The organism is Pseudarthrobacter arbutini (assembly GCF_054510915.1).
In genome coordinates, this window is the sequence record NZ_JBTNDQ010000006.1 from 166340 (window position 1) to 256445 (window position 90106).

82 protein-coding genes (1 of these 82 only partly in view) are annotated in these 90106 nt (G+C 66.1%); 33 read left to right on the top strand and 49 right to left on the bottom strand.

From position 1 onward, the window contains the following. On the bottom strand, positions 1–337 hold the 5' end (the start) of the coding sequence (gene paaZ, locus ACX80V_RS08895; protein WP_485842849.1) for a phenylacetic acid degradation bifunctional protein PaaZ. 1766 nt of this gene lie to the left of the window's left edge; the window shows 337 of its 2103 coding nt (coding positions 1–337); its start codon is at positions 335–337; its stop codon lies beyond the left edge, outside the window. A gap of 132 nt (positions 338–469) precedes the next feature. Between paaZ and ACX80V_RS08900 the strand changes: the two genes are divergently transcribed. Continuing rightward, positions 470–901, top strand: coding sequence for a PaaI family thioesterase (locus ACX80V_RS08900; RefSeq protein ID WP_485842850.1), 432 nt, complete (start codon positions 470–472; stop codon positions 899–901). 71 nt (positions 902–972) lie between these two features. Here ACX80V_RS08900 and ACX80V_RS08905 read toward each other — a convergent pair whose 3' ends face one another. The 3 genes from ACX80V_RS08905 to ACX80V_RS08915 are packed head-to-tail and all read right to left on the bottom strand — an operon-like array spanning position 973 to position 3933. Continuing rightward, positions 973–2970, bottom strand: a complete 1998-nt coding sequence (locus ACX80V_RS08905) for a S1 family peptidase (protein WP_485842851.1) — start codon at positions 2968–2970, stop codon at positions 973–975. Positions 2971–2992: 22 nt separating this feature from the next. Next, positions 2993–3241 carry a hypothetical protein gene (locus ACX80V_RS08910; RefSeq protein ID WP_485842852.1) on the bottom strand — a complete coding sequence of 83 codons (249 nt, stop codon included), beginning with the start codon at positions 3239–3241 and terminating at the stop codon, positions 2993–2995. Next, positions 3238–3933: a tyrosine-protein phosphatase gene (locus ACX80V_RS08915; RefSeq protein ID WP_485842853.1), complete on the bottom strand. Its 696-nt coding sequence runs from the start codon at positions 3931–3933 to the stop codon at positions 3238–3240. The genes ACX80V_RS08910 and ACX80V_RS08915 overlap by 4 nt, the downstream gene beginning before the upstream one ends. Before the next feature lie 198 nt (positions 3934–4131). On the opposite strand from ACX80V_RS08915, the gene ACX80V_RS08920 reads away from it, so the two are divergent. Continuing rightward, complete coding sequence (locus tag ACX80V_RS08920) at positions 4132–4950, top strand: SGNH/GDSL hydrolase family protein (protein ID WP_485842854.1); 819 nt, start codon at positions 4132–4134, stop codon at positions 4948–4950. 33 nt (positions 4951–4983) lie between these two features. On the opposite strand, the gene ACX80V_RS08925 is transcribed toward ACX80V_RS08920, so the two are convergent. The 6 genes from ACX80V_RS08925 to ACX80V_RS08950 all read right to left on the bottom strand — a co-directional run bounded on the left by ACX80V_RS08925 (position 4984) and on the right by ACX80V_RS08950 (position 9708). Continuing rightward, positions 4984–5592, bottom strand: a complete 609-nt coding sequence (locus tag ACX80V_RS08925; RefSeq protein ID WP_485842855.1) for a GNAT family N-acetyltransferase — start codon at positions 5590–5592, stop codon at positions 4984–4986. A gap of 9 nt (positions 5593–5601) precedes the next feature. Continuing rightward, positions 5602–6462 (bottom strand): 3-hydroxyacyl-CoA dehydrogenase family protein, encoded by an 861-nt coding sequence (locus ACX80V_RS08930; protein ID WP_485842856.1) that lies wholly within the window; start codon positions 6460–6462, stop codon positions 5602–5604. Further along, positions 6459–7283 carry an enoyl-CoA hydratase/isomerase family protein gene (locus ACX80V_RS08935; protein WP_485842857.1) on the bottom strand — a complete coding sequence of 275 codons (825 nt, stop codon included), beginning with the start codon at positions 7281–7283 and terminating at the stop codon, positions 6459–6461. The genes ACX80V_RS08930 and ACX80V_RS08935 overlap by 4 nt, the downstream gene beginning before the upstream one ends. Next, on the bottom strand, positions 7283–8494 hold the full coding sequence (locus ACX80V_RS08940) for a thiolase family protein (protein ID WP_485842858.1): 1212 nt from the start codon (positions 8492–8494) through the stop codon (positions 7283–7285). The genes ACX80V_RS08935 and ACX80V_RS08940 overlap by 1 nt, the downstream gene beginning before the upstream one ends. Positions 8495–8587: 93 nt before the next feature. After that, positions 8588–9250, bottom strand: coding sequence for a pentapeptide repeat-containing protein (locus ACX80V_RS08945; RefSeq protein WP_058931410.1), 663 nt, complete (start codon positions 9248–9250; stop codon positions 8588–8590). Continuing rightward, the gene (locus ACX80V_RS08950) at positions 9250–9708 is read right to left on the bottom strand and encodes an SRPBCC family protein (RefSeq protein ID WP_485842859.1); all 459 of its coding nucleotides are present in this window, start codon (positions 9706–9708) and stop codon (positions 9250–9252) included. The genes ACX80V_RS08945 and ACX80V_RS08950 overlap by 1 nt, the downstream gene beginning before the upstream one ends. 108 nt (positions 9709–9816) lie before the next feature. Between ACX80V_RS08950 and ACX80V_RS08955 the strand changes: the two genes are divergently transcribed. The 3 genes from ACX80V_RS08955 to ACX80V_RS08965 all read left to right on the top strand — a co-directional run bounded on the left by ACX80V_RS08955 (position 9817) and on the right by ACX80V_RS08965 (position 13289). Continuing rightward, positions 9817–12078, top strand: coding sequence for a PEP/pyruvate-binding domain-containing protein (locus tag ACX80V_RS08955; RefSeq protein WP_485842860.1), 2262 nt, complete (start codon positions 9817–9819; stop codon positions 12076–12078). A 184-nt stretch (positions 12079–12262) separates the two neighbouring features. Continuing rightward, a complete protein-coding gene (locus tag ACX80V_RS08960; RefSeq protein ID WP_058931408.1) occupies positions 12263–12436 on the top strand; it encodes a CsbD family protein in 174 nt (57 codons plus the stop codon). A gap of 109 nt (positions 12437–12545) precedes the next feature. Then, on the top strand, positions 12546–13289 hold the full coding sequence (locus ACX80V_RS08965) for a dienelactone hydrolase family protein (RefSeq protein WP_485842861.1): 744 nt from the start codon (positions 12546–12548) through the stop codon (positions 13287–13289). 139 nt (positions 13290–13428) lie between these two features. Here ACX80V_RS08965 and ACX80V_RS08970 read toward each other — a convergent pair whose 3' ends face one another. The 5 genes from ACX80V_RS08970 to ACX80V_RS08990 form a co-directional block, all read right to left on the bottom strand. Further along, complete coding sequence (locus ACX80V_RS08970) at positions 13429–14889, bottom strand: amino acid permease (protein ID WP_485842862.1); 1461 nt, start codon at positions 14887–14889, stop codon at positions 13429–13431. A 188-nt stretch (positions 14890–15077) separates the two neighbouring features. Further along, the gene (locus ACX80V_RS08975; protein ID WP_485842863.1) at positions 15078–15407 is read right to left on the bottom strand and encodes a Rieske (2Fe-2S) protein; all 330 of its coding nucleotides are present in this window, start codon (positions 15405–15407) and stop codon (positions 15078–15080) included. Further along, complete coding sequence (gene nirB, locus ACX80V_RS08980; protein WP_485842864.1) at positions 15404–17920, bottom strand: nitrite reductase large subunit NirB; 2517 nt, start codon at positions 17918–17920, stop codon at positions 15404–15406. The genes ACX80V_RS08975 and nirB overlap by 4 nt, the downstream gene beginning before the upstream one ends. Continuing rightward, positions 17920–18267 (bottom strand): molybdopterin oxidoreductase, encoded by a 348-nt coding sequence (locus ACX80V_RS08985; RefSeq protein WP_485842865.1) that lies wholly within the window; start codon positions 18265–18267, stop codon positions 17920–17922. Before ACX80V_RS08985 ends, nirB begins: the two co-directional genes overlap by 1 nt. Positions 18268–18392: 125 nt before the next feature. Further along, positions 18393–20105 (bottom strand): ABC-F family ATP-binding cassette domain-containing protein, encoded by a 1713-nt coding sequence (locus tag ACX80V_RS08990; RefSeq protein WP_485842866.1) that lies wholly within the window; start codon positions 20103–20105, stop codon positions 18393–18395. 221 nt (positions 20106–20326) lie between these two features. On the opposite strand from ACX80V_RS08990, the gene ACX80V_RS08995 reads away from it, so the two are divergent. The 4 genes from ACX80V_RS08995 (at position 20327) to ACX80V_RS09010 (ending at position 23494) form a co-directional block, all read left to right on the top strand. Beyond that, on the top strand, positions 20327–20842 hold the full coding sequence (locus tag ACX80V_RS08995) for a histidine kinase (RefSeq protein WP_485842867.1): 516 nt from the start codon (positions 20327–20329) through the stop codon (positions 20840–20842). After that, on the top strand, positions 20842–21705 hold the full coding sequence (locus ACX80V_RS09000) for a DUF4097 family beta strand repeat-containing protein (protein ID WP_485842868.1): 864 nt from the start codon (positions 20842–20844) through the stop codon (positions 21703–21705). The genes ACX80V_RS08995 and ACX80V_RS09000 overlap by 1 nt, the downstream gene beginning before the upstream one ends. A gap of 62 nt (positions 21706–21767) precedes the next feature. Then, positions 21768–22709 carry an ATP-binding cassette domain-containing protein gene (locus ACX80V_RS09005; protein WP_485842869.1) on the top strand — a complete coding sequence of 314 codons (942 nt, stop codon included), beginning with the start codon at positions 21768–21770 and terminating at the stop codon, positions 22707–22709. After that, positions 22706–23494 (top strand): ABC transporter permease, encoded by a 789-nt coding sequence (locus ACX80V_RS09010; RefSeq protein WP_485842870.1) that lies wholly within the window; start codon positions 22706–22708, stop codon positions 23492–23494. The genes ACX80V_RS09005 and ACX80V_RS09010 overlap by 4 nt, the downstream gene beginning before the upstream one ends. On the opposite strand, the gene ACX80V_RS09015 is transcribed toward ACX80V_RS09010, so the two are convergent. Genes ACX80V_RS09015 through ACX80V_RS09025 form a run of 3 tightly spaced genes read right to left on the bottom strand, consistent with a single transcriptional unit; the run spans position 23491 to position 26147 of the window. Further along, positions 23491–24369, bottom strand: coding sequence for a metal ABC transporter permease (locus tag ACX80V_RS09015; protein ID WP_485842871.1), 879 nt, complete (start codon positions 24367–24369; stop codon positions 23491–23493). The two genes, ACX80V_RS09010 and ACX80V_RS09015, sit on opposite strands and share 4 nt — an antisense overlap. Positions 24370–24372: 3 nt before the next feature. Beyond that, the gene (locus ACX80V_RS09020; protein WP_485842872.1) at positions 24373–25149 is read right to left on the bottom strand and encodes a metal ABC transporter ATP-binding protein; all 777 of its coding nucleotides are present in this window, start codon (positions 25147–25149) and stop codon (positions 24373–24375) included. Next, on the bottom strand, positions 25149–26147 hold the full coding sequence (locus ACX80V_RS09025; protein WP_485842873.1) for a metal ABC transporter substrate-binding protein: 999 nt from the start codon (positions 26145–26147) through the stop codon (positions 25149–25151). Before ACX80V_RS09025 ends, ACX80V_RS09020 begins: the two co-directional genes overlap by 1 nt. A 166-nt stretch (positions 26148–26313) precedes the next feature. On the opposite strand from ACX80V_RS09025, the gene ACX80V_RS09030 reads away from it, so the two are divergent. From ACX80V_RS09030 to ACX80V_RS09045, 4 genes are all read left to right on the top strand, one after another. After that, the gene (locus tag ACX80V_RS09030; RefSeq protein ID WP_485842874.1) at positions 26314–27075 is read left to right on the top strand and encodes a CPBP family intramembrane glutamic endopeptidase; all 762 of its coding nucleotides are present in this window, start codon (positions 26314–26316) and stop codon (positions 27073–27075) included. Positions 27076–27218: 143 nt separating this feature from the next. After that, complete coding sequence (locus tag ACX80V_RS09035) at positions 27219–28172, top strand: 1,4-dihydroxy-2-naphthoyl-CoA synthase (protein ID WP_058931396.1); 954 nt, start codon at positions 27219–27221, stop codon at positions 28170–28172. A gap of 74 nt (positions 28173–28246) precedes the next feature. Next, positions 28247–29449 carry an AMP-binding protein gene (locus ACX80V_RS09040; protein ID WP_485842875.1) on the top strand — a complete coding sequence of 401 codons (1203 nt, stop codon included), beginning with the start codon at positions 28247–28249 and terminating at the stop codon, positions 29447–29449. Positions 29450–29528: 79 nt separating this feature from the next. Then, complete coding sequence (locus tag ACX80V_RS09045) at positions 29529–30410, top strand: 1,4-dihydroxy-2-naphthoate polyprenyltransferase (protein ID WP_485842876.1); 882 nt, start codon at positions 29529–29531, stop codon at positions 30408–30410. Positions 30411–30442: 32 nt separating this feature from the next. On the opposite strand, the gene ACX80V_RS09050 is transcribed toward ACX80V_RS09045, so the two are convergent. Beyond that, positions 30443–30799: a DUF4229 domain-containing protein gene (locus ACX80V_RS09050; protein ID WP_058931393.1), complete on the bottom strand. Its 357-nt coding sequence runs from the start codon at positions 30797–30799 to the stop codon at positions 30443–30445. A 60-nt stretch (positions 30800–30859) separates the two neighbouring features. On the opposite strand from ACX80V_RS09050, the gene ACX80V_RS09055 reads away from it, so the two are divergent. Together ACX80V_RS09055 and ACX80V_RS09060 are read left to right on the top strand one after the other, a co-directional pair. Continuing rightward, positions 30860–31321, top strand: coding sequence for a PLD nuclease N-terminal domain-containing protein (locus ACX80V_RS09055; RefSeq protein WP_485842877.1), 462 nt, complete (start codon positions 30860–30862; stop codon positions 31319–31321). Positions 31322–31328: 7 nt separating this feature from the next. After that, positions 31329–31955, top strand: a complete 627-nt coding sequence (locus tag ACX80V_RS09060) for a hypothetical protein (protein ID WP_485842878.1) — start codon at positions 31329–31331, stop codon at positions 31953–31955. 9 nt (positions 31956–31964) lie between these two features. On the opposite strand, the gene ACX80V_RS09065 is transcribed toward ACX80V_RS09060, so the two are convergent. The 10 genes from ACX80V_RS09065 to ACX80V_RS09110 all read right to left on the bottom strand — a co-directional run bounded on the left by ACX80V_RS09065 (position 31965) and on the right by ACX80V_RS09110 (position 46146). Continuing rightward, positions 31965–33458, bottom strand: coding sequence for a dynamin family protein (locus ACX80V_RS09065; RefSeq protein ID WP_485842879.1), 1494 nt, complete (start codon positions 33456–33458; stop codon positions 31965–31967). Beyond that, positions 33455–35416, bottom strand: coding sequence for a dynamin family protein (locus ACX80V_RS09070; RefSeq protein ID WP_485842921.1), 1962 nt, complete (start codon positions 35414–35416; stop codon positions 33455–33457). Before ACX80V_RS09070 ends, ACX80V_RS09065 begins: the two co-directional genes overlap by 4 nt. A gap of 159 nt (positions 35417–35575) precedes the next feature. Continuing rightward, complete coding sequence (locus ACX80V_RS09075; RefSeq protein WP_485842880.1) at positions 35576–36703, bottom strand: IniB N-terminal domain-containing protein; 1128 nt, start codon at positions 36701–36703, stop codon at positions 35576–35578. A gap of 66 nt (positions 36704–36769) precedes the next feature. Further along, the gene (locus ACX80V_RS09080; protein WP_485842881.1) at positions 36770–38923 is read right to left on the bottom strand and encodes a LuxR C-terminal-related transcriptional regulator; all 2154 of its coding nucleotides are present in this window, start codon (positions 38921–38923) and stop codon (positions 36770–36772) included. Between the two features lie 3 nt (positions 38924–38926). Next, positions 38927–41008 carry an Hsp70 family protein gene (locus tag ACX80V_RS09085; protein WP_485842882.1) on the bottom strand — a complete coding sequence of 694 codons (2082 nt, stop codon included), beginning with the start codon at positions 41006–41008 and terminating at the stop codon, positions 38927–38929. A 156-nt stretch (positions 41009–41164) separates the two neighbouring features. Further along, positions 41165–42301, bottom strand: a complete 1137-nt coding sequence (gene ccsB, locus ACX80V_RS09090) for a c-type cytochrome biogenesis protein CcsB (protein ID WP_485842883.1) — start codon at positions 42299–42301, stop codon at positions 41165–41167. Then, positions 42301–44058, bottom strand: a complete 1758-nt coding sequence (gene resB, locus ACX80V_RS09095) for a cytochrome c biogenesis protein ResB (RefSeq protein WP_485842884.1) — start codon at positions 44056–44058, stop codon at positions 42301–42303. Before resB ends, ccsB begins: the two co-directional genes overlap by 1 nt. Continuing rightward, entirely contained in the window at positions 44058–44813 is a 756-nt protein-coding gene (locus tag ACX80V_RS09100; protein WP_485842885.1) for a cytochrome c biogenesis CcdA family protein, read from the bottom strand. The genes resB and ACX80V_RS09100 overlap by 1 nt, the downstream gene beginning before the upstream one ends. 15 nt (positions 44814–44828) lie before the next feature. Next, on the bottom strand, positions 44829–45464 hold the full coding sequence (locus ACX80V_RS09105) for a TlpA family protein disulfide reductase (protein WP_485842886.1): 636 nt from the start codon (positions 45462–45464) through the stop codon (positions 44829–44831). 1 nt (position 45465) lies between these two features. After that, positions 45466–46146 carry a histidine phosphatase family protein gene (locus tag ACX80V_RS09110; protein ID WP_485842887.1) on the bottom strand — a complete coding sequence of 227 codons (681 nt, stop codon included), beginning with the start codon at positions 46144–46146 and terminating at the stop codon, positions 45466–45468. Between the two features lie 202 nt (positions 46147–46348). On the opposite strand from ACX80V_RS09110, the gene ACX80V_RS09115 reads away from it, so the two are divergent. From ACX80V_RS09115 to ACX80V_RS09125, 3 genes are all read left to right on the top strand, one after another. Next, positions 46349–46897, top strand: a complete 549-nt coding sequence (locus ACX80V_RS09115; protein ID WP_252570272.1) for a YceI family protein — start codon at positions 46349–46351, stop codon at positions 46895–46897. Between the two features lie 107 nt (positions 46898–47004). Then, entirely contained in the window at positions 47005–47751 is a 747-nt protein-coding gene (locus ACX80V_RS09120) for a hypothetical protein (RefSeq protein ID WP_485842888.1), read from the top strand. A gap of 180 nt (positions 47752–47931) precedes the next feature. Next, complete coding sequence (locus tag ACX80V_RS09125) at positions 47932–48741, top strand: hypothetical protein (protein WP_485842889.1); 810 nt, start codon at positions 47932–47934, stop codon at positions 48739–48741. A 57-nt stretch (positions 48742–48798) separates the two neighbouring features. On the opposite strand, the gene ACX80V_RS09130 is transcribed toward ACX80V_RS09125, so the two are convergent. Further along, positions 48799–49524 carry a redox-sensing transcriptional repressor Rex gene (locus ACX80V_RS09130; protein ID WP_485842890.1) on the bottom strand — a complete coding sequence of 242 codons (726 nt, stop codon included), beginning with the start codon at positions 49522–49524 and terminating at the stop codon, positions 48799–48801. Between the two features lie 69 nt (positions 49525–49593). Then, positions 49594–49869: a glutaredoxin family protein gene (locus ACX80V_RS09135; RefSeq protein WP_485842891.1), complete on the bottom strand. Its 276-nt coding sequence runs from the start codon at positions 49867–49869 to the stop codon at positions 49594–49596. A gap of 150 nt (positions 49870–50019) precedes the next feature. Here ACX80V_RS09135 and ACX80V_RS09140 point away from each other — a divergent pair, with 150 nt between their 5' ends. The 4 genes from ACX80V_RS09140 (at position 50020) to ACX80V_RS09155 (ending at position 53104) form a co-directional block, all read left to right on the top strand. Then, positions 50020–50838: an HAD family hydrolase gene (locus ACX80V_RS09140; protein ID WP_485842892.1), complete on the top strand. Its 819-nt coding sequence runs from the start codon at positions 50020–50022 to the stop codon at positions 50836–50838. Between the two features lie 143 nt (positions 50839–50981). Next, a complete protein-coding gene (locus ACX80V_RS09145) occupies positions 50982–51107 on the top strand; it encodes a hypothetical protein (protein WP_485842893.1) in 126 nt (41 codons plus the stop codon). Between the two features lie 761 nt (positions 51108–51868). Continuing rightward, positions 51869–52426, top strand: coding sequence for an AMIN-like domain-containing (lipo)protein (locus tag ACX80V_RS09150; RefSeq protein WP_485842922.1), 558 nt, complete (start codon positions 51869–51871; stop codon positions 52424–52426). 438 nt (positions 52427–52864) lie between these two features. Continuing rightward, entirely contained in the window at positions 52865–53104 is a 240-nt protein-coding gene (locus tag ACX80V_RS09155) for a substrate-binding domain-containing protein (RefSeq protein ID WP_485842894.1), read from the top strand. 227 nt (positions 53105–53331) lie between these two features. Here ACX80V_RS09155 and ACX80V_RS09160 read toward each other — a convergent pair whose 3' ends face one another. The 8 genes from ACX80V_RS09160 to ACX80V_RS09195 all read right to left on the bottom strand — a co-directional run bounded on the left by ACX80V_RS09160 (position 53332) and on the right by ACX80V_RS09195 (position 61573). Next, positions 53332–53430 (bottom strand): 30S ribosomal protein bS22, encoded by a 99-nt coding sequence (locus ACX80V_RS09160; protein ID WP_003792170.1) that lies wholly within the window; start codon positions 53428–53430, stop codon positions 53332–53334. 156 nt (positions 53431–53586) lie between these two features. Further along, on the bottom strand, positions 53587–53799 hold the full coding sequence (locus ACX80V_RS09165; RefSeq protein ID WP_058931377.1) for a helix-turn-helix domain-containing protein: 213 nt from the start codon (positions 53797–53799) through the stop codon (positions 53587–53589). Between the two features lie 142 nt (positions 53800–53941). Beyond that, on the bottom strand, positions 53942–55048 hold the full coding sequence (locus tag ACX80V_RS09170; RefSeq protein ID WP_485842895.1) for a 3-deoxy-7-phosphoheptulonate synthase: 1107 nt from the start codon (positions 55046–55048) through the stop codon (positions 53942–53944). A gap of 234 nt (positions 55049–55282) precedes the next feature. Further along, positions 55283–56284 carry an acetylxylan esterase gene (locus ACX80V_RS09175; protein WP_485842896.1) on the bottom strand — a complete coding sequence of 334 codons (1002 nt, stop codon included), beginning with the start codon at positions 56282–56284 and terminating at the stop codon, positions 55283–55285. Positions 56285–56461: 177 nt separating this feature from the next. After that, the gene (locus ACX80V_RS09180) at positions 56462–57934 is read right to left on the bottom strand and encodes a rhamnulokinase (RefSeq protein ID WP_485842897.1); all 1473 of its coding nucleotides are present in this window, start codon (positions 57932–57934) and stop codon (positions 56462–56464) included. Next, the gene (locus ACX80V_RS09185; protein WP_485842898.1) at positions 57931–59967 is read right to left on the bottom strand and encodes a bifunctional aldolase/short-chain dehydrogenase; all 2037 of its coding nucleotides are present in this window, start codon (positions 59965–59967) and stop codon (positions 57931–57933) included. The genes ACX80V_RS09180 and ACX80V_RS09185 overlap by 4 nt, the downstream gene beginning before the upstream one ends. Positions 59968–59971: 4 nt before the next feature. Beyond that, positions 59972–61150, bottom strand: coding sequence for an L-rhamnose isomerase (gene rhaI, locus ACX80V_RS09190; protein ID WP_485842899.1), 1179 nt, complete (start codon positions 61148–61150; stop codon positions 59972–59974). 75 nt (positions 61151–61225) lie between these two features. After that, entirely contained in the window at positions 61226–61573 is a 348-nt protein-coding gene (locus tag ACX80V_RS09195; RefSeq protein ID WP_485842923.1) for an L-rhamnose mutarotase, read from the bottom strand. A gap of 150 nt (positions 61574–61723) precedes the next feature. Between ACX80V_RS09195 and ACX80V_RS09200 the strand changes: the two genes are divergently transcribed. The 6 genes from ACX80V_RS09200 (at position 61724) to ACX80V_RS09225 (ending at position 69742) form a co-directional block, all read left to right on the top strand. Next, complete coding sequence (locus ACX80V_RS09200) at positions 61724–62749, top strand: LacI family DNA-binding transcriptional regulator (protein ID WP_485842900.1); 1026 nt, start codon at positions 61724–61726, stop codon at positions 62747–62749. A 122-nt stretch (positions 62750–62871) separates the two neighbouring features. Next, positions 62872–63336, top strand: a complete 465-nt coding sequence (locus ACX80V_RS09205; RefSeq protein ID WP_485842901.1) for an iron chaperone — start codon at positions 62872–62874, stop codon at positions 63334–63336. 108 nt (positions 63337–63444) lie between these two features. Continuing rightward, a complete protein-coding gene (locus ACX80V_RS09210; protein WP_485842902.1) occupies positions 63445–64836 on the top strand; it encodes an FAD-binding oxidoreductase in 1392 nt (463 codons plus the stop codon). 32 nt (positions 64837–64868) lie between these two features. Beyond that, the gene (locus ACX80V_RS09215; RefSeq protein WP_167349835.1) at positions 64869–65030 is read left to right on the top strand and encodes a hypothetical protein; all 162 of its coding nucleotides are present in this window, start codon (positions 64869–64871) and stop codon (positions 65028–65030) included. A 108-nt stretch (positions 65031–65138) separates the two neighbouring features. Then, positions 65139–66377, top strand: coding sequence for a Gfo/Idh/MocA family protein (locus tag ACX80V_RS09220; protein ID WP_485842903.1), 1239 nt, complete (start codon positions 65139–65141; stop codon positions 66375–66377). Then, complete coding sequence (locus tag ACX80V_RS09225) at positions 66377–69742, top strand: family 78 glycoside hydrolase catalytic domain (RefSeq protein ID WP_485842904.1); 3366 nt, start codon at positions 66377–66379, stop codon at positions 69740–69742. Before ACX80V_RS09220 ends, ACX80V_RS09225 begins: the two co-directional genes overlap by 1 nt. 96 nt (positions 69743–69838) lie before the next feature. Here the strand turns inward: ACX80V_RS09225 and ACX80V_RS09230 are convergent, their stop codons facing one another. The 6 genes from ACX80V_RS09230 to ACX80V_RS09255 all read right to left on the bottom strand — a co-directional run bounded on the left by ACX80V_RS09230 (position 69839) and on the right by ACX80V_RS09255 (position 76415). After that, entirely contained in the window at positions 69839–71128 is a 1290-nt protein-coding gene (locus ACX80V_RS09230; RefSeq protein ID WP_485842905.1) for an ABC transporter substrate-binding protein, read from the bottom strand. A 118-nt stretch (positions 71129–71246) separates the two neighbouring features. Continuing rightward, positions 71247–72506: an MFS transporter gene (locus ACX80V_RS09235; RefSeq protein WP_485842906.1), complete on the bottom strand. Its 1260-nt coding sequence runs from the start codon at positions 72504–72506 to the stop codon at positions 71247–71249. 42 nt (positions 72507–72548) lie between these two features. Further along, the gene (locus ACX80V_RS09240) at positions 72549–73208 is read right to left on the bottom strand and encodes a Poxvirus protein I5 (protein WP_485842907.1); all 660 of its coding nucleotides are present in this window, start codon (positions 73206–73208) and stop codon (positions 72549–72551) included. Positions 73209–73220: 12 nt separating this feature from the next. Continuing rightward, the gene (locus tag ACX80V_RS09245) at positions 73221–74138 is read right to left on the bottom strand and encodes a carbohydrate ABC transporter permease (RefSeq protein ID WP_058931363.1); all 918 of its coding nucleotides are present in this window, start codon (positions 74136–74138) and stop codon (positions 73221–73223) included. After that, a complete protein-coding gene (locus ACX80V_RS09250) occupies positions 74135–75103 on the bottom strand; it encodes a carbohydrate ABC transporter permease (protein ID WP_485842908.1) in 969 nt (322 codons plus the stop codon). Before ACX80V_RS09250 ends, ACX80V_RS09245 begins: the two co-directional genes overlap by 4 nt. A gap of 28 nt (positions 75104–75131) precedes the next feature. Further along, on the bottom strand, positions 75132–76415 hold the full coding sequence (locus ACX80V_RS09255; protein ID WP_485842909.1) for an ABC transporter substrate-binding protein: 1284 nt from the start codon (positions 76413–76415) through the stop codon (positions 75132–75134). A gap of 170 nt (positions 76416–76585) precedes the next feature. Between ACX80V_RS09255 and ACX80V_RS09260 the strand changes: the two genes are divergently transcribed. Further along, positions 76586–78625: a beta-galactosidase gene (locus ACX80V_RS09260; protein ID WP_485842910.1), complete on the top strand. Its 2040-nt coding sequence runs from the start codon at positions 76586–76588 to the stop codon at positions 78623–78625. 246 nt (positions 78626–78871) lie between these two features. Then, positions 78872–80542, top strand: a complete 1671-nt coding sequence (locus ACX80V_RS09265; protein WP_485842911.1) for an HNH endonuclease signature motif containing protein — start codon at positions 78872–78874, stop codon at positions 80540–80542. A 68-nt stretch (positions 80543–80610) separates the two neighbouring features. On the opposite strand, the gene ACX80V_RS09270 is transcribed toward ACX80V_RS09265, so the two are convergent. The 4 genes from ACX80V_RS09270 to ACX80V_RS09285 all read right to left on the bottom strand — a co-directional run bounded on the left by ACX80V_RS09270 (position 80611) and on the right by ACX80V_RS09285 (position 85088). Beyond that, positions 80611–81066: a hypothetical protein gene (locus ACX80V_RS09270; RefSeq protein WP_485842912.1), complete on the bottom strand. Its 456-nt coding sequence runs from the start codon at positions 81064–81066 to the stop codon at positions 80611–80613. A gap of 529 nt (positions 81067–81595) precedes the next feature. Beyond that, positions 81596–82954 (bottom strand): ABC transporter substrate-binding protein, encoded by a 1359-nt coding sequence (locus ACX80V_RS09275; RefSeq protein ID WP_485842913.1) that lies wholly within the window; start codon positions 82952–82954, stop codon positions 81596–81598. A 249-nt stretch (positions 82955–83203) separates the two neighbouring features. Next, entirely contained in the window at positions 83204–84154 is a 951-nt protein-coding gene (locus tag ACX80V_RS09280; RefSeq protein ID WP_160674214.1) for a carbohydrate ABC transporter permease, read from the bottom strand. Then, complete coding sequence (locus ACX80V_RS09285) at positions 84144–85088, bottom strand: carbohydrate ABC transporter permease (protein WP_485842914.1); 945 nt, start codon at positions 85086–85088, stop codon at positions 84144–84146. The genes ACX80V_RS09280 and ACX80V_RS09285 overlap by 11 nt, the downstream gene beginning before the upstream one ends. Before the next feature lie 388 nt (positions 85089–85476). Here ACX80V_RS09285 and ACX80V_RS09290 point away from each other — a divergent pair, with 388 nt between their 5' ends. From ACX80V_RS09290 to ACX80V_RS09300, 3 genes are read left to right on the top strand one after another with little or no spacing between them, the layout of a single operon-like run. Continuing rightward, complete coding sequence (locus ACX80V_RS09290) at positions 85477–86664, top strand: acetylxylan esterase (protein ID WP_485842915.1); 1188 nt, start codon at positions 85477–85479, stop codon at positions 86662–86664. Beyond that, entirely contained in the window at positions 86664–88760 is a 2097-nt protein-coding gene (locus ACX80V_RS09295; protein ID WP_485842916.1) for a DUF6807 family protein, read from the top strand. The genes ACX80V_RS09290 and ACX80V_RS09295 overlap by 1 nt, the downstream gene beginning before the upstream one ends. Next, positions 88757–89917 (top strand): M24 family metallopeptidase, encoded by a 1161-nt coding sequence (locus ACX80V_RS09300; RefSeq protein ID WP_485842917.1) that lies wholly within the window; start codon positions 88757–88759, stop codon positions 89915–89917. Before ACX80V_RS09295 ends, ACX80V_RS09300 begins: the two co-directional genes overlap by 4 nt. Positions 89918–90106: the final 189 nt, after the last annotated feature.

Consider the following 90106-nt stretch of genomic DNA (forward strand, 5'->3'; position numbering starts at 1 on the left):
TCATCGAGTCGATCTTGGTGGCACCGGTCTGGGCCGAAAAAGTATAAAAGTGCTCGCGCCGGGCGTTCAGGTACTGCGCCAGCTCCTTGAGCTTGAGCGCGCGCTGGTGGAAGGTCAGCTTGCCCAGTTCCGTCTGTCCCGTGGTGCGGCCGTAATCCACGACGGCGGCAAGGTCCAGGCCGTCGGTGCTCACCTTGGCCAGGACTTCTCCGGTGCTCGCATCCCGCACGGGGACAGCGGACGCAGCCGAACCGGCGTCGGGAGTCCACCAGGAATCCTGCACAAAACTGGGAACTGTCTGGACGGTGTCGACTGTGGTTTCTGCAGTGGTGGTCATCGTTGACGGGTCCTTCCAAGGCGGGGACAAAACGCGGCCAGGGCTTTACTGACCGTCCGTTCGGTAATATGTCTACAGTACATGACTGTGCCGTGCCGCACACTGGAAGTTCAGCCTCGCCAAAGGAGACCCATGACCGCCCTATCCCCCGACGCCGCTGCGCCGGACACCACCCCATGGAAGATCGTCCTCGGCGAGCTCGACGAGAAGATGGGCGTGAAAATCCTGGAGGAGTCGGTCGAGCGCGTGGTGGCGACCATGCCTGTGGAGGGCAACAGGCAGTCGTTCGGGTTGCTGCACGGCGGCGCGTCCCTGGCGGTGGGCGAGGCTGTGGGCTCCTGGGCGGCGGTCATCCATGCCAGCACGTTGGGGAAAACTGCCGTGGGGGTGGACGTCTCCGCGACGCACCACCGCTCCGCGCGAGAGGGTCAAATCACCATCACCGCCACTCCTATCTACCTCGGCGGCACCCTGACCACGCACGAGGTCCTCATCACCAACGACGCCGGCCAGCGCCTCTGCACGCTGCGCATCACCAACCTGCTGATGAAGCCGAGGAAGTAGCCCGCCCACTCCCCTGTTGACCTATCACTTAGCGTCGCCATTCCACGCTGATGACGACGTTTAGTGATAGATCAACTTGGGGTGGGGCGCTGCCGCTTCCGCCGCCGCTTCGCCAACAACAGGAGCACACCGCCGACAGCGAGCGCACCAGCCGCCAGGCCGGCAAACAGAATCAGCCCGGAGGCGCCGGTGTTGGCCAGGTTAGCGGCCCGGCTGTCACCCAGCGGACGTACGACGGCGGCGCTGTCACGTTTTGGGGGCAGCGCACCGTTCGCGGCTGGCACCGCAGCCGGGGGCTGAGATTGCGGGGCTGGCTGGGAGGGCTGGCTGACCGGGGCGAAGTCGAAGGCCGCGGCACCGGATGTGCTGAATCCGTTGACCGTTTCGGCCGTGAAACGCAGCGGGCCGGCCACCGCGGGGGCAGTAAAGGACCACGCACCGCCAGCATCCACGGGAACCTCAAGAGGCGCCTGCCCACTCACGGTGATCCTGACCTTCGAACCCGCCGCGACAGCCGACGCCGGAGCCGCGGCCACCGTGCCGGTGACGGTCTGGCCGGCGTCGAACGTTGCCCCCGGCGCGGGCGACGTCACCGTCGGCTTGTTGAGGAAGAGTTCCAGCTGGTAGCCGGGAAGTACCGCCAATGAGTCCTGCAGCGTGGCGGCCACGGCGAAGTTTACCGGCAGCGCTTCGTTTGGTTTGGGTGCCTCTTCTCCTGCCGAGTGGGTGCCTACGGCGTAGTTGCCGCTGACCCAGGGCCCGCCGGAATCGCCGCCGCTGGACTGGACATCGAAGGACAAGAAACCGTTGAAGGCCCGCAGGTCTGTTGGCGTCGTCGCATAGTTGAGTCCGCCTGCCACATAGATCCCCACCTCGTCGATGGTTCCGCAGGACCACGCTGAGGTTCGGCCGGAGCGACAGACCGGCATGCCGATTACCGGGGCGGCCGTTCCTATGATCTTGACGTCCCCGCCGGCCTGCGAGGGATCGTTCCACGTGCTGGCGGCGGGCAGCGGGTCCAGGTCGGCGCGAAGCTGACCAATAACGGCGATGTCCGTGCCGACGTTGCCGGGGTCATCATCGTTGCCGGGGCGCAGGACTGTGGAGTTTCCGGGTCCGCCGAACTGGCTGAACCCGAAGGTCCCCAACAGGTCGCTACGGTTCCATTGCGGAAATTCCACGGTGGCCGTTGCCGCGGCCCCGTCATCAGTACAATGTCCGGCGGTGAGGACGCCCGGCAGGCCTGCCGGGTCAAAAACTGAAAAGCCAGCGGAGCAGATTTCTCCGATGTCGGTGAAGTAGCCCTGGCCGCCGGAAAGGTCGGCCTGCGGCGCGAGCGGCGCCCCGGCGTCGAGCTGCACGTTGGCGTAGCGGGCCACAAACTCGGCGGGCGAGATCTTGCCGTCCGAGTTTGGGCCGGTGAGGCTCGAATTTCCGGCGTCGTCGGCCGAATCAGGCACTGTGGCCTCGGACCCGTTGATTCTGCCGGTACGAACTACGAACCTGCTCCCGGTGTACGCCACGGCCTGCAACCCAGCCGCGCCCACGTCGCGGAGGTATGCCTGGTACAGCTCATGGGTGCTCCGGGCCAGTTCGGTGCCGGTCGCCGGAGAACCGGTCACCGGAGTGCCCGTCGCGGCCGGCGCGTCAGTGTCCTCACTGGGAGCGTCCGACGGCGGCGCGTCGGGTGCGGTTTCAAGGTCGACGGCCGGGATCGTCGCGCTGAGCCGTGCCACCTCCGCTTCCAGCTCGGCGCCGGTGCCGGCAACCAAAATGCGGCCGTCGTGGATCCGTGTTCCGAGGTAGCCGGAGATATCCCGCAGGGCCTCCACAACGTCCGCGGCCCGCTTGCCCAGCTGGCCCGCAGCCGCGAACTCGTCTGGCATGAGGCCAAGATCGCGGAGGGCAGCTTCCCGAAGGCGGGCGTCGCCGGGGGGCGTTTCGCTCGGCTGCGCGACGACCGGCGGAGGCTCAATAGCCGGCTGTTCAACAGCCCAGGCCGGCACGGCCCCGAGCCCCACGGAAAGTGCCACTCCGGCAGCCGCTGCTGCCGCAAATACGCGTTTCAACCTGTGTGCCGTCGCTTTCGTTCTATTCATCTGCATCGCTCCGGCGTGCCATGTACGCGGCGACCACCGCGGCCAGGCACAAAACTGCCCCGCCCAGCATGAGGAAGATCTGGCCCGGGAGCCACTCGCCATCGACGGTCCCGTCGCCGAGCCCGAAGTTCTCCTCAGTAGTCCCGAAATCTGCAGCGAGGACGGCCCAGAACGGCCCGGCGACAAGCATCACCACTCCCGCCACCGCGAGCGAGGCCGCCACGTACTTCATGGAATTCATGGCGCCACCCGGCTGACGAGCAGGCTCAGGACGGCGTCCAGTTCGGCCTCGGACAGGCCGTTGCGTAGCAGGAAGGTGCGGGTGTCCAGCTCCCGGACAAACTCCACCACGGCCTGGCCCCGCCGCTCCAGCAGGTGTGTCAGTTCGGCGTCGTCGATGTAGCGTTCGCCAGCATGGGGCGGGCCGTGCGTCCGGAAGCGTTCGTTGATGTCTCGGGCGGCTTTGGAGTAGCCGTCCGCAATGAGCTGGTCCGGGTCGCCGGCGAGGTCCTGCAGCATGGCCGCCACCATGCCGCTCCGGTCCCGTCCCGCCGTGCAGTGAATGACGACGGCACCGGCCTCGGCTGCCGCGACAGCGCGGAACACCGCCACGAACTTCTCCGGGTAGAGCCGGACGTTGTGCAGATAATGGGCTGGATCATTGAGGTACGGTCCGCAGACGACGGTGAACCGCGGATCATCGGGTTCTTCAGTGGGTGCGGCGACGATCGTGACGCCGGACCAGGCCGCTTTTGTCACCGCAGGGTCGGTGTCCCGGCGCTGCGCTTCACGGGAGTTACGGAGATCAATCACCGTGCGGACGCCGTCGTCGTACGCCTGCCGCCAACCTGCCTCGGTGAGCCATTCGCGGCGCCCCATCCGGTAAACGCGGCCGGCAACGTGCCAGGCATTCACGGCTCCGTCCCAGCTCACGGCTCCCCCTGTCGTCTCCACCCGGACAGCTAATCACACAGCCGCCACCGCCCGCACGCGATGGGCAGGTACCGGACAGTGTAGCGGCGCAGAAAATCGAGTACTCCGGGCCCGTGACGTGCCTTTGAGCAAGGCGTACGGTGGCTGTTACATGCCTGTGTTACTTATTCAAATAGATAGTCAAAAGGGGAAAATTCAATGGCACGTTTTGGAGTACGACGTCGGCGCTCGGCTTTTGCGGCCGGCCTCGCCACCATGGCAATGGCTTTGGGCTTCACGGTCATCCCGGCCGAAGCGGCGACCACGCCACGAATCGACTATGTGGCGCTGGGCGATTCCTACGCCGCCGGGCAAGGCGCGGCACCTTACACAGACCGGACCTGCTTTGTGAGCCGCAAGGGATATCCGGTCATTGCGGACAACCTGCGCGGACTGGAACTCACGGCGAATGCAGCATGTTCGGGTTGGAAAACTTTCCAGGTCAGGGATGCTGCGCTCCTGAAGGTCACTGGTGACACCGACATTGTGACGGTGACGGCCGGCGGGAACGATCTCGAGTCCATCGCCATCCTGATGGCCTGCGTGCCTGCACCGGAATCGGTGGAGTGCGCCACCGCTCAAGGGGTCGCGATAGCAAAACTGACTGACGGCAGCCTCGCCACGGGCCTGGGAGAAATCGTGGCGGCCATCAAGTCCAAGTCGCCTACTGCCAAGGTGGTCTTCACCGGATACCCCTTGCTGTTCGACCCTGCCCATCCGTTCGCCGGGGTGGCAAATCCCTTGGCCGGAGTACTGAATCAGGTCATCGCAGGCGTGGCAGGAGGGACCGGGTCCACATACGTCAACGTCGCGCCCGCTTTCACCGGCCACGGCATTGGCTCGGCGGATCCCTGGATCAACTACAACCCGGCAAATCCGCTCGATAGTGCCAACTTCCACCCCAACGGTGAAGGCTATCGACACGGATACTTTGCATCCTTGGCCAGCCAGGATGCCTTCGTTGTGACGGCGCCTTAGCTCTACCCCGTACGATCTGCTCGCCAAGCATCGCTAGCGGTGCTTGGCGAGTCTGTGCTCCAGACCGTTCCGGACCATCGGCCACTCGTGCTCCAGGATGGAGAACACCACGGTGTCGCGCAGGACGCCGTCGCTGGTCCGCCGGTGGCTGCGCAGCACGCCGTCCTGCTTCGCACCCAGCCTGGCGATCGCTTCCCTGGATTGGTGGTTCAGCCAGTGCGTACAAAACTCCACGGCCACGCAGCCCAGGGTTTCGAACGCGTGCCGCAACAGCAGCAGCTTGGAGTCAGGGTTCGTGCCGGTGCCGTGGACCGACGCCGTGTTCCACGTGTAGCCGACCTCCACCCGGGGCGTGCCGGCGTCGATATTGCAGTAAGTGGTCATGCCGATGATCCGGCCCGGGCCGCCGGTGGCAGGATCGATCAGCCGGGTGGTGAACGGCAGCATGGACCCCTGCTCCTGCATGGCCAGCCTGCGGTCGATCTCCGCCGCCATCCCGTCCGGCGCCGGGACGGACGTGTACCAGAGCTTCCACAGCTCGCCATCCTGTGCGGCCGCCACCAGGCCGTCATGGTGATCGTGCTTCAGCGGCTCAAGAATCACGTGCCGGCCGGTCAAGGTGATGGGTTCAAAGAGGGTCACCCGGAAATCCTACTCAGCCCAGTCGAAGAATCCCTTGCCGGTCTTCCGTCCAAGCTCTCCGCGGGCCACCTTATCCTTGAGGATCTGCGGCGGCGCGAACCGTTCCCCCAGTGTGGAATGCAAGTACTCGGCGATGCCCAGCCGCACGTCCAGGCCCACGATATCCGTGGTTCGCAGCGGGCCCGTGGGGTGCTTGTAGCCCAGGACCATGGCGGCGTCGATGTCCGCCGCGGACGCCACCCCCTCCTCCACCATGCGCATCGCCTCCAGCGCGATGGCCACACCCAGCCGTGACGAGGCAAAGCCCGGTGCGTCATTGACGACGACGGCGGTCTTGCCGAGTGCCTCGACCCACCGTTTCGCCGCCTCAGCCAGGTCCGGGGACGTCTGCTCGCCGAGCACCACTTCGATGAGGGTGGAGGCGGGGACGGGGTTGAAGAAGTGCAGGCCGAGGAAGTTCTGCGGCCGCTTGAGCTCGCGGGCCAGGCCGTTGACGGACAGGGACGACGTGTTGGAGGCCAGGTAGGCGTCATCGGCCAGGCGCTCCTCGATGCCGCGGAGCGAGGTGACCTTCAGGTCCCAGTCTTCGGGAACGGCCTCGACCACCAGCTGGCGGTCCTTGAAGTCGTCGTAATCGACCGTGACGGCGAGCCGCGACACCATCTCATCCAGGTTGCCGTCGGTGGCTCCGCGTTCGATGCTCTTGGCGGCTGCGGATTCGACGCGTTCCCGGGCGGCTTCGGCGGACGCTTCGTCGCGCTCCACCACCAGCACGTCGGCACCGTTGATCAGGAAGGCGTGGGCGATCCCCGCGCCCATGCGGCCGCCACCGAGGACGCCGACGGTGGAGGGAAGGTTCGGGTTCGTCATGGTTTCTTCTTCTCTGATTTCTTGTCGAGGAAAGCCTGCATGCGGTCAAACTTGGCCTGGGATTCAAAAAGGATCCCCTGTGCCAGCTGGTCAATCAGCGGGTGGGCTTCGGCCGGGGCGTGGAACACGGACTTTGTAATCCGCACGGCCAGCGGGTCCTGGCGGCCGATCCGGTCCGCCAGGTTGTGCGCGGCATCCATCAGTTCCGGCGCCTCGTGGATTTCGGTGATGAGGCTTGCAGCCAGAGCCTCCTCGGCGCGGAGGACCAGGCCCGCGAGCAGGATCTGCTTGGCCAACGGCTCCCCCACTAGCTCCTTGAGGCGCCAGCTGGCCCCGGCCGCAGCGAGGATCCCCAGCCCTGTTTCGGGGTTGCCAATCCGGACACTGGGCGTTCCGATCCGGAAGTCTGCGGCGTAGGCGAGCTCGGCGCCGCCGCCCAGGCAGTACCCGTCCAGGGCGGCTATGACCGGCATGGGCAGCTTGGCGATCCGCACGAAAATAGTGGAATTGATGCCCTGCAACGCATCATCGCGGCGCCGCTCGCGCAGCTGGGCGATGTCCGCACCCGAGGCAAAGACGCCGTCGACCCCTGAGATGATCAGGACTTTGGGATTCTGCTCCAGCGCAGCGCAGACCACGTGCAGTTCGTCCACCATCTGCTGGTCGATGGCATTCCGGACTTCCGGTCGGTTGAGGAGGACCACCACACGGTCATCCCGCTCCTCGACCAGGAGGGTGCCGAATTCAACGGTGCTTAAGTGTCCGTTCGCGCTGTCTGGAGAGGGGCTCAAGTGTCCGTTCGCGCTTTCCGGGGCGGGCATCAGACACGCTCCAGCAGCATCGCCGTGCCCTGGCCCACCCCGACGCACATCGTAGCCAGGCCGATCCTGGCATCCTCGCGTTCCATCCGGCCCAGCAGGGTGATGGCAATCCGTGATCCGCTGGAACCGAGCGGATGCCCCAGGCTGATGGCGCCGCCGTCGTTATTCACGGTGTCCGGGTCCAGCCCGAGCCGGCGCATGCTCGCGAGCGACTGCGTGGCGAACGCTTCGTTAAGCTCGACGGCGCCCAGGTCACCAGCGCTGAGGCCGCTCCGTGCTAGCACTTTCTGCGTCGCCGGGACCGGGCCGATGCCCATGATTTCGGGTTCGCAGCCAGCTGAGGCGCCGTCGATGATCCGAGCCCTCGGCGTCAGGCCCAGCCGGGCGATGGCGGCCTCGGACGCGACAATGATGGCCGAAGCGCCGTCGTTCAGCGTGGACGAGTTCCCAGCCGTGACCACGGACCCGCCCGGAACCACGGGGCGCAGCCCGGCGAGGACTTCCAGGGTGGTGCCGGCGCGCGGGCCTTCGTCGGTGTCCACGACGGTCTCGGACTTGCGGGACTTGACCGTCACCGGGACGATCTCGTCCCTGAAGCGCCCTGCGGCAATGGCGGCGAGGGAACGCTCGTGGGAGCGGACCGCGAAGGCGTCGGCGTCCTCGCGGGTGATGCCGTCCACGCGGGCCACTTCCTCCGCGGTTTCCGGCATGGAATAAGTCATCTTGCCGTCCCGGGCGAGCCCGCCCTTCTGGAAGAGGGGGTTGACGAAGCGCCAGCCGATGGACGTATCGAAGATCTGTCCCGGTTTCGCGAACGCCGTGGCGGGCTTCTCCTGGGCCCACGGTGCCCGGCTCATGGACTCGACGCCGCCGGCGATCACCACGTCCGCGGCGCCGGACTTGATCATGTGGCTGGCCTGGATGATGGCGCTCAACCCGGACGCGCACAGCCGGTTGACCGTGATGCCCGGGATGTGGAGGGGAAGCCCGGCCAGCAGGACTGCCATCCGGGCCACGTTACGGTTCTCCTCGCCCGCGCCGTTTGCGTTGCCCAGGATGACTTCCTCTATACTGTCCGGGTCGAGGCCCGCACGGGACACGGCCTCCCGGATCACCAGTGCAGCCAGATCATCAGGACGGACCGCCGACAACGCACCGCCATACCTGCCCACGGGAGTGCGGACGCCGCCAACAAGAAAAGCCTCGACCATAAGAACAAATCCTTTACGCCAGGGAGCCGGAAATCTTCGGGGCCGTCCAGTGACCGCCCTATTTACCGACCGTTCGTTCTATAAAGACTACACTCACAGGACAAGGACGCCGAGGTGCCCGGCAAGGAGCGGCGCCAGCAGGCTCAGCTGATAGTCGTCGATCACCACGCCGGCCAGGCTGCCGAGGCCGCTGATGGTCCGGAAATCCGTGCCGCGAAGGTCAAAATCCTTCAGCCGCGAGCCCGTGAGATCCAGGGTGCCGATGGTGCAGTTCTTGAGCGCCACGCGCGTCCCGGAGGCGGAACCGAGGTCCAGTTCGTTGATGATGCAATCGCTGATGACAACGTCCGTCAGCTTGGACCCGCGCAGATTCAGGAAGTCCAGCTTGCCGCCGTCGATCCGGACCGACTGCCAGCCGGTTTCATACAGCTCAGCGGAGCCCAGCCGGGGATTGTTCAGCTGCACGTCCCGCCACGTGGAGCGGGCGGCCCGGAACACCGGCGCGTACAGCTCGGACAGGATGCAGTCCCGGAACGTGGCCCCGCGGAGCTGGGTGTCATTGAAGGAGACGCCCTGGAACTCACACTCGGCAAAATCCGTGCCGCTCAGCTCCAGACCGTCGGCGGCCGCCCGGCTGTACCGGACGCCGTCGTACCTTTCACCACGCTGGAAGTCCGGGGCCGGATCATCCGTGACATCCTCCAGGCTGACCGGCGAGAGCCGGGGAGCCGTTACCTTGGGGGCCTTTGCCGCCACTAGAGCGTTTCCGCTTTGGCGGCGATTTCCGCCAGATCCTTCGAGAGCGCCTTGCGTGTCATGCTCATGCCCAGCTTGCCGAAGAGGGTCATGCTGACCTTGCTGAGCAGGGTGGGCTTGACGACGTCGGCGCCGAAGGTCAGCGTCAGGTCCGTCCCGCCGTCGCGCTCGGCCAGGCTGAAGCGCGAGGTGTAATCGGCGCCGCCCTGGAGGGCCTTGACCGTGGTGCTTCGGGGAGGATCGGCCTGCGTCACCCACATCTCCACAGTTTCCGAGCGGCCCATCATGGTCCGCGTTTCCTTCCAGCGCGTTCCCTCGCCGTAGGGCCCGTCGCTGAGCATCTGCACGGCGTCGATGCCGGACAGGGTGGAGGCGGAACCCGGGATGTCCGAGATGACCGCCCAGACCTTTTCCGGCGTGGCATGAATGTGCTGGGTCAGGCTTGTGCTGTGTTCCATGCATCGAGCCTAGTCGGGGGCGCTGACATTCGACAGGCCGCCGGGCCAAGCGCGGGATCGGGTGTAGCCTCACTGCATAGAGCCCCTACCCACTCATGGAGAAGACCGATGGCGGACACCCACCAGCCGTTTCCCCTGCTTGGTGCCGTTCGCCCGGGACAGGCAGCGCTGGGCAGCAAGGCGGCCACGCTCAATGAGCTCTCCGCAGTCGGATTCCGTGTGCCGCCAGGCTTCATCGTCACTGCAGAGGCCTTTGACCGGCCCGGCCGGATCCTCGCCGATGCATTGCAGGACGCCGCCGACAGGATCGGTCCGGGACCCTTTGCCGTCAGGTCCTCCGCCACCGCAGAAGACCTGCCCGACGCTTCGTATGCAGGCCTCTACGAGACCTTACTCAACATTCCACGAGATGACCTCGAGGATGCAATCAGGCGCTGTCTGGCGTCCGCTGCCCACGACAGGGTGGCGGCGTATGAGTCAGCGCGCGGAGCCTCAGGTCAGGAACAACCGGCCGCGTCTGCCATGGCGGTACTCATTCAACAGATGGTCCAGCCCCTTGCCGCCGGCGTCGCTTTCACCGCCAATCCGCTCACCGGGGACCGTGACGAAACCATCGTCACGGCCGTGCATGGACTCGGCGAATCCCTCGTTGCCGGTGACGCTGTCGGGGAACAATGGACCGTCCGGGATCAGGATGCAGTCGCCACCCGGAACGCCGGCACTCTCACACCTGCCCAGGCGCGGGAGGTAGCCGGGCTTGCCCGCAGTGTCGCGGCCCATGCCGGGGTGCCGCAGGACATTGAGTGGGCCATTGACACAGACGGTGTCCTGTTCCTTCTGCAGGCCCGGCCCATGACGGCCCTGCCGGAGGCTGTTGATTGGGTGGTGCCTGGCAAAGGTCTGTGGTCTCGGAACTTCCGCCTCGGTGAATGGCTGCCGGATCCGATGACCCCGTTGTTCGAGGACTGGGTCCTTCCCCGGATCGAATCCGGATACCTCGACGGCATGCAAGGCGACGCCCGCGTGCGGGTGCCCTTCCGCTATGCCTCCGTTAACGGCTGGTACTACAACGCCCCGCCGGTGCCCTCCCCAAGGCTCCTCGGACGAGTAATTCTGGATAGCCGCGGCCGGGCACCCTGGTTCCTGTTCAACGCCCTCCTCCGCGTCTCCACCAATCCTGCCGCGGCGCACCGCGCAGTTCTCCATGGCCTGGAGCTGAAGTGGCGCAACCACCTGCTGCCCGAGTACCGCCAGCTCGTGCGGAAGGCGGAACAGGAGGTTAATTCAGCATCCCCGGCCAGGCTTGTCGAACTCGTGGATGCCGTGTGCAATCAAGCAGGAATCTACCTTTGGTCACTTTCCATCGTCGGCGGTTCCGCCTGGAAGATGGAATCCGCACTGGCCCGGTTCTGGCAGAAGCATTTGGCCGGCCCGCTGCACCGGACAGCTGCAGGAGTAACCGGCCACCAGGCGCTTCTTCGCGGCCTGCCCGGAACCGCACCGGCAGAGGTTTCCCACGCGGTCTACTCTCTGGACTGGTACCACCCCACCGCCGGCGAATCGTTGCTCAGCCACAAGGGCGCTGACCAACTGCCGGCAACTGGGAAGGCCGAAGGCCTTAGCGCCCAGCGAGCGGCCGCCGAAGCGGCCGCACGCACGGCACTCAAGGATCAGCCCCGACTGCTCGCACGATTCAACGCCCTCCTTGAGGTCGCCCAGCACTACGCGGCCCTGCGGGAAGAACAGTCCCACGACCTGAGCCTGGCATGGCCGCTCCTGCGCCGCTGCGCCCGCCGGCTCGGCGAACGGCTGGTCGCCGCCGGCCTCATCGAGGATCCAGCGGACATTCATTTCCTGAACCTGAACGAGGTCACCGGCCGATCAGCGGGTACGCGGCCGCCCGTTGCCAGCCGACGCGATGCCTGGCAACGGCAGCGGAACCTCGCCGCACCGCTGACACTCGGCGAAACCGGCAGGTTTATCGGTGATCCGATCGCCCGAGCAGTGGACGCGGCAAGAAGTTCACATGACCTGCCGGAAGGGGCCATCGTCGGCCATCCCGCGAGCACTGGACGGATCACCGGCATCGTCCGTGTCATGCATGGACCGGAAGACTTCGACTCCTTTCTCGAAGGCGAAGTACTGGTCGCTAAGTCGACAGCGCCAGCTTGGACACCGCTCTTCGCCCTTGCCGCGGCTATCGTCACCGACGGCGGAACCCTGGCGGCTCACGCCTCCCTGGTCGCCCGTGAATTCGGAATCCCCGCCGTCGTTGGAACGGGAGACGCGACACTCCAGCTCCGCACTGGGCAACGCGTCACCGTCGACGGCGGCGCAGGCATCGTCATACCGATTCAGACGAATCTCTGAACCACAGAAAACAGGGTTCGTCTACCTGTCCGTTGTGTCGATTTCGAAGGGCTATTCGTTCAAAAGCTACTCCGCAAGTTACCGACAGGCCGCCGGAAATCGGGTTCCCTGAAATGGTAAGCATGCTTTGTGTTAGGCTGAAAAAGCATTGTCAGATCAACGGGAACGAAAGGCGGCAAGACTCATGGGCCTCGGAGACAAGATCAGTAACGAAGCAGAGCACCTGGGCGGCAAGGCCAAGGAAGCGGCCGGCAACGCCACGGACAACGACAAACTTAAGGCCGAAGGCCAGGCGGACCAGGTCAAGGCTGACGCCAAGAAGGTCGGCGAAAACGTCAAGGACACCTTCAAGGACTAGTCCTTCCACATTCGAACGGCGGCGGATTCCCATGGGGGATCCGCCGCCGTTCTCGTGTCCGCCCACCGCGTCGATGGAGGGGATCGACGGCGGCGGCTACCCTTGGCCCATGACTTATGTGGACCTGAGTGCCCAGAGTGCCGCTACCGGCGGTTCGCCTTCGCTCGGCGGATATCTCGCCACGCCTTCCGGGCCAGGTCCGTTTCCCGCGGTCCTGGTGATCCACGAAGCCTTCGGCCTGAACGACCTGGTGCGCGGGCATGCAGACCGGATGGCCCGCGCCGGGTACCTGACGCTGGCGGTGGACCTGTTCAGCGACGGCGGCCCGCGCCGCTGCCTGGTCAGCACCATGCGGAGCATGCTCCGGGGAAGCGGCCGCGCGTTCACCGACCTCGCCACCGCCCGGTCCTGGCTGGCCACGTCGCCGCTGTCCACCGGCAAGACCGGGGTGATCGGGTTCTGCATGGGCGGCGGATTCGCGCTGCTGGTGGCCCGCGACGGCTTCGACGCGGCCTCCGTCAACTACGGCCGCCTGCCCGGCAATCTCGAGGAAAGCCTCCGCGGAGCCTGCCCCATCGTGGCCAACTTCGGCGGACGGGACCTCACCCTTAAGGGCGCGGCCGGCAAGCTTGAGACCGCCCTGGACAACCTCGGCATCGAAAACAGCGTCAAGGAATTTCCCACTGCAGGCCACGCGTTCCTCAACGAAATCGACCTGGGCCCCGCGGTTTTCAGGCCGCTGATGCGGGTCATGGGCATCGGCCCCGACCCGGAGTCCTCCCCCGAAGCCTGGCAGCGGATCGAAGACCACTTCGCCCGGCACCTCAAGAGCGTGGACGCCAACCGGACCTGAGCGCTCCAGCCCAGGAACGCACACGGGTTTTGACAGGCTCTACCGACGACGACGGCGGGCCGCCCCCGAAAGGGTGACCGCCGACGTCGGACTTCTTAGCGTCCGTCCGCGTAGCGTCCGGCTGCTGAGGCGAAAAGACCTAGCAGAAGAGCTCGCTCTTGGGCTCGTTGTGCTTGACCTTCTGCCAGCCCAGCCACAGGACCAGGGCGAAGAACGGGATGGTGGCCAGGGTCCAGAGACCGAGGTGGAATACCTCGCCGGTCTTGCTGGTCATGGTGTCGAAGCCGATGAGCACGGTGATGGCCAGCAGCGCAATGAGTCCGGCCCAGCTGCTCCAGGTTCCGCCGGGCGCGGGCAGGGAGGAGACCTTGCCCTTCTTGTGGCGCAGCGCGATCTGGCTGGCGAAGATGGCGCCCCAGGTGAAGATCACGCCGATCGATGCGGAGTTGAGCGCGAGGTCGAAGGCGTGTGAGCCGCCCAGCCAGATGTTCAGCAGGATGCCAACGAGGTAGACGGCCCCGATGGCCAGGATGGCGGCGTACGGCACGTGGCTCTTGGACATCCTGGTCAGCCACTCCGGGGCGTGCCCGTTGTTGGCCATGGTCCGGAAGATCCGGCCGATCGAGTACAGGCCCGAGTTGCAGGAGGACAGCGCGGCGGTGATGACGATCATGTTCATAACATCGCCCATCCAGCCGAGGCCCATCTGGCCGAACACGGTGACGAACGGCGAGGTACCGGCCACGTACTGGTCCGAGGGAAGCAGCATCGCCAGGAGCGTCACGGAACCGACGTAGAACACCACGATGCGGAAGACGACGGCGCGGATCGCCTTGGGAACTTCCTTGGCGGGGTCCTGCATTTCGCCGGCCGTGATGCCGACGAGTTCAATGCCGTTGTAGGCGAAAATCACGGCGTTCAGGACCAGGATCATCACCAGCGCACCCTTGGGGAACATTCCGCCTTCGGCTGCGAAGAGGTTGTTCACCGAGGCGTTGCCGTCGCCCACCTGGGCGTTGGTGACCACCATGAAAGTGCCCACGGCCAGGAAGATCATGATGGCGCCGACCTTGAGGCAGGAGGCCCAGAATTCGAATTCGCCGAACGCCTTGACGCTCATGAGGTTGACGCCCACGAGCAGCAGCAGCGCTGCGATGGCGCTGAGTTCGACCGGCACGTTGGGGAAGAAGAACTGGAAGTACAGTCCGATCGCGATGAGTTCGGCGATGCCGGTCATGGCCCAGTTGATGAAGTACATCCAGCCGGACAGGTACGCGCCCTTCTTGCCGAACATCTCACCGGCGTAGCTGACGAAGGAACCCGACGTCTGGCGGTACATGATCAGCTCGCCCAGGGCCCGCATCAGCAGATAGGCGATAACGCCGGCAATGGCGTAGGAGAAAATGAGCGCAGGGCCAGTGGAGGCCAGGCGTCCGCCTGCACCCATAAAGAGGCCGACGCCGATGGCGCCGCCCATGGCAATCATGGTGACCTGGCGTCCGCTCAGGGATTTTTTGTAGCCCTCGGCGCTGAGGGTGGAGTCGACGACGGCGGATTGCGCCGTCGGGCTCACGAGTTCTGTGGGGGTACTTTGAGGCACAACAATTCCTTGTGGGTAGGGGATTGGCCGGCACCCTTGGCAGGGACTTCTCCATCCCGAAAATTCGGTTTCTTGATGGTTCAAGGAATTTTCTGTATGGAAAGTCACAGTACGTCGAAGTTCGCGCGGCCTGTCTATCCTACAAGACTCAAACCGCAGCAAGTGACGCGGGCTACACCCGAGCCCGGTTAAGCCAAACTATTGCCACGAATATGGGGATACTTCAGAACAATGTTCCGTTCGGCATCCTCCTGAACACTGTACGTGCGCAAAGGTTCGGCGCCGGTGCTGGAGCAGCCGGTTTCCAGGCTGAACGCGTGCTGGTGCAGCGGGCACATCACCACCTCCCGGTCGATGGTTCCGTCCGCAATGGGACCGCCCCGGTGGGGGCAGACCGCGGACAGGGCACGCAGGGTCCCGTCCCGCAGCCGGAAAACCGCCACCTGCTCGCCGTCCACCCCGAAGGCCCGGCCCTCGCCGAACGGGATCTGGTCCACCGGGCCCAGGATGTGGCTCATCGGACCGGCACCTGGGGCAGGACCGTGAGCGGCAGGGAGGTGCGGAACTGGCCCGGTGTGAGTGGATCGTCGCGTTCACTCCACGGGTCCACGTAGCTGTCCACGGATGCCTGCATGGCGGCGTCCAGTTGCGCGGCGACACCTTCGGAATCCTCCACGATGACCGCGCGGAGATGCTCGATGCCCACCCGCGGCACAAAGGAGTAGGTCCGTTCCAGCCAGTTGGCCTGCTCGCGGTAGTACTGCATAAAGCGGCCTGTCAGGACCTTGACCTCCTCGGGGTGGTCCACGGTGGCCAGCAGGTCGCCCTTGCGGATGTGGGCGCCCGCCGCTCCCCCGACGTAAAGCTCCCACCGTCCGCCTTCCACAGCCACCACACCCACGTCCTTGACCAGCGATTCCGCGCAGTTCCGTGGGCAGCCGGACACGGCCAGCTTCAGCTTGGCCGGCGACTCGATGCCCTGGAACCGGGACTCGATCTCGATGCCCAGCTTCGTGGAATCGCCGGTGCCGTACCGGCAAAAATCCTTGCCCACGCAGGTCTTCACCGTGCGGAAGCTCTTGCCGTAGGCGTAGCCGGACGGCATGTCCAGGTCCGCCCACACCTGCGGCAGGTCCTCCTTGGGGATCCCCAGCAGGTCGATCCGCTGCCCGCCGGTCAGCTTGATCAGGGGAACGTTGTGCTTTTCGGCGACGTCGGCAATGCGGCGCAGCTGCTGGACGGACGTCACGCCGCCCTTCATCTGCGGGACCACCGAGAAGGTGCCGTCGCGCTGGATATTGGCGTGCACGCGGTCATTGATGAATCGGGCGTCGCGTTCGTCGATGTACCGGTCCGCGAGCATCATCTTCAGCAGCGAGGCCAGGCCCATCTTGGACTTCGCATCCTCGGCGCTCCCAGGGGCCAGGGCCGTGAACACCTGGGATACGGAGCGCAGGCCCTGTTTCCGGATGGCGGCCATCAGGGCCGGCTTGTCCAGCGGGATCCCGGGCACGTAGTAGCTGGCGGCCGGGTCCTCCTCCACCGCGCCGTCCGCCGCCCACTCCACCACCTGCTTCACCAGGAGTTTGCAGGAACCGCAGCCCTTGCCGGCGCGGGTGGCGTCCATAGCGCCGGACACCGTGGAGCAGCCGCCCTTCACGGCGGCGACGAGCGCCCCCTTCGAAACGCCGTTGCAGTTGCAGACCTGGGCGCCGTCGTCGAGTTCGGCCACGCCCACCGCCTCACCCGGCCCGCCGACGTCGAACATCAGCGCGATCCGTTCGTCGGGCAACGGCAGCCCGCGGTCGTAGGCCTGCGTCAGGTAGGCCACCTTCCGGCTGTCGCCCAGGAGCGTGGCACCCACCATCTTGTTGTCGCGGACCACGATGGACTTGAAAATGCCGCGGCTGGGCTCCGAGAAGACGATGTGCTCGTCGGTGTCGAACTCGGGACCGTGCAGTCCCATGGATGCGACGTCGACGCCGGCAACCTTCAGCTTGGTGGCGGTCCGCGAGCCGAGGTAGGCCGCGGATGTGTCGACGCCGGTCACGTGGTTGGCGAGCACCACAGCCTGTTCCCACAGCGGAGCCACCAGCCCGTAGACCTCGCCGCGGTGCTGGACGCACTCCCCCACCGCATAGATATCGTCTTCGTCCTGGACCCGCAGCCGGTCATCCACCACAATGGCCCGCTCCACCGGCAACCCGCTCAACACAGCCACGTCCACGTTCGGCCGGATGCCCGCGGCCACCACTACCATGTCGCAGGCGATGTCCTCCCGGTCCCGAAGGCTGACGCCGCTGACCGTGTCCCTCCCGAGGACGGCTGTGGTGCGGCTGGACGTGTGCACCCGGATGCCCAGGGCCTCCACGCTCCTGCGCAGCACCGCGCCGCCGTCGGGCCCCATCTGCGCATTCATGAGGTGCCCGCCGGAGTGCACCACCTCCACGTCGATCCCGTGGCTTTTCAGGCCGTAGGCCGCCTCGAGGCCCAGCAGGCCGCCGCCGATCACCACGGCGCGGCGATGGTGCTCCTGCTGGGCATGCTGGACCATCCGTCGGGTGTCATCGATGGTGCGGAACCCGAACACACCGTGCTTCACGGACCCGCCAGGTGTGTACAGCCCGTCCATCGGCGGCATGTGCGAGCGGCTCCCGGTGGCGACGATGAGGGTGTCGTACGGTGTCACGCGGCCGTCATTGGAAAAGACGTGCTTCGTGAACTTGTCGATCCGGTCAACCCGGACCCCGGCGTGCAGCGTGATGCCGTTCTCGCGGTACCAGGGCAGGGCGTTCAGGAAGATATCCGCGTCGGATTCCTCGCCGGAGAGGACGTGGCTGAGCATGATCCGGTTGTAGTTTCCGTACGGCTCGTCCCCGAACATGGTGATGGTGAACTGGTCCGCGCCGCCCCGGGCGAGGATCTCCTCCACCGCCCGGGCGCCGGCCATCCCGTTGCCCACCACCACCAGCCGACGGCGGGGCACGGCGCCCAGGTGCCTGCCCTGCGGCCGGTCCAGCACGCTGGTCATCAGTGTTCCACCATGCCCAGGTCCACCACCACGGATCCCCCAACACCATCCGGTGCGGCGAGATAGAGCTCCACCACCGAGCCGCCGTCGATGTCCTCCACCACCCGCAGCGGCACATGGACGTCGCTCTTGGCGCCGATGGGGAAATAGCGCATGGGCACGCCGTTCCGCATCAGCACCACGGTGATGAGTTCACTGCTGGAATTGCCGCCCCGGAAGTAGAGCGTTTGGTTGATGACGCCGTCCGGAACGTAGTGCGAGAGCTCGCTGTGGATGGGGACGGGTTTTTCCAGCCCCGTGCCCGCAAACGGGAAGATGCCCTGCAGGAAAAGGTTCTTGGTGATCACGGACAGATCCTTTCGGCCGGCGGGAGACTGGCATGGCCCTATCTTCCGCCGCCGATGTTTCCGCCGGCCGGTCGGTGCGTAACTTTTCCTTTGCGCAAATCTCACCGCTTCCGGGCATGGCGGCATCAGGCCGGAGCCAGCACGCCCTTGTCCATCGAGTACCGGATCCAGCGCCCGGCGTCGTCCGTCCGCGAGGTGTCGCCCTTCTTCGCGCAACGGGCAAACCAGTCCCGGAGGGCGCGGTCGTGGCTGACCATGACCAGGGTCCCGGTGAAGCCGGCGAGCGCCTCTTCGAGCTGCTCCACCAGGACCGGCGCCAGGTGGTTAGTGGGTTCATCCACAATCAGTGTGCCGTAGCCGCCCAGCAGCAGCCGCGCCAAGGCAAGCCTGCGCTGCTGGCCCGCGGACAGGCTGCCCACCGGGACGTGGAACTCGCTGGTGCGGAACAGCCCCAGGCGCAGGAGTGCCTCGGCGTGCTCGTCGATGTTGCCGCCGAGGCCCGCCGCGAAGGCCGGGAGCAGGCGGAGCGCGGGCCGTTGCGGCAGTTCGAGTTCCTGCTGCAGGTAGCCGATCCGCGCAGGCCGCTGAACCAACCCTTCGACGGGCTCCAGGGTTCCCGCCAGCACGGAGAGCAGCGTGGATTTTCCGGCGCCGTTCGGGCCGGTGATGAGGATCTTCTCGCCCGTGCCGGCCGCGAAATCAGTGACGCCCAGGCGGCCGGGAACCGCGACGCCGCGGGCCACGAGGACCGCCGACGCGGTCAAGAGCGAGTCGTCCCCGGATGCGGCGGTCGCCACGGAGGCACCCGAAGGAGCCTCCGGTTCCACGGCCAGCTCCGCCGCAAGCCGCAGCGGCACCGGCGGGCGGTCAATGGGGCTGGCCTCCAGCCGGCGGAGCCGTTCCTGCGCGTTGCGGACCTTGCTGGTGGCCGCTTTCTGCCAAGTGCCGGCCTTGAAGTCGAAGCCCATCTTGTCGTTGTCGCGCTTGCGGGCATAGCCCATCTTGTCGGTCACGGTGTCCGCCTGCCGCTGCTCCGCCTCCATCGCGTCGATCCACTCGTGGTACTGCTGGACCCAGCGCTGGCGTTCGGCGGCCTTCTCGCGGAGGTAGCCGTCGTAGCCGTTGCCGTAGCGGGTCACGGTACGGCGCTCGGCATCAACCTCTATCACGGTGCTGGCCACCTTGCGGAGCAGCACGCGGTCGTGGGACACCACCACCACTGTCCCGCGATGGGCGGCCAACCGGTCCTCCAGCCAGGCGGTTCCGCGGGCATCGAGGTGGTTGGTGGGTTCGTCCAGGAGCAGGATGTCCGCCGGATCGGCCAGGACACAGGCCAGTGCCACGCGTTCCTGCTCGCCGCCGGAGAGCGATCCCAGCGTTCGCTTCCGGTCCAAGCCGCCCAGGCCCAGCCGGTCAAGCGCCGCCTCCACACGGGATTCCGCGGCGTAGCCCTCGCGCAGCTGGTACTCGGTCTGCAGCCGGCCGTAGGTTTCCAGCTCGTCGTCCTCAGCATCGGCGAGGCCGGCCTCCAGCCGGTCAAGTTCGGCTTCGAGGGCACGCAGCGAGGCCAGGGAAGCGTCGACGGCGGCTCCCACGGTGAAGGATTCGGGCAGGCCGTGCGTCTGGGCAAGGTAGCCCACGCGGCCGTGGCTAGCCACAGTTCCTTCGTCGGGCGCTTCCAGCCCGGCCAGGATCCGGAGCAGCGTGGATTTGCCGGCGCCGTTTTCGCCGACGATGGCAACATGCTCGCCGGCCGTGATGACCAGGCCGATTCCGTCGAGCAATTGCCGGTCGCCGTAGCCGTGGGAGACGCCGGAAAGGTTCAGGTGTTCAGTCAAGACAAGTCCTCGCAAGATTCCGCAGTGTGGCCGCCGGAACTGCTGCTCGACGGCGGCCCTGGATTCGGGGGAACAGTCCGGCATTGCCGGGCTGTTGCTCAGGACTTCATCGCTCCAGCTTCCCCGCCGGAAGCCGCAGCGTCAAGCCGGGACACCACCGGTGACACCATTATTCGCCAGAAGGTCTTGACGTGACACCAACATGACGTCAGAATGGTGTCATGCAACTCAACCAATACGTATCCGCCGTCCAGCATCAGCTGGGCGTTGCCGCCGAAGCCGGTGGCCCCGAGGCCCGGGAACTCAGCGAACGCCTCACTGCCGCGCTTGAGTCCACCGTCCGGCTCGTCCTCCTCGAAGCCCTCTCCGACGCCGCCAGCGAGATCACCCTCGAGCTGGCCCCGGCGTCGGTGGAGGTACGGCTCCGGGGCCGCGATCCGGAGTTTGTGGTCACCAGCCCGCCCGCCGCCAGCGACTTCGAAGCCGTGACGGAACGGTCCAGCCAGCCGGCCCGGCAGGCCCCGGAAGAGTTCGACGGCGCCAGCACCTCGCGCACGACGCTCCGCCTTCCGGACCACCTCAAGCAGCAGGTTGAAGAGGCCGCCGGCTTGGAAGGCCTGTCCGTGAACTCTTGGCTGATCCGGGCCGTCGCGGACGCCCTTAGCGGGGGCAAATCCACCCAACACACCATTCGCCGCGATCCCGGCGAGCAGCACTTCACAGGATGGGCACGCTGATGACCACCTTCGAGACCCCCCAACCAATCGCTGTCGTGGTGGACGTGTCCGTCCGGGCCGACATTCTGGTTGTCGCCGGCAACCGCACGGACACCGTAGTCAACGTCCGGCCCCGCAAAGCCACCCGGGCCCTGGATATCAAGGCGGCGGAGCAGACCACCGTGGACTACACGGATGGACGCCTGCACGTAAGGCTGCGTCCGCAGCTCCGCCACACCTGGTTCGGCGACGGCGGCGCCGTGGAGATCACCGTGGAAGTGCCCATCGGCTGCAGCTTGGAGTTGAAGTCCGGCATGGGCGATCTCCGCGGCGAGGGCGAGTTCAGCTCCGCCGAACTGAAGACGGACATGGGCCACGTCCACCTCGATCACTGCACGGAACTCCGGGCCTACACGGGTATGGGCGATGTGACCGTGGAACGCGTCGCGGGGCGGGCCGAGATCAAGACCGGCTCGGGGAAGATCCGGATCCGGGAAATCGACGGGCCCGCCAGCGTCAAGAACGGCAACGGCAGCACGTACATAGTGGATGCCGCCGGTGAACTCAAGGTCAGTGCCGCCAACGGGAACGTCACCCTTCAACGGGCCGGCGACACCACCACCATCAAGGCCTCCAACGGCGACATCACCGTCGGCGAGGTGGCCCGCGGAACCCTCACCCTCCAGACCGCCGCAGGTTCGTTGGCCATCGGCGTCCGCGATGGCAGCGCCGCGTGGCTGGACCTCAGCACCAAGTACGGTCGCGTCCGCAACTGGCTCGACGCCACCACCGGGCCGAGCGAGACGGACGCCAAAGTGGAGATCCGCGCCCGCAGCGCCTATGGCAACATCACCGTGCGCCGCTCCCCCGTTCCCACGAAGTAACCCGGATAAAACCGGAAAACCCAGGCAAGGCCCAAGCAGCACCCAAAAACAAAGGAAAAGTCATGGCAAGCACCCCAACGGCCATCACCGTGGCCGGGCTGCGCAAGGCATACGGCAGCAAACAAGTCCTCGACGGCGTCGACCTCACAGTGCCGACCGGAACCGTCTTCGCCCTGCTGGGTCCCAACGGAGCCGGCAAAACCACCATCGTCCACATCCTCTCCACCCTGATCCGCGCCGACGGCGGGGAGATCGCGGTGGGAGGTTTCGACGTCGTACGCCAGGCCGATGAGGTGCGCGGCAAGATCGGGCTCACCGGGCAATTCTCGGCCGTGGACAGCCTGCTCACGGGAGAGGAGAACCTGGCGCTGATGGGCAGGCTCCGGCACCACCCGGCGGCCGAGATCAGCCGCCGCACCGCGGAGCTGCTCGAACGGTTCGACCTCGTGGAGGCGGCCAAGGAGCCGCTGGCCACCTATTCGGGCGGGATGCAACGCCGCCTGGACCTGGCCATGACCCTGATGGGCGATCCCGAAATCATCTTCCTGGACGAGCCAACCACGGGCCTGGATCCGCGCAGCCGCCGCACCATGTGGGACATCATCCGGAGCCTGGTTGCCCGTGGCGTCACCATTTTCCTCACCACCCAGTACCTGGACGAGGCCGACCAGCTGGCCGACAGGATCGCGGTGCTGGACCAGGGCAGGATCGTCGCCGAAGGCACTCCTGCCGAGCTGAAGCGGCTGGTCCCCGGCGGACACATCCGCCTCACCTTCGGCGACGTGGCCGCCTTGGAGCGGGCCGCCGTCGTACTCGATGCAAACAACCGCGACGACGACGCCCTCGCCCTGGAGGTGGCCGGCGACGACGGCGTCCGGTCCCTGAAGGACGTGCTGGATCGCCTGGAGCGCGCCGCGATCGAGGTCAGTGACCTCTCCGTCCACACCCCCAACCTGGACGATGTCTTCCTCGCCCTCACCAGCCAGAAGGAGAACGTACGATGAGCAGCCTCAGCTATGCCGCGTCCGATGCGGCCACCATGCTGCGCCGGAACCTCAAGCACGTGCAGCGCTACCCCTCGATCCCGCTGTTTGTGGCCGGGACCCCCATCATTTTCCTGTTGCTGTTCGTGTACGTGCTCGGCGGGACGCTGGGCTCGGGCTTGGGCGGCACGCGGGATGACTACCTCGCCTACATCGTGCCGGGCGTGCTGATGCTGACCCTCACCGGCGGCGCCACGGGCACCGCGATCTCGGTGGCCACGGACATGACGGAGGGCATCGTTGCACGCTTCCGCACCATGGCGATCTCCCGGGGTGCAGTGCTCACCGGCCATGTCCTGGGCAGCCTCATCCAGACCATGGCCGCCATGGTGCTGGTGGCCGCCGTGGCGCTGCTGATCGGTTTCCGGCCCACCGGCTCACCGGCCGGCTGGCTCGGAGCCTTGGGCGTGCTGACGCTGATCGCGTTCTCCGTGACGTGGCTGTCCGTGGCCATGGGCATCAACTCCAAGAGCGTCGAAACGGCCAGCAACCAGCCCATGATTTTCCTGCTGCTGCCGTTCCTGGGCAGCGGCTTCGTGCCCACGGCGTCCATGCCGGATGCCCTGCGCTGGTTCGCCGACGTGCAGCCGTTCACGCCCTTCATCGAAACGGTGCGCGGGCTCCTGATGGGCACACCGGTGGAGGCCGGCACCATGCTCGCGACACTGATCTGGTGCGCGGTCATGAGCCTGGGCGGGTACGCCTGGGCGCTGTGGCTGTACAACCGCAAGTCCGTCGGGGCCTAGCCAACCAGAAGTGCGGCGGCCTTCCTGCGGCGGGCCTTCGCCAGCCGGGTGCCGATCAGTCCCTGCCGGGGGCTGAACAGGTAGACGGCGGCGAACACCACACCCTGCGTGAGTACCACCATGGCGCCCGAAGCCGTGTCCAGGTAGTAGCTGAAGTAGATGCCGGCGATGGAGCACACCGCTGAAATCACCGGGGCGATCACCAGCATCCGGTTGAAGCGGTCCGTGAGCAGGTAGGCCGTGGCGCCGGGGATGATGAGCATGGCCACCACCAGCACCACACCCACGGTCTGCAGCGCCACCACCGACGTCAGCGCCAGCAGCCCCATCAGCAGCGCCCCCAGCCGTTTCGGCGAGAGCCCGATGGCGTGGGCGTGGGTGGGGTCGAACGCGTAGAGGGTCAGGTCCCGGCGCTTCAGGATCAGGATGACGAAGGCGACGACGCCGAGCACCAGCACCTGGATGAGGTCCGGGATGCTGACGCCCAGGAGGTTGCCGAAGATGATGTGGTTCAGGTCAGTCTGGCTGGGCGTGACCGAGATGAGCACCAGGCCCAGGGCAAACAGCGAGGTGAACACAATGCCGATGGCGGCGTCCTCCTTCACGCGGCTGGTGTTGCGGACGACGCCGATCAGGGTCACCGCGATCAGCGCGAACACCAGGGCGCCGAGCGCAAACGGGGCGCCTACGATGTAAGCCAGCACGACGCCGGGCAGCACGGCGTGGGAGACGGCGTCGCCCATCAGGGACCAGCCGATCAGCACCAGCCAGCAGCTGAGGACAGCACAGACGACGGCGGCGAGCGCGGTGGTGACGATGGCGCGGACCATAAAGTCGTAGCTCAGCGGTTCGAGCAGGATGTCGAGGAGTTCCATGGGTCAGCCCCTGCTCTCGGTGGTGGCGGGGTGGGCAGGTTCCGGGAGATCGCGGTTCAGCACATCCAGGCCGAACGCCATGGCCAGGTTCTCTGGCTGCAGCACCAGTTCCGGGGCGCCGTGCATCAGGACGCGGCGCATGAGCAGCACGGCTTCGTCGCACAGGTTGGGCAGCGCGTGCAGGTCGTGGGTGGAGATCAGGATGGTGCAGCCGTCTGAGGCGAGCTCGCGCAGCAGCCGGGTGATGGTGGCCTCGGAGCGCTTGTCCACGCCGGCGAACGGTTCGTCCAGGAGCATCATGGTGGCACCCTGGGCGATGCCGCGGGCCACAAAGGCACGCTTCTTCTGCCCGCCGGACAGCTGCCCGATCTGCCGCTCCGCGTACTCGCCCAGTTCCACGCGGTCCAGCGCCAGATCGACGGCGGCGCGGTCCGCCTTGGAGGGGCGCCGGGTGAAGCCCTGGTGCCCATAACGACCCATCATCACCACATCGCGGACGGACAGCGGGAACTGCCAGTCCACATCCTCGCTCTGCGGCACGTAGCCGATCCCGCCCTCCTTGCGCGCCCTGGTAGGTGACTGTCCGCCGATCAGCACGCGGCCGGCGTCGGGCTTGATCATTCCCATGATCACCTTGAACAGGGTGGATTTCCCGGACCCGTTCATGCCGATCAGGCCGCAGATCCGGGCGGCGTCCACGGTGAGCGAGGCGGAATCGAGCGCCAGGACCTCGCCGTAGTGGACGGTGACGTTTTCAACGAGGATGGCCGGGGAGCTCATTACTTCGCCCCTGCTGGGGCCCCGGTGGAAGTGCCGGCCAGGGCCTTGGTGATGACATCGGCGTCGTGCCTGATGAGGTCCAGGTAAGTGGGTACGGGCCCGTCGGCTTCGGACAGCGAATCCACGTAAAGGGTGCCGCCGAACTTCGCTCCGGTGGCGCCCACCACCTGCTGCATGGGCGCATCGGACACCGTGGATTCACAGAACACGGCAGGAACCTGGTTGGTCTTGACGTACTCGATGGCGCGGGTGATCTGCTGCGGCGTGGCCTGCTGTTCGGCGTTGACGGCCCAGATGTAGACCTCTTTGAGCCCTGCATCGCGGGCAAGGTAGGAGAAGGCGCCTTCGCAGGTCACCAGGGCGCGCTGGTTCTCCGGGAGGCCGGCGAGGCTTGCCTTCATCTCGTCCTGCACACCCTGCAGTTCGGCCTTATACGCGTCACCGTTGGCTTGGAATACCGCGGCGTTGTCCGGGTCAAGCTTGCTGAACGCCGTCACCATGTTGTCCACATAGATCTGCACGTTCACGGGTGACATCCACGCATGCGGGTTCGGTTTGCCCTGGTAGGAGTCCTCGCTGATGGACATGACCTCCACACCGTCGCTGACCACGGCGTGCGGCACGTCCAGGCCCTCCACGAACTGCCCAAACCAGGCCTCGAGGTTCAGTCCGTTGTCCAGGATGAGGTCCGCCTTGGCTGCCTTGCGGATGTCGCCGGGGGTGGGTTCGTAGCCGTGGATTTCGGCGCCTGCCTTGGTGATGGACTCCACCGTGAGCTTGTCCCCCGCAACGTTCCGGGCGACGTCGGCCAGCACCGTGAAGGTGGTCAGGACCACGGGCTTGTCACTGTCACTGTTGCCTGACGCCGCACCCCCGCACGCGGTAAGGGAGAGGGACAGAAGGACAACGGCGGCGGCGCCGGCAGCGCGGAGCGCCGCCGTTCCCCGGGCGAGGGTTCGGGCGGCGACTTTGGCGCGCCGAAACAAAAATTTAGGCATACCGAACATTCTACGCGACGCCGATCTGGCCCCGCAATGTGACGCCCACACCCCCCAGCGCCCGCCCCACGCCCCGTTGCTCTATCACTTTTGGTCGCTTTGCCCCCGGTTTGGGGACCAAAAGTGATAGCTCAACGGGTGGGAAAGGGGGAGCTAGGCTGAAGACATGGCCACCACACACCGGAAATCACCCGCGCCGCAGCCCGAGCTTTACCGGTTTTCCGCCCTTGATTTCACCGCCGTCGGCCTCTATGTGGCCGCGGCCGGGCTCTTCGCCGTGGCCGGGGAACTGCTGGTCCCGTTCATAAGCCAGCTTGCCCCCAGCCCGGCCGCGGCGTCGTACGCCGTGAACCTCATCTTCTACGGCTCGATCGGGATCCTGGCGCTGGCCGCCGCCCGCCGGGTCGTGGCCCGGGACCTGCGCGTGCTGGCCACCCGTCCGTGGTTCACGCTGCTGATGGTGCCCGCGGCGGTGGTGGCCATGATGATCCTCACGGCCGTGGTGGTGTCGGCCGGCGGCGGAGTGGAGACGTCAGCAAACCAAGCCGGGCTGCAGGCGCTGATGCAACAGGTCCCTGCCTGGCTGATGGTGCCGGTCCTGGTGGTGGTGGGCCCGTTTGTGGAGGAGTACATCTTCCGGCACCTGCTGATCGGCAAGCTCAGCCGCCGGTTCAACATCTGGCTGTGCTGTGCCCTCTCTGTGGTCCTCTTTGCCGGCATCCACATCGCAGGCCAGGAAGCCATCACGCTCAGTGCGTTGCTCCCCTATCTGGCCATGGGCGGCACGCTGGTGTTTGTCTACGTGTGGACCGGGAAGAACCTGATGTTCTCCTACTTTGTGCACGCGGCGAAGAACCTGCTGGCGGTCATCTTCATCTACGCCATCCCGCCCGAACTATTCGAGCAGTTGCAGCAGGTCCAGCCCTGACCCAACCAACGCGGGGTCACTTAAAGCCCATCCGGGCCCGTTTATTGGGCGCGAAGTGACCCCGCGTTGCGGTGAGGGGCCGCGTACCCTACCCCGAGGGCAACGAGTTCTGCATCAGCTGACCCGATTACTAGACTTGTCCGGTGAGCAACCAAATTCCCGCCAAGGTGTCCGACGTCTTTGACCCCACCCGCTGGCGCACCGTGTCCGGCTTCGACGACTTCCAGGACATGACGTACCACCGGCAGGTGGAGCGGGACGCCGACGGCACGATAACCAGGGACCTGCCCACCGTCCGCATCGCCTTCAACCGCCCGGAAGTCCGCAATGCCTTCCGCCCCGGCACCGTGGACGAGCTCTACCGGGCCATGGACCACGCCCGCATGACCCCGGACGTCGCCACGGTCCTGCTCACCGGCAACGGCCCTTCCCCCAAGGACGGCGGCCACAGCTTCTGCTCCGGCGGGGACCAGCGCATCCGCGGCCGCGACGGGTACCGCTATGCCGACGGCGAGACCCAGGAAACCATCGACCCCGCCCGCGCCGGACGGCTCCACATCCTGGAGGTCCAGCGGCTCATGCGGACCATGCCCAAGGTGGTTATCGCCGTCGTGAACGGCTGGGCTGCCGGCGGCGGGCACTCCCTGCACGTGGTCTCGGACCTCACCATCGCCTCGCGCCAGTACGGCAAGTTCAAGCAGACGGACGCCACCGTGGGAAGTTTCGACGCCGGGTACGGCTCGGCGCTGCTGGCCCGCCAGATCGGCCAGAAGTCCGCCCGCGAGATCTTCTTCCTGGCCCGCGAGTACTCCGCGGACGACATGGTCCGCATGGGCGCCGTCAACGAGGCCGTGGACCACGAGCGCCTCGAAGAGGTGGCCCTGGAATACGCCGCGGACATCGCCCGGCAGTCACCCCAGGCCATCCGGATGCTGAAATTCGCCTTCAACCTTGCCGACGACGGCCTGGCCGGCCAGCAGGTCTTCGCCGGCGAAGCCACCCGCCTGGCCTACATGACGGACGAGGCGGTGGAAGGAAAGGAAGCCTTCCTGGAGAAACGCGACCCGGACTGGTCCCGCTTCCCGCACTACTTCTAGGCACCACGTCTAGGCACAAACTTCCAAGCCGGCCGGCCTCCAGGCCCCGGCTGACTTCAAAGGCAGGACGGCACATGAATCTCGGAACCCAGACCATCGGTCCCACGGACATCGACCCGGTGCTCAAAGCCCTGGCCGCCGCCCTCCACGGTGAGGGACCCGCCGTCGAACTTTCCGCGGGCCCCAACGGCGAACTGGTGGTGGGACACACCGAGACGCCCGGCTGCGATGACGCCGTGGCGGTGGTCCGCACGTCCGGCTCGACGGGCGCGCCGAAGGCCACCATCCTGACCGTCGAGGCGCTGGCGGCCTCATCCATGGCCACCGCCCTGGCGCTCAAGGGCGAGGGCCAGTGGCTCCTGGCCCTTCCCGTGCAGTACGTGGCAGGCGTGCAGGTCCTGGTGCGGTCACTGTTCGCCGGCACGCGCCCGTGGGTGATGGACATGTCCGGCGGTTTCACCCCCGAGGCGTTCACGGCCGGCGCCCTGGAGCTGACCGACAAGTTCCGCTTCACCTCGCTGGTCCCCACACAGCTCCAACGCCTCCTGGAGGCGCCGTCGCCGGAGACCCTGGCCGTCCTGCGGCGGTTCAACGGCATCCTGCTGGGCGGCGCACCGGCGTCGGCCGGGCTGCTGGACGCCGCCCGCGAGGCCGGCGTCAGGGTGGTCACCACGTACGGGTCCGCGGAAACCTGCGGCGGCTGCGTGTATGACGGCGTGCCGCTGGAAGGTGTCCGGGTCCGGGTGGCCGACGACGGCCGTATCCTGCTGGGCGGCGACACTGTGGCCGCCGGGTATGTGGATGCGCCCGAAGCGACGGACACGTTTTTCGAGGAGGACGGCGTCCGCTGGTACCGCACCAATGACCTCGGCACGCTGGACGCGGACGGCCGGCTCACCGTGCTGGGCCGCGCCGACGACGTCATCATCACCGGCGGCGTCAAGGTCTCCGCCGCGCATGTGCAGGAAGAGCTGGAAAAGTCCGACGGCGTCGTGGCGGCTTTTGTGGCCGGCGTCCCGTCAACGGAATGGGGCCAGGCCGTGGCCGCTTTTATTGCGCTCGACGCCGCTGCCTCTGGCGCCACCGCGGACTCAGGTGCGGCCGGCACGCCCGCCGGGGATCACGCCGTCGTACTCAAGGAGGAATGGCACCGGCGGCTGGGCCGCCTGGCGCCGAAAACCGTGCTGGCTGCCCCGGAACTGCTGATGCTTCCCAACGGCAAGCCGGACCGCCTGGCGATGATCGAACGGCTCAACGCGCTGCATCAGGGAAAGTAGAGTAGAGCTGCACCGGCGGCCCGTTCGCGGCCGCCACCACCGTTTCACCGTTCTCCCGACCCAACACGAGGTACTGACCGTGGCCACAGCCGCACAATGGATCCAAGGCGCCCGCCTCCGCACTTTGCCGGCCGCCATCGCCCCGGTACTGATCGGCACCGCCGCGGCCTACGAGCTGGATTCGTTCCGCCCCGTTAATGCCGTGCTGGCCGCCCTGGTGGCGCTCCTGCTGCAGATCGGCGTGAACTACGCCAACGATTATTCCGACGGCGTCCGCGGCACCGACGAGGACCGCGTGGGACCGCTGCGGCTGGTGGGTTCCGGCGCTGCCCGGCCGGAACACGTCAAATATGCAGCGTTCGGGGCCTTTGCCGTGGCTATGCTGTTCGGCCTGGCGCTGGTGGTGATCACCCAGAGCTGGTGGCTGATCCTGGTGGGAGTCGGCTGCGTCATGGCCGCCTGGGGCTACACCGGCGGCAAGAACCCGTACGGCTACATGGGCCTGGGCGACGTTTTTGTGTTTGTCTTCTTCGGCCTGGTGGCAACGCTCGGCACCACCTACACCCAGGCCGGCCAGGTCAACCTGCCGGCCGTTATCGGCGCGATCGGCACCGGTCTCATTGCCTGCGCCCTGCTGATGGCCAACAACGTCCGCGACATCCCCACCGACATCCACGCCGGCAAAAAGACCCTGGCCGTGCGCCTGGGCGACAAACACGCCCGCGAAAGCTACGTGCTGATGCTGGCCGTGGCCATCCTGCTGGTGGTCATCCTGGCTCCCGGGCGGCCGTGGATGCTGATCGTGCTGCTGCTGATCCCGGCCTGCCTGATGCCCTCCTGGCTGATGATCAACGGCCGCAAGCGCAAGAGCCTCATTCCCGTGCTGCAGCAGACCGGCCTGATCAACCTCGGCTACAGCCTGCTGTTCTCACTGGGACTGGTGCTCAGCCACGGATTCTAGGCCGAATCGGGGCGGGGTCCAGGACTCGGGCTCTAGGACTCGGGCGTCTTCGGGGCCGGTGTTCCGGTTTCGGGTGCCTTCGTTTCGGGTGCCTTCGGGCCGCTGTTCCGGATGGTGACATCCGGGTTGGCGTCCAGGAGGCTATCCTCGGCTTCGGCGTCGGCCACCTCGCTTTCACTTCGCAACGGCTTGGCCTTGCCGGAGAGCCGTCCGTGAATGGCGGCAGCGGCGGCGTCGCGCTGTTTCTGGAAGAAAAGGTAGCTGACCGCAAACGCGATCAGCGCTGCGCAGATGACTGACAGCACCGCCCCCAGCTTCAGGAACATAAAGAGCACAAAGAGCGGCGCAAACAGCGCCAGCCGGATCAGGGAGTATTTCAGAAAAGCCACGGTACAAGTTTAGCCGCCCTGCCTGAACGCCCCCGGCCTGCGGACGATAGACTTAATGGCATGCTCTTCCGTGTGGTTCTGGCCGTCGCAATACTCGTCATCTATGTGTATGGCCTGGTGGACGTGATCCGTACTGACCGCCGCCTCACCCGCGGAATCTCCAAGCCGGCCTGGCTCATCGTGGTGACTGTCCTGCCGGTGATCGGTGCCATCCTCTGGCTGCTGATCGGCCGTCCGCGTGACTCAGCCCCGGTCCGCCAACCGCGCAGCCACCCCACCGCGCCGGATGATGATCCCGATTTCCTCCGCAATTTGGAGAGGCGCCGCCGGAACCAGGCCGAAGCCGCCCGCCTCAAGAAGCTCCAGGATGACCTCGAGGCGAAGGCCAAGGCCGACGGCGGTCCCGCTGGCACCGGACAGGACAACGCCGGTACGCGGGGCAAGGGTGGGATCGGCCACGAGGAAGCCGGCGATGCCAGCACGGGAGACACGGACACCCACGATACCGGCGACGTAAAGTAGCAGAAACATGGCCCAGCACCCCGACGGAGAATCCCAACAGCCAGTTGCACCCGCCGGGGCTGCCACGCCCCCTCTGCCGCCGCCGCGGCCCGGGCTATCCTACGCCGCGCCGGCGCCCATCGTTGTCATTCCGCCGGCACCGCGGAGCGTCCGCCTGGCGCGGACCTTTTGGCTGCTCAGCTTCGTTGCCGGCCTCGCCGTACTCATCGGTTCCTTCCTCACCCTCGACTCACACCTGGAGCGGCTCCGCACCGTGGTGGACCAGATGTCCCCCGGCGGCGGACCTGACGCTGTGACCACGTCCGCGGCCATTGTTTTCTGGGGCAGCCTGGGCGCCCTGCTGCTGGTGATCCTGCTCGAAGCGGCGGCGCTGGCTATTTTCTCAGCGCGCCGCGGCTGGTCCCGCTGGCTGATGATCCCGCTGCTGGCCGGGCAGGTAATGGTCATGGTGGTGGCCGCGGCTTTCCTCGTCCCCGAGGGCGACGCCGGCAGTTACGTTGTGATGCTCTGGGGAGCCCAGCTACTCCTTGCGTTCCTCGGCCTGGTGGCGGTTTTTGTGCCGTCGGCGGGCGGGTGGCTCAAGGCAGCGCGGATCCAGTCGGCGCAGGTCAGGCCGGCGCGGACGCGGCAATAAGGGCTGACCTCAGGCGGACTGCGGGTGGAGCTGCAGGGCCGAGCATTCAGCCACAACGCCCTCACAGCTGCGCATCACCACGCGGCAGGCCTCCACGGCTGAGCGCTCCGTCAGCGGGTTTTCCGATACCGTCCGCCACCGGGTTAGGAAGCGGCGGGCTTCGGCCAGGACTACGTCCGGTCCGGCATCCGGAGCCAGCCCCATCCTCAGGGCGGGCGCCGCACCCCAGCCGCCGACCAGCATTTCGGCCTCCGCCGCCAATTCATCGCTGAGGGATACCCCCGTGGTACGGATCGTGGCGAGCAGGCGGAGCTCACGGAACTCATGGGCGTTGGCCTGAAGGCGTTCCAAGGCTGCGGCCAGGCGGCCGGCCCCCTCCCTGGGCGCGCTGCGCAGCAAGCTTTCCACTCCCACCAAGGCAGTACGGGCTTTGAGGGCATCCCCGCGGGCCTGGAACTGCCGGGCCACAAGGTGCAGCAACGGGTCCAGCCCGCTGCGCCGGGCCAGTTCATGCGCCAGTGGCGTGGGTTCCGTGAAGCCACTCCGAATCAGCACTACGCCCAGCCGTATCCCAAACAGCCCGAACCGCTCAAGAAGGGAAGCCCGGGCTTCGGCGCCCAGGCTTTGCGGGACACTGGCCCTGATGAACCTGTCCGCCGAGAGCAGCATCCGCTCCCGGGCCGACCGCTCCATGCCGGCCAGGACCTGCATGGACTCGAAGTCCGACTGGCGCATGCTGCGTGCGCTTTGCGCCAGCAGCCCGGCCACCGGGACCACCCCCAACGCCAGCTTCCGCAGGCTGTGGTCCCGGCGGTACCGGTCAGCGATGTCACCCGCGGAGAGCAGCGAATCAATGCGGCCCGCACCGATCTCGTCGGCACGGGACAGCACGGCAAGGGCGTTCACGGTTCCCGACCTACCCGCCTCGGTATCCCTGAAGGATTCGAGGAACCGCAGGTCCGAGGCGTGCATGTGGCGCATGAGGTAGATGATGGCATCAGCCTCGGAGGGCGCGTCCACGGGGATGAGGAAATCGGTGGACCGGGCAGAGACGTCTTCGGACAACGAGGCAATTCCCGGGGTGTCTATCAGGGTGAGCTCGCGCAGGGCCGGCGAGGGCCACTCCACCACCAGCCGTTCCATGTCCTCGGCGCGGGCGTTGCCCAGGACAAACACCAGGCGGCCGTCCACGCGCTTCAGCGGCAGGATATGCGGTTCACCGGCAATGGGGTAGGCCGTGATCCGCGGCGTGTGCCCGTAGCGGTACCAGGTCACAATCTTTGTGCATTCCCCGGTGTCGGTCGGGGCGATCTCCTCCCCGATGATGGCGTTCAGCAGCGTGGATTTTCCCGCCTTGACCATGCCTGCCACAGCGAGCCTGAGGGGCTCGGACAGCCGCCGGGCATAAGTCTCCAATGCCGCAGCCGCAGCGGGGTCGTCCGCATACACAAGCAGGGCGTCCTGGATCAGGTCCGCCACTCCCGCGCTGATGGACTCCTTCATCTGCCCGCCGCAACCACCGGCGCCGTGCCCACCGACTGGCTGCCCGTCGTCGGACTTCCCGACGCCGGGCTTCCCGACGCCGGGTTTCCCGTCGCCGTGCCTCGCCCGGCCGGAGACTGCGCGGCCTGCGGCCCCGGGGATTGGGCCACTTCGGCGGCCACCAGGCCGGCGGCATGATGCAGGGCGTCCACCTTCTTGAGCTCGGCCTTGATCTCGCGGATGCGGATGTCCTTTTCCAGCGTGTAGGTGGTGGCTGCCTTCTGGGCCGCCGCCACCGAATCCGCCAGGGAGCGATGGTGTTCGTCCGCGATTTCCGTGAAGTGGTCCCGGGTTGAACGCTGCACCAGCCGGAGCCGGTCCTTGAGCTGCTTGCCCACCTGGAAGGTGACATCGTCCAGCTGCCGGCGGACCAGCGCCTTGGCTTCGGCCTGCCGGCGCTTCAGCCGTGCTTCCTTGTCCTCGCGGTACGCCTTGCGGCCCAGCAGCAGGCCCGCGCCCACTGACAGGGGATTGATCAGTGCCATGCCGAAAATCCCGGTCAGGAGCCCGAACATCAGCACGCCGCCGTAGGATCCGCGCATGCCGATCAGGACCTTCTGCAGGGGGTTGATGTGCCCGTCGTCGAGCCTTGGCATGTTGTCCACCGGGTCCAACGCGTCGTCGGTGTCCGAGATGTGGAGCACCGGCAGGGCCACTTCGTCCTCTGAAAAATGCTCCGCCACTTGTGCGGCCAGCCACTGCGCGCGTTCGCTGGTCCACACAAACGTGTCCGAGATCGCAGCGGCGGCGCACTCCTCGAGCCACGCGGAAAACTGGGTCCAGGTGGGGCCGGGATCGCCCTGGTCAATAGCGGCCTCGGCTTCGCGCTGGATGCGCCGCAGGCGGTCCCGGAGGTCGTACTCCATGTCCGCGATCAGGTCGCCGATGCCGTCGTTGAGCGTAATCTGCCACCGGGCGGAACGTTTGCGCAGCTCATCGGCCTGTGACTTCGCCTCCTCCAGCCCTGCAATCATCCGCGGCGTCCCCTCAGGATCCTCAAGCGCTCCCAGCTCGGACCGCAGGGACAGGCGCAGGTTCTCAGTCACGGAGAGCAGGTCCTGGCTGACGGAGCGCCGTTGCAGCCGTTCCGCCTTCCCCACAATTTCATTCCGGAGGTGGCCGATCAGCACGGGGAAACCCGACTCGGCGTTGAGTTCGCTGTCCTGCAGGCGTGCAGCCTCCAGCCGGAGATCCGAGGAAACCGCGAACAGCGGGATGTCCGGCGCCACCTGCGCGAGCTGGGCACGGTCCATGGCCTCCACACGCCGCCAGTCCGGATACAGGTCCGTTTTGGACAGGATGCCCGCAACGCTCGGGGTGATCCGCATGGCCTGGCGCAGGAACCGCATTTCGGGCTCGGTGTATTCCTGCGAGGCATCTGAAACCAGCAGCATGGCGTCCGCTGTGGGCAAGGCTGTGAGGGTGGTCAATGTGTGCGAGGAGCCCAGTCCCCCCACACCGGGCGAATCGATGACCGTCAGCCCACCGCCCAGGACCTTGCGGGGCAGGAAAACTTCGGCCGCTACCAGCTTCTTGACGTTTCCGGGGTTGCCCCGCTCGGAAACGTAAGCCGCCAGGTCCGCTATGTTGATGGGCTGCCGCTCCAGTGCGGCGTCGTCGCCGGGCTCTGTGCCGGCTTTGGGCAGCAGGATGGCGGCGGACGCGGGTTCCCCGTGGCGGACCACGGTGGGCACCGAGGTGGCGATGTCGTCGTCGACAGGGCACACCGGGGCGTTCACCAGGGCGTTGATAAGTTTGCTTTTTCCTTGCTTGAATTCCCCCACCACGATCACGCGGATACTCGGATCCTTCAGCCGGCGCAGGGTCTGGTCCAGGCGTTTCCGCAGGTCCGCGCGGTCCCCTGTCCCCACCAGTTCGATGCCCTGCTCCACCAGCAACGCCAGCTGGCCGGCGTTCATGGGCACCGGCGCACGTCCAGGGCCTCCCGGTCGTTGCGATTCAGCCATGATCTGTCCTTTGCAGCAGGGGTGCGGGTGGGGCGGGTGATAATCCGCGAAGAGCCCGGCAGGAGGTCGATGGCCTCCTGCCGGGCGCTCCCGGTACCCGGAACTTGATGTTTATAGGCTGATCTCCGAATCTTCGACCGCGACGTCGGTGTCCACAACCACGTCAGTGTTCGTCGAGTTGTCCTCGGTGGAGTTGTCCTGGAAAGAATCCTCAACCACAACCTCCACCGGGTTGAAGGAATCAACCACCTCCACTTCGGTGGTCTCCGCCTGCGAGTTGTCGTTGAAGGAGTCCTCAACCGCAACCTCGGTGTTGGTGGTGTTATCCGAGTTGTCCTGGAAGGAATCCTCAATCGCAACATCGGTGGTGGAGTTGTCTTCGATGGAGTTGTCCGAGTTGTCGTTGACTTCGACGGTGTTGTCCTCGGTGGAGTTAGCGGAGTTGTCCTGGAAGGAATCCTCAATCGTCACCGAGTTGTCTTCCGAGTTATCCACGGAGTTATCCGAGTTGTCCGAATTATCGGAGTTATCGGAGTTGTCCGAGTTGTCGTTGAACGAATCAGCGACATCAAGGTCAACGTCGGTGTTGAACGAATCGGCCACATCCAGATCGCGGTTGCCGATGTTGATGTCGCCGCCGGCGGTGATCGAGTTGTCCGTGGAGTTGTCCGTGGTGTTGTCCGTGTTGTAGGAGTCGGTGGTGTTGTAGGAGTCCCGGACGTTGTTGTCGTCGCCGGCAGCCAGGGCCTTATCGCCGGATGCGATGACAGCCTCGTTGTCGAACCACTGGTTCACGTCGCCGTCGGCCCAGATGTTCTGGTTGACCGACTGGTCCGTGATCGTGTCCCGGTCATCCACCGTTGAGGTGTAGGAGTAGTTGTTCACCACGTGGTGCAGCTGCTGGACAGCGTGGGCGTGATCGTCATGCTGGTCGTGCCCCGGAGTGTGTCCTGAGCCGCCGCCTGCAGGAGGCAGGGTGTGGCCGGCGCCGCCGATGCCTCCGGTCCACGAGGTGTTCCCGCCGGTGTTGTACTCCCGGTCGAAGGAAGAAGCGTTGACAGTGATGGGTGCGTAGTCCAGGACAACCGGCATCGCGGCGTCAACATCGGCGGAGCAGACTTCGCGCAGGCCGGCACCCTCGAGTGAACGCTCCGGATCGTGCAGGAACTCCTGGGCAGCGGCGGGGTTGTTGAACAGGCCCATGAGGAACTGGACGAGCTGGTTTGCGAGTGTAGGCATTGGATGGTCCTCAAATCTTCTCGGAGTTGTGGATCGCCAGGCCTCGGCGCCGGGCTTAAATCAAACCTAAGGTCCTTCGTAGGGGCCGGGCATCGGGTTGTGTCCCCGTACCCGGATGCCCCGCATTAGGGGTTTGCCTGTTTCGTGGCTAGGGGCAGCAGTGGCTCCGTCCTGGCCCGGATGATCTGCAGTTAGCGCCAGCCTCAGGCGGACCAACAGATCGGAGCGGTTTTCGGCCCCAAGCCTCCGCCGCATCCTGGCAATGTGATGTTCAGCGGTCCGGGGGGAAATGTAGATGGCTTCGCCGATTTCCCGGTACGTCTTCCCTTCCAGGACCAACCGCGCCACTTCCTTTTCGCGTTCGCTGAGCCCCGAGGCGTCAGGATGCGCGCCATGGTTGTTCTCGGCGGCGCCGCGGCGTACTTCCGGTGACGGCCCGGCGGGTGGCCCGGTGGTTCCACCCTGCGGGTGGAGGTCCCTGGCGCAGGCAAGGAGCCGCATCATGTCCCTGCGCTCGTCTGCCTGCGCGGCCGCATGTCCTGCCAGCCGGGCCCCTTCCCATGGCATGCCCACCACTTTCAGTCCCCGGGCTGCGTTCTCCACATCCGTCGCCTGGAACCGGCCGGCCAGGACGCTGACCCAGGCCTTGCCTGCGGCGGCGAACACAGCGGCCATGTGACTGTATTCCGAGGCCCGCACCAGCGCTGCTGCGTGCGGGGCAAGGTCGGCCGGGCTCTTGTTCAGCAGGGCAGCCTGGACCGCCGCCCAGTGAAGCGGGACGGCCCACAGGGGCGGCTCCCCCAGCTTGGTCAGCAGGACCCACGCTTCATCCAGATAATGCGCGACGCGCCGTGTCTCCCGCAACCGGGCGGCAGCAATCATCAGTTCGCCCCACGGCAGCAGGCTGTAAAGGTCGACGGCGGTGTGCAGCATCGCTTCGCGGGCGCGCTCCCAGGCCATCACCAGGTCATGGACGTCGCCGCTGCGCCGCGCAAGGCCCACTTCCAGGGCCGCGCACAGGAACTCGTCCCTGGGCACCAGCGGCCAGTGGTTGGCTTTGGAGGCTTCGTTGATGGCCAGCCGTGCTTCGCCAGCATCGTCCTGCTGCATGGCCGACCACGCCTGCAAGAGGTGGAGCCGTGGCTTGGCGGCGTCACCGCCCTGCCTCGCTGCGACGGCGGAGCGGATGATGGTGTCCGCTACGTGGGATTCACCGCTGTAGAGGGCCAGTAACGCGGCCAACGCTCCAGGGGTGTCCGGAAGGGGTAGCGCCGAACCGGACGCGTTGAGCATGTCCGAAGCATGGATCAGCAGGGGAAGGCCCTTGTGTGGATCCCGCTCCATCGACTCCATCACGCCCTTGCCCGTTTGCGAAAGCGCCACCGCCAGTAAGGTGGGCGACACCGGTGCCGACCCGGCGGGAAAGGCCTCTTCCGCGCCTGCCCGGTCGCCGCTGCCGATCATGGCCACCGCGGCAAGCGGGGCGGACCGGCCCATGTTCGCCGGACCAAGCCAGGCATAGAGGTCGGCACTGCGGACCAGCAGCCCGCGCTGTGCCCAGACGGAAGCAGCAACATCCACGCCAAGTCTGACATCCGGCGGATCAGAGCTCACCAGGAGCCCGTCAATAATCCGGCCGGCGGCGTCAAGGTCGCCCGTGGCGGCTGCGGCCTGGGCTCGGCGGGCAGCGATGCGCAGTTCGTTCGCCCCTGCCAGCAGCGCTTCGCTGTACAGCTGGGCGGCCAGACCGGGGTTGTGCTGCAGCGCTTTGTCCGCTGCGGCTTCGAGTTCGGCGGCGACCCTCGGGTCCGCCAGTCCGCCCCTCGCCAGCTCGCGGGCAAGGTCGCCGAAGGGCTGGCCCTCGGCCGAAACAAAACCAACGAGTTCCCGCTGCAATGCATGCACACGGGCTGTGGGCGTGCCGTTCAGGAGCGCGTGTTGGGCGGGGCCGACGACTGTCCCGTCGGCAAGCAGCAGGCCCGAGGCCTCGGCGCGGTTTACCACGGCGTCCAGGCCCGGACTGTCAGGGCTTTCCAGCTTGTGCGCGAAATCACCGGGCAGCGGACCGGGCAAGGTGAACCCTACGGACAGCGCCAGCAGGAGTTCACGGACTGCCGCATTCTCGCCCCGCAACTGCTGTGCCATGTCAGCGGCACCGGCGGGAGCCGACGTCCCTGCCTCGTGCAGTTCCCGTTCGGGCTGCGTATGATCGGCGGCCATGCCTCAGACCGCCGGTTCGGTGGTTGGGACAGGATCCGTGGTGGGGGACGGTTCCGCGAACGGGTCGGGCGCCGGCGCAGAGGCCGTCGTCGGATCGGGCTCCGGCGCAGGTGCCGACGACGGCTCGGGAGCCGGGCCGGTGGTCGGATCGGGAGCCGGGTCAGTGGTCGGATCCGGCGCAGGGTCGGTAGTCGGATCCGGAACTGGGTCAGTGGTCGGATCAGTGGTCGGATCCGGCGAAGGGTCGGTAGTCGGATCCGGCGCAGGGTCGGTCGTAGGATCCGGGGCCGGGTCAGTGGTCGGATCAGGTACAGGATCGACGGGCAATGGGACCAGGTCCGGCGGCGGGTCCGTCGTCGGGTTGGTCACCGGACCCGGGGTGGAGCCTCCGGAACCCTGTGCAGGCTCACCAGAAGTGCCCGTCCCGGCACCGGCCCCGCCGGCGGCTGGTTGGCCTGCTTCGGTAGGTGGCCTGCTGGTGGACGAGGCAGCAATGTCCAGTCCCGTGGAACTGGCCGGCGCGCTGCTGTCCTGCAGCTGGGCGCTGGCTTCAATCCCATGCACGGGTAGCTGCGCCGCGCCTGCTCCTGCCGCGCCTACTCCTGCCGCGGGGCCACCGGAGCCAGGTCCGCCGGTTCCGTCAGGAGGAGCAGCGCTTGGGGTGTCCTTCGCCGCATCTGCCGGCGGGGCGAGCATCGCCGAGAGGCTGCCGAGTCCGTCCGGGCTCTGGGCTGCAGTCGCTGTCAGCCCGGTGAAGAGCGCCACTACCGCTGCTACCGCAGTCAGCCGCACGGTCGAACGGGGCCCGTGCGCGCCGCCCTTGCGCCCGGCAGCATGGGCACCGGTGGCATGGGCACCGGCGGCGAGTGCTGCAGCACCGGCGTCGGCATGCCGGGACCAGCTGGCTCGTCGGCCGGCAGCTCCATGATGCCCGTCAGCCTGCGTGAGTACGACGGCGTCAGCCAGCTGTGCGGTCATGGCAGCGGGCTGCGCGGCCCCCTCCGGCTGAGCGCGAAGGGCGGCAACCGCCGCGCCGAGGCAGATGGATGACTTCGGATCGGCGTCCACGGCGATCGGCCGGTCCAGCTGCTCCGAAATCAGCTGTGCCACCAGGGGAATGCGCGATGAGCCGCCGATGAGAAGCACCGCGGACAGGTCGTCCGGGGTGAGCCCCAGGTCCTGCAGGGAACGCTCCAGGGCGTCCACTGTTTCCCGGATGGGCTCGCTGATCATCGCCTCGAAGTCGGACCTGACCAGCCGCACCTGCTGCTGGATTCCCGGCAGCAGCACCGAAATGCTCGCCTCGCTGTCCGCGGACAGCGCCTCCTTGGCTTCAACACACTCCCGCCGCAGGCGCGAGAGGGCCGCCAGGGCGCCGGGCGCCGACGGGTCAAGATTGGCCAGGCCCTGCCCGGCGTGATCGGCAACGTACCGCAGGACGGCTGCGTCGAAGTCGGCGCCGCCCAGCCCCTCGATCCCTTCGGGCCGGCCCAGCAGTTCAAAGTGGCCGGCGTCCGTTTTCTTCAGGACGGCGGTGTCAAAGGTCCCGCCACCGAGGTCGTAGACGGCGATGGTACTGCCATCCTCTACCCGCACCTGGGCGGCGTAGTGCAGAGCCGCCGCTTCCGGTTCGCTGATCAGCGTGACCTTGGTCAGGTCTTTTGAGGCCAGGGCGGCGAGGATGAGCTGCGTTCGGTGCGCACCCCAGGAGGCAGGGTGGGAAAGGATAATGTCCGACGGCGGCGCTCCCTCGCGTTCTTCAGCCCGGTCTGCGACCCATCGCGCCATAGTGGCGAAGACGTCCTCAGCAGGGAGGGAAAGCGTGCCGACGGCAAAGGGGACGTCGTCTCCGACCCGCCTTTTGAACTCCCGCACCACCCGCTCCGGGGAATCAAGGCCGCGGCGCTCGGCCGCCTCCCCCACCAGGATGGGGCCTTCCTCGGGGTAGTAAACCACCGAAGGCACAGCCGTTCCGCGGAGCCCCAGAGGCAGGCTCTCCGGAACACTTGAAGCGTCGTGATTAATTCGAACTATGGCGGCGGCGGTGAAACTGGTCCCGACGTCCACGGCGAGAACATAGTTCATGGGCACCTCGGCAAAAAACGCAGCTAGCTGTCTGCGAGCTTCATCACTGACAACTCCCACCAAGGTAGCATCACCGTCTGCGGGGCAACACCCTTATTCATACATCGATTGGCGTATCAGTCGACCGTTGCCAAGGACAGCCGGAGAAACCCCAGTTCAGAGGCCCGAATAGGAGTGCAGACCGTTAAAGAACTGGTTGACGATGGTGAAATTGAAGACCACGCAGAGGTAGCCGACGATCGACAGCCACGCGGCGCGGGTGCCGGTCCAGCCGCGCGTGGCGCGGGCGTGCAGGTAGCCCGCGTAGACCACCCAGATCACGAAGGTCCAGACTTCCTTGGTGTCCCAGCCCCAGAACCGGCCCCAGGCTTTTTCAGCCCAGATGGCACCGAACATGAGCGTGAAGGTCCAGCCGATGAAGGCGATGGCGTTGATGCGGTAGGACAGGTTTTCCAGGCTCAGTGCCGAGGGAACCAGGCGCATAAAACCAAGCTTGTCAGCACCACCGGCTGCCACCGTCTTTTGCCGGTGGGACTGCACCAGTTGCAGGGCGGACATGGCGAACGTGAGGGTGAAGAGTGCGGAGGAGAGCACCGCGATGGAGACGTGGATGATCAGCCAGTAGCTCTGCAGCGCAGGGACCAGGTGGCCCACGGGGGTCCAGTAAGCAACCGAGGCGGCCACCAGCATGATGATGGCCAGGCCCACCACAAACGTGCCCAGGAACCGCAGGTCGCGGCGGATCAGCACCAGCAGGAAAACCGCCACCGCCACAAAGGCGCCGGTGGTCAGGAACTCGTACATGTTGCCCCACGGCACCCGGCCTGCACCCACGGCACGCGTGATGACGCCGGCAGCATGGATCAGCACACCGAGAACGGTGAGGGCAACGGCGACCCGCGCCGGAACGCGGCGTTCCGCCGCATAGCGCATATCGGCGTCGGCCGTCTGCCCTGCCCCGGAAGCGTCGCCGCCCCGCTTGGCCACGGACGACGACGGCCGCTCGGCCCGTCCCACGGGTCCGGCCAGGTGCGAGTCCACCCTGTCCGTTGCCACACTGTCGGCTGCCGCGGCAGAACCAGCAGACGCACCAGCAGACGCACCGGCGCCGGCCATCGCGGGCACCTTGGTCCCGGCAGCCTCGGCCGCCTTCAGGTCAATGGCGCGCAGTGCCCTGCTGCTCTTCGCGAGGTCCCAGGCGAAGGCGATGAAGGCCACGGTGTACGTGCCGGCTGCGAGCAGCATAAACAGCTCGCTGTACTGGCCCATGGTTTCGTTAATGGCGAACGGCATTACTGGTCCTTTTTCGGCCCGGTGGGGCCCGCTGGGGTGGTGACAGAGTCTGCGCCATTATCGCCCTGGCGGCTGGGAGTTTGCTGGGTGACGCTGGAGTCGGAACCGTCAGCAGATTCGCCGGAATCGGAATCCGCAAGCTGCCACTCTTCGGACAGCAGCTTCCTGACGGCAACCGCTTCCGCGGCGAGCCGGTGGTCCTCACCGCGGGCAAGCAGGCCATACTCCACCATGGTGCGGCCGTCCTCGTGGGTCCCGGTCCGCACCCAGACGCGGCGCCGGTTCACGTAGAGCGAGACGATCAGGCCGCCCACGGCCAGCAGCGCGAAAATGAGGGCGTAGAGCTGGCCCGGGTTGTGGTGGATGTCCACGCCCACGTACCGCTTCACGCTGTCAAAGCTGATGCTGCCCTTGCCGTCCGGCAGGGTGTAGGTGCTGCCCGGAGCCAGGGTGATGCCGCCGGCGTCCAGGTTGCGGGCGTTCAGCGGCGTGAGGTCACTGACGTCGAGCTCAAAGACGTTCTGCGGCGAGCCAGCGTCCAGGCCTAGGTCCCCGAAGTACGAGTTCAGGGTCAGCTGCGGGTTGAAGAGGTCCGGATCGCCGCTGAAGGACACCCCCTCCTCGGTGATAAACGCCGTGGGCAGGAAGAACCCCACGAAGCCCAACTGTTCGGGACGTGCGTCGGGGACCTTGATCACCAGGGACGAGTAGTAGTTGTCACCCTGGAGCTTGGCCACCACGGGACCCTGCATGGCCACGTTGCCGGCGCCGTCACGGATGGTCACCACGGGCGCGTAGCCGTTGCCGGTGAGGTAGATGCTGGTGCCGCCCAGGGTCACGGGATCGTTGACCTTCAGGACTTCCTGCTTGGCGGGCGAGTCCGGGGTTTCCCGCGTGGTGACTTCGGCGTTGAAGTCGATGGGCTGGCCGATTTTTCCTGGTGATTCGCGGTCAAACAAGACGTCGAATTTGTCCAGCTGGATGGAATACGGTTCCAGCTGGCTGGACTGGAAGTTGGTGCCGGGGGTGAACTGGTCGTAGCCCACCAGGGTGTTCACAAAGGTATCGCCCTCCACCAGGATGCGCTGGCCGCTGTAGCCGAACAGGCCGCCCACGGCCACCGAAACCAGCACGCCGATCAGCGACGTGTGGAACACCAGGTTCCCCACTTCCTTGGCAAAGCCGCGCTCGGCACCCAAAGACGGCCGCGCGCCGTCGTCGTCCCTCACGTCAACGCGGTAGCCGCGCTTCTTCAGCACCCCGGCGGCGCTGCGGATGGCGTCCGACGCCGGGAGGCCGGCGTCGGCGGGAACCACCAGGGTGCCGTACTCGGGGAGGCGGGAGAGACGTTTGGGGGTCCGCGGCGGCTGGGAGCGCATGGCCCTGTAGTGGGCGATGGCGCGCGGGACCACGCAGCCGATCAGCGAGGTGAACAGCAGGATGTAGATGGCCGAGAACCAGGCCGACGAGTAGACGTCGTAGAGCTGCAGGGTATCCAGCAGCTTCCCGTAGTCCGGGTTGTCCTTGATGTACTGCGTCACGATGGACGGGTTGGCCGGGCGCTGCGGGAACAGCGAACCGGGCACCGCGGCGACGGCCAGGAGCAGCAGCAGGAACAGCGCCGTGCGCATGCTGGTCAGCTGGGTCCAGGCCCAGCGCAGCATCTCCACCGGCCCCAGGACTGGCAGCGCCGCCTCGGTTTTGGCGGCGGCAACGGGTGCCGGGGACTTCTTGTTTGCTTTCACGCGCTCGCTCATCAGATCGGCAACTTCACATCGGTTTGGAACCAGTACTGCAACTCGGTGACCCAGGTGCCCCAGATGCCGCTGGCCATCAGCAGGCCGAGCACCACCAGGATCCCGCCGCCGATCCGCTGGATGGCCAGGCGGTGCGTGCGGAAGAAGGACATCACGCCCATGCCGCGCCGCACCGCCAGGGCGATCAGCAGGAACGGGATGCCCAGGCCCAGGCTGTAGACAAACGCCAGGAGGGCACCCTTGGCTGCGGAGGAACCGCCGGACAGGCTCAGGAGCTGGACGGCAGAGTAGGTGGGCCCGATGCACGGGGCCCAGCCCAGGCCGAACGTGAGGCCCAGCAACGGCGCGCCCCACAGGCCGGCCGGGGGCTTGGCATGGATCTTCGCATCACGCTGCAGCCAGCCGAAACCGCCCATAAACACCACGCCCATGAGGATGACCAGGAGCCCCAGCAGCTGGGTGATCCAGGCATTCTGCGAGCCGGTGATCAGGGTGCCGAGCTGGCCGAACGCGCCGCCCAGAAGCACGAAAATCACCGAGAATCCCAGCACAAAAAGCCCGATGCCCGCCAGCATCCGGCCGCGCTTCTGCTTCTCCAGGTCCACGCCGCTCAGGCCGGTGACGTAGCCCAGGTAGCCGGGCACCAGGGGCAGCACGCACGGCGACAGGAAGGACACCAGGCCGGCGAGCAGCGCCACCGGGATGGCAAGCAGGAGCGAGCCGTTCAGGATGGTTTCGGCGAAGGGGCTGTTCACGGTCCGGGGCCGCCGCTACTCTGCCACGGCGGCGGTGATGAGGGCTTTGAGGGTGCCCTTCTGGATTTCGCCCAGCACGCGCGAGGCCACGCGGCCCTGCTTGTCCAGGACCAGCGTGGTGGGGACTGCCCCCGGCGGGACCAGCCCGGAGACGGCCAGGAGCACGCCGCCGTTCTTGTCGTCGAAGCTGGGGTAGGTCAGGTTGAAGGTCTTGTCGAAGGCCTCTGCGGTGCCTTTTTCATCGCGGAGGTTGACGCCAAAGAACTGCACGCCCTGGTCCATGAAGTCCTGGTGCAGCTCTTCCAGGATGGGTGCTTCAACGCGGCAGGGTGCGCAGGCGGCGAACCAGAAGTTCAGGACGGTCACCTTGCCCTGGAAGTCCGCTGGGGCTATCTGCGTGCCGTTGAACAGCGTGCCGTTAATGGCGACTGCGGCCTTGCGGTCCGCCGCGGTGAACTCGGTCACCGAGCCGTCCCCAGCCACGTAGTTCTTGTTGTCGCCGGCTTTGGCCTGCTTGGCGAGGGCGTCTTCCTGCGCACAGGCGGACAGGCCCAGGGTCAGGGCGGTCAGGGCGGCGCCGCCGGCCGCGAGTACGGCACGGCGGGACGCTGTGCCTGAAATTGCGCGGGATGTTGCGCGAGGGTCAGTCATGTCAGGCTCCGGGGGTGCTGGCGGCACCGGGAAGAAGTACGGCAGCGGGCTCACTGTACTCAACGCGCAGGAGCGAGCCGTCGTCGTCGAACACCAGGGAGGTGATGGACGTCAGCGTGCACTCGCGTTTGCGCGGGTCATGCCACAGCGGCCTGCCTTCGGCGCTGAGGCGGGTGGCCCAGATGGGGAGCTGGTGGCTGACCATGATGGCTTCCGGGCCGTCGGTTCCGTAGTCGCCGGCGGCCAGTTCGATGGCCCGGAGCCGGGCGTCCTCAACAGCTGACATGACACGCGCGGCCTGCGCCTTGTACGGTTCGCCCCAGGACGGCCGGAACGGGTTGACCAGGTGGGGCCAGTGCTTGGGCTTCCGGAGCTCGGCCTTGGTGACCTTCATGCCCTGGAAGTAGTTTTCCGCTTCAATGATGCGGCTGTCCGTGTGGAGTTCCAGACCAAGCGCCTCTGCCGTGGGGGCCGCTGTTTCCTGCGCCCTGACCAGCGGCGACGCCGCGAGGTAGACGATCCTTGCCCCGCGCGCGGCACGCTCGGCGAAGTGGTCGGCGAGCATCTGCGCCATTTCCCGGCCCAGCTCGGAGAGGTGGAATTCGGGCAGCCTGCCGTACAAAACGCGGTCAGGATTGTGGACCTCGCCGTGGCGGAGCAGATGGACAGTGGATTGGGGCATGTTTACCAGTTTCTCAAAGATGGCGTGCGATCCGAAATCTTCTACATCCAGTAGAACTGAAATTTTTGGAAAAATGTTCCGGAACCGGGAACAAAACATGCAAACGCATGTTTATACTGGATGCAGCGGATAGTTGAGGATTCAACAGATGAAGCGTCAAGCTATCCGGAAGCACCACCCGACAAACCCAAGGAGAAACACCATGACTCTTCCCGCAGACGTCACCACCGGCACCTGGACCCTCGACAACTCGCACAGCGAGATCGCCTTCACCGTCCGGCACGCCGGCATCAGCAAGGTCCGCGGCCAGTTCAAGGATGCCGTGGCAACCCTGGACCTCGCCGACAACGTGGCCGATTCCAAGATCAGCGCCACCATCCAGACCGCCAGCTTCGACTCCGGCGATGTCAACCGCGACGGCCACGTCCGCGGCGAAGACTTCTTCGACGTCGAGGCCTTCCCGGAAATCTCCTTCGTCTCCAACGGCCTCGTGGCCAAAGGCAACAGCTACGAGCTGACCGGGGATCTCACCATCAAGGGCGTCACCCGCCCCGTTGCCCTTGAGACCGAGTTCAACGGCGTGGCCGTGGACCCGTTCGGCATGACCCGCGCCGGCGTCTCCGCTGAAACCACCATCAGCCGCAAGGACTTCGGCCTGACCTGGAACGCCGTTCTGGAAGCCGGCGGCGTGCTGGTCAGCGACAAGGTTGCCATCAACCTGGAGCTCGCGTTCATCGCACCCGCAGCCTAGCTTTTCTTCCCGAAGCACCCCGGCCGCCACTTCCCCGGAATCTGGCGGCCGGGGTGCTTTGTTTAATCCCCTAGATACCGGCGGATCCGCGGTCTACAGTGAGACCCATGAGCAACAGTGAAGTACCGCAGCCCCAGCAGCCCCAGCAGCCCGGCGCCGAGCAGCCCGGCGCTCAGCCGCCCGTCACTCAGCCGCCCGTCACCCAGCCGCCCGTCACCCAGCCGCCTGTCAGCAACGTTCCCCCTGCCGGCAGTGTTCCTCCCGCGGGCTACCAGCCGCCACCCGCCTACCCGCAGCCGGGCCAGGCGTATGGCCAGCCGGGCCAGGCGTATGGCCAACCGGGCCAGCCGGGCGGGTTCCGCTTTGAGATGCCAACCGACGGCCCCCGCAACTTCAACGACGTTATGCCCAAGGCCGGGTTCTCCGGCATGTTCAGCGTGACCGGGCTGTCCACCGAGCTCAAGGTCTCGTACTGGATCTGGCTCATCGGCGGCATGCTGGGTGTGTTGGGCGGCCTCTTCGGAGTGCTTGTCACTCTTGCATTGTTCACCGTGGCGCCCGGATTGGCTGCGGTGATCCTCCTTCTGGTCCTGGTGGCACTGGCCCTGGCCGCCGCCCAGATTGTCCTGGTCCTGAAGATGAAGGAAGGCAAGGAATGGGCCCGCCTTGCGCTCACCATCGTGGCCGGCGTTTCGCTGGTTCTCGCCGTGCTCGGCGGCAGCGTGGGCGGCGGCGGCATGGGCCAGGGCATCGGCAACAACTGGCTGGGCTTCCTCATCAGCGCCGCGGCAACGGTGCTCATGTGGCTGCCGAACTCGCAGGCCTGGTTCAACTCCGTCAAGGGCCGCGCGTAGACCGGATCCAGTAGAAACACAGTCTTGCGCGACCCCCGCTGAGTTCTGTGGGAATACCTCTCCGGAATGATCCCCCGCGGCACCCGCCGGGGGTACGGTGGGAAGTAAGCCGTACTGGGGGCAGGCCAGTTGGACTGCACCCAGCCGCCGAACTGACATCCGACCTGCAAAGGACCGCTCATGAGCACGCCTGTCCCGCCTCCCGTCCCAAACGAGCCCGAGCCGGGCAACCAGCCGCCAGCGCCCCGATACGGCGAGAACAGCCCGCAGTTCGGGCAGCCCACACCGCCGGCGCCACAGTACGGGCAAAACGCCCCGCAGTACGGCCAGCAGTACGGCCAGCAGACTCCCCCGGCACCCCAGTACGGGCAGAACGCCCCGCAGTACGGCCAGAACAACCCGCCGCAGTTCGGCCAGCCCACGCCTCCGCCTTATGGCCAGCAGCCGTACGGGCAGTCCCCCTACGCGCAGTACCCGTCCGAACAGCCGCAGGCCACGGGATCCAACGGGGTTCCCCAGCTGGTCAACATCTCGTTCTGGCTGCTGATTGGCGCGGGTGTTGTGTATGTCATCAGCCTGCTGATGGGCATTGGCATGCTCGATGACCCGGCGATGCGCCGCGCCTTCGAAGACGCCATGCGCAGCGGTGGCGCTACCGGCACGGAGTTTGCCTTCGACGATTTCAAGGGTGTCCTCGCCGGGTCGCTCGTGGTCTTCGCCATCATCGGCGCTGGGTTGTACGCGCTGGTGGCGTTCTTCGTCCGTAAGGGCAAGAACTGGGCCCGCATCCTCGGTACCGTTTTCGCGGCACTGTCCATTTTCGGCCTCTTCGGACCACCGAGCCTCGGAACCGTGGGGACGCTGGCCGGGATCGCAGCGATCGTGCTGCTCTACCTGCCGGCCGCGGCACCTTACTTCCGCAAGCAGCAGCCGTTCGCTAACCCGTACGGCGCCCCGGGCACCACGCCTGGCAACCCCTACGGGCAGTAGTACCAACGAGCCGCATCCACACCCTAACGGGCGTGGGCCCCATCAGCCGCCGACGAACTAGGCGGTCTGGTCCGGGGTCTGCGCCCGTTGTGCGTGATAGGCGAGGATCTGCAGTTCGGTGGCCATATCCACCTTGCGGAGGTTGACGCCCTCGGGGACCTGCAGCATAACGGGGGCGAAGCTCAGGATGCTGTGGACACCCGCCGCCACCACGCGGTCGCACACGGCCTGCGCCACGTGGGCCGGAAGTGCCAGGACCACCATGTTGGCGCCCGTCCGCTGCAACACGGCCTCCATGTCCGCAGCGTCGCTGACGCGCAGCCAGCCCACCTCATTGCCCACCACCATCTGGTCGGCGTCGAAAATTGCCACGACGTCAAACCCGCGGGACTCGAAGCCGCCGTAACGGGCCAGGGCCTTGCCGAGGTTACCCGCGCCAACAATGGCGACCTTCCAGTCGTGGGTCAGCCCCAGGGCCGCGGAGATGTGACGGCTCAGGTACTGCACTTCGTAACCCACTCCGCGCGTGCCGTAGGAACCCACATAGGAAAGGTCCTTGCGCAGGGTTGACGAGCTCACGCCTGACGCTTCCGCCAGCGATTCCGAAGATACCCGTTCGACGCCGTCGGACAGCAGCGTGTTAAGGGCGCGCAGGTAGATGGTCAGCCGGGCCACTGCTGCGGGCGGTATTTGCTTGGTGGACTCGGCGCCGTGGACGGGCTGTGTACTGTGGCCAGCCTCTGTACCTTGGACAGCATGGGGAGATGAATCCAGTGAAGTCACTATCCCCTCCATCCCATCGCGTCGTGACTCCACTCTAGAGCCCCGCCGCTGGTGCCAACAAAGCCGGTGTCATTCTGCGAGGCCGCTTACCGATTGGGCCATGGCGCGTTTGAGGACGCGCTCCAGCCGGGCTTCGTCGATCTTCCAGAAATCGCGTTGGATTCCATCCACCAGGACTACGGGGATTTCCTCCGCGTACCGCTCACGCAGTTCCGGCATCTCGTCCACCTGCTGTTCCGTCCACCCAAGTCCCAGCAAGGCAGTAACGCGTCCGACGGCGTCGCGCGCCCCTGCACACAGGTGACAGTCTGCTTTGGTGATGAGGACTACCTCGGGTTTTGCCATGCATTAACCGTATCGCCCTTCAGGGCAGAGGACAGTGGCCGACGGCGGGGCGTACGGCGACGCGGGTATCCGGGCGAGCGCTGGCACTCGCACTAGCACTCGCGCTGGCATTGAAATCTTGGTCACCGAGTATTGACTAGACTCGTGGACATGCCCGAGGAGAAGTACGTCGCTGTGGTGACCCAGCCGGATGCGTTGATGCAGACCGGCGAAGCCGCCTTCTTCGACGTCGATAACACCCTCATGAAGGGCGCCAGCCTCTTCCATGTTGCCCGCAAGATGCACCAACGCGGCGCCTTCACCCTGACGCAGGCTGCGGGGTTCGCGTGGAAGCAGTTCAAATTTGTGGCGCGCGGCGAGAACATGGACGATGTCCACGCTGTCCGCGACTCCGCCCTCACCCTCGCCGAGGGCATCACCGTGGAAGACGTCAAGGCCCTGGGCGAAGAGGTCTACGACGAAATGATCGCGTCCAGGATCTGGCCCGGCGCCAAGGCACTGGCGCAGCAGCACCTGCGCGTGGGCCGGCGGGTCTGGCTGGTTACCGCAACCCCCATCGAGGTTGCCGCGGTCATTTCCACCAGGCTCGGCCTGACCGGAGCCTTGGGCACCGTGGGCGAGGTTGCCGACGGCATGTACACCGGCCGGCTTGTGGGCGACATCCTGCACGGTTCCGCCAAGGCAGTGGCAGTGCAGGCCCTGGCCCACGCCGAAGACCTGGACCTCAAGCGGTGCTGGGCTTACAGCGACTCATACAATGACATCCCGCTGCTGACCCTGGTGGGGCACCCGGTAGCCATCAACCCCGATGCCAGGCTCCGCCGCCACGCGCGGGACAACAACTGGCCGGTCTACGACTTCCGTTCCGGCCGCCGCGCCGCAACCGTGGGCCTCAAGGCAGCAACGGCCGGCGGCGTAATTTACGGACTTTGGAAAGGCTTCGCCCGCATCCGCGGCCCGCGCATTTAGGAACCCGACCCGCCAGCTGCTGCGTCTCGCGTAGGAGCGCATCGCGGCCGAACGCGGGACGAAGGTCGCCCAGCGACCGTAGGAGCGCCTTTCGGCTGTGTCTAAGAGCCTGTTCCTAAACCTGTTTGCCCAAGCGTTTGCTGGTGATTCTGATCATTGTCCAGCGGACCATGGCTTCGTGGTGGGCCGATCGCGTCGACAATGGCCCGGCGGCAGTGGGCCTCGGGTCGTCCGCCGGCGCCGTTGATGAAGGCCGGGTCCGGCAGTAGCGGATCGATCACCCTCCACTGCGCGTTCGTGGTGTCGGTCGGATACCGGCGTGCACGCGGTGCCGGGCACGAGTGGAAGGGAGCGAAGCGGCAACACCGGGCCGCAGCCTCAATAGCGCTTTCATCCTGGGTACGGCAAACTAACACGAAGGAACTCCCGTGAACCGGCGATGTAGACAATCACCGGATTAACAGGAGTTCCGCCTCATTAAAAGCCGCCACGCCGCACTACCGTTCGTCTCCGGGCGCCACAGGTTTGGGAAAAGGCTCTTAGCGGGGGCGGAAATCCGCATCTGCTGACGGTCCGCCCATCAGGAGCAGCCGTAGACGCCCTCGTTTGTTTGACCCGGATGGAAACGGAGGCAGAGGCACCGGCCGCGTAGATCTCCCCGGCACACGATCCGTGGTTCATCGTCCATGATCAGGGGTTGAAAAACTCGTGAATAGATGCAGAACCGTTTCATTATCGTCGCCGAATCTTGCTTGTTTGCCGTCGTCTGGGAGCACAAACTGAACGCATCACACCGCACCGCGAACGGGAGCGGGGGGTGCCATCCCACTACATGGCAATGAGGCCATCACGTCCAGTGGACGTCTTCACTCGCAATCCCTTGAGCAATCAGGATGTAAAAATGAGCATCAACTTCCGGGCACCGTGGGGACGGCTGCCCAAGCATTCCGGACCCGGAAACGGGATCCCCGCCCGCGGGACCATGTCCCAAACGCTGCCGAATGCAGCGCGACCAAAGCGCCGGCGCATCATGGCGAAGGTACCCGCCCTACTGGCGGTCCTGGCGCTGACCGCAGGACTGGGACTCGTTGTGCCCGGCACCGCCTCGGCGGCCCCCTTCTGCGGAATCACCTGGGGTTCGCTGGCCAAGTCGACCGCCACGCTGGCGTTGGGTCCAAGCCAGGATCCGATCACCAATATCCGCTCCGGGCGCCACGCCTGCTTCGACCGCCTGGTGGTGGACGTCAACGGCGAGGTCCCCAGATACACCGTGCGCTATGTCAGGGCCGTGACACAGGACGGGTCCGGCTTCACCCTTCCGCTGCGGGGCGGCGCGTTCATCGATGTGACAGTCATGGCACCGGCCCATGACCAGAACTACAACCCGACCTACACCCCGGCGAACCGGGACGAAGCGGTGAACGTTGCCGGCTTCCAGACCTTCCGCCAGGTGGCATTCGCAGGCACCTTCGAGGCGGTGACGGAGATCGGGCTAGGGGTCCGCGCACGGCTGCCGTTCCGGGTATTCACGCTGGCCGGCCCGGGCAACGGGTCTCGGCTGGTGATCGATGTAGCACACCGCTGGTGACGCCTGGGACCAGCCAGCCAGGGTGCTGAAGAACGACGGCGGCGCCCGGGCTCCGCATGAAGGCGATGCCGTTAGGGCGCGCACCAGGCAGTAGTTCTAAGGGTGGGGCTTGCGGGATCCGCAGCCCCCACTTTCCTGGGTGACCATAGGGGCGGCTACTCCCTTTGACCAAGGAACTGAGACGCCGACGTCATGCAGGATGATCTTTGCAGTCAAAGCTTCGTTTCCAGCCAGCGACTCTGCCTATGAACGTGAACCGATCGCATCCGCACCTGGGCGGTGACCCCGAAAGCAATTCAGTCCTCGGTCTGTCGGCCGGTGAAGCCAGGACCTGGCGCGATATGCCCGCCAGGCGCCGGAGGTAAGCCTTCTCCGCGAGGAAGTCGATGAGCTCGTGGACTCCGTCAGCAGCGACGACCACGCCGGCATCGGATGGCCGTGGACCACCTCACGGCTCTGGGCCACCGCAGAATCGTCCTTGTCGGCGGCGGAACAGCCGTGCGAACTGCGGTCCCTACGGACGTCTCTGTCCTGGGCTACGACGACAGCCAGTTCACCCGGCTCAGCTACGTGCAGCTGTCATCCATCAGCCAGGACGCGCCGCTGCTTGCCCCTGCTGCTGTGGACCGCACGGAACCCAATCGCCAGCCCATGTCGTCAGCACGCCTCACCTGGTAGTCCATAAAACCCACAGCCCCGCCCCGATCCCCGCAAGCTGCCGAAATGCCCGCCAGGCCGCTAGGCGCAGCACCCGGTGAGGGTTCGGCCTAGGCTAAGAGCCTGCCCCTACAGAGTTTAGGAACAGGCTCTAAGCGACGGCGAGACACAGCAGGTGGCGACCACGCAGACAAAAAAATGCCCGCTGCCGTGAAGGCAACGGGCATTTCACGCTTGTCGAAGTATCTCTACTTCTTATTGCGGCGCTGGTGACGGGTCTTACGAAGCAACTTGCGGTGCTTCTTCTTGGCCATACGCTTGCGACGCTTCTTAATAACTGAACCCACGAAAGTTCCTCACAAACTAGATGCAGTACCTGTCTGATGGAAATGGTCCGTGGACAGAGCTACAGACTGAAACAACTGACAGATTCTTACAATGACGTAAAACGTTCCTTAACAGGGTACCGCTTCTTGGCGATGCCCACTGACCGCAGGTAATGCTCAGGCGGTTTCGGAGTGCCCGTCCACCACAGCACCCTTGAGGTACTGCTCGACGGCACTCTCCGGCACCCGGTACGACCGGCCGAAACGCACCGCAGGCATTTCGCCTGAGTGGACCAGCCGATAGACGGTCATTTTGGAGACGCGCATGACCTCGGCCACTTCGGCCACGGTCAGGAACTTCGCGTTCGAGAAGTTCTGTTCTGCGGACATTTCCCTATTCCTTTGCTGATGGATGACGACAGTACCCCAGCTTTGATTCATATGCGGTGTGCCGATGCTGAGCCATCCACCAACCATGTGTTAGATACTCTAGAGGTTCATGGGGCTGTAGTGAAAGTCATCCGGGCAATCATTAAGCGGTCCGGCGCTTCCGGGCGGACGCCGCGAGCTGGTCGAGGACCGAAACGGAGACGTCCCAATCCATGCACGCGTCCGTGACACTCTGCCCGTAGACCAGTTCCGCCCGACCCGCCGCATGCTCGCTGACATCCAGGTTCTGGGCACCGCCCACCAGGAAGCTCTCCAGCATGACACCCGCGATGGCCTGAGCCGCCTCGCCGCCGTCCTCCAGCTGTGCGCCGATTTCCAGCGCCACTTCCGCCTGCCGGTGGTGGCTCTTGCCGCTATTGGCGTGGCTGGCGTCCACGATCAGCCGGGGGTTGAGCCCCTTGCCGGCGAGCTTGGCGGAGGCGCTTTCGACGTCGGCCGCTGAGTAGTTGGGCCCCTTCCGTCCACCTCGGAGGATGACGTGGGTGTCCGGGTTCCCGGCGGTGGCCACCAGGGCGGCCCGTCCGTCGCCGTCGATCCCCAGGAATGCCTGGGCGGCAGCGGCGGCGCCGCACGCGTCGAGCGCTACCTGGAGGTCGCCGTCGGTCCCGTTCTTGAAGCCGATGGGCATGGAGAGACCGGAGGCAAGCTGCCGGTGGATCTGGCTCTCGGTGGTGCGCGCCCCGATGGCTCCCCACGAGATGAGGTCCGCCATGTACTGGGGGCTGGTGGGTTCCAGGAATTCGGTGGCCGTGGGCAGACCCAGCGCGGTGACCTGCTGCAGGAATTCCCTGGCGGTCCGGAGCCCCGTGACCATGTCGTGGCTGCCGTCCAGGCGAGGATCGTTGATCAGGCCCTTCCAGCCCACCGTCGTGCGGGGCTTTTCGAAGTAGGTGCGCATCACGATCAGGAGGTCGTCACGGTGCTCTTCTGCCTGGCTGACTAGCCGGCGGGCGTATTCCAGTCCAGCCTTGGGATCGTGGATGGAGCAGGGGCCCACGATGACCAGCAGCCTGTCGTCCACGCCGTCCATGATGGCGCGGACTTCGTCGCGGCCACGCTCGACGACGTCCGTCACCCGGGCGTCCAGGGGCAGCTCGGCGATGAGCTCCTGGGGCGAGGGCAGCGGCGTGAATTCGCTGACGCGCAGATTGGACGTGGATTTCGAGGGAGTGGCTGTCGCGGTGCTCATGTTCGGGTCCTGTTCCAGATAGGAAGCGGGCCCAGATCAGAACCCGCCGGAGAAATGGCGAAGGGCAGAGAATGATCTCTGCCCTGTTGGCTCTGAAGGAAGATGGATGCGTGTCAGTTAGACGCGGGCTCCTCCAGAGCCAACGAAAAATACGCATACCAACGGTTTGTCATAGGCAAACCATAACCGCGGGCTGTGACCGCCGCAAAATCGCGGCCGTAACGTTGCGCGATGTCAGCCCAGGAGCTCGCGGAGGTACTGCAGTTGCCTGATCCAGTGGTGCTCCTGGCCGCCCTCGTGGTTGTTGAACCGGTAGACCTCGATCTCCTTTTGTGTCGCGGCGCCGCCGCCGTAGGCATTGAAGCTGGCGAACACCGTGGACGGCGGGCAGACATCGTCCATCTGTGCCACCGAGTACAGGGCAGGCGCCGTGGCCGCCCGGGCCAGGTTGACGCCGTCAAAATAGTTCAGGACCGCGAGCATGGGCTCATACCGGTCCCGGTGCCTGCCCAGGAAAGCCGCGATTTCCGGATAGGGGCCGCGGGCCGCAATGTCTATGGACCTGGGTAAGTCCTGCAGGAAGGGAACGTCGGGCAGCGCGGCGATGACGCCGTCGAGCCTTCCCGCCACCAGCCCGGCAACCGCCACCGCAATGCCGCCGCCCTGGCTGATCCCGGCCACGACAACGCTCGCAGGATCCACCTCCGGGTGGGACTGCGCCGCTTCCACCGCGCGGAACGCGTCCACGTATACGCGGCGGTAGTAGTAGTCCTCGCGCCTGTTGGCGCCCCTGGTCATGAGCCCCGCGTAGGCCACCTCGCCCGCAGACGGGTGGGGATCGGCCGTTTCGCCGAGGATCCCGCCGTAGCCCTGGCCGCGGGTGTCCATGATGAAATGCGCATAGCCTGCCTGCGCCCATTTAGTGTCCTGGTTGACCAGGCCGCGTCCGCCCGAGTAGCCGATGTACTGGACAACGACGGGCAGCCGGGTTCCGGCGCGCCGATTCGCCGGGAGGTGCAGCCAGCCCTTGATCGGTGCACCTCCGTAGCCGGCGAACGTGACGTCGAAGGTGTCGACGACCGACAGGTAGTTCTCAACGGGCTCGAACGTGACGTTGAGCGGGAACGTCCGGGCTTCGTCGAGGGTGGCGTCCCAAAAGTCCTGCAGGTCGGCGGGCGGCGTGACCCTCGAGGTGTAGCTGCGGAGCTGGTCAAGGGGAAGGTCGAAGAGGGGCATGCTGCTGTCCGGTCCTGTCTCGTGGGTGCTATCGGAGATCCTACGTCACGCAAACCACCCAAGGGCACCCACGTTTGAGCGCGAAGGGACACTTGGGGCCTGCCTCCGGGCGCGAGCGGACATTTGAGGCCCCGACTCCGGGGCTCAAATGTCCTTTCGCGCTGGGGTGGCGGGTGGTTACAGGCGGGAGAGCTGTGGCGTGAACGTCTGCAGCTCGTGCGATGACACCACCAGGCGGCGCAGTTCCGTGAGCCCGCCGCTGACGACGCCGGCTGCCCGGGCCTGGACCAGGACATTGCCGACGGCGGTCGCTTCTACGGGTCCTGCCACCACCTTCTTGCCGGTGGTGTCGGCCGTGAGCTGGCAGAGGAGCCCGTTCTGGGAGCCGCCACCCACGACATGGACCACGTCCACGGTGCGGTCCGCCAGGCGTTCGGCGTCCGCGATGGCCCGCGCGTAGCCGGTGGCGAGGCTGTCCATGATGCACCGCGTAATGGCCGCCGGGTCATCAGGCAGGAGGTCCCCGGTGTGGCGGACCGTGGCGCGGATGCGGTGGGGCATGTTGTCCGGGGCGATGAACGCTGAATCGTCCGGATTAATCTGCGGGCCGCCCGGGGGCAGCGCCGCGGCGGCGTCGAGCAGATCAGCGAGTTCCGGGGTGAAGCCCTCCGCGGCCCAGGTCCGCTGGCATTCGCTGAGCAGCCACAACCCGCCCATGTTGCGGAGGTAGCGGATAGTGCCGTCCACGCCGCGTTCGTTGGTGAAGTTCGCTGCCCTGCTGGCCTCGGTCAGGACCGGATGGTTCAGTTCCAGCCCCACCAGCGACCACGTGCCGGAGGAGATATATGCGAAGTTCTCTTCCTGTGCAGGCACTGCGGCGACGGCGGAGGCCGTGTCGTGCGAGCCGACGGCCACCACTTTGGTGGTGGCGGGCAGTCCCACCCTGGACGCGATCTCCGGCAGCAGCGTGCCCACGGTTTCGCCGGGCTCGATCAGCGGCGGGAACAGCTTCTTCGGCAAGCCGAGGGCGGTGAGGAACTCCGGAGCCCACTCCCCCGCGACAGCATCAAAGAGACCTGTAGTGGAGGCGTTCGTGGATTCCGTGCGCCGCTGTCCCGTCAGCAGGAACGCGATGAGGTCCGGGATCAGCAGCGCCTTCAGACCGTCCAAGTCCCGCTCGGTGGCCAGCTGGTAGAGGGTGTTGAACTGCAGGAACTGCAGCCCGGTGGTGCCGTAAAGCCGGGCAGCGTCCAGTTTCCGATGCACGGGCGCGACGGCGGCGCGGCTGCGGTCATCGCGGTAGCTGAACGGCTGGGCCGTGAGTTCCCCGGACTTGTTGACCAGGCCGTAGTCCACCGCCCAGGTATCGATCCCGATGCTGGTGATGGTTTCGTCCTGCGCCGCCGCCACGGTGGCGGCGACGGTCAGGCCCGCGAGCACTTCGGCGAACAAGGCGTCGAAATCCCAGCGGAGGCCGCCGTCGAGCTCCACCACACCGTTGGGAAAACGGTGCACCGTCTCCAGCTCCACGCCCGTTCCGTTGACCCGGCCCAGGATGACCCGGCCGGAGGAGGCGCCGATGTCGACGGCGGCGAACACCGCCCCGGCCGTGGCCGGGGCGGTGTTCGCAGCTGATTCGGTGGTGCTCATCGGAGGAAGGCTGCGGCCACCCCGGCGTCCACGGGGATGTGGAGGCCGGTGGTGTGGGACAGTTCGTTGCTGGTGAGGACCGCGGCGGCGTTGGCCACGTGCTCGGGCAGGACTTCGCGCTTGAGCAGGGTGCGCTGGGCGTAGTACTTGCCGAGTTCCTGCTCGTCCACGCCGTAGACTGCGGCGCGCTTGGCGCCCCAGCCGCCGGCGAAGATGCCGGAGCCGCGGACCACGCCGTCGGGGTTGATGCCGTTGACGCGGATGCCGTGTTCGCCCAGTTCGGCCGCGAGGAGCCGGACCTGGTGGGCCTGGTCGGCCTTGGTGGCGGAGTAGGCGATGTTGTTCGGGCCCGCGAACACGGAGTTCTTGGAGGAGATGTAGATGATGTCCCCGCCCATGTCCTGGTCGATCATGACCTTCGCTGCGGCCTTCGAGACCAGGAAGGATCCCTTGGCCATCACGTTGTGCTGCAGGTCCCAGTCCTTTTCGGTGGTCTCCAGCAGCGGCTTGGAAATGGACAGGCCGGCGTTGTTGACCACCAGGTCCAGCCCGCCGAACGCCAGCACCGCTTCCTGGATCGCGGCTGCGATCTGCGCTTCGTCGGTCACATCTGCCTGGACACCGATGGCGACGTCCGCGCCGCCGAGCTCCGCGGCGACGGCCTGGGCGTTCTCCAGGTTCAGGTCGGCGATGACTACGCACGCGCCGTCGGACGCCAACCGGGTGGCGATGGCCTTGCCGATACCCGACGCCGCGCCGGTCACCAGCGCGATGCGGGAGGCGTGCGACTTGGGCTTCGGGAGGCGGGCGAGCTTGGCTTCCTCGAGGGACCAGTATTCGATCCGGAACTTCTCGGACTCCTCGATCGGGGCGTAGGTGGAGATCGCCTCGGCGCCGCGCATCACGTTGATCGCGTTGAGGTAGAACTCGCCGGCAACGCGGGCGGTCTGCTTGTTCGCCCCGTAGGAGAACATGCCCACGCCCGGGACCAGGACAATGGCCGGGTCCGCGCCGCGCAAAGCGGGGCTCACCGCAGTGGCGTGGCGGTCGTAGTAGGCCTGGTAATCCTCGCGGTAGGCGGCGTGCAGTTCCTTCAGCTGCGCCACCGAGTCCTCGATGGAAGCATCGGCAGGCAGGTCCAGGATCAGCGGCTTGACCTTGGTACGCAGGAAATGGTCCGGGCAGGACGTGCCCAGGGCACCCAGACGCGGGTGCTCGGCGGCTGCCAGGAAATCAAGCACGACGGCGTCATCACTGAAGTGCCCCAGCTGCGGCTTGTCCGTGGACGCCAGCCCCCGGATCACCGGGGCCAGCGCGGCGGCCTTCGCGCGGCGCTCTGCTTCCGGGAGTGCGGCGTAGCCCGGCAGCTTGGCGCCGAAGGGTTCGGCCTTGCCGTTCTCCTCAATGAACTTCTCGGCCTGCTCGATGATCCACAGCGAGTTGGCCTCGGCTTCTTCGCTGGTGGCGCCCCAGGCGGTGATGCCGTGCCCGCCGAGGATGGTGCCGATGGCTTGCGGGTTGGCGTCCTTGATCGCCGCGATGTCCAGGCCCAGCTGGAAACCGGGGCGGCGCCACGGAACCCACACCACTTTGTCGCCGAAGACCTTGGCGGTCAGGGCCTCGCCGTCCACCGCGGTGGCAATCGCGATCCCGGAGTCCGGGTGCAGATGGTCCACGTGCGCGGCGTCCACCAGGCCATGCATGGCGGTGTCGATCGACGGCGCTGCTCCGCCCTTGCCGTGCAGGCAGTAATCGAAGGCGGCCACCATTTCGTCTTCACGCTCGACGCCGGGGTAAACGGCCTTGAGTGCGTTCAGCCGGTCCAGGCGCAGCACGGCGAGGTTCCCGGCCGTCAGGGTGCCCAGGTCCCCGCCGGAGCCCTTGACCCAGAGCAGCTGGACGTCCTCGCCCGTGACCGGGTCCTTCTCGGTGCCCTTGGCCGAGGTGTTGCCGCCGGCAAAGTTGGTGTTCCGCTTGTCCGCGCCGAGGCGGTTGGAACGGGAAATCAGGTCTTCAACAGTCTTGTTGCTCATGCTCTTATGCGCCCCATCCGGCTTGCTGGCCGCCGACGCGGTCCTCGTTGATCTGTTTCTGGTAACCGCTGGCCTTGAAAGCAGCCATCGGGTCCGCGGGCAGGCCGCGGGATTCACGCCATTCGGCCAGGATGGGCCGGACGTCGGTGTAGAAGGCGTCGTTGAACACGCCGTTGGCAGCCAGGACATCCCCGGTGCGCTGGGCCTCGCCCAGGGCGGCGGTGTCCACCAGCAGGGCGCGGGCGGTCATTTCCTGGACGTTCAGGACCGAGCGGATCTGGCCCGGGATCTTCTCCTCCAGGTTGTGGCACTGGTCCAACATGAGGGCAACGTGTGAGTTCTCTCCTGCGGACGTGCCGAAGCCGCCGCCACGGATGACCTCGTACATGATCCGGAACAGCTGGAACGGATCCGCCGCACCGACAATCAGGTCATCATCCGCGTAGAAGCGGGAGTTGAAGTCAAAGGAGCCCAGCTTGCCCAGGCGCAGCAGCTGCATCACGATGAACTCGATGTTGGTGCCCGGCGCGTGGTGGCCGGTGTCCAGGCAGACCATGGCCTTCTCGCCCAGGGCAAGGGTCTGCGCGTAGGAGGTGCCCCAGTCCGGAACATCGGTGTGGTAGAAGGCGGGCTCGAAGAACTTGTACTCCAGGACCAGGCGCTGCTCGTCGCCCAAGGCCGCGTAGATCTCCTGCAGCGACTCGGCCAGACGGTCCTGACGCCCGCGCATATCGTCCTGGCCCGGGTAATTGGTGCCGTCCGCGAGCCAGACCTTCAAATCCTGCGAGCCCGTGGCGTGCATAATTTCGATGCACTCCAGGTGATGGGCGATGGCCCGGCGCCGCACCGACCCGTTCGACGACGTCAGGGAACCAAACTTGTACTCGTCGTCCTGGAACGTGTTCGAGTTGATGGTGCCCAGGCCCACGCCCAGGCCGGCCGCGTACTCCTTCAGCGCCGCGTAGTCATCCACCTTGTCCCAGGGGATATGCAGGGCCACCGTGGGGGCCAGGCCGGTCAGCTCATGCACCTTGGCCGCGTCCGCGATCTTCTCCTGCACGGTCCGCGGGGTGCCCGGCGTGCCAAACACCTTAAAGCGCGTGCCTGAATTGCCATAAGCCCACGAAGGGACCTCGATGGCAAGCTCCCCGAGCCTGCCCAGCGCCGTTGCTACGTCATTCATGTTGGTTCTTCCCGGTCTTTAGTGATGTGGTCTGTTGTGCTGTGGTTCGTGCGGCCGGCCAACGGGGCCAGCGCGTCAGCTGCTGGTGGACTCCGCCACCGCGAGCTGGTGGTCAAGATTGAAGACTTCGTCAAGGACCTGGAAAGCTTCGTCCGGGGCCTGATCCGGATTGTCGAACAATGTGGCCATCTCGGCCTGCCAGCGGGCATTGACCTCGGTCAGGGCCATCCGCGCCCGGACGGCATCGAAATCGTCGCATTCGAGATATCCGATGAGGAGCCCGTCCGCGCCCAGGAACAGCGAGTAGTTGTGCCATCCCGCGTCCTGGAGCGCGCGGAGCATCTCGGGCCACACGGCCGCGTGCCGCCGTCGGTATTCGTCGATCAGCTGTGGCTGGACCGAAGAGCGGAAACACACCCTCATCTGCGCCTCTCCTGAACTTTCCCATGTTTTGAATCGTTTCATTAGTACGATTCAAAGTACCCTTGAGACAAGAAGGTGTCAAGCAATTTCCCCGCAACGGTCCCCGGACCAGCGAAAAATACTGCACGCGGCATATCAGCACGGAGAAACATGAATCGCTCAGCCAGCATCAAGGACGTCGCCAACCACGCCAGCGTGGCCGTGGGCACCGTGTCCAACGTCCTGAACTACCCGGACAGGGTTTCACAGCGGACCAAGGACCGGGTGCTGCGCGCCATCGACGAGCTCGGCTTCGTCCGCAATGACGCCGCCCGACAACTGCGCGCCGGCCACAGCAGGACCATCGGGCTGATTGTGCTCGATGTCGGCAACCCCTTCTTCACGTCGGTGGTCCGGGCCGCGGAGGATGCCGCCGCACTCCAGGGCAGCGCCGTACTGCTGGGCGACAGCGGCCACAATGCCAGCCGGGAATCCAACTACATCGACCTCTTCCAGGAGCAGCGCGTGCAGGGCCTCCTGATCTCGCCCGTTGGAGATGTCACCGCGCGTATCGACCAGCTCCGCGAGCGCGGCGTCCCCACCGTTCTGGTGGACCGGCTCGCCGATGAGAGCAAGTACAGCTCCGTTTCAGTGGACGACGACGCCGGCGGTTACCTCGCCGCCCGGCACCTACTGGACACCGGCCGCCGTCGGCTCGCCTTTGTGGGCGGCCCCACCTCCATCCGCCAGGTGGCGGACCGGCTCCAGGGCGCGGAACGTGCCGTGAAGGAGGAACCGGATGCCACGCTGGAGGTCCTGGATTCCGACGGCCAGACTGTGCTGGCCGGCCGGAGCGTGGGCAACATGCTGGTGGAGCGCGGGGACCTGCCGGACGGCATCTTCTGCGCCAACGACCTGCTGGCACTGGGCGTGATGCAGTCGCTGACCATGACCCACACCGTGCGGATTCCCGAGGACATCGCCCTGATCGGCTATGACGACATCGACTTCGCCGTCTCCGCCGTCGTCCCCCTCTCCTCCATCCGGCAGCCAACCGAGGCCCTGGGGCGCACGGCCATCGAGCTGCTGGCGGAGGAGCTCGAGTCCGACGATCCCAAGCACCGGGCCGTTATCTTCACCCCCGAACTGGTGGTGCGCCAGAGCACCGCCCCGGCGAAGGGATCCTCCGCCGGCTAGGGGCCGCCTCTTCCAGCAGTTCCGAATTCGAGCAGTCCTGTATTCGAGCAGTTCTGGAGAAGCCTCATTGACGCCCGGACACTAGCGTGGACCCCAAGAGACCACCAAGGAAGGAACCCGCAATGACGGACACGAACAAGGCCGGCACGAGCACCAAGTCGTACGACGGCTTCGATGCGGACGAACGGGCCGCAATGAAGGAACGGGCCCAGGAGCTCAAGGCTGCATCGCGAAAAGGGGCCCGCGCCGCTAAGCCGGATGGCGAAAGCGATGTGCTCGGGAAGATCGCCGAGATGTCGGACCCGGACCGCGCCATCGCCGAACGGCTGCATGCCATCATCACGGACAACGCCCCGGAGCTCGCGCCGAAGACCTGGTACGGAATGCCTGCCTACGCCAAGGACGGCAAGGTGGTTTGTTTCTTCCAGCCCGCCGACAAATTCAAGGCACGGTACCCGACGCTCGGATTCAACGACCCCGCAAACCTCGACGACGGCAACATGTGGCCCACCTCCTATGCCCTGACCAACCTCACTGCTGCGGACGAAGAAAGAATCATCGAGCTCGTGAAGAAGGCTGTCAGCTAGCGGCTCAGCTTGCCTCGGACAGGGGCGCCCAAGCTCCCGCAATTTCCTCTTGCGAGTTCGTGCCAACGGTGGGACTCTGCTGGAAGGAGCGAGAGGTCCGTGATTCCAATGACGCAAAGCACGGAGATCGACGGCGCTGCTGTCGATGAATTACAGGCATCCTTTCGGGGCGCAATCGTCCGCCCGGACGACGCTGCCTACGACGAGCACCGCAAGGTGTGGAACGGGTCGATTGACCGCCGTCCCGCCCTCATAACCCGCTGCACCGGCGTCGCAGATGTACGCGCTGCCATCCGGCTGGCCAGGTCGCAGGACCTGCTGGTGGCCGTGCGCGGAGGCGGTCACAGCTTCCCCGGGCTGTCCGTCTGCGACGACGGTATGCTCATCGACCTGGGCCCGATGAAGGGCATCCGGGTGGACCCCGAGGCGCGGACAGTCCGTGTCCAGGCCGGCGTTCTGCTCGGCGAGCTTGATCGCGAGACGCAGGAATTCGGCCTCGCTGTTCCATCGGGAATCGTCACCCATACCGGGGTTGCGGGCCTGACGCTGGGCGGCGGCATCGGCTGGGTCATGCGGAAGTACGGACTAACGATCGATCAGCTGCTGTCCGTGGATGTGGTCACCGCCGACGGCGAGCTGGTCAGGGCGAGCGAGAACGAGAACTCCGACCTCTTCTGGGGCGTGCGGGGCGGCGGCGGGAACTTCGGCATCGTCACCGACTTCGAGTTCCGGCTGAACCCAGTGGGCCCGTACGTTATGGCCGGTCCGGTCTTCTGGCCGATGGAAGATGCCCCCGAAGTGCTCCGCTTTTACCGGGACTGGATCGCGGACTGCCCCGACGAGCTTATGACCATAGCCGTGCAGCGGAGGGCCCCGGCACTGCCGATCGTCCCGCCAGACCTGGTGGGCAAGCGCGTCCTTGCGGTCACGGCCTGCTACGCCGGACCGGTCGAGGATGGCGAACGGGTCCTGCGGCCGCTCAAGGAATTCGGTTCGCCCGTGCTCGATTTTTGCCGGCCCAAGCCATTCCTTGAGCATCAGAGGACGTTCGATCCGTCGTTCCCGCACGGCTGGCATTACTACGTCCGGTCATGCGACGTCGCAGCCCTCAGCGACGACGTCATCGACGTAGTGGTGGAGTACGGCAGCCGCATCACCTCGCCCGTCACGAGCGTCGCCCTTTGGCAGATGGGCGGTGCGGTGGGAAGGATCGACGACGGTGCTACCGCGTTCAACGGCCGCCAGGCAGGGTTCACGTTCAACATCAACGGCAACAGCAAGACCGCCGACGGCTTTGACAGCGAGCGCCAGTGGGCCCGGGACTATTGGTCTGCCCTGGCGCCCCACCACACCAGCGTCTACGTGAACTTCCTGATGGAAGAGGGCGAGGAGCGCGTCAGGCACGCGTACGGCGCCGCCAAGTACGACCGGCTCAAGGCACTCAAGCGCACATACGATCCCACGAACTTCTTCAGGCTCAACCAGAACATCAGGCCCTGACTGATGACCTTGCTATCGGATCGGAGAACGTCATGCTCAAAACCCTGCTCTGCAAGATGAACCTGCGCCACGATTGGCACATCCAAACCACGGACGACGGCGGCCGCTACCGGCGCTGCACACGCTGCGGTAAGTACCAGGAAGGCGGCAGTGGCGGCCGGAACGGCAACTGGGCAGCGCCACTGGGCATGTAACTACAGCCCGCAAGACGCACTGGACTATCACCATGGTTATGCCGCACACTGGATTCGGGAAAGCGCTTGCCCAACCCATAGTGTCCTCCGGGGCAGGAACGGAGCCCCATGGCAACACCACCTTCTGCCGCTTCACAGTCCGGCCGGCCCGGCCAGCTCGGACGCGCGGCATCAGCGGCGAGGGTGGCGCTGGTAGGCGTCCACGGCTTCGGCGCCCACCACCTGGGCAACCTTGAACGGCTGCGGGCGGCCGGCGTCGTCGAACTCGTAGCGGTAGCCGATCCCCAGCCGCCGGAACCGGGGTCCGTGCCGGCAGCAGCCGCAGTGTTTCCTGGGCTCACGGAACTTCTGGCGGGCACGCCGGAGCTGGACGTGATCATCGTGGCCACCCCCATCCAGACCCACGCCCCGCTGGGCCTCGCCGCCCTGGCCACAACAGCGGACCTCTATCTGGAGAAGCCCCCGGTCGCTTCCCTGGCTGATTTCAACATCCTGTGTGACGCCGCCCAGGCGTCCGGGCGCAGCGTGCAGATCGGCTTCCAGAGCCTGGGCTCGCACGCACTGGCGGCCCTTGAGGAACTCGTCGCCAGCGGCACCATCGGCACCCTCGAAGGCATCTCGGCAACCGGCCGTTGGGTCCGCGACAAGGCCTACTACAAGCGCTCCCGCTGGGCCGGGAAGCGGAGCATTGACGGCATCGACGTGGTTGACGGGGTCGCCACCAATCCCCTGGCCCACGCCGTGGCCACCGCGCTGCGGATCGCCGGCGCCCGGACCACAACCGACGTTGCGTCGGTGGAAACAGACCTGTACCGCGCCAACGACATCGAATCCGACGACACATCGGTGATCCGAGTCCGCACCGCGACGGGGCTGCCTATCACCTGCGCCCTGACCATCTGCGCCAGCGAATCCGCGGAGCCCTATGTCACGCTGCAGGGATCCCGGGGCCAGGCCGTGTTCCACTACACCGAAGACCGCCTCACCGTGACCACCCCTGCCGGGCAGACCGAGCAGGTCTTCGGCCGGGACGACCTCACAGAGAACCTGCTTGCCCACCGCCGCGAAGGCACGGAACTCATCAGCCCGCTCCTGGACAGCGGCGCTTTTATGCTGGTGCTCGAAGCCATCCGGACGGCACCGGCGCCCACTCCGATCGAGCCGCAGTACCTGCGCTGGGAGGGCGACGGCGACGCGGCCCACGCCGTGGTCATCGGCATCGAAGGCGCCCTGGAGCGTGCCACGCGTGAGCACGCAACCTTCAGCGAACTCGGCGTGCCCTGGGCCGTTTCAGCAGCGCCAGCGTCCGCGCTGCGGGCCTCCGCCGGACAGGGAACCGCCTCCTGATGGGTACGTTCCCTCGGCAGGAAACAGCTTCCACGGTGACCCGCCAAGGGGAACTGCAGGCGGCCGGCCTGCTGACCGACGGCCTGGCGCCCTGCCTCACGGCCTCGCTGCGCCCCGTGTTTGGCTGGAGACTAAGCCAGCCGGAGGATGCCGACCCCGCCGCGGCCCGGCAGACAGGCTACGAGATCGCCGTCGAGGATTCGGCCGGAGCCGAGGTCTGGTATTCCGGGCCCGTCCCGTCGCCGCGCCAGTCCGGGATCCCCTACGGCGGTCCGGAACTGGCGGAGGACGCAGATTACAGCTGGCGCGTCCGCGTGAGCGACGCCGGCGGCCACCCCGGGCCCTGGTCCGAAACCGTGCTTTTCGGTACCGGACTCTCCGACACCGGGTGGGGCGCCCATTGGATCCATCGCGCGCCGGGCGGCCGGGCTCCCCTGGAAATCCTGGACGGTGCCCTGCGGGTTGCCGGCTCACCCTTCCTGCCCATCCCCAGCCCACCCGTCCGCCAGTTCACTTTGGCGGCCCGCCTCCGGCCGGTGATGGGGTGGGCCGGGCTCCTCCTCCGCAGCACCGGAGCCGGCACCGGACTGCTGCTGGAACTGAACACGGCAGGCAACGTGGTGCTCCGGCGCGCCCCGGAATGGGAAATCCCCTCCCCTGCCACGCCGGCCACCGACGTGCTTGCCAGCGTCCAGGTGGAGCGCCACGCCGTGGCCAGCCAGGAACGGCTACCCGGCAAGGACCTGGTCCCCGGCAGGTGGCAAAACCTGACCGTCTCCGACGACGGCACCACCATCACCGTCAGCCTCGACGGCGTTGAGCTGCTCACCGTCAACGAGCCGCTCCCCGCCGGCTTCGAGGGTCGGCTCGCACTCCATCAGGGTCCCCGCAGCCAGGCGGAGTACGCCTCGCTTCGGATCACTGACGGCGCCCGCGCTGACACGACTCAAGCCGTCGGCAAGGTGCTGCTCGACCACCGGTTCAGCGCCGGCCCGGAAGAGGCCCGCGCATTCCTGGGCCACTGGGCACGCACCACGGCGCACCGGCAGCCCGATGAATGGACGCTCTTCCGCAGCACCGTCCTGATCACGGGAACTGTTGCCCGGGCACGCCTCTTTGTGGCTGCGAGTCATCATGCGCAGGTGGCGTTGGACGGCAACGCCTGCCTCAGCACCACCTCCTTCGGCTACCCCGGGGAGGGATATTACGACGCCGCCGACGTCACCGCGCTGCTCGCGGCGCACTCCCCGGGTGCGCAGAAACGGCCGAGCCAGCCCAGCCTGCCCGGCCAGCCCGGCCGGCAGGCGCAACAGCAGCCCGTCGAGATTCCCCTGACCGCCCTGCTGCACTGGTACGGCCCCGGCCAGGGCAGAGACGCCGGCATTCCCGGGCTGTTGGTCCGCCTCAGCGTGGACTACACGGACGGGCGCCGCGAGGTCTTCGGCTCCGGTTCGAACTGGACCGCTGCCGAGGCGCCGTACCGGCAAGCGGGCTACCGGAACGATGAGGGCGATCCCGTGGAGCACCTCGACGGCCAGGCGGCGGCCGCCCTGGACGCCGGCCAGGACATGCCCCCGGCCCTCAGCTACGGCCCGCACCCCACCCCCGAATTCCCCGCGCTGCACGCCCGGCGCACGTCCATGGCCGAGACCTTTGTTGCCCCGGCAGCCTTCCTGAACGCCGCGGATGGAACCCTTGTGGCGGACTTCGGCAAGGTCATCCCGGCACGCCCGGAAGTGGACTTCCGCACCGGCGTCGCCGGGCGGACCGTCATGATTCGTGCCGGCTACACCCTGAATGCCGACGGCCGGGTGGACACCGGCAAGACCGCCAGCCAGAACACCGACATGTCCTTCCCCTACACGCAGGCCGACGGCCCGCAGCAGTTCCACGCCACCGTGCACCTGGGCTTCCGCTACCTTGAACTACCCGGGGTGGAGGCGACCGATCTGTCCCGGGTCGGCGCCGTCGTCATTCACGGGCAGCACCCGCAGGAGGGGAGCTTCAGCAGCTCCGACCCCACGCTGGACGCCGTGTTCGGACTGCTCCGCGATTCAGCACTGCACGGGGTCCAGGAGCAGTTCGTGGATACGCCCACGCGGGAGAAGGGCCAGTTCCTGGCCGACGCCGTCAACATTTCCTACGCCACCATGGCCCTGTTCGGCGAGCACGCCTACACGGCGCAGGCACTGCGCGAGTTCGGCTGGTCCGCGGCCCGTCACTGGACCGACGGCGGGGACCTCGGACGCTACAACGCGGTCTACCCCAACGGCGACGGGAAACGGGACATCCCCGACTTTTCGCTCATGATGCCGGAATGGGCTGAGGAGTACCATCTCCGGACCGGAGACCTGGACCTGGTGTCGGAGCTGCTCCCGCACCTCCGCGCCACCGCCGACTATGCGCTGCGCTACGTCGCCACGGAAGGCCCGACGGCGGGACTGGTCACCGAACTGGGCGGCGGCTCCGGCCCCTACCTTCATGGCATTGTGGACTGGCCCGCGCCGGGCCGTTTCGGCTACGACATGGACTGCGCCGCCAAGACCACCGTCAATGCGCAGGCACACTCCGCCTTGATGTCCACGGCCCGGCTGTGCAGCCTCGCCGGCCAGGAGGACGCGGCCATCCGGTACGCCGGCCACGCCGGGGCACTCGCGGAAACCATCCGCACCCGCCTGCGCGTGGACGGCGTGATGGTGGACGGCCTGCACGCCGACGGCACACCCAGCTCTCATGCGTCCCAGCACGCCACCTCCTTCCCGCTGTCCCTCGGGATCACCGGTCCTGCGTTCGCAGCGGCAGACGCACAGAGGATCGCCGGCCAGGGCATGCGGCAGGGGCCCATGACCGTGCATCGGCTGGTGCGGGCACTGCTGTCGGAGCGGCTGACGGACGCCGTCCTTGATCTGCTGACAAACCCAAACCAGCCCGGCTGGGCGCGGCTCCTGGAGTCCGGCGCCAGCTTCACCTGGGAGGCCTGGGAGCTCGTGGACGGCACGGATTACAGCCAGTCCCACGCGTGGTCCGCCTCAGTGGTGCAGGAAATCCTGGAGTTCCTGCTCGGTGTCCGCGTGAGTGTTCCGGGAGGCACCGAAGTGGTCATCGAACCGCCAGTGTGCAGCCTCGAACATGCCAAAGGAAGCGTGCCGCTGCCCAACGGCGCCGTCGAAGTCGCCTGGCGGCGGACCGCCAATGGAATGCAGCTGCAGTGCACGGTTCCCCCGGGCGTCACCGCCACCGTCAGGCTCCCCTCCGGCGGCACTTACGGAATCCAGGGGCCGACGGCGGAGCCCGCCGTCGTGGGTTCGCGTGACTTCAGGATCCACGCAGGAACCTGGACCTTCACACCTTCCGACGCATCCTGACAGCCTCCCCCCAACCCAAGTAGGTCGCATTTAACGTCGTCATTCAGGTGAATAACGACGTTAAATGCGACCTACCTGGGGAGTGCCCTCCTTCGCCTAGTTGAGCGAGCTCTTGATCTCCTCGATCGACTTCTTCGCCGCGTCCTGCGGGGAAATCCTGCTGAAATGGACCTCGTTGGCGTACCGGGTAAGGACTTCGGAGACCGAACTGGATCCGGCGGGAGGCACGGCAGGGGCCTCGCCTACTTCATCAGCAATGTCATCGATGAACTTTGCCGTCAGCGCATCCGTGGGCGTCAGCTTCGGGCCCACGGCCGCGCGGACTTCCGAGTTGCCCGGGATACCGCGGTCTGCCAGCCCGATTTCGCCGGCTTCGACGCTGTTAGCCAGGAAGTCGATGAACTTCTGGGTCTCGACCGGATGCTTGGACCGCGAACTGGCAGACCAGAACTGCGATGCCTTGTAGAACTGTTCGGCCTTGGACGCATCGCCCTCGACGCTCGGCGGCCGGTGGATCTCCAGCGCTTGCCCTGACGCCTTGGTCAGCGCGGCCAACTGGTTGGACCACACCCAACCCATGGCGAACCGGTTCGTTGCCAGGCCCTGCTGGTCCAGCGGTGCGCTGCCGTCTTCGGTCATCACCGATGCGGGCGGAACAGCCTTGGCGTCCCGCATCTTGGCCTGCATCTCGAAGTACTTGGTGGCGTCGGCTTCATCAAAGCCCAGGCCGCCGTCCGTGGCGAAAAGGGACTTGCCATGCTGGCGCATCCAGAGGTTGAAGGAGGCGTCACCGGTAAAGGCTCCGGAGCCGTAGATGCCTTCCTTGCTCTTGCTGGTGATGTCGGCCGCCGTCTTCATGTATTCGTCCCAGGTCCAGCTGGAATCATCAGGCAGGGACACCCCGCTGGCGGACACCAGTGCGGGATTGGCCAGGACCACCAGGGCATTCATGCCGGCGGTCACGGCGTACTGACCGCCCTCGGTCTTTCCAGCATCTGCGGCGGCCTGGTCAAACTTGGACAGATCCACGTCCTTCAGCTCCAGCAGCGCCCCCCGTTCGGCGTATTCACCGAGGTACTGGGCATCCATCTGGATGATGTCCGGGGCGTCCTGGGAGGCCACCTGGGTGGCCAGTTTGTCCCAATATCCGGACCAGTCGCCGTACTCCCCTTCGATCTTGATGTTCGGGTTCTTCGCTTCGTAGGCGTCAATCAACTTCTGGGTCATCTTGTGGCGGGTATCGGAGCCCCACCAGCTGAAACGCAGGGTGACCGGCCCGTCGGAGGCAGCCGGCGAGCTCCCGGCGCAGCCCGAAAGGGCCAGTGCCAGGACGGCCATGGCAGCCGCAACTTTGGGAATTCTGGATTTTCGGGCGCGTGAAAGCATTCGTTGGTCCTTTGATCTGGCAGTCGGGAGCGTCTCAGAAACCGCTTTCTCACAGAGTAGGTGTGAGCCGCACCACGCGTCAAGAACTCACACAAAGTTACTTTTCCTCACAGGACTGTCAGTTCCGCGCACGCCTCGAATTCAGCCACAACAAAAGTCCGACGACGGCCGCGGACAGCATGGCCAGCGCACCGGTGACTACCAGGCCTGTCCGCACACCAAATTCCTCTGTCAGCCAGCCCGCCAGCAGGCCACCCAAAGCATGCCCGCCCAGCAACAATGGCAGGTAAAGCGCCATCACCCTCCCCCGGACTTCGGGGCCCGCCTCCACCTGCACGGCCGTGGCGGCGCTCGTCAGGAACACGAGGGTCATCAGGCCCACCACGGCAAGCATCACGGTGAAAGCCAACAGGTTGGGCATCAACGCGGCAACCAGCTGCGAAAGCCCAAAGAGCCCGGCTGCGGCCACGATTCCCTTGCGGCCCATGGTCCTCAGCCGCGCGGCGAGCAGCGCACCGGCCAGGGCGCCGACGGCACCCACGGTGTTGAACAGGCCGAACCCCGCCGCACCGTTGTGCCACACCCGCTCGGCGAAGGCCGTCAGCACCACCGGACCGTTCATGCCAAAGGCCCCCAGCAGGCCGGCAAGAACGATGGTCAGCAGCAGTGATGGCCGTTCCCGGACGTACCCGAAGCCGGCCAGCAGCTGGCCGCGTCCCCGGGATGCAGGGGCCGTGAGGTGCAGGAGTGCCGGCCGGACGGCGGCGATCATGACCAGCACCAGCACGGAAAGCAGGGCGTTCGCGGCGAAGGCGGCGGCGGATCCGGCCTGGGCGATCACCACTCCGCCAAGGGCCGGTCCCACCATGGCGCCAAACTGGCCGATCGCGTTGTTGACTCCGATGGCCGGCCTTAGCCCGGCGTCGCCCACCACTTCGTTGATAAACACCTGGCGCGCCGGACCGTCGACGGCGGACGTCACTCCCAGCGCAATGCAGCTTCCGTACACCGCCCACACGGTGATATTTCCGCCGGCGTCCCACGCAGCCAGTCCAAGGGCCAGCAGTGCGATCACGGACTGGCACACCATCATGACGCTGCGCTTGGGAAACATGTCCACCAGCAGGCCGCTGAGCGGACCGATGACCAGCATCGGCAGGAACTGCAGCGCCACGGCGACCCCCACGGCGGCCGGACTCCCCGTCAGTTGCAGCACCAGCCAGTCCTGGGCCAGCCTCTGCATCCACACGCCCATGCTGCCGGCGAAGGTCATGCCCATGTACAGGCGGTAGTTGTGCTGCGTCAGCGGCTGGTACCAGCGGACCGGAGTTTGGGAGGCGTGAAGGGATTCTGCGGACTGCGGGTTGTCGGAAGACACGTCTGGCTCAACTCGGTAGTAAAGGTGAAATGCAGAGAAATGCTAGGCGCGGCTGGACCGCATCTTGACGGCGCCGGAGGCAAGGATCAGCATGCCAGGCACCACCACAAACAGGGCCACGAGCATCCAGACAAAAACCACGGACGCGAACAGCGCCGCGGCAAGGAGGAGCGAGCCTGTCCAGTCACGCAGCGAGAGTGCCTTGGCGGTACCAAGGGCCACGGACCAGGTTCCCGGCGCGGAGGATTCCTCGCCATCAACGTCGGACCAGGCGACGCCGGACCAGGCGACGTCGCGCCAGGCAGCAGCGGTGCGCAGGAGCAGGACCGCCCCGGCCGCCGCCAGGATCAGCGTGGCCGGAAGGACAACCGCGCTGCCCGGCAGCTGACCCACTGTTGCGAGCAACAGGTTAAGGACAATCACGACGGCGGCTCCCGCCGTCGTGAATCCCAGCTTCCAGCTGCCCGGGAGGGCGGCCCGGAACGTGCCCCAGAGTCCGCGCAGGGAATCGTCGCGGCCGGCGAGGTGCCGTTCCAGATGGGCGATCCCGGCTGCGTACGCGGCGGGGATGGTGACCAGCGGGATGGACAGCACCAGCACCAGCAGCCCGGCCAGGAGGCTCTCGGAAAACAGGGCAAAGCGGTTGACCGGGATGGGTTCATTGCGGCCGGATGCGGGTGTGGTGCTGTCCATGATGCTCATTTTCTGTATCCGTCAGCCCTTGAGGCCCTGGGTGGAGACGCCTTCAACAATGTAGCGCTGGAACACCAGGAAGAAGATCAGCACGGGGAGCAGGGCCAGGACGGACATGGCGATCATGGCTCCGTAGTCCGAGCTTTGGGTCTGGTCCACGAACAGGCGCAGGGCCAGCGGCAGCGGGTACTTCTCAGGGGTGTTCAGGTACAGCAGCGGACCCAGGAAATCGTTCCAGCTCCAGATGAACGAGAAAATCGAGGTCGAGATGAGCGCCGGTTTCATCAGCGGCAGCATGATGGAGCAGAAGATCCGCACGTGGCCGGCGCCGTCGATGCGGGCCGCCTCGTCCAGTTCGGCCGGGAGGTTGCGCATGAACTGGACCATCAGGAAGACGAAGAAGGCATCCGCCGCGAGGAACTTGCCGATGAGCAGCGGAACGTACGTGTCCACCAGGCCCAGCTGCTGGAACACGATGTACTGCGGGATGATCACCACGTGGAACGGCAGCAGCAGGGTGGCGATCATCATCCCGAACAGCACGCTCCGGCCCGGGAACTTGATCCGGGCGAAGGCATAGGCCGAGACGCTGGCCGAGAGGATGGTGCCCACCACCGCGCCGATGGCCAGGACCAGGGAGTTGGTGAAGAACTGCAGGGTGGACACCCCGCCGATCCCGTCCATCGCCGTGACGAAGTTGTCCAAACTGAAGTTGTTCGACCAGAGCGACGTGTTGGCGCCGCCGATCTCGGCATTGGGCTTGAAGGCTGAGGCCACCATCCACAACGCGGGGTAGAGAACCACGGCTGTCAGGCCGAGCGCCACCACGTGGAAAATCAGGCTCTTCACCCGTTTAGCCACCACGGACTCGGACTTCGGGTTGTAGTCCTGCGCCTGGAGCATCGGGGCCGACTGCTTGGGGGTTGCCATAATTGTCATTTCGAATCACCGCTGTAGTGGACCCAGGACTTGGAGGTTTTGAAGAAGATGAGGGTAATGATGCCCACCACGATCACCAGGAGCCAGGCCATCGCCGAGGCGTAGCCCATCCGGAAGTCGCTGAAGCCCCGCAGGTACAGGTAGAGGGTGTAGAAGAGGGTGGAGCCGGCCGGGCCGCCTTCACCGTTGGAGATGATGTAGGCCGAGGCGAAGATCTGGAACGCGTGGATGGTTTCCATCAGCAGGTTGAAGAAGATCACCGGGGAGAGCATGGGCCAGGTGATGTTGATGAACTTCCGCACCGGGCCGGCACCGTCCATGGACGCCGCTTCGTAGAGGTCGGCCGGGATCTGCTTGAGGCCGGCCAGGAAAATCACCATGGGGGCGCCGAACTGCCAGACGGTCAGCAGGATCATCATGGGCATGGTCATGGAGGGGTTGCCCACCCAGCCGCCCAGGTTGACTCCGAAGAAGGACAGGCCCTGATCCACGGGGCCGGCGTCGCCGAACATCGCCTTCCACACGATCGCGATCGAGACGCTGGCGCCGATCAGGGAGGGTGCGTAGAACGCTGACCGGTAGAACCCCTGGCCCTTGCGCTTGCTGTTGAGCAGCATTGCCACTACCAGTGCCGCCGCCAGCTTCAGCGGGGTGCCGAAGACCACGTAGCTGAGGGTGACGCCCACGGATTGCAGGAACCTTTCGTCCTGGAACAGGGTGGCGTAGTTGTCCAGCCCGATCCACTTGGGCGGTTCGAAGAGGTTGTAGTTGGTGAACGACAGGTACAGCGAGGAGATCATCGGGCCCACAGTCAGGGCGATGAATCCCAGCAGCCAGGGCAACAGGAAGGTGTAGCCGGCGCGGGCATCCGCACCGCTCCGCTTTGATTTCAGCTGCCGCGGCTTGCGCGGCAGCTTGGGAGCGGACGACGACGAACGCCGGCTCAGGGTTGGGCTTTGGGTCACGAGATTAGTCCGTCAGTTGGGGCCTGAATCAGGCGTTCTGCTTGATGAGGTCTTCGGCTTCCTTGAACCACGCGTCGGTGGCGCCGTCGATGGTCACCTTGCCGTAGTTGAGGTCGGAACTGACCCGCTTGAACGATGCTTCCAGCGTGCCGAACCCAACGATGGGCGGCTCGGGGGCGTCCTTGAGGTACTGCTCGATGGACTTTTCGTAGTCAACAACGAGCTTGTCGGTGCCTTCGAACGTGGTTCCGTCGCGTTGGGTCTTGGAGGCCGGGACGCCGCGGGAGGTCTTGAAGATCTGGCCCACCTCGGGATCGTTGACCATAAAGTCGATGAAGCGGGCGGCAGCATCCTTGTTCTTGGTCTTGGCACTGGCCACCATCAGCATGGAGGGCTTCAGGAACAGGCCCAGGTTGTCCGGGTCATCGGACGGAACGGGGACGAGCTTGAGCTCCTTGGCGCCGCTGTCACCGAGGTAACCGGCCATGAAGTTATCCCAAGTGACTTCCGTGGCGGTCACGTTCGAGCCAAAGGGTGACTTGGGTGCCAGCTGGGTCACGCGCTCCTCGGAGACGACGGCGGAGGTTCCGCGGAGTTCGCCGGTCAGGTTCCACCACTTCTTCAGGTCGTCCTTGGTGAAGCCGAGCTTGCCGTCCGCGGTGAAGGCTTCAATGTTGTTCTGGCGCAGCCAGATGTTGAACATCCACCAGACAGAGGTGTAGTCGGTTGACCCGAAGAGTGTGCCGTTACCCTTGGCGCCCACTTCGGTCAGGAAGGCATTGAAATCCTTGTAGGTCCAGGAGCCGTCCGGCTCTGCAATGCCGAGGGTGGCGAGCTTCGCCGGATCGTAGTAGACGGCGAACGCGTTGGTGCTGGTGGGGATGCCGTAGGTCTTGCCCTTGATCTGGCCGGACGGCAGGAGGGACTTCTCGAAAGCGGAGGTATCGATCTTGACGGTTCCCAGGTCCAGGAGCTGATTGCGCTGGCCGTAGTCCCGGAGGTAGGAAAGGTCCCACTGCATCACGTCGGGGAGGCCGCCGCCGGCAGCTTCCGTGGCCCGCTTCTGCCAGTAGCCGGCGAAGTCCGTGAAGTTGCCGTTGACCTTGATGTCCTTGTTCTTTTCCTCGAACAGGGCGATCGCCTTGCGGGTCCGCTCTGCGCGGTCATCGTTGCCCCACCAGGTGTAATTGATGGTGACCGGGTTCTCCGCCGAACCGGTCTGGCTGGGTGCGGGTGAGCCGCATGCTGCCAGGGCTGCCGCGGATGCGGTGCCAATGGCCACGGTGGTGAGGAAATGCCTTCGGTTGATCATGGGAGCCTCCTTGCTCGATTGGTACAAGCCGCTCGCTTCTACAACGTAAGTAGTGAGCTGGCTTACACGCTCTGAAACGATACAATATCGGTATTCCTGGAATTGGGCAAGCGTTTTCCCAAGTTCGGTTTTCAGGTACGTTTAGTCCATCCCGTAGACAAAGGAGTCCCATGAGCGTGCAGCGTAATTCCGGCCCGGCCAGCGTTTGGAGCAACGTGGAAGGGATCGCGTATGGCGGCGATTACAACCCCGAACAGTGGCCCGCGGACATCCGGTTGGAAGACCTGGAGCTCATGAAGGAAGCCGGCGTCAGTTTCCTGAGCGTGGGCATTTTCTCGTGGGCCTTGCTCGAACCGGCTGAGGGCGAATACAACTTCGGCTGGCTGGATGAAGTGATGGACAATCTCGCCGCCACCGGGATCAAGGTTGCCCTGGCGACTGCCACCGCTGCTCCCCCGGCCTGGCTGGTCCGCAAACACCCGGAAATCCTGCCGGTCACGGCTGACGGAACGGTGCTGGGACCGGGCTCCCGGCGGCACTACACACCGTCGTCGGCCGTGTACCGCCGGTACGCCACCGGCATCACGCGGGTGATCGCCGAGCGGTACAAGGACCACCCCGCGCTGGCGCTATGGCACGTGGACAACGAGCTCGGCTGCCACGTCTCCGAGTTCCATGGCGCGGAGGACGCCGCTGCCTTCCGCACCTGGCTGGAGCGCCGGTACGGCAGCATCGAGGCGCTGAACGCCTCCTGGGGCACGGCGTTCTGGTCCCAGCACTACGGTTCCTTCGAGGAGATCCTGCCGCCCGGCGTCGCCCCTTCCACGCTGAATCCGGGCCAGCAGCTGGACTTCCAGCGGTTCAATTCGTGGGCGCTGATGGACTACTACCGCGCGCTGGTGGCGGTCCTGCGGGAGGTCACCCCCGGGGTCCCCTGCACCACCAACCTGATGGCGTCCAGCGCCACCAAGGCACTGGACTATTTCGAGTGGGCCAAGGACCTGGATGTCATCGCCAACGACCACTACCTGGTGGCAGCGGATCCCGAGCGGCCGATCGAACTCGCGTTCAGCGCGGACCTGACCCGGGGAATTGCGGGCGGTGACCCGTGGATCCTGATGGAACATTCGACGTCGGCCGTCAACTGGCAGCCGCGCAATCAGCCCAAGATGCCCGGCGAAATGCTGCGCAACTCCCTGGCCCACGTGGCCCGCGGGGCGGACGCCGTGATGTTCTTCCAGTGGCGGCAGAGCTTTGCCGGGTCCGAGAAATTCCACTCCGCGATGGTCCCGCACGGCGGCCGTGACACGCGGGTGTGGCGCGAGGTGGTGGAGCTCGGGTCTGTGCTGAAGCGGCTCGCGCCGGTGCGTGGCTCACGGGTGGAATCCCGCGTGGCGATCGTCTTCGACTACGAAGCCTGGTGGGCCAGCGAAATCGACTCCAAACCGAGCGAGGACGTGAAGTACTTGGACGTGCTGCGGGCGTTCCACCGGTCGCTGTTCCTGCGCGGGATCGCGGTGGATCTGGTCCATCCTTCTTCGCCCTTGGAGGGCTACGACCTGGTCCTGGTGTGCACGCTTTATTCGGTGACTGACGCGGCCGCCGCGAACATCGCTGCCGCGGCGCGGGCCGGAGCCACGGTGCTAGTCACGTATTTCAGCGGGATTGTGGACGAACAGGACCACGTCCGGCTGGGCGGCTATCCCGGCGCCTTCCGGGAGTTGCTGGGGATCCGCGTGGAGGAATTTCACCCGCTGCTGGCCGGCGGGCAGTTGAAGTTGAGCGACGGCGGGGTCTCGTCCGTGTGGAGTGAGCACGTACACCTCGCCGGCGCTGAGGCCGTGCAGACTTTCACCGAGTATCCGTTGGAGGGCGTGCCGTCGCTGACGCGGCATGCGGTTGGCTCGGATGATAGTGCGGGCGCTGGTTCCGGTGAGGCCTGGTACCTCGCGACGTTCCCGGACCGCGACGGCATTGAAGCGATCGTTGAGAGGCTGCTGGCCGAATCGGGAGTGACCCCTGTTGCCGCCGCCGACCGCGGCGTGGAACTCGTACGTCGACGGACCGACGACGGCGGCAGCTTCCTGTTCGCGATCAACCACTCACGCTCAGCCGCGGCAGTGGAGGCCGCCGGCGTTGACCTCCTGACGGGCGCGCCGTTTGCGGGGACTGTTGAGGCCGGCGGGGTGGCGGTAATCGCGGAGGACTGATCCGGCGCTTTTCCGAGCTCCTTCAGGGCGCTTTCCGGCCGCCTTCCGGGAGGGAAGCTCGACGCCGGCCAAAATGTCACACCCCCACGGCAGAGTGTTCCCATGGAGGCTATCGGGGGTCAGCTTGCGAGGAACGGCGGTCATACCGCCGATCTAGTGCGCGTTGCCTCGCCTATTGGGGGCGCCTCCAACACTGAGCTTGGCGACGGCGGCAATAATGTCGTGCCCGCACGGCAGAGTGTTCCTATGGAGGCTTTGACGGAGCGGCATACGGGGAATGCCGGCGATTCCGCCGTGCCTGCTCCGACGAGCCTGGCGGCGGCGATCGCGATGGTCCGCGCCGCAGTTGCTGCCGCTCCGGACCAACTGGCCATGGCTGACTACGTGGACGCAGCAGACTTCGCCGGCCAGGCCGAAGAGCTCTCCCGACACGTGGACTACCTCCATATCCTGTCCGCAGGTGCCGTGGACCGCACCCGAACCCAGGCCATCACTAACGCCGCGACCACCCGGGCCACCAAGTCATGGACCACCGGCTGGGACAACGGCGTCGAAACCGTGAACGAAACCGACGCGGCCTGGCCCGCCGGCACCACGTCCGAAACCGCCACTGACTCTGTTCCACGGTCCCCGGCGGACGACGGCTGCAAGACCACCGCCGAGTTCCTGCGACTGCGGCTCAGGATCGGGCTCGGCGAAGCCAAACGCCGCCTCCACCTGGCTCACGCCATCCTGCCCGCCACCACCCTCACCGGCGACTCCATACCGCCGGCACGGGAACACCTCGCCGCAGCATTCTCCCCCGCCACCGCCCTGGCAACCCGCGGCACTGAGACCGTCACCCCGCTAGAGTCCGTAGCAGGTTCCGGGCCCGTGGTCTCCTCCCGCGCAGGGACCATCATCAGCGCCACCCTGGACCGCCTCAAACACCACACCACCCCGGAGAACCTGGACCGGATCGAACACGACCTCACCCACACCGCCGCCACCGCCGACCCCGACTTCCTCGCCCGCGTCGCCCGCCGCTGGGCCGACACCCTCGACGCCGACGGCACCGAACCCACCGAAGAAGCCCTCCGCCACACCCAAGGCGCGTTCATCCGCAAACTCCGCCACGGCCTCCACCACCTCGAAATCTTCGCCACCACCGACCAATACGAACACCTCGCCACCATCATGAACGCTGCCACCAACCCCCGCACCCACCAGCCCACCGGCGCAAACCCCAGCCAAGACACCGGCGTGTGGGAAGAGAACACGGTGGACCTGGACCGGCGCACCCGCAACCAAAAACAACTCGACGGCATCATCACCGCCCTCAAAGCCGCCCTCACCACCAACAAACTCCCCACCACCGGCGGAAACCGCCCCCAAATCCTCGCCACCATCAACTACCACGACCTCCTCCCCCACCCGGCCACAGCCAAGGGCAGCGGAACGGACGCCAACAACACCGTCGCCCGCACTGGATCGGGCGCGGGCAGCTTCACGTTCACCGGGCCCGTCGCAGCCACCACCCTGCGCAAACTCGCCTGCGACGCCGACATCATCCCCGCCCTCCTCGGCACCAGCGGCGAAATCCTAGACCTCGGCCGCAAAACCCGGCTCTTCACCCCCGCCCAACGCCTGGCCCTCACCGCCCGCGACCAAGGCTGCACCTTCCCCAACTGCACCATCCCAGCCCCCTGGTGCGAAGCCCACCACATCACCTACTGGTCACAGCAAGGCCCCACCAACGTCGGCAACGGAGCCCTCCTCTGCTCCCATCACCACCACCTCATCCACAAAGAACAATGGACCATCCACACCCGACACGGCACCCCATGGTTCACACCCCCACGCCACATCGACCCCACCCAAAAACCCCAACAAAACCACTACTTCAAACCACCACCACTACCGCTCCAACGCGAATGAAACGCCACGGCACAAGCATCACGGCAGCGCGTGGGAACCCCACGTCACAGCAATTAGGGGAAGCAGAACTACTGCTCGGCCGCGGCCAGGACTGCGCCCGCCCGTTCACCCATAGCGCCGCCGACTGTGAAACCAATGACTTCTATCAGGACTTCTTCTTCGTGGTGCACATCTGTGACGTTCACTGAGCGGACCGATCCCTCACGCATGCCTGCCGGGATACCGTCAACAGCCACTCCCCATCTGTAAACCGCGGGGTCACTGGATTCCCAAGTGACTCTGACCTCACTGATCGTCCCCACCGTAGAGAGAACCTCGATACGAACGTTTGAGGCCGCTGCAAGATACAGGGGCGTTGTGCTGATGCGAACAGGCGTCTCCAACGTGTCAGTGCCACCCGCGATCCCTGTCACCCGCAGGATCATGACTCCTTCAAACTCTGCCTCGTAAGTGTGTTTGAGGACGGGATCAGTGGTGGTCCGGTCGTAGCTTCCGTCACCGTCCAAATCCCATTCGTACTTCACAACAACACCCACGGACTCTGAGGCATCGTAAGTAACTTGCGAACCCGGAGGCCCGGAAAAGCCGCTGATGGTCAGCCATGCCTCGACACCTGTCTGCTTCTGCTTACCCAGCGGGATGGTGATCGCTTGAACCGGCGCCCCTGAGGCCTGAGCGGATGAAGTCGAACCGACAGTGGGGACGGCTCTGGGCGGACTAACTTCCAGTGTGTTCGGGGTCGGATGCCCGCTGGGCACACCGTCTGCGCACCCGGTCAATATCAGTAGTGCTGCCGCAGCGGCGGTCCAAGCGGATGCCTTCATGTTCTCCCCCATGAATTGAAGTGCTCCCAGTGCACCACGAGGACCGGCACCCGTCTAGGACTCATGGCTGCCCGGAAAGTCGGACGTGGACACGGACCTTAAAACACCGCAGTCCCGGCCGGAACCAAAGGTTCCAGTCGGGACTGTGGTGACCACTCGCCGTCGTACGCTTCCTGCTGAAGCTTCCTGCAGAAGCTGCATCCGGAAGAGCCCGACGGCGGCGCGGGACTTAGCTGATGGCGGACTTCATCTCGTCCACGGCCTTCTTGCCGGCCTCGTCTGTGGACAGGCGGTTGAAGAGGACCTCGGAGGTGTAGCGCTTGACGATTTCCTGGATGGCGCCGGCGCCCTTCGGCGGCGGGGCCGGAGCCTCGCCGAGTTCGCCCTTGATCTGGTCGATGAACTTGACCACCTTGATATCGGCGGGGGTCAGCTTTGGCTCGATGGCGGCGCGGACGTCGGAGTTCGGGTAGACGCCGCGGTCGGCCAGCAGGGCCTCGCCTGCCTTGGTGTTGTTGGCCAGGAAGTTGATGAACTTGGCCGTTTCCACGGGGTGCTTGGTGCGCGATGAAGCCGACCAGAACTGGGATGCCTTGTACCAGAGCTTGGCGTCGGCAGCCTTGCCGGTGGTGGACGGGAACCGCAGGATCTGCAGGTCGGTTCCGGCAGCCTTCTCCAGCGCCGGCAGCTGGTTGGACCACCAGAAGGCGAGCCCGTTCTTGCCCGTGGCCAGGCCACTCTGGTCAAGCGCTGCCGCCTCAGCTTCCACAACTTCCGATGCAGACGGCACAGCCTTCTTCTCACTGAGCTGCTTCAGGAAAGCCCACCAGTCGGCGATGTCCGAGGGCTCGAATCCCAGCTTGCCGTCAGACGTGTACAGGGACTTGCCGTTCTGCCGGAGCCAGACTCCCAGCGAGGCCTCGTCCGTTCCGTAGGCGGCAGAGCCGTACGTACCCTTCGGGGACTTCTCGGTGAGTTCGGCGGAGATGCGGCCGAAGTCTTCCCAGGTCCAGGTCTTGTCGTCGGGAAGTTCAACGCCTGCAGCCTTGAAGACAGCCGGGTTGGCCAGGATGGTGGCCGCGTTGATGCCGGCGGCGATGCCGGTCAGGCCGTCTTCGCTCTTGCCGGCATTGAGGGCGGCTTCGTCCAGCTTTGACGTGTCGATCTGGTACTTGGAGAGGTCCAGCAGGGCGCCGCGGGTTGAGTACTCCGTGATGTATTTTTCGTCCATCTGGATGATGTCCGGGGCGTCGTTGGCGGCGACCTGGGTGGCCAGCTTGTCCCAGTATCCGCTCCAGTCGCCGTACTCCGGCTTGATCTTGATATTGGGGTTCTCGGCCTCGAACGCCGCGATGGCCGCCTGCGTCAGCTGGGCGCGCTTGTCGCTCCCCCACCAGGAGAAGCGCAGCTCAACGGGCCCGCCGTCGCTCTGCGGGGAGGCTCCCCCGCCGCAGGAACTCAGGGCAAGCACGACGGCGGCTGCCGCGGCAACCACGCCCGTCTTGCGGAAACGGCGGGGTGATCCGGTGGATGGCGTCTCGGCCTTACGGATCTTGGCATCTGACTCAGTGCGGTGAAAAAGCGCCACTGGGTACTCCGATCTTCATTGATCTGGCTATGGGGAAAGTAAAAACGAGAAAGCGTTTTCTTAACTCTCATACTACAAGTACACGACTTGTATTACAAGATGTTCTCTTGGCCTGTTTCCAAGGCCTTGGGCCAGGGCCAACGGGCCGGGCCTTGGCGGATCTTCCACGCGACCCGGCACGGCGGGGTACGCCAAATGGCCCGCCCTCGGGGGACGGGCCATTTGCTGGAGCAAGGTGTATCGCTGGATCTACTTAATGCCTGTGGTGGCGATGCCCTTGATAAGGAACCGCTGGCCGAAGAGGAACACCAGGAATACCGGCAGGAGGGACACGATGGACATCGCGAACAGCGATCCCCAACTTGTGGCGGACTGCGAATCCACGAAGGCGCGCAGCGCAACCGGAACGGTGAACATGTCCGGATCCGTCAGGTAGATCAGGGCCCCGAAGAAGTCGTTCCACGTCCAGATGAAGGTGAAGATGGTGGTGGTGGCCAGGGCCGGCACCATCAGGGGCAGGATGACCCGCAGGAAGATGCGCGGGTGGCCGGCGCCGTCGATCCTTGCCGCTTCATCCAGGTCCTTCGGGATGCCGCGGATGAACTGGACCATCAGGAACACGAAGAACGCGTCGGTGGCCAGCAGCTTGGGCACAATGAGCGGCCAGAACGTGTTTACCCAGCCGATCTGCGAGAACAGGATGTACTGCGGCACGATCACCACGTGGAACGGGAGCATGATGGTCAGCAGCATGATGCCGAAGAACAGCTTCTTGCCCGTGAACTGGAGCCGCGCGAACGCGTAGGCGGCCATGGAACAGGAGATCAGGTTTCCCAGGATGGATCCGATCACCACGATGGCCGAGTTGAGCATGTAGTGGCCGAACGGGTGCGTCAGCGCGGACCAGCCGTCGGTGTAGTTGCTCATCTCCAGGCTGTTGAGCCACAGGCCCGGCTCGCGGAAGATCAGCTCATTGGCCCGGAGCGAAGAGACCACCATCCACAGCAGCGGGTAGATCATCAGGCCGCCGGCGAGGATCAGGATGGCATGTTTGACCAGTGCCCTGGTGCGGGCAGCCCTGCTGAAAGCGAGCGTGCCGCGGGACTCGCGGCGCTTCGCGGGCTTGCGGTGGTTCGTAGGCTTACCGGCGCCGGCGGTGTTTTTGTCCGGGGCGGGCAGCGTCTCAAGCTTAGTCGTCATAGAAAACCCAATACTTTGCAGCGATGAAGTTGATGGCGGTGAACACACCGATGATGACCAGCAGGAACCACGCCATTGCGGAGGCGTAGCCCATGTCGAACTGGCCAAAGCCCTTCTGGTACAGGTACAGCGTGAAGAACATCGTCGAATCCGAAGGGCCGCCATTGCCGCCGGAAACGATGAATGCCTGCGTGAAGGACTGGAAGGATCCAATGATCTGGAGCACCAGGTTGAAGAAAATGATGGGGCTGAGCATGGGAAGCGTGATCCGCCAGAACTGCTGGAGTGTGCTGGCGCCGTCCACCTTCGCTGCTTCGTAGTACATCACCGGAATCTGGCGCAGACCGGCCAGGAAGATGATCATGGGGGCCCCGAAGGTCCACACGTGCAGCAGGACGATGGAGCCCAGCGCGGTGCTCGGATCGGAAATCCAGCCGGGACCCTGGATGCCAAAAATGGCCAGGGCCTGATTGACCAGGCCGGTGGTGCCGAAGATCTGCTTCCACAGGATGGCTACAGCCACGGAACCGCCCAGCAGGGACGGCAGGTAGAAGACGGAACGGTAGAACGGCAGTCCGCGCAGGCCCTTGTCCAGTACCAGCGCGATCAGCAGCGCAACACCGAGCTGCAGCGGGACGCCTACAAAGACGTAGGTGAACGTCACGCCCAGTGAGTTGTGCAGCCGGGCGTCTGCGAACATGCGGATGAAGTTGTCCAGCCCGACCCATTCCGGCGGCTGGAGCAGGTTGTAATCCGTGAAGGACAGGTACAGGGACATCAGCATCGGACCGACGGTGATGGCAACAAGGCCCACCAGCCACGGCAGCAAGAAGATGTAGGCGGCCTTGTTGTCCCGGCCGTTCGCTTTTTTCTCCGCTGCCGTCATGGGGCCTTTGCGGCGCTTGAGGGTGCTCAGTTCACTGATGGCACTCATTGCGGCAACTCCGTTTCACGCAGCAGACCCGCTGCAGCCGGCATTCCTGCCGGGCACGGCGTCCTGGGTATGTGTCTAGCGGCCATGTGGCCTCCTTTGGTCATCGTGGCCCTCCACGTCTGGGTTGATCGCACTGGGCGATCCATATTTGCACCGTCTCCGGCGGCGGACTCACTTGGGGGTGCAGCTGTCCGGATCCGGCCTCCGTCACGCGGGACGTTGAAAGCGGCTCCGTACCAAAGTAAACGGTTTCTTGACTCCTGTATAGCCCTTTGTTAGTTTTTGAGAAAGCGTTTTCTGCAACCGGATCACTTTACCCACAGTTCAACATCCGTCCCGATCCGCCGCGCCTTCAACCCTCCCGTCCACCCGAACAACAGGCAGGTCAGTGAGCAAGGATTCCCGGCCGGTCCGGCCCAGCGCAATTGCAGGCTATGAGAACTGGCCTGCCTACGTCCGTGACCGGCCGCGCTACCAGGCCGCCACCCCGGCGGCGCAGGACCTTTCGGACGCCCTGGGCGTTCCGGCAGTTGTTCCCCCAACGGACGTCACCGTCCACTGGCAGGAAACGTACGACGGCGTCACCACCTCCCAGCTCAGCTGGCAGTTGGGCTTCGGCCCCCGCACCACGGGCTGGCTGTTGCGGCCGGCCGGGAGTTCCGGGCCGCTGCCCGGCGTGCTGGCCCTGCACTGCCACGGCGGAAACAAGTTCGGCGGAGCGGACCGGCTGGTCACGCTTCCCGAGTCCCACCCGTCCGCAGCGGAAGCCCGTGCCGGGCACTACGGGGGGCGCGCCCTGGCCACGGAGGTCGCCCGCCGGGGCTTCGCCGTCCTGGCCCACGACGCCTTTGCGTGGGGCAGCCGGCGCTTCGATCTGTCCACCCCGCCGTGGCGGACGGAATCCGCACTGGAGGCGAGGCAGTCGCAATGGCGGGCGGCCGGCGTCGTACCTTCCGCTGCCGAACTGTACAACGCCGCCGCGGGAATCCACGAGGACACCGTGGCAAAGGCGGCGGGCCTGCTGGGCACCAGCCTGGCGGGGATGGTGGCCCACGATGACCTGGCCGCACTGGAGATCCTTGCCGGTCTGCCCGGGGTGGACGCGGAGCGGCTGGGCTGCATCGGGTTCTCGGGTGGCGGCGGCCGGGCACTGGCCCTGGCGGTCCTCAGCCCGCGGATCCGGAACTACGTGGTCACGTGCATGATGACGACGTTCCAGTCGCTGCTGCCCGCCTACCTGGATGCCCATTCCTGGCTGCTCCAGACCCCGGGCCTTTGGAAGCTGGGCGACTGGCCGGAACTGACCGGACGGTCCGGCGCCGACGGCCTACTGGCGCAGTACGCGCTGGCCGATGAGCTGTTCCCGGAAGAAGGGATGCGGGACGCCCACCGGATCCTGGAGTCCCTGCACTCGGCCGGCTACTACACCGGGAGTTTCTGGCCAGGCGGGCACGTCTTCACGGCCGAGATGCAGAATGAAGCCATCAGCTACCTGTCCAGGACCCTGGGCGCACCGGGTCCCGCCACCCACAGCCTTATCGCCCCTGCCAACCCCTTAGCCACCGAGGACCCCTGATGATTCAGCAATCCGCCCCCGCGGCATCCGCTAGCTCTGCAACGGCAGGTGACGTTCCGGCAACCCTCCCGCGCATAGCCCTCGTGGGTGTGCACGGTTTTGGCGAATCGCACCTGGCCAACCTCGCCAGGCTCGAGCAAGCCGGGGCCCTGCACCTGGTGGCAGTGGCGGACCCCAACCCGCCGGAAACGGGCACGCTCGCCGGGTCCGTGGCCGTATTTAACACCCTGGACCAGCTGCTGGCGGCCGGGCCGGTCCCGGACGTGGTCATCCTGGCCACCCCCATCCAGACGCACGCTCCCCTTGCACTGGCCGCGTTGGCCGCCGGTGCCGACGTGTACGTGGAGAAGCCGCCGGTGGCATCCATGGCCCAGTTCCAGGAGGTGCTGGCCGCCGCCGAGTCCGCCGGCAGGCTCGTGCAGGTGGGGTTCCAGAGCCTGGGCTCGCTGGCCCTGCCGGAAATCCGGAACACCATCGAATCCGGCGGCATCGGGGACGTGCTGGGTCTCAGCGCCACCGGCATGTGGCTGCGGACCAGGAGCTACTTCAAGCGCTCCCGGTGGGCCGGGAAGCGCAGCCTGGACGGCATCGACGTGGTTGACGGCGTGGCCACCAATGCCTTGGCGCACGCCGTGGCCACCGCCCTGAACATGGCCGGCGCCCACACGGTTGCCGACGTCGCCTCCGTGGAAACGGATCTCTACCGCGCCAACGGCACCCAGAGCGATGACACCTCGGTGATCCGCGTCCGCACGGTGGCAGGACAGACCCTGTTGTGTGCGCTCACGCTCTGCGCCCCCGAACAGCAGCGGCCCTCCGTCACGGTCCACGGGACGCGGGGCGACATCACGTTTTTCTACACCGAGGACGAACTGGTCACCACCACGGCGGACGGCGAGCGCCGCGAGACGTTCGGCCGGACCGACCTGCTGGAGAACCTGCTCGCTGCGCGGACCGCCGGCACTCCCCTGCCCGGCACTCCCCTGCTCAGTGCACTGCCGGATGCCGGCGCATTCATGTGTGTGCTGGAAGCCATCCGCACCGCCCCCGCGCCCCGGGAAATCGACGCGGGCCATGTCAACTGGGAGGGCGAAGGCGATGGTGCCCACCCGGTGGTCCACGGCATTGCCGCGCTGATCGAACGCGCCACGAAGGCACAGGCCACCTTTGCCGAGCTGGGCGTCCCCTGGGCCCGCCGCCAGCCGCCGGTCCGGACCTTCGACCTTGCCGGGCATCCCGTGGCGGACTATCAGGACGGCAGCGGCATCCGCGCCGTGTCCTCTCCCCGCCCGTATCTGCACCCCGTCCGCACCCTGGCCGGGACCGTTGTGACGGACCACCAGCCGCTGGACCACGTGTGGCACCTGGGCGTGGGGGTGGCCCTCCAGGATGTGGACGGCGTCAACTTCTGGGGCGGGCGCACCTACACCCGGGCGGCCGGCGAATACGTCTGGCGCCCGGACCACGGCAGCATCGTCCGGGCTGGCAGACCGTCTCCCGGCGAACCGTCCGCCGCCAAGGGCAAGCTGACCGAGAACTTCGCCTGGAACGGGCCCGACGGCGCTCCCATCCTGACCGAACAGCGCACCTGGACGTGGGCCGCCGTCGGGCCTTCCGCCTGGCGCCTCACCCTGGACTTTGCACTCTCCCCCGCCGGCAACCAGCCGGTGAGCCTGGGCAGCCCCGGTTCCAACGGCCGTGTTGGGGGCGGTTACGGCGGGTTCTTCTGGCGGCTTCCGGAATGTTCCGGGGCGCGCGTCTGGACGCCTTCGGGGGCGGGTGAGTCCGCCGTGCACGGGAGCGTTACGCCGTGGCTCGCCTGGTCTGGCGGGTTCACGGGAGGAACGTTCGACGGCGGCACTCGTCAAAGCGGTGCGGCCACACTCGTGTTCGTCGCCGCCGCGGATTCAACGGACCCGTGGTTCGTCCGGGTGGACGGATATCCGGGAGTTGGCCAGTCGCTGGCCTGGGACGCGCCCGTCATTGCCGAACCCGGCACCCCGGTTCGCCGCAGCGTGACCGTGCTTATCGCCGACGGAATTTTGGGTACCGAAGACATCGAGACATTGATCAACACACAGGGGAACAACTCATGAGCCAGACAACCACCGCTGCAACACTGCCGTCGCAGCTGACTGAAGCCACGACGTTTGCGGGCCAGGGCCGCCGCACGCCGCCCGCCTCTACCGCGGACCGTGCCATCAAGCGGCGGCGCGTCCTGGACATTCTGGATGCCAAAGGGCAGGACTCGTTGCTGCTGACCACGCACACGGCGCTGGCCTGGTACCTGGACGGCAGCCGCGTCCACATCAGCCTGGCCGGCGACCCCATTGCCGCGCTGCTGGTGGACCGGGACGGCGACCACCTGGTGACGTTCAACAACGAGGCGGGACGGATCGCGGCCGAGGAGCTCCCCGCCGGTGTCTCCCTCCACACCGCGCCTTGGTACGGGAACCTGCACGAGGCCGCCGCCGCCGTCGGACGTTCTTCCGGAGGGGGTGCCGGCACCCCGCTGGCCGAGGCCTCGGTGGCCACCGAGCTGAGGGCTGCCCGGCAGCAACTGCTGCCCGGCGAGTCCGCCCGCTACGCCCGCCTCAGCGCGGAACTGGCCGGCATCATGACCGATGTCCTGTCCACCGCCCGGCCGGACGCCACCGAATTCGAACTGGTGTCCGCCCTGGCCGCCCGCGTGGTTGGAGCGGGCGCGGAGCCGCTGGTACTCCTGTGCAACGGCAGCTCCCGGAGCGACTTCCGCCACCCGCTGGCCACGCACGCGCCCCTCGGACGCCGCGCCATGGCCGTGGTGTGCGCTCGCCGGGACGGCCTGGTCGCGAACATCACCCGCTGGGTAAGGTTCGACGCCGGGACCCCCGAAGAGCGCGACGCCGAGTCCCGGATCGCCGCCGTGGAGGCGGACATCTTCGACGCAACGGTTCCCGGTGCCAGGCTGGACCGCGTCTTCGGCGAGATCAAGGCGGCCTACGCCCGCCACGGCTTCGGTGCGGAGCAGTGGGAGCAGCACCACCAGGGTGGACCGGCGGGCTATGCCGGACGGGATCCGCGCGTCACCGCGGCAGCCACCGACACCGTCGTCCTCAACCAGCCGTTCACCTGGAACCCGTCGGGACCGGGGGTGAAAATCGAGGACACGGTCCAGCTCACCGAGTCGGGCATGAAAGTCCTGACGGTGGATGACCGCTGGCCCGCTGCCACCGTGAACGGCCTCAAGCGGCCGGTGACGCTGCAGCTGTAGGCCCTGCCGTTAGACGGCATAGAGAAGCCCCGGGACGGTCGTCCCGGGGCTTCGTCAGGGTCGGTGATCGACCGGGGGGTCCCCGGGGAATCATGTCAAGATGCGCGCGTAGCATTCTTCGTGGAATCATTCCGAAGTGCGCGCGTGGCGGGCTTGGGTTTGGCGGCTTGTTTGCTGGTCGTGAGCGTT

Bases quoted from the DNA above. Each gene is read 5' to 3' on its own strand.
- resB (WP_485842884.1), bottom strand. From the start codon at position 44,058: ATGAGCGAGCGCGTGAAAGCAAACAAGAAGTCCCCGGCACCCGTTGCC.
- ACX80V_RS08940 (WP_485842858.1), bottom strand. From the start codon at position 8,494: ATGGTCGAGGCTTTTCTTGTTGGCGGCGTCCGCACTCCCGTGGGCAGG.
- ACX80V_RS09210 (WP_485842902.1), top strand. From the start codon at position 63,445: ATGACGCAAAGCACGGAGATCGACGGCGCTGCTGTCGATGAATTACAG.
- ACX80V_RS09135 (WP_485842891.1), bottom strand. From the start codon at position 49,869: ATGGCAAAACCCGAGGTAGTCCTCATCACCAAAGCAGACTGTCACCTG.
- ACX80V_RS09115 (WP_252570272.1), top strand. From the start codon at position 46,349: ATGACTCTTCCCGCAGACGTCACCACCGGCACCTGGACCCTCGACAAC.
- ACX80V_RS09215 (WP_167349835.1), top strand. From the start codon at position 64,869: ATGCTCAAAACCCTGCTCTGCAAGATGAACCTGCGCCACGATTGGCAC.
- ACX80V_RS09125 (WP_485842889.1), top strand. From the start codon at position 47,932: ATGAGCACGCCTGTCCCGCCTCCCGTCCCAAACGAGCCCGAGCCGGGC.
- ACX80V_RS09295 (WP_485842916.1), top strand. From the start codon at position 86,664: ATGATTCAGCAATCCGCCCCCGCGGCATCCGCTAGCTCTGCAACGGCA.
- ACX80V_RS09020 (WP_485842872.1), bottom strand. From the start codon at position 25,149: ATGAGCTCCCCGGCCATCCTCGTTGAAAACGTCACCGTCCACTACGGC.
- ACX80V_RS09300 (WP_485842917.1), top strand. From the start codon at position 88,757: ATGAGCCAGACAACCACCGCTGCAACACTGCCGTCGCAGCTGACTGAA.
- ACX80V_RS09280 (WP_160674214.1), bottom strand. From the start codon at position 84,154: ATGACGACTAAGCTTGAGACGCTGCCCGCCCCGGACAAAAACACCGCC.
- ACX80V_RS09265 (WP_485842911.1), top strand. From the start codon at position 78,872: ATGGAGGCTTTGACGGAGCGGCATACGGGGAATGCCGGCGATTCCGCC.
- ACX80V_RS09205 (WP_485842901.1), top strand. From the start codon at position 62,872: ATGACGGACACGAACAAGGCCGGCACGAGCACCAAGTCGTACGACGGC.
- ACX80V_RS09015 (WP_485842871.1), bottom strand. From the start codon at position 24,369: ATGGAACTCCTCGACATCCTGCTCGAACCGCTGAGCTACGACTTTATG.
- ccsB (WP_485842883.1), bottom strand. From the start codon at position 42,301: ATGCCGTTCGCCATTAACGAAACCATGGGCCAGTACAGCGAGCTGTTT.
- ACX80V_RS08975 (WP_485842863.1), bottom strand. From the start codon at position 15,407: ATGAGCCACATCCTGGGCCCGGTGGACCAGATCCCGTTCGGCGAGGGC.
- ACX80V_RS09060 (WP_485842878.1), top strand. From the start codon at position 31,329: ATGGCCCAGCACCCCGACGGAGAATCCCAACAGCCAGTTGCACCCGCC.
- ACX80V_RS09285 (WP_485842914.1), bottom strand. From the start codon at position 85,088: ATGAGTGCCATCAGTGAACTGAGCACCCTCAAGCGCCGCAAAGGCCCC.
- ACX80V_RS09030 (WP_485842874.1), top strand. From the start codon at position 26,314: ATGGCCACCACACACCGGAAATCACCCGCGCCGCAGCCCGAGCTTTAC.
- ACX80V_RS09120 (WP_485842888.1), top strand. From the start codon at position 47,005: ATGAGCAACAGTGAAGTACCGCAGCCCCAGCAGCCCCAGCAGCCCGGC.
- ACX80V_RS09065 (WP_485842879.1), bottom strand. From the start codon at position 33,458: ATGAAGGAGTCCATCAGCGCGGGAGTGGCGGACCTGATCCAGGACGCC.
- ACX80V_RS09150 (WP_485842922.1), top strand. From the start codon at position 51,869: ATGGCGAAGGTACCCGCCCTACTGGCGGTCCTGGCGCTGACCGCAGGA.
- ACX80V_RS09040 (WP_485842875.1), top strand. From the start codon at position 28,247: ATGAATCTCGGAACCCAGACCATCGGTCCCACGGACATCGACCCGGTG.
- ACX80V_RS09075 (WP_485842880.1), bottom strand. From the start codon at position 36,703: ATGCCTACACTCGCAAACCAGCTCGTCCAGTTCCTCATGGGCCTGTTC.
- ACX80V_RS09025 (WP_485842873.1), bottom strand. From the start codon at position 26,147: ATGCCTAAATTTTTGTTTCGGCGCGCCAAAGTCGCCGCCCGAACCCTC.
- ACX80V_RS09185 (WP_485842898.1), bottom strand. From the start codon at position 59,967: ATGAGCAACAAGACTGTTGAAGACCTGATTTCCCGTTCCAACCGCCTC.
- ACX80V_RS09165 (WP_058931377.1), bottom strand. From the start codon at position 53,799: ATGTCCGCAGAACAGAACTTCTCGAACGCGAAGTTCCTGACCGTGGCC.
- ACX80V_RS09010 (WP_485842870.1), top strand. From the start codon at position 22,706: ATGAGCAGCCTCAGCTATGCCGCGTCCGATGCGGCCACCATGCTGCGC.
- ACX80V_RS09180 (WP_485842897.1), bottom strand. From the start codon at position 57,934: ATGAGCACCACCGAATCAGCTGCGAACACCGCCCCGGCCACGGCCGGG.
- ACX80V_RS08995 (WP_485842867.1), top strand. From the start codon at position 20,327: ATGCAACTCAACCAATACGTATCCGCCGTCCAGCATCAGCTGGGCGTT.
- ACX80V_RS08955 (WP_485842860.1), top strand. From the start codon at position 9,817: ATGGCGGACACCCACCAGCCGTTTCCCCTGCTTGGTGCCGTTCGCCCG.
- ACX80V_RS09230 (WP_485842905.1), bottom strand. From the start codon at position 71,128: ATGCTTTCACGCGCCCGAAAATCCAGAATTCCCAAAGTTGCGGCTGCC.
- ACX80V_RS08965 (WP_485842861.1), top strand. From the start codon at position 12,546: ATGACTTATGTGGACCTGAGTGCCCAGAGTGCCGCTACCGGCGGTTCG.
- ACX80V_RS09000 (WP_485842868.1), top strand. From the start codon at position 20,842: ATGACCACCTTCGAGACCCCCCAACCAATCGCTGTCGTGGTGGACGTG.
- ACX80V_RS09055 (WP_485842877.1), top strand. From the start codon at position 30,860: ATGCTCTTCCGTGTGGTTCTGGCCGTCGCAATACTCGTCATCTATGTG.
- ACX80V_RS08930 (WP_485842856.1), bottom strand. From the start codon at position 6,462: ATGACGAACCCGAACCTTCCCTCCACCGTCGGCGTCCTCGGTGGCGGC.
- ACX80V_RS09110 (WP_485842887.1), bottom strand. From the start codon at position 46,146: ATGCCCCAATCCACTGTCCATCTGCTCCGCCACGGCGAGGTCCACAAT.
- ACX80V_RS09005 (WP_485842869.1), top strand. From the start codon at position 21,768: ATGGCAAGCACCCCAACGGCCATCACCGTGGCCGGGCTGCGCAAGGCA.
- ACX80V_RS09140 (WP_485842892.1), top strand. From the start codon at position 50,020: ATGCCCGAGGAGAAGTACGTCGCTGTGGTGACCCAGCCGGATGCGTTG.
- ACX80V_RS09195 (WP_485842923.1), bottom strand. From the start codon at position 61,573: ATGAGGGTGTGTTTCCGCTCTTCGGTCCAGCCACAGCTGATCGACGAA.
- ACX80V_RS08950 (WP_485842859.1), bottom strand. From the start codon at position 9,708: ATGGAACACAGCACAAGCCTGACCCAGCACATTCATGCCACGCCGGAA.
- ACX80V_RS09200 (WP_485842900.1), top strand. From the start codon at position 61,724: ATGAATCGCTCAGCCAGCATCAAGGACGTCGCCAACCACGCCAGCGTG.
- rhaI (WP_485842899.1), bottom strand. From the start codon at position 61,150: ATGAATGACGTAGCAACGGCGCTGGGCAGGCTCGGGGAGCTTGCCATC.
- ACX80V_RS09225 (WP_485842904.1), top strand. From the start codon at position 66,377: ATGGGTACGTTCCCTCGGCAGGAAACAGCTTCCACGGTGACCCGCCAA.
- ACX80V_RS09105 (WP_485842886.1), bottom strand. From the start codon at position 45,464: ATGACTGACCCTCGCGCAACATCCCGCGCAATTTCAGGCACAGCGTCC.
- ACX80V_RS09245 (WP_058931363.1), bottom strand. From the start codon at position 74,138: ATGACAATTATGGCAACCCCCAAGCAGTCGGCCCCGATGCTCCAGGCG.
- ACX80V_RS09175 (WP_485842896.1), bottom strand. From the start codon at position 56,284: ATGCCCCTCTTCGACCTTCCCCTTGACCAGCTCCGCAGCTACACCTCG.
- ACX80V_RS09240 (WP_485842907.1), bottom strand. From the start codon at position 73,208: ATGAGCATCATGGACAGCACCACACCCGCATCCGGCCGCAATGAACCC.
- ACX80V_RS08910 (WP_485842852.1), bottom strand. From the start codon at position 3,241: ATGAATTCCATGAAGTACGTGGCGGCCTCGCTCGCGGTGGCGGGAGTG.
- ACX80V_RS08960 (WP_058931408.1), top strand. From the start codon at position 12,263: ATGGGCCTCGGAGACAAGATCAGTAACGAAGCAGAGCACCTGGGCGGC.
- ACX80V_RS09260 (WP_485842910.1), top strand. From the start codon at position 76,586: ATGAGCGTGCAGCGTAATTCCGGCCCGGCCAGCGTTTGGAGCAACGTG.
- ACX80V_RS09080 (WP_485842881.1), bottom strand. From the start codon at position 38,923: ATGGCCGCCGATCATACGCAGCCCGAACGGGAACTGCACGAGGCAGGG.
- ACX80V_RS08900 (WP_485842850.1), top strand. From the start codon at position 470: ATGACCGCCCTATCCCCCGACGCCGCTGCGCCGGACACCACCCCATGG.
- nirB (WP_485842864.1), bottom strand. From the start codon at position 17,920: ATGACCAGCGTGCTGGACCGGCCGCAGGGCAGGCACCTGGGCGCCGTG.
- ACX80V_RS09085 (WP_485842882.1), bottom strand. From the start codon at position 41,008: ATGAACTATGTTCTCGCCGTGGACGTCGGGACCAGTTTCACCGCCGCC.
- ACX80V_RS09220 (WP_485842903.1), top strand. From the start codon at position 65,139: ATGGCAACACCACCTTCTGCCGCTTCACAGTCCGGCCGGCCCGGCCAG.
- ACX80V_RS09170 (WP_485842895.1), bottom strand. From the start codon at position 55,048: ATGAGCACCGCGACAGCCACTCCCTCGAAATCCACGTCCAATCTGCGC.
- ACX80V_RS09255 (WP_485842909.1), bottom strand. From the start codon at position 76,415: ATGATCAACCGAAGGCATTTCCTCACCACCGTGGCCATTGGCACCGCA.
- ACX80V_RS08935 (WP_485842857.1), bottom strand. From the start codon at position 7,283: ATGCCCGCCCCGGAAAGCGCGAACGGACACTTGAGCCCCTCTCCAGAC.
- ACX80V_RS08920 (WP_485842854.1), top strand. From the start codon at position 4,132: ATGGCACGTTTTGGAGTACGACGTCGGCGCTCGGCTTTTGCGGCCGGC.
- ACX80V_RS09070 (WP_485842921.1), bottom strand. From the start codon at position 35,416: ATGAACGCCGGCCAGCTGGCGTTGCTGGTGGAGCAGGGCATCGAACTG.